The sequence below is a fragment of the Mycolicibacter heraklionensis genome, from assembly GCF_019645815.1.
Lineage (GTDB): Bacteria > Actinomycetota > Actinomycetes > Mycobacteriales > Mycobacteriaceae > Mycobacterium > Mycobacterium heraklionense.
The window spans coordinates 3,491,370-3,605,456 of sequence record NZ_CP080997.1 but is presented as its reverse complement, the minus strand read 5'-3'; the positions used below and the strand labels follow the sequence as shown (position 1 = coordinate 3,605,456).

The 114,087-nt window shown below is 68.6% G+C and carries 106 protein-coding genes and 1 pseudogene (2 of these 107 running past the window's edge); 58 read left to right on the top strand and 49 right to left on the bottom strand.

The genetic code is table 11. The annotated features are described in order from the left end of the window. Positions 1-470, top strand: the 3' portion of a protein-coding gene (manB, locus tag K3U94_RS17065; RefSeq protein WP_220694475.1) for a mannose-1-phosphate guanylyltransferase ManB. The gene continues 604 nt to the left of window position 1, outside the view; only the last 470 of its 1,074 coding nucleotides appear in the window; the start codon falls outside the window, past its left edge; it ends in the stop codon at positions 468-470. 104 nt (positions 471-574) lie between these two features. Here manB and K3U94_RS17060 read toward each other — a convergent pair whose 3' ends face one another. The 6 genes from K3U94_RS17060 to cofD form a co-directional block, all read right to left on the bottom strand. Further along, on the bottom strand, positions 575-964 hold the full coding sequence (locus tag K3U94_RS17060; protein WP_220694474.1) for a type II toxin-antitoxin system VapC family toxin: 390 nt from the start codon (positions 962-964) through the stop codon (positions 575-577). Continuing rightward, a complete protein-coding gene (locus K3U94_RS17055; RefSeq protein ID WP_047318798.1) occupies positions 949-1,188 on the bottom strand; it encodes a hypothetical protein in 240 nt (79 codons plus the stop codon). The genes K3U94_RS17060 and K3U94_RS17055 overlap by 16 nt, the downstream gene beginning before the upstream one ends. Positions 1,189-1,228: 40 nt before the next feature. Then, positions 1,229-4,537: a helix-turn-helix transcriptional regulator gene (locus K3U94_RS17050; protein ID WP_220694473.1), complete on the bottom strand. Its 3,309-nt coding sequence runs from the start codon at positions 4,535-4,537 to the stop codon at positions 1,229-1,231. Positions 4,538-4,715: 178 nt separating this feature from the next. Further along, entirely contained in the window at positions 4,716-5,255 is a 540-nt protein-coding gene (locus K3U94_RS17045) for an NUDIX hydrolase (protein WP_220694472.1), read from the bottom strand. Further along, the gene (locus K3U94_RS17040) at positions 5,252-6,592 is read right to left on the bottom strand and encodes a coenzyme F420-0:L-glutamate ligase (RefSeq protein ID WP_220694471.1); all 1,341 of its coding nucleotides are present in this window, start codon (positions 6,590-6,592) and stop codon (positions 5,252-5,254) included. Before K3U94_RS17040 ends, K3U94_RS17045 begins: the two co-directional genes overlap by 4 nt. Continuing rightward, positions 6,589-7,593, bottom strand: coding sequence for a 2-phospho-L-lactate transferase (gene cofD / locus K3U94_RS17035; RefSeq protein WP_047318802.1), 1,005 nt, complete (start codon positions 7,591-7,593; stop codon positions 6,589-6,591). Before cofD ends, K3U94_RS17040 begins: the two co-directional genes overlap by 4 nt. Before the next feature lie 347 nt (positions 7,594-7,940). Between cofD and K3U94_RS17030 the strand changes: the two genes are divergently transcribed. After that, positions 7,941-8,327, top strand: a complete 387-nt coding sequence (locus K3U94_RS17030) for a WhiB family transcriptional regulator (protein WP_047318887.1) — start codon at positions 7,941-7,943, stop codon at positions 8,325-8,327. A 33-nt stretch (positions 8,328-8,360) separates the two neighbouring features. Here K3U94_RS17030 and K3U94_RS17025 read toward each other — a convergent pair whose 3' ends face one another. Continuing rightward, positions 8,361-8,816, bottom strand: a complete 456-nt coding sequence (locus K3U94_RS17025) for a metallopeptidase family protein (RefSeq protein WP_047318803.1) — start codon at positions 8,814-8,816, stop codon at positions 8,361-8,363. Positions 8,817-8,907: 91 nt separating this feature from the next. Here K3U94_RS17025 and K3U94_RS17020 point away from each other — a divergent pair, with 91 nt between their 5' ends. The 6 genes from K3U94_RS17020 to K3U94_RS16995 are packed head-to-tail and all read left to right on the top strand — an operon-like array spanning position 8,908 to position 15,235. Further along, positions 8,908-9,348, top strand: a complete 441-nt coding sequence (locus K3U94_RS17020; protein ID WP_082134020.1) for a DUF3499 domain-containing protein — start codon at positions 8,908-8,910, stop codon at positions 9,346-9,348. Positions 9,349-9,406: 58 nt separating this feature from the next. Then, on the top strand, positions 9,407-10,822 hold the full coding sequence (locus tag K3U94_RS17015) for a phosphomannomutase/phosphoglucomutase (RefSeq protein ID WP_220694470.1): 1,416 nt from the start codon (positions 9,407-9,409) through the stop codon (positions 10,820-10,822). Next, complete coding sequence (locus tag K3U94_RS17010) at positions 10,819-11,952, top strand: TobH protein (RefSeq protein ID WP_220694469.1); 1,134 nt, start codon at positions 10,819-10,821, stop codon at positions 11,950-11,952. Before K3U94_RS17015 ends, K3U94_RS17010 begins: the two co-directional genes overlap by 4 nt. Positions 11,953-11,960: 8 nt before the next feature. Next, positions 11,961-13,214, top strand: coding sequence for a mannose-6-phosphate isomerase, class I (gene manA, locus K3U94_RS17005; protein WP_220696844.1), 1,254 nt, complete (start codon positions 11,961-11,963; stop codon positions 13,212-13,214). Then, positions 13,215-14,156 (top strand): cation diffusion facilitator family transporter, encoded by a 942-nt coding sequence (locus K3U94_RS17000; RefSeq protein ID WP_220694468.1) that lies wholly within the window; start codon positions 13,215-13,217, stop codon positions 14,154-14,156. Positions 14,157-14,161: 5 nt separating this feature from the next. Further along, positions 14,162-15,235, top strand: a complete 1,074-nt coding sequence (locus K3U94_RS16995; RefSeq protein WP_220694467.1) for a type I-U CRISPR-associated protein Cas7 — start codon at positions 14,162-14,164, stop codon at positions 15,233-15,235. Between the two features lie 56 nt (positions 15,236-15,291). Here K3U94_RS16995 and K3U94_RS16990 read toward each other — a convergent pair whose 3' ends face one another. Genes K3U94_RS16990 through K3U94_RS16980 form a run of 3 tightly spaced genes read right to left on the bottom strand, consistent with a single transcriptional unit; the run spans position 15,292 to position 18,162 of the window. Beyond that, the gene (locus tag K3U94_RS16990) at positions 15,292-15,687 is read right to left on the bottom strand and encodes a PaaI family thioesterase (protein WP_047318810.1); all 396 of its coding nucleotides are present in this window, start codon (positions 15,685-15,687) and stop codon (positions 15,292-15,294) included. Then, positions 15,684-16,604, bottom strand: coding sequence for an alpha/beta fold hydrolase (locus K3U94_RS16985; RefSeq protein WP_047318888.1), 921 nt, complete (start codon positions 16,602-16,604; stop codon positions 15,684-15,686). The genes K3U94_RS16990 and K3U94_RS16985 overlap by 4 nt, the downstream gene beginning before the upstream one ends. Then, complete coding sequence (locus K3U94_RS16980; RefSeq protein WP_220694466.1) at positions 16,594-18,162, bottom strand: adenylate/guanylate cyclase domain-containing protein; 1,569 nt, start codon at positions 18,160-18,162, stop codon at positions 16,594-16,596. The genes K3U94_RS16985 and K3U94_RS16980 overlap by 11 nt, the downstream gene beginning before the upstream one ends. Before the next feature lie 167 nt (positions 18,163-18,329). Between K3U94_RS16980 and K3U94_RS16975 the strand changes: the two genes are divergently transcribed. The 7 genes from K3U94_RS16975 (at position 18,330) to lpqB (ending at position 26,700) form a co-directional block, all read left to right on the top strand. Then, positions 18,330-19,544 carry an alkane 1-monooxygenase gene (locus K3U94_RS16975; RefSeq protein ID WP_220694465.1) on the top strand — a complete coding sequence of 405 codons (1,215 nt, stop codon included), beginning with the start codon at positions 18,330-18,332 and terminating at the stop codon, positions 19,542-19,544. 94 nt (positions 19,545-19,638) lie between these two features. After that, positions 19,639-20,244, top strand: coding sequence for a TetR family transcriptional regulator AlkX (gene alkX / locus K3U94_RS16970; RefSeq protein WP_047318890.1), 606 nt, complete (start codon positions 19,639-19,641; stop codon positions 20,242-20,244). A 73-nt stretch (positions 20,245-20,317) separates the two neighbouring features. Next, positions 20,318-21,778 (top strand): adenosylhomocysteinase, encoded by a 1,461-nt coding sequence (ahcY, locus tag K3U94_RS16965; RefSeq protein WP_109519533.1) that lies wholly within the window; start codon positions 20,318-20,320, stop codon positions 21,776-21,778. 106 nt (positions 21,779-21,884) lie between these two features. Further along, a complete protein-coding gene (locus tag K3U94_RS16960; protein ID WP_220694464.1) occupies positions 21,885-22,526 on the top strand; it encodes a dTMP kinase in 642 nt (213 codons plus the stop codon). A gap of 52 nt (positions 22,527-22,578) precedes the next feature. After that, positions 22,579-23,265 (top strand): two-component system response regulator MtrA, encoded by a 687-nt coding sequence (mtrA, locus tag K3U94_RS16955; RefSeq protein WP_019737852.1) that lies wholly within the window; start codon positions 22,579-22,581, stop codon positions 23,263-23,265. 22 nt (positions 23,266-23,287) lie between these two features. Further along, positions 23,288-24,937 carry an MtrAB system histidine kinase MtrB gene (gene mtrB / locus K3U94_RS16950; RefSeq protein ID WP_047318814.1) on the top strand — a complete coding sequence of 550 codons (1,650 nt, stop codon included), beginning with the start codon at positions 23,288-23,290 and terminating at the stop codon, positions 24,935-24,937. Between the two features lie 26 nt (positions 24,938-24,963). After that, positions 24,964-26,700, top strand: a complete 1,737-nt coding sequence (lpqB, locus tag K3U94_RS16945; RefSeq protein ID WP_220696843.1) for an MtrAB system accessory lipoprotein LpqB — start codon at positions 24,964-24,966, stop codon at positions 26,698-26,700. A gap of 17 nt (positions 26,701-26,717) precedes the next feature. On the opposite strand, the gene K3U94_RS16940 is transcribed toward lpqB, so the two are convergent. Further along, positions 26,718-28,145, bottom strand: a complete 1,428-nt coding sequence (locus K3U94_RS16940) for a WS/DGAT/MGAT family O-acyltransferase (RefSeq protein ID WP_220694463.1) — start codon at positions 28,143-28,145, stop codon at positions 26,718-26,720. 205 nt (positions 28,146-28,350) lie between these two features. On the opposite strand from K3U94_RS16940, the gene K3U94_RS16935 reads away from it, so the two are divergent. Further along, positions 28,351-29,427 carry an Acg family FMN-binding oxidoreductase gene (locus K3U94_RS16935; RefSeq protein WP_047318817.1) on the top strand — a complete coding sequence of 359 codons (1,077 nt, stop codon included), beginning with the start codon at positions 28,351-28,353 and terminating at the stop codon, positions 29,425-29,427. 15 nt (positions 29,428-29,442) lie between these two features. On the opposite strand, the gene K3U94_RS16930 is transcribed toward K3U94_RS16935, so the two are convergent. Both K3U94_RS16930 and dosR read right to left on the bottom strand, forming a co-directional pair. Next, positions 29,443-31,152 (bottom strand): GAF domain-containing sensor histidine kinase, encoded by a 1,710-nt coding sequence (locus K3U94_RS16930; RefSeq protein ID WP_220694462.1) that lies wholly within the window; start codon positions 31,150-31,152, stop codon positions 29,443-29,445. Further along, positions 31,145-31,786, bottom strand: a complete 642-nt coding sequence (gene dosR / locus K3U94_RS16925; RefSeq protein WP_047318819.1) for a hypoxia response regulator transcription factor DosR/DevR — start codon at positions 31,784-31,786, stop codon at positions 31,145-31,147. Before dosR ends, K3U94_RS16930 begins: the two co-directional genes overlap by 8 nt. Positions 31,787-31,930: 144 nt before the next feature. On the opposite strand from dosR, the gene K3U94_RS16920 reads away from it, so the two are divergent. Beyond that, entirely contained in the window at positions 31,931-32,701 is a 771-nt protein-coding gene (locus tag K3U94_RS16920; protein WP_047318820.1) for an SDR family NAD(P)-dependent oxidoreductase, read from the top strand. A 26-nt stretch (positions 32,702-32,727) separates the two neighbouring features. On the opposite strand, the gene K3U94_RS16915 is transcribed toward K3U94_RS16920, so the two are convergent. The 3 genes from K3U94_RS16915 to K3U94_RS16905 are packed head-to-tail and all read right to left on the bottom strand — an operon-like array spanning position 32,728 to position 36,496. Further along, on the bottom strand, positions 32,728-33,504 hold the full coding sequence (locus K3U94_RS16915; RefSeq protein ID WP_396872779.1) for a slipin family protein: 777 nt from the start codon (positions 33,502-33,504) through the stop codon (positions 32,728-32,730). An 8-nt stretch (positions 33,505-33,512) separates the two neighbouring features. Further along, the gene (locus K3U94_RS16910; RefSeq protein ID WP_220694461.1) at positions 33,513-34,160 is read right to left on the bottom strand and encodes a hypothetical protein; all 648 of its coding nucleotides are present in this window, start codon (positions 34,158-34,160) and stop codon (positions 33,513-33,515) included. 2 nt (positions 34,161-34,162) lie between these two features. Beyond that, positions 34,163-36,496, bottom strand: a complete 2,334-nt coding sequence (locus K3U94_RS16905; RefSeq protein ID WP_220694460.1) for a nitric-oxide reductase large subunit — start codon at positions 36,494-36,496, stop codon at positions 34,163-34,165. A 164-nt stretch (positions 36,497-36,660) separates the two neighbouring features. Between K3U94_RS16905 and K3U94_RS16900 the strand changes: the two genes are divergently transcribed. From K3U94_RS16900 to secA, 4 genes are all read left to right on the top strand, one after another. Further along, positions 36,661-37,314, top strand: coding sequence for a carboxymuconolactone decarboxylase family protein (locus K3U94_RS16900; RefSeq protein WP_220694459.1), 654 nt, complete (start codon positions 36,661-36,663; stop codon positions 37,312-37,314). Positions 37,315-37,360: 46 nt separating this feature from the next. Further along, positions 37,361-38,008 carry a ComF family protein gene (locus K3U94_RS16895; protein WP_220694458.1) on the top strand — a complete coding sequence of 216 codons (648 nt, stop codon included), beginning with the start codon at positions 37,361-37,363 and terminating at the stop codon, positions 38,006-38,008. Between the two features lie 130 nt (positions 38,009-38,138). Next, positions 38,139-38,840 carry a ribosome hibernation-promoting factor, HPF/YfiA family gene (hpf, locus tag K3U94_RS16890; protein ID WP_220694457.1) on the top strand — a complete coding sequence of 234 codons (702 nt, stop codon included), beginning with the start codon at positions 38,139-38,141 and terminating at the stop codon, positions 38,838-38,840. Between the two features lie 109 nt (positions 38,841-38,949). Continuing rightward, positions 38,950-41,742: a preprotein translocase subunit SecA gene (gene secA / locus K3U94_RS16885; RefSeq protein ID WP_220694456.1), complete on the top strand. Its 2,793-nt coding sequence runs from the start codon at positions 38,950-38,952 to the stop codon at positions 41,740-41,742. Between the two features lie 11 nt (positions 41,743-41,753). Here secA and K3U94_RS16880 read toward each other — a convergent pair whose 3' ends face one another. Continuing rightward, the gene (locus K3U94_RS16880) at positions 41,754-42,293 is read right to left on the bottom strand and encodes an Rv3235 family protein (RefSeq protein WP_230987179.1); all 540 of its coding nucleotides are present in this window, start codon (positions 42,291-42,293) and stop codon (positions 41,754-41,756) included. 205 nt (positions 42,294-42,498) lie between these two features. Here K3U94_RS16880 and K3U94_RS16875 point away from each other — a divergent pair, with 205 nt between their 5' ends. From K3U94_RS16875 to K3U94_RS16855, 5 genes are all read left to right on the top strand, one after another. Beyond that, positions 42,499-43,893, top strand: a complete 1,395-nt coding sequence (locus K3U94_RS16875) for a WS/DGAT/MGAT family O-acyltransferase (RefSeq protein WP_220694455.1) — start codon at positions 42,499-42,501, stop codon at positions 43,891-43,893. Further along, on the top strand, positions 43,890-44,720 hold the full coding sequence (gene ppk2, locus K3U94_RS16870; RefSeq protein WP_047318827.1) for a polyphosphate kinase 2: 831 nt from the start codon (positions 43,890-43,892) through the stop codon (positions 44,718-44,720). The genes K3U94_RS16875 and ppk2 overlap by 4 nt, the downstream gene beginning before the upstream one ends. 50 nt (positions 44,721-44,770) lie before the next feature. Continuing rightward, entirely contained in the window at positions 44,771-45,280 is a 510-nt protein-coding gene (locus K3U94_RS16865; RefSeq protein ID WP_047318828.1) for a DUF6912 family protein, read from the top strand. A gap of 66 nt (positions 45,281-45,346) precedes the next feature. Further along, positions 45,347-46,492 (top strand): ferredoxin reductase, encoded by a 1,146-nt coding sequence (locus K3U94_RS16860; protein ID WP_220694454.1) that lies wholly within the window; start codon positions 45,347-45,349, stop codon positions 46,490-46,492. An 82-nt stretch (positions 46,493-46,574) separates the two neighbouring features. Then, entirely contained in the window at positions 46,575-47,834 is a 1,260-nt protein-coding gene (locus K3U94_RS16855; protein WP_220694453.1) for a fatty acid desaturase family protein, read from the top strand. Positions 47,835-47,858: 24 nt separating this feature from the next. Here K3U94_RS16855 and rsgA read toward each other — a convergent pair whose 3' ends face one another. Together rsgA and aroA are read right to left on the bottom strand one after the other, a co-directional pair. Then, entirely contained in the window at positions 47,859-48,848 is a 990-nt protein-coding gene (rsgA, locus tag K3U94_RS16850) for a ribosome small subunit-dependent GTPase A (RefSeq protein WP_047318831.1), read from the bottom strand. Next, entirely contained in the window at positions 48,845-50,137 is a 1,293-nt protein-coding gene (gene aroA / locus K3U94_RS16845) for a 3-phosphoshikimate 1-carboxyvinyltransferase (protein WP_220694452.1), read from the bottom strand. Before aroA ends, rsgA begins: the two co-directional genes overlap by 4 nt. A 108-nt stretch (positions 50,138-50,245) precedes the next feature. Between aroA and K3U94_RS16840 the strand changes: the two genes are divergently transcribed. The 3 genes from K3U94_RS16840 to K3U94_RS16830 all read left to right on the top strand — a co-directional run bounded on the left by K3U94_RS16840 (position 50,246) and on the right by K3U94_RS16830 (position 54,933). Beyond that, positions 50,246-51,829: a serine/threonine-protein kinase gene (locus K3U94_RS16840; RefSeq protein WP_047318833.1), complete on the top strand. Its 1,584-nt coding sequence runs from the start codon at positions 50,246-50,248 to the stop codon at positions 51,827-51,829. A 190-nt stretch (positions 51,830-52,019) separates the two neighbouring features. Then, on the top strand, positions 52,020-53,444 hold the full coding sequence (locus tag K3U94_RS16835; RefSeq protein ID WP_220694451.1) for a PE-PPE domain-containing protein: 1,425 nt from the start codon (positions 52,020-52,022) through the stop codon (positions 53,442-53,444). 70 nt (positions 53,445-53,514) lie between these two features. Continuing rightward, the gene (locus K3U94_RS16830) at positions 53,515-54,933 is read left to right on the top strand and encodes a PE-PPE domain-containing protein (protein ID WP_131721481.1); all 1,419 of its coding nucleotides are present in this window, start codon (positions 53,515-53,517) and stop codon (positions 54,931-54,933) included. A gap of 12 nt (positions 54,934-54,945) precedes the next feature. Here K3U94_RS16830 and K3U94_RS16825 read toward each other — a convergent pair whose 3' ends face one another. The 4 genes from K3U94_RS16825 to K3U94_RS16810 all read right to left on the bottom strand — a co-directional run bounded on the left by K3U94_RS16825 (position 54,946) and on the right by K3U94_RS16810 (position 58,968). Then, on the bottom strand, positions 54,946-56,190 hold the full coding sequence (locus K3U94_RS16825; RefSeq protein WP_047318836.1) for a PPE family protein: 1,245 nt from the start codon (positions 56,188-56,190) through the stop codon (positions 54,946-54,948). Positions 56,191-56,203: 13 nt separating this feature from the next. Next, on the bottom strand, positions 56,204-57,391 hold the full coding sequence (locus tag K3U94_RS16820; RefSeq protein WP_220694450.1) for a PPE family protein: 1,188 nt from the start codon (positions 57,389-57,391) through the stop codon (positions 56,204-56,206). Between the two features lie 9 nt (positions 57,392-57,400). Then, positions 57,401-57,700: a PE family protein gene (locus tag K3U94_RS16815; RefSeq protein WP_220694449.1), complete on the bottom strand. Its 300-nt coding sequence runs from the start codon at positions 57,698-57,700 to the stop codon at positions 57,401-57,403. Positions 57,701-57,921: 221 nt separating this feature from the next. Next, positions 57,922-58,968, bottom strand: coding sequence for an LLM class flavin-dependent oxidoreductase (locus tag K3U94_RS16810; RefSeq protein ID WP_220694448.1), 1,047 nt, complete (start codon positions 58,966-58,968; stop codon positions 57,922-57,924). Between the two features lie 92 nt (positions 58,969-59,060). Here K3U94_RS16810 and K3U94_RS16805 point away from each other — a divergent pair, with 92 nt between their 5' ends. After that, entirely contained in the window at positions 59,061-59,798 is a 738-nt protein-coding gene (locus tag K3U94_RS16805; RefSeq protein WP_220694447.1) for a class I SAM-dependent methyltransferase, read from the top strand. 4 nt (positions 59,799-59,802) lie between these two features. Next, on the top strand, positions 59,803-60,549 hold the full coding sequence (locus K3U94_RS16800; protein ID WP_220694446.1) for an SOS response-associated peptidase: 747 nt from the start codon (positions 59,803-59,805) through the stop codon (positions 60,547-60,549). Here the strand turns inward: K3U94_RS16800 and K3U94_RS16795 are convergent. Next, positions 60,546-61,820, bottom strand: coding sequence for a PPE domain-containing protein (locus K3U94_RS16795; protein WP_220694445.1), 1,275 nt, complete (start codon positions 61,818-61,820; stop codon positions 60,546-60,548). The two genes, K3U94_RS16800 and K3U94_RS16795, sit on opposite strands and share 4 nt — an antisense overlap. Positions 61,821-61,825: 5 nt before the next feature. Further along, positions 61,826-63,121: a PPE family protein, SVP subgroup gene (locus K3U94_RS16790; protein WP_220694444.1), complete on the bottom strand. Its 1,296-nt coding sequence runs from the start codon at positions 63,119-63,121 to the stop codon at positions 61,826-61,828. A gap of 202 nt (positions 63,122-63,323) precedes the next feature. Here K3U94_RS16790 and K3U94_RS16785 point away from each other — a divergent pair, with 202 nt between their 5' ends. Both K3U94_RS16785 and K3U94_RS16780 read left to right on the top strand, forming a co-directional pair. Further along, a complete protein-coding gene (locus K3U94_RS16785) occupies positions 63,324-64,046 on the top strand; it encodes a response regulator transcription factor (protein ID WP_047318893.1) in 723 nt (240 codons plus the stop codon). Continuing rightward, positions 64,043-65,485 (top strand): sensor histidine kinase, encoded by a 1,443-nt coding sequence (locus K3U94_RS16780; protein WP_220694443.1) that lies wholly within the window; start codon positions 64,043-64,045, stop codon positions 65,483-65,485. The genes K3U94_RS16785 and K3U94_RS16780 overlap by 4 nt, the downstream gene beginning before the upstream one ends. Here the strand turns inward: K3U94_RS16780 and K3U94_RS16775 are convergent. The 5 genes from K3U94_RS16775 to K3U94_RS16755 form a co-directional block, all read right to left on the bottom strand. After that, on the bottom strand, positions 65,457-66,317 hold the full coding sequence (locus K3U94_RS16775; protein ID WP_082134013.1) for an SDR family oxidoreductase: 861 nt from the start codon (positions 66,315-66,317) through the stop codon (positions 65,457-65,459). The genes K3U94_RS16780 and K3U94_RS16775 overlap by 29 nt on opposite strands. 74 nt (positions 66,318-66,391) lie before the next feature. After that, positions 66,392-67,036: a TetR/AcrR family transcriptional regulator gene (locus K3U94_RS16770; RefSeq protein WP_047318846.1), complete on the bottom strand. Its 645-nt coding sequence runs from the start codon at positions 67,034-67,036 to the stop codon at positions 66,392-66,394. 21 nt (positions 67,037-67,057) lie between these two features. Continuing rightward, positions 67,058-68,203: an acyl-CoA dehydrogenase family protein gene (locus tag K3U94_RS16765; RefSeq protein ID WP_220694442.1), complete on the bottom strand. Its 1,146-nt coding sequence runs from the start codon at positions 68,201-68,203 to the stop codon at positions 67,058-67,060. A 3-nt stretch (positions 68,204-68,206) separates the two neighbouring features. Further along, a complete protein-coding gene (locus tag K3U94_RS16760) occupies positions 68,207-68,941 on the bottom strand; it encodes an SDR family NAD(P)-dependent oxidoreductase (RefSeq protein WP_220694441.1) in 735 nt (244 codons plus the stop codon). A 24-nt stretch (positions 68,942-68,965) separates the two neighbouring features. Further along, on the bottom strand, positions 68,966-69,760 hold the full coding sequence (locus tag K3U94_RS16755) for an enoyl-CoA hydratase-related protein (protein WP_220694440.1): 795 nt from the start codon (positions 69,758-69,760) through the stop codon (positions 68,966-68,968). A gap of 431 nt (positions 69,761-70,191) precedes the next feature. Between K3U94_RS16755 and K3U94_RS16750 the strand changes: the two genes are divergently transcribed. The 3 genes from K3U94_RS16750 (at position 70,192) to K3U94_RS16740 (ending at position 71,788) form a co-directional block, all read left to right on the top strand. Continuing rightward, positions 70,192-70,830, top strand: coding sequence for a TetR/AcrR family transcriptional regulator (locus K3U94_RS16750; RefSeq protein ID WP_082134023.1), 639 nt, complete (start codon positions 70,192-70,194; stop codon positions 70,828-70,830). 87 nt (positions 70,831-70,917) lie between these two features. Then, on the top strand, positions 70,918-71,091 hold the full coding sequence (locus tag K3U94_RS16745; protein ID WP_047318850.1) for a CsbD family protein: 174 nt from the start codon (positions 70,918-70,920) through the stop codon (positions 71,089-71,091). A 154-nt stretch (positions 71,092-71,245) separates the two neighbouring features. Continuing rightward, positions 71,246-71,788, top strand: coding sequence for an anti-sigma factor antagonist (locus K3U94_RS16740; RefSeq protein ID WP_220694439.1), 543 nt, complete (start codon positions 71,246-71,248; stop codon positions 71,786-71,788). 16 nt (positions 71,789-71,804) lie between these two features. Here K3U94_RS16740 and K3U94_RS16735 read toward each other — a convergent pair whose 3' ends face one another. Beyond that, on the bottom strand, positions 71,805-72,302 hold the full coding sequence (locus K3U94_RS16735; protein WP_220694438.1) for an aminoacyl-tRNA deacylase: 498 nt from the start codon (positions 72,300-72,302) through the stop codon (positions 71,805-71,807). A 203-nt stretch (positions 72,303-72,505) separates the two neighbouring features. On the opposite strand from K3U94_RS16735, the gene K3U94_RS16730 reads away from it, so the two are divergent. Both K3U94_RS16730 and rsrA read left to right on the top strand, forming a co-directional pair. Then, entirely contained in the window at positions 72,506-73,174 is a 669-nt protein-coding gene (locus K3U94_RS16730; protein WP_434084930.1) for a sigma-70 family RNA polymerase sigma factor, read from the top strand. Further along, entirely contained in the window at positions 73,171-73,479 is a 309-nt protein-coding gene (gene rsrA, locus K3U94_RS16725; protein ID WP_047318853.1) for a mycothiol system anti-sigma-R factor, read from the top strand. The genes K3U94_RS16730 and rsrA overlap by 4 nt, the downstream gene beginning before the upstream one ends. Before the next feature lie 125 nt (positions 73,480-73,604). On the opposite strand, the gene K3U94_RS24445 is transcribed toward rsrA, so the two are convergent. Together K3U94_RS24445 and K3U94_RS16720 are read right to left on the bottom strand one after the other, a co-directional pair. Continuing rightward, the gene (locus K3U94_RS24445) at positions 73,605-73,694 is read right to left on the bottom strand and encodes a 50S ribosomal protein bL37 (protein WP_109519535.1); all 90 of its coding nucleotides are present in this window, start codon (positions 73,692-73,694) and stop codon (positions 73,605-73,607) included. Between the two features lie 201 nt (positions 73,695-73,895). After that, positions 73,896-74,363: a hypothetical protein gene (locus tag K3U94_RS16720; RefSeq protein WP_220694437.1), complete on the bottom strand. Its 468-nt coding sequence runs from the start codon at positions 74,361-74,363 to the stop codon at positions 73,896-73,898. Positions 74,364-74,655: 292 nt separating this feature from the next. Between K3U94_RS16720 and K3U94_RS16715 the strand changes: the two genes are divergently transcribed. Both K3U94_RS16715 and pdtaS read left to right on the top strand, forming a co-directional pair. Next, positions 74,656-74,871 carry a biotin/lipoyl-binding carrier protein gene (locus tag K3U94_RS16715; RefSeq protein WP_220696840.1) on the top strand — a complete coding sequence of 72 codons (216 nt, stop codon included), beginning with the start codon at positions 74,656-74,658 and terminating at the stop codon, positions 74,869-74,871. 32 nt (positions 74,872-74,903) lie between these two features. Then, the gene (gene pdtaS, locus K3U94_RS16710; RefSeq protein ID WP_047318896.1) at positions 74,904-76,391 is read left to right on the top strand and encodes a two-component system sensor histidine kinase PdtaS; all 1,488 of its coding nucleotides are present in this window, start codon (positions 74,904-74,906) and stop codon (positions 76,389-76,391) included. Positions 76,392-76,461: 70 nt separating this feature from the next. Here pdtaS and K3U94_RS16705 read toward each other — a convergent pair whose 3' ends face one another. Continuing rightward, complete coding sequence (locus K3U94_RS16705) at positions 76,462-76,716, bottom strand: WhiB family transcriptional regulator (RefSeq protein WP_024443658.1); 255 nt, start codon at positions 76,714-76,716, stop codon at positions 76,462-76,464. Positions 76,717-76,970: 254 nt separating this feature from the next. Further along, positions 76,971-77,936 carry a diacylglycerol/lipid kinase family protein gene (locus tag K3U94_RS16700; protein ID WP_220694436.1) on the bottom strand — a complete coding sequence of 322 codons (966 nt, stop codon included), beginning with the start codon at positions 77,934-77,936 and terminating at the stop codon, positions 76,971-76,973. A gap of 28 nt (positions 77,937-77,964) precedes the next feature. On the opposite strand from K3U94_RS16700, the gene K3U94_RS16695 reads away from it, so the two are divergent. Next, positions 77,965-78,384, top strand: a complete 420-nt coding sequence (locus K3U94_RS16695) for a hypothetical protein (RefSeq protein ID WP_230987633.1) — start codon at positions 77,965-77,967, stop codon at positions 78,382-78,384. Here K3U94_RS16695 and K3U94_RS16690 read toward each other — a convergent pair. Both K3U94_RS16690 and K3U94_RS16685 read right to left on the bottom strand, forming a co-directional pair. Continuing rightward, the gene (locus K3U94_RS16690; protein WP_220694434.1) at positions 78,344-79,402 is read right to left on the bottom strand and encodes an isochorismate synthase; all 1,059 of its coding nucleotides are present in this window, start codon (positions 79,400-79,402) and stop codon (positions 78,344-78,346) included. The genes K3U94_RS16695 and K3U94_RS16690 overlap by 41 nt on opposite strands. Before the next feature lie 83 nt (positions 79,403-79,485). Further along, positions 79,486-80,091 (bottom strand): acid phosphatase, encoded by a 606-nt coding sequence (locus tag K3U94_RS16685; protein WP_220694433.1) that lies wholly within the window; start codon positions 80,089-80,091, stop codon positions 79,486-79,488. An 87-nt stretch (positions 80,092-80,178) separates the two neighbouring features. Here K3U94_RS16685 and K3U94_RS16680 point away from each other — a divergent pair, with 87 nt between their 5' ends. Then, the gene (locus K3U94_RS16680; RefSeq protein WP_047318900.1) at positions 80,179-80,970 is read left to right on the top strand and encodes a ParA family protein; all 792 of its coding nucleotides are present in this window, start codon (positions 80,179-80,181) and stop codon (positions 80,968-80,970) included. Between the two features lie 93 nt (positions 80,971-81,063). Here K3U94_RS16680 and K3U94_RS16675 read toward each other — a convergent pair whose 3' ends face one another. Continuing rightward, complete coding sequence (locus tag K3U94_RS16675; protein WP_220694432.1) at positions 81,064-82,299, bottom strand: Rv3212 family protein; 1,236 nt, start codon at positions 82,297-82,299, stop codon at positions 81,064-81,066. 14 nt (positions 82,300-82,313) lie between these two features. After that, positions 82,314-83,828 carry a DEAD/DEAH box helicase gene (locus tag K3U94_RS16670; protein WP_220694431.1) on the bottom strand — a complete coding sequence of 505 codons (1,515 nt, stop codon included), beginning with the start codon at positions 83,826-83,828 and terminating at the stop codon, positions 82,314-82,316. A gap of 254 nt (positions 83,829-84,082) precedes the next feature. On the opposite strand from K3U94_RS16670, the gene K3U94_RS16665 reads away from it, so the two are divergent. Next, a complete protein-coding gene (locus K3U94_RS16665; RefSeq protein ID WP_220694430.1) occupies positions 84,083-84,778 on the top strand; it encodes a ferritin-like fold-containing protein in 696 nt (231 codons plus the stop codon). 108 nt (positions 84,779-84,886) lie between these two features. Continuing rightward, positions 84,887-85,153 (top strand): DUF3107 domain-containing protein, encoded by a 267-nt coding sequence (locus tag K3U94_RS16660; RefSeq protein WP_047318904.1) that lies wholly within the window; start codon positions 84,887-84,889, stop codon positions 85,151-85,153. Here K3U94_RS16660 and fasR read toward each other — a convergent pair. Continuing rightward, positions 85,150-85,836, bottom strand: coding sequence for an HTH-type transcriptional activator FasR (gene fasR / locus K3U94_RS16655; RefSeq protein WP_047318905.1), 687 nt, complete (start codon positions 85,834-85,836; stop codon positions 85,150-85,152). The genes K3U94_RS16660 and fasR overlap by 4 nt on opposite strands. Before the next feature lie 202 nt (positions 85,837-86,038). On the opposite strand from fasR, the gene K3U94_RS16650 reads away from it, so the two are divergent. The 3 genes from K3U94_RS16650 (at position 86,039) to K3U94_RS16640 (ending at position 89,314) form a co-directional block, all read left to right on the top strand. Beyond that, the gene (locus tag K3U94_RS16650; protein ID WP_047318906.1) at positions 86,039-87,073 is read left to right on the top strand and encodes a DUF3152 domain-containing protein; all 1,035 of its coding nucleotides are present in this window, start codon (positions 86,039-86,041) and stop codon (positions 87,071-87,073) included. Between the two features lie 101 nt (positions 87,074-87,174). Then, positions 87,175-88,368 (top strand): adenylyltransferase/sulfurtransferase MoeZ, encoded by a 1,194-nt coding sequence (gene moeZ / locus K3U94_RS16645; protein ID WP_220694429.1) that lies wholly within the window; start codon positions 87,175-87,177, stop codon positions 88,366-88,368. Between the two features lie 91 nt (positions 88,369-88,459). After that, positions 88,460-89,314 (top strand): TIGR02569 family protein, encoded by an 855-nt coding sequence (locus tag K3U94_RS16640; RefSeq protein WP_047318908.1) that lies wholly within the window; start codon positions 88,460-88,462, stop codon positions 89,312-89,314. A 94-nt stretch (positions 89,315-89,408) separates the two neighbouring features. On the opposite strand, the gene K3U94_RS16635 is transcribed toward K3U94_RS16640, so the two are convergent. Both K3U94_RS16635 and K3U94_RS16630 read right to left on the bottom strand, forming a co-directional pair. Next, complete coding sequence (locus tag K3U94_RS16635) at positions 89,409-89,705, bottom strand: MGMT family protein (protein WP_220694428.1); 297 nt, start codon at positions 89,703-89,705, stop codon at positions 89,409-89,411. An 11-nt stretch (positions 89,706-89,716) separates the two neighbouring features. After that, positions 89,717-90,505, bottom strand: a complete 789-nt coding sequence (locus K3U94_RS16630) for an alpha/beta fold hydrolase (protein WP_047318910.1) — start codon at positions 90,503-90,505, stop codon at positions 89,717-89,719. A gap of 58 nt (positions 90,506-90,563) precedes the next feature. Here K3U94_RS16630 and K3U94_RS16625 point away from each other — a divergent pair, with 58 nt between their 5' ends. The 4 genes from K3U94_RS16625 to nudC are packed head-to-tail and all read left to right on the top strand — an operon-like array spanning position 90,564 to position 99,114. After that, on the top strand, positions 90,564-93,713 hold the full coding sequence (locus K3U94_RS16625; protein WP_220694427.1) for an ATP-dependent helicase: 3,150 nt from the start codon (positions 90,564-90,566) through the stop codon (positions 93,711-93,713). Then, on the top strand, positions 93,710-97,006 hold the full coding sequence (locus tag K3U94_RS16620) for an ATP-dependent helicase (RefSeq protein WP_220694426.1): 3,297 nt from the start codon (positions 93,710-93,712) through the stop codon (positions 97,004-97,006). The genes K3U94_RS16625 and K3U94_RS16620 overlap by 4 nt, the downstream gene beginning before the upstream one ends. Before the next feature lie 55 nt (positions 97,007-97,061). Beyond that, complete coding sequence (locus K3U94_RS16615; protein WP_047318912.1) at positions 97,062-98,138, top strand: potassium channel family protein; 1,077 nt, start codon at positions 97,062-97,064, stop codon at positions 98,136-98,138. A 52-nt stretch (positions 98,139-98,190) separates the two neighbouring features. Next, on the top strand, positions 98,191-99,114 hold the full coding sequence (nudC, locus tag K3U94_RS16610) for an NAD(+) diphosphatase (RefSeq protein ID WP_220694425.1): 924 nt from the start codon (positions 98,191-98,193) through the stop codon (positions 99,112-99,114). On the opposite strand, the gene K3U94_RS16605 is transcribed toward nudC, so the two are convergent. Continuing rightward, complete coding sequence (locus tag K3U94_RS16605; protein WP_230987177.1) at positions 99,086-100,027, bottom strand: cytochrome P450; 942 nt, start codon at positions 100,025-100,027, stop codon at positions 99,086-99,088. The genes nudC and K3U94_RS16605 overlap by 29 nt on opposite strands. A 186-nt stretch (positions 100,028-100,213) precedes the next feature. On the opposite strand from K3U94_RS16605, the pseudogene K3U94_RS24440 reads away from it, so the two are divergent. Both K3U94_RS24440 and K3U94_RS24435 read left to right on the top strand, forming a co-directional pair. Then, positions 100,214-100,579 (top strand): annotated as a pseudogene (locus K3U94_RS24440) (transposase); the annotation flags it as partial. A 73-nt stretch (positions 100,580-100,652) separates the two neighbouring features. Then, positions 100,653-101,450 (top strand): IS256 family transposase, encoded by a 798-nt coding sequence (locus K3U94_RS24435; RefSeq protein WP_434084929.1) that lies wholly within the window; start codon positions 100,653-100,655, stop codon positions 101,448-101,450. A gap of 20 nt (positions 101,451-101,470) precedes the next feature. Here K3U94_RS24435 and K3U94_RS16595 read toward each other — a convergent pair whose 3' ends face one another. Then, the gene (locus tag K3U94_RS16595) at positions 101,471-101,791 is read right to left on the bottom strand and encodes a hypothetical protein (RefSeq protein WP_220694423.1); all 321 of its coding nucleotides are present in this window, start codon (positions 101,789-101,791) and stop codon (positions 101,471-101,473) included. A gap of 151 nt (positions 101,792-101,942) precedes the next feature. Between K3U94_RS16595 and K3U94_RS16590 the strand changes: the two genes are divergently transcribed. After that, positions 101,943-105,221 carry a LuxR family transcriptional regulator gene (locus K3U94_RS16590; protein ID WP_230987176.1) on the top strand — a complete coding sequence of 1,093 codons (3,279 nt, stop codon included), beginning with the start codon at positions 101,943-101,945 and terminating at the stop codon, positions 105,219-105,221. A gap of 2 nt (positions 105,222-105,223) precedes the next feature. Here the strand turns inward: K3U94_RS16590 and K3U94_RS16585 are convergent, their stop codons facing one another. After that, positions 105,224-105,472 (bottom strand): mycoredoxin, encoded by a 249-nt coding sequence (locus tag K3U94_RS16585; RefSeq protein WP_047318916.1) that lies wholly within the window; start codon positions 105,470-105,472, stop codon positions 105,224-105,226. A gap of 73 nt (positions 105,473-105,545) precedes the next feature. On the opposite strand from K3U94_RS16585, the gene K3U94_RS16580 reads away from it, so the two are divergent. Together K3U94_RS16580 and K3U94_RS16575 are read left to right on the top strand one after the other, a co-directional pair. Beyond that, positions 105,546-107,642: an ATP-dependent DNA helicase UvrD2 gene (locus K3U94_RS16580; RefSeq protein WP_220694422.1), complete on the top strand. Its 2,097-nt coding sequence runs from the start codon at positions 105,546-105,548 to the stop codon at positions 107,640-107,642. 238 nt (positions 107,643-107,880) lie between these two features. Next, a complete protein-coding gene (locus K3U94_RS16575) occupies positions 107,881-108,126 on the top strand; it encodes a WhiB family transcriptional regulator (RefSeq protein ID WP_047318918.1) in 246 nt (81 codons plus the stop codon). Between the two features lie 13 nt (positions 108,127-108,139). Here K3U94_RS16575 and K3U94_RS16570 read toward each other — a convergent pair whose 3' ends face one another. From K3U94_RS16570 to K3U94_RS16560, 3 genes are read right to left on the bottom strand one after another with little or no spacing between them, the layout of a single operon-like run. Further along, complete coding sequence (locus K3U94_RS16570) at positions 108,140-109,495, bottom strand: macrolide-binding ATPase MABP-1 (RefSeq protein ID WP_220694421.1); 1,356 nt, start codon at positions 109,493-109,495, stop codon at positions 108,140-108,142. Between the two features lie 55 nt (positions 109,496-109,550). Continuing rightward, a complete protein-coding gene (locus K3U94_RS16565) occupies positions 109,551-110,420 on the bottom strand; it encodes a TOMM precursor leader peptide-binding protein (protein WP_220694420.1) in 870 nt (289 codons plus the stop codon). A gap of 40 nt (positions 110,421-110,460) precedes the next feature. Then, positions 110,461-111,036: a TetR/AcrR family transcriptional regulator gene (locus tag K3U94_RS16560; RefSeq protein ID WP_047318921.1), complete on the bottom strand. Its 576-nt coding sequence runs from the start codon at positions 111,034-111,036 to the stop codon at positions 110,461-110,463. Positions 111,037-111,083: 47 nt separating this feature from the next. On the opposite strand from K3U94_RS16560, the gene K3U94_RS16555 reads away from it, so the two are divergent. Then, complete coding sequence (locus K3U94_RS16555) at positions 111,084-111,959, top strand: lysophospholipid acyltransferase family protein (protein WP_220694419.1); 876 nt, start codon at positions 111,084-111,086, stop codon at positions 111,957-111,959. A gap of 10 nt (positions 111,960-111,969) precedes the next feature. On the opposite strand, the gene K3U94_RS16550 is transcribed toward K3U94_RS16555, so the two are convergent. Then, the gene (locus tag K3U94_RS16550) at positions 111,970-113,307 is read right to left on the bottom strand and encodes a zinc-dependent metalloprotease (protein ID WP_220694418.1); all 1,338 of its coding nucleotides are present in this window, start codon (positions 113,305-113,307) and stop codon (positions 111,970-111,972) included. Positions 113,308-113,406: 99 nt separating this feature from the next. On the opposite strand from K3U94_RS16550, the gene K3U94_RS16545 reads away from it, so the two are divergent. Then, positions 113,407-114,087, top strand: partial view of a YlbL family protein gene (locus K3U94_RS16545; protein ID WP_047318924.1) — the 5' portion only. Its footprint extends 339 nt past the window's final position; only the first 681 of its 1,020 coding nucleotides appear in the window; its start codon is at positions 113,407-113,409; the stop codon falls past the right edge of the window.

Genomic DNA, 114,087 nt, shown 5'->3' with positions numbered 1-114,087 from the left:
TGCTGGCCGACGGTGTGAAGGTCTGCGGCTACGTCGACACCAGTTATTGGCGCGACATGGGAACCCCGGAGGACTTCGTACGCGGTTCGGCGGACCTGGTGCGCGGCATCGCGCCGTCGCCGGCGCTGGGCGGCCGGCGCGGCGAGGCGCTGGTGCACGACGGCGCCTCGGTGGCGCCGGGTGCGGTGCTGATCGGCGGGACGGTCGTGGGGCGGGGCGCGGAGATCGGCCCCGGTGCCCGGCTGGATGGGGCGGTGATCTTCGACGGCGTCAAAGTCGAGGCCGGCTGCGTGATCGAACGCTCGATCATCGGGTTCGGCGCCCGGATCGGGCCGCGGGCGCTGATCCGCGACGGGGTGATCGGCGACGGCGCCGACATCGGGGCCCGCTGCGAGTTGCTGTGTGGGGCCCGGGTGTGGCCCGGCGTGTCGATCCCCGACTGCGGGATCCGCTACTCCAGCGACGTGTGAGCCGGTTCTCGGCTGACTCTGCGCTCAGGGCGCATCCCTCTCGAACTTTTCCGCCGTACACGCAGTGTCAACGGTGGTTAGTCACGCGATCGAGCGACGTCTGGCTAGCCGACCTCGTGTAGTCGCAACCCGTCCACCCGTTCGAAGTGCTTGCGGTTGCGGGTGGCCAACGGCAGGTCGAAGGTCAAGCAGATGCCTGCCTGGAGGCAGTCGGCCAGCCCGATGTCTTGGCCACCCCGTCGTAGCGCGGCGGCCACATCGCCGGCGCGCAGTGCACATCGGGAATCGAGCGGAAAGGTTCGCGAGCGCACTAGCCGGAGGATATCGTCGCGGCGCGCCAAGAAGTCCATACCGACCCGCAGTTCGAATGCGGTTACCGCGGTGACACGCAGGCGATGGCCGGCAATTAACTCGCGGACCAACGACACGCCGGGGCCCTTGCCGCGCAGAAAATCGATGATCAGATCGGTGTCGACGACTACGACGCCCGCCACGTGGCTCTCGCCTCGTCGATGCGGGTTCGGACCTCGTGCGCCTCGGAGTCGGTAAGGGTGCCTTCGAGGCCCAGCAGCAGGTCGACCTCATCGGTGTTCAAATTTGCGAGGTAGCCGTCCAGCGCTTCCTGGACCAGGGCAGAAAATCCGCGTACACCGCGACGCTGTGCAATCGCGCTCAGGGCGCGGTGCTGTTCGTCGGTAATCTCCACCGTCGTACGCATGCATGCATGCTAACACATGCCCTAGTGGCCACGGTCCGGATCAGCCGCGGCGAGCGGCTTCCTGGGCCAGGTGCATGCGTGATGTCAACCCCAGCTTGGCGTAGATGTGGGTGAGATGCACTTGAACCGTCCGCGACGAGATGAAGAGTCTGGCGCCGATGTCCTTGTTCGACAGCCCCTCTCGGACCAGTTTCACCACATCGCGTTCGCTCGGCGTCAGAGAGTCCCAGCCGGTTGGCGGCCGTTTCCGGCCGCCGCGCCCGCGTTGTACGTACGCAATGGCCTCCTCGGTTGACAACGCCGCGCCCTCGGCCCAGGCGGTGTCAAACTCCTTCTCACCCAAGGCTTTTCGCAAGTCGTTTACCGACGTCAGGTAGTCGTGGTCCCAAGTCTTGAACCGGGGCGCACCGATCCGCTCCCGGACGGACTCGGCCGCCCCGTAGATGCGGACCGCGTCGCGGTGGCTTCCGGCGTCGGCGGCCAGCGCCGCGAGGCACTCGAAGATGTCCGGAATCCCCAGGTAGGACTCCATGTCCGTACAGCACGTCAGTGCGTCGCGGGTATCACGTGCGGCTTGGCCTACGTCGCCCTGCCCGATCGCCACCCGGGCGCGCGTGGTCAGCGCCACCATCAGGTACCAGCCCGTCGTCGTCGCGACGGCCTCGTCGGCCCGGACCCTGGCCGCAGCCAGATCACCCGCTGCCAACGCCGCCTGCGCGTAGAAGGCGCTCTGCACCGCCGCCAACCCCGGCGCGGCACTCAGGCGTTGGTTAGCCGACTCGCTCGAGTCCCGCGCTGCTTCGACATCCCCCGCGGACAGCGCCGCGACCGTGGCAGCCATATGAGCGAAACCGGCGAATCCGTCGCCAAGCTCCGCGCCGACGATCAGAGCCGCATCGACGGCGGCCCGCGCGGCGTTCGTGTCGCCCCGGTATGCGAGCGCAAAGCCTTTCTGGCCAAGGCCCAGCGCCCGGCTCATCAGGTCGTGTACCTCCTCGGCCTCGGTGACCAGCGTGTCGAGCTGCGCCACGGCCCCATCCAAGTCACCTTGGAATTGCTGCGCCGTTCCGAAGCTGTAACGACACTGACGGGCGTCGAACCGATCGCCGATCGCCTCGGCGACCGCGAGTCCTTCTGCGGCGGCGGCACGCGCGGCCAGCGGGTCGCCGGCCACGATCGCGGCGGTGGCCTGCCAGCCCAGGATCTGGCTCAACCGCCACCGGTCGTCTGACGCGCGGGCCAGGCCGACTGCCTCGGCGAAGTATGGTTCGGCCATCTCGGCGTTGTACGCGGTGCTGTAGCCATAGGCGGTCAGCGCCCGCGCCAATAGGGCAGGGTCGCCTACCCCACGGGCAATGGTCAAGGCTTGCTCTGCGGAATCCATGCTGCAGGCGGTGCCCGCCGAGAGGCCCAGTACGGCGCTGTCGGCGAGGGCCTGTGCGCGTAACGCGGGATTCACCTCCACACCGTGGGCACGTTCTGCGGTGAGCACTGCCTCGAACCAGGCCAGCCCTTCCCGGACCCGACCGCGGGTCAGCCACATCGGCTGCAGCGACGACGCCAGCACCATCGCGGGCTCGATGGCGGCGTCCTCCAAGCTCCACCCGAACGCGGTTCGGAGATTGTCCATCTCGATCTCGGCCTGCTCGATGCGCTGTTCGTAGTCGGTGCGGGCCGGGGCATCTAGCAGCGCCGCCATCGCTGTGTAATGGTCGCGGTGTCGCGAACGCACCGCATCGGCTTCGCCGGACTCGCCGAGTTTCTCCAGCGCGTACTGACGTACCGTCTCCAGTAAGCGATATCGTGTTCTCCCGCCGTTGTTTTCAGCGACCACCAGTGATTTGTCGATCAGCAGGCTGAGTTGCTCCAACACCTGGTAGCGCTGAACCCCGTCGGCCCCGGCGACCGCTTGGGCTGCGTCGAGGTCGAAGCCACCCAAGAAGACCGCCAACCGGCGGAACAGGACGCGTTCGGTGTCGGTGAGCAGGGCGTGCGACCAATCCACCGACGCGCGCAACGTCTGCTGTCGACGCACCGCGGTCCGGGAACCACCGGCCAACAGCCGGAATCGGTCGTGCAGGCTGTCGACGATCTCTGCCAGTGACAGTGCTCGCACCCGCGCGGCCGCCAACTCGATCGCAAGGGGCATACCGTCGAGGCGTCGGCAGATCTCCGCCACCGCAGCGGTGTTGCCGGGCGTCACCGCGAAGTCGGCCCGGACCAGTCGGGCCCGATCGGCGAACAGCTCGACGGCCTCGTCGCCGAGCGACAGCGAGGGCACCTGCCAGGTGGCTTCCCCGGGAACCCCCAGCGGCTCACGGCTGGTGGCCAGCACCGTGATGTGCGGCGCGCAACCCAGCAGGGACACCACCAACGCGGCGCTCGCATCCAGCAGATGTTCGCAGTTGTCCAGCACGATCAGAATCTGGCGGTCCGCGAGGAACCGGACCAGCGCGTCCGTCGTGGAGCGGCCCGGCTGGTCGATCAAGCCCAACGCGCGTGCCGCCGTGACCGGCACCACTTCGGGGACGGTGATCGGCGCCAGGTCGACGTAGCAGACCCCGTCGCGGAATCCTGGTGCGATGCGAGCCGCGATCTCGATCGCGAGACGGGTCTTGCCGGTGCCGCCCGCGCCGGTCAACATGACCAGGCGATTCTCGGCAACCAACGCCTGTACATCAGCGATCTCCGCGCCGCGTCCCACAAAGCTGGTGAGCTGAACCGGCAGTCGCCCCGCCGCACGGCCCGTGGTCGTACGCAGTGGGGGAAACTCATTGTCCAGCTCGGGATGGCACAGTTGGGCCACCCGTTCCGGGCGGGGAACACCGCGCAACTCATGGCTGCCGAGATCGATCAACCACGCCTCGGCGGGAAGTGCTTCCACCACAAGGTCTTCGGTTGTGCCCGAGAGTAGCGTCTGTCCGCCGTGCGCGAGATCGCGTATCCGGCCAGCCCGGTTGATCGTCGGCCCGATGTAGTTGCACTCATCTCGTAGCTGTACCTCACCGGTGTGCACGCCGATCCGCAGCCGAATCGGCGCCAACGGCGCCCGTTGCAACGCCAACGCACATGCCACGGCGTCGCTGGCCCGGGCGAACGCGACGACGAAACTGTCGCCCTCGCCCTGCTCCACCGGGCGGACCCCAATGTGGGCCGGGACGATCTCGGCCAGCGCACGATCCAGGCGCCCGACCGCTGCGGTCATCTCGTCGGGCTGCGTCTCCCAGAGCCGCGTGGAACCCTCGACGTCTGCCAACAGCAGCGTCACCGTTCCCGTCGGCAATAACCCGGTCACACCCAATTCGGTCCCGTTCACCAGCGGTGAGTCCTCGCTCATGGTAGCCAGCATGTCTCGATGAGATGGTGCAAAACATCAGCGCTTGCGCTTATATCTCGCCCGGTGACGGGCGTACGAAGTCCTCGCCGAGGCCGGCCGGCACATGACCGACGCCGACATGGCGGCATACGCGCTCGATCAGATCTAGCGGGCTCGTGCTCAGCTCAGCGGCTCGGAATGACCGCCGAGCTCAAAACCGATCCGTCGCCACGCCCACCAGATGCGCCACCGCGTCGTCGGCGTCCGGCGGTAGCGCATCCACCGGCCACCAGCGCAGGTCGTCCGATTCCTCGCTGATGCCGATCTGCGCACCCGCCGGCGCGTGCGCTACGAACTGCAGGTCCAAATGCCGGGTCGGCACACCCAGCGAGCACGTCACCGGATGCACGTGCACGGCTGCCAGCTGCGGATCCAACCGCAGATCGACGATGCCGGATTCCTCGGTGGCCTCACGCAGCGCGGCGGCGACGATGTCGGCGTCGGTGTCCTCGCAGTGCCCGCCGAGCTGCAGCCAGCGGCCCACCCGGGGGTGCAGCGTCAGCAGCGCGTGCTCACCGGTGTGGTCGAGCACCAGTGTCGAGGCGGTGATGTGGCCGGGAACGCATTCGCGCCGGCACGCGTCGGGGCGGGCAGCCAGAAACGCCAGCACCGCCTGCCGTAGCGAGTCCTGCGCGGAATCCGGTGCAGCCCAAGCGCTCAGTGCTGCGACGGCGGAGTCGTGCAGACTCATCGCCGCACCAGAAGGTCGCCGACTTCGGCCGGTGGGCGGGGTTCGGGCGGGTCGGTCGGATAGCCGATCGCGATCGCGCCCAAGGGTTCCCAGTCGGCTGGCAGATCCAGTTCGGTGCGGACCAAATCAGGGGTGAAGATGGTGGAGCCGATCCAGCAGCTGCCCACCCCACGTACCGCCAGGGCCACCAACAGGCCCTGGACGGCGGCGCCGACGGCAACCGTGAACATGGTGTGCTCGGCGGCCGTGCGGGTGGCGTCGGGGTAGTGGTGGGCGCCGTCGGGCACCATTATCGGGATGACGACTTCGGGTGCGTCATAAAGGATCTGGCCACGCGAAACCCGGGCCTCAATGGCCTCGGGGGACTTGCCGTCGCCGGTCAGGTCGGACCGCCACCGCTGGGCCATGGCATCGAGCAGCCGAGTGCGCGTGCTTGACGTCTGCAGCCAGACGAACCGGACCGGGCGGGTGTGATGCGGCGCCGGGGCAGTGAGGGCCTCGGCCATGGCGTCGGTGATCAGTTGCCCCGGAACGGGTTCGCCGGCGAAGCTGCGCACCGAGCGGCGCAAAAGCTGCGCTTGGCCGCGTCCGACCTCGATGGCCTCGGCGGTGCCGAGCCAGAACAGGTCGTCAGGACCGGAACGCACCAATGCCGCTGCGGTGGAACCGTCGTCGGGGCTGGCAACACCACGCACGACGGCCACCGGAATATCGGTCAGCTTGCCCTTCACCAGGTCCGCGGCCGCGGCGAGTTCGTCGGCGACGGCGACTTCGGTGACCACCAACTCGTTGCCGTGCCGATCAACGGACCCGGCGTAGCCGTTGAGGACGGACAGCCCCGACGCCCCGATCGCGACGTCGATCTGGCCGTTGCGCCAGGCCCGGCCCATGGTGTCGGTGATCAGCACTGCCACGCTGACGCCGAGGTGCTCGGCCAGTCCGGCGCGCAACGCGGCGGCGCTGCCGTCGGGATCGACCGGCAGCAGCGCGAGTTCGCACGCGCCGACGTTGGAGCCGTCCACACCGGCGGCGGCCTGCACCAGACCGAGGCGGTTCTCGGTGATCCAGGTGCGGCCCTTGCGAGCCAGCACACGCACCGCTTCGGCCTCGACCAGCTGGCGGCGCAGCGCATCACGTGCCTCGGCGTCGTGTGGCGCCGGCACGATGCGGCCCTCGCACTTGGACACCACCTTGCTGGTCACCACCACGATGTCGCCGTCGGTCAGCCACGGGGCGGCTTGGGCCAGCGCGGCCGCGAGGTCGTCGCCCGGCCGGAATTCGCCCAAGCCGGTCACTGGCAAGATCTCGACCTTGGCGGCGCTGCCGTGCTCGCTCATCGCACGCCCGCGAGATCCAGCCCGGTGCGGACCATTTCGGCCGTGGTGGCCGGATCGGTCATCAGCAGCGGGGCAGCGCGTACGGTCACGCCGGCGATGTCGGAACCGTCGACGGACTCACCCTCATGCACCAGCCAGTAGTCCAGGATCCCGGTCCCGCTGCGTGCACCGTAGTGCTCGCCGACCGCGCGGGAGGTGGAATCCAGGCCGATCACGCTCAGGCAAACGTCTGCCATGCCGCGCAACGGTTTTCCGGCGACGATCGGGGAGTAGCCGACAATCGGTGCCGCAGTGGAGCGCAGCGCCGCGCGAACACCCGGGACGGCCAGGATGGCACCGATGCTCACCACCGGATTGGAGGGGGCCAGCAGCACGATGTCGGCGCCGGTGATGGCGTCGACGACTTCCGGTGTGGCCGCGGCCTTCTCTGCGCCCACGAAGCCGAAGCCGTGGGTGGGAACCTGGGCGCGGTAGCGCACCCACCATTCCTGGAAGTGGATTGCGCGCTGGGTGTCGTCGGCCGGATCGGTGATGACGACGTGGGTTTCGCAGCTGTCGTTGGTGACGGGCAGCAGCTTCGCTCCCGGCTGCCAGCGTTCGCACAGTGCCGAAGTCACCTCTGTCAGCGGATAGCCGGCCCGCAGCGACTGGGTGCGGACCAGGTGGGTGGCCAGGTCCCGGTCGCCGAGGCCGAACCAGTCGGGCTGCATGCCGTAGCGGGCCAACTCCTCCATGGCGTGCCAGGTTTCGTCGCGGTGCCCCCAGCCGCGCTCGGCATCGACGCCGCCGCCCAGGGTGTACATGCAGGTGTCCAGGTCGGGGCAGATGCGGACCCCGTGCATCCAGGCGTCGTCGCCGACGTTGACGACTGCGGTCAGTTCGTGCGCGGCGGTCCCGTTGTCCGCTGCGGATTCGGCGAATTGGCCCAGACCCAGCAGTTTCTGGACGCCGAGCAGGAACCGGGCGCCGCCGACCCCCCCGACGAGAACGGTGACCTTCACAGCGCACGACAGTACCGTTGGCGCCGTTATGCTCGGCGTGGCGGACCGCCGTCACCGGTCGCGGCAGGGGCGCGGTAAGACACGCCGATAGGCGAGTGTGGGGTAGATGACAGGGACTCGCCGGTCTCGGACACGTTGGAAATCGATCACGAGATGGTAAGGAATTTGGCCATTCGGCTTGACCGGGCTGGTCAACCCGTGTCTAATCACACTAGTGTCATTTCCCGGTTGGCCAGCCGATTTCGGTGTCGCAGACCGAGATTCGATCACATGTTCGAATTGGGATGGTCAATATCTCGATATTCGGCCGACATATCAGGATCGCGCTACAGGTGAGGAGGCGGAGCATGTCCTATGAGCACCTTTGGGGCGTGATGGGCGGTGCATCGCACGCCGGTGCCGAATTGGTTACGCCGACCGGGCTCGAGGCGACGCCCAGCCGGCCGCATCTGAGTCTGGTTCCCGAACCCGAGGACTATGACGAATTCGACCCGTTCGACCCGGCGACGGCCACCAACGAGCAATGGCAGGACCGTGCGCTGTGCTCGCAGACCGACCCGGAGGCGTTCTTCCCGGAGAAGGGCGGCTCGACCCGGGAGGCCAAGAAGATCTGCCAGCGGTGCTCGGTTCGCAGCGAGTGCCTGGAATACGCTCTGGCGCACGACGAGCGCTTCGGTATCTGGGGTGGGCTTTCCGAGCGTGAGCGCCGCCGCCTCAAGCGCGGCATCATCTGAGCGCGTCTTCCCCGACTGCGCTCTCTGCGGGGCCTAGTCGTCGATCGTCGGGTCGATGACGGCGGGCTCGACATCCAAGTAGGTGGCGACCTGGGCCACCAGAATCTCGTGCAATAAATCGCCGAGCTCTGTGCTGTCGTTCGCGCGTTGCTCGATCGGCTTGCGGAACAACAAGATTCGGGCGCGCGTCGGATTTCCGCGGACATCCACCCCGGCCGGAATCAAGCGGGCCAGCGGAATTGGCCCGTCCGCGACCACTTCCGGGGGCCACTGCACGCTGTCGGGATCCTTGGCCGCGATCCGCGGGATCTCGTCGACCGCGACGTCGAGCGCCGTCAGCCGTTGCTTCCACCGTTGTTCGATGGGCTCGTAGGCCTCCAGCACCGCCATGTCGAACCTTTCCGCACGGGTGCGCCAGCCCGGCACGGTCGGCGGCAACAGCGGCCCGCGGGTTTCACGGCCGCGCCTGCGGCGACGCGTGGCGGTCACAGAAGAAGATGGTAACGGTTGTGCATAGGGTGCCGGCCGATTGCGCGTGTCCGGCGCCGCCGGGGCGCGCGGCCACGATAGCCTCGACCGCGTGAACGTTCCCCGCCGTTGCTGCCGGCCAGGGTGTCCGCACTATGCGGTGGCGACGCTGACGTTCGTCTACTCGGACTCCACCGCCGTGGTCGGCCCGCTGGCGACCGCCGCCGAGCCGCATTCCTGGGATCTGTGCTTCAGCCACGCGGGCCGGATCACAGCCCCGCGCGGTTGGGAACTGGTCCGCCACCCCGGCCCCTGGGTGTCCCCCGAAGAGGATGACCTGATCGCGCTTGCCGAGGCGGTTCGCGAGCGCGAATCCGGGCGGGCGGCCCCGGCCAACGGGTGGTACCCACAGGCCAATCCGGTCGACTCCCCGACCCGGGGAGCGCCCAACGCTGGACCCGGTGGCGGTGTGCTGGCACCGCCCGGTCCGCCCGGCAAGACCAATGGTCGGCGCCGTGGCCACCTGCGTGTGTTGCCAGACCCGTCGGACTGATCGCGGGTTCCGGGCTAGGCTTGAGCGTCAAGAGTCCACTGCGTCAGGAGCCCTGTCCATGTCTCGGCCCGCTGCGGCTGTCCACCGTGTGATCAAGGCGTACGACGTACGCGGCCTGGTCGGTTCGGAGATCGATGAATCCCTCGTCACCGAGGTCGGATCCTCGTTTGCTCGGCTGATGGCCGAGGAAGGCGCCCGGCAGGTGGTGATCGGCCACGACATGCGGGACAGTTCGCCAGTGCTGTCGGCCGCGTTCGCCGAGGGCGTGGTTGCCCGCGGCCTGGATGTGGTCCGGATCGGGCTGGCGTCGACCGACCAGCTCTATTTCGCCTCCGGGGCGCTGGACTGCCCGGGTGCGATGTTCACCGCCAGCCACAACCCGGCCGCCTACAACGGCATCAAGCTCTGTCGGGCGGGTGCCAAGCCGGTGGGCGCCGACACCGGCCTGGGCCGGATCCGCGATGAGCTGATCGCCGGTGTCGACCCGGCGGGCGACGGCCAGGGGTCGCGCGGCAGCGTCACCGACCGCGACGTGCTGGCCGACTATGCGGCGTTCCTGCACTCTCTGGTCGACATCTCCGGTCTGCGTCCGCTGCGCGTGGCCGTCGACGCCGGCAACGGAATGGCCGGCCATACCGCGCCGGCGGTGTTCGGATCGGTCGGCGCGATCACGCTGCTGCCGCTGTATTTCGAGCTGGACGGCAACTTCCCCAACCACGAGGCCAACCCGCTGGATCCGGCCAACCTCACCGATCTGCAGGCGTTCGTGCGCGAGCAGGGCGCCGACATCGGCCTGGCCTTCGACGGCGACGCCGACCGCTGCTTCGTGGTCGACGAGCGCGGCGAGCCGGTGTCCCCGTCGGCGGTGACCGGCTTGGTGGCCGCCCGCGAATTGGCCCGCGAGCCCGGCGCGACGGTGATCCACAACCTGATCACCTCGCATGCCGTGCCGGAACTGGTCACCGAGCGCGGCGGCACACCGCTGCGGTCGCGGGTCGGGCACTCCTACATCAAGGCGCTGATGGCCGAGACCGGGGCCATCTTCGGCGGGGAGCACTCGGCGCACTACTATTTCCGGGATTTCTGGGGCGCCGATTCGGGCATGCTGGCCGCCCTGCACGTGCTGGCGGCGCTCGGCGAACAGCAGCGGCCGCTGTCGGAGCTGACCGCCGACTACCAGCGTTACGCAGCGTCCGGCGAGATCAATTTCACGGTCTCCGATGCGCAGGCCTGTGTGGATGCGGTGGTCAGCTCGTTCGGTGACCAGGTGACCGTCGACCACCTCGACGGCGTGACCGTCGACCTGGGTGCGGGCAGCTGGTTCAACCTGCGCAGCTCCAACACCGAGCCGCTGCTGCGGCTCAATGTCGAGGCGCCCGACGCCGCCGCGGTGGACGCGGTGGTGGCCCAAGTCTCCGAACAGATCGCCCGGCAGGGCCAAGCCGTCACCGCCGCGGAGAAGTCGCGTCCGTGACCGCGTTCTCCGGCTCTTTCTCCACCGTCGACCTCGATGACACCGAGGCCCTGTTGGCGGCTGACCACGACGGCGCGCTGTGGGCCGCGTCGATGGCCGGGGCGCAGGTGCGCGCGACCGCCGCAGCGGTCGACGAAGGCGCGTTGGATGCCGTGCGCAGCGAAAGCCGTGACTACCCGCCGCGGACCGTTATCTGGCTGTCCACCCGCGGTACCGCCGCCACGGCCGGGAGTCTGCTGGCCGCCACGCGCGGCGATTCGGCGCGCGCGCCGCTGGTGCTGGCCGCCGAGGCCCCGTCCTGGATCGGGTCGCTGGACGTACTGATCGTCGCCGGCGACGACCCGGGCGACCCGGCGCTGGTCGCTGCGGCTGCGGCCGGAGTACGTCGCGGAGCACGGGTGGTGGTGGTCGCGCCCTATGAGGGGCCGCTCCGGGACGCCACCGCCGGCCGCGTGGCAGTGCTGGAGCCGCGGATCGCCGTCGCGGCGGAGTTCGGCCTGCCGCGCTACCTGGCCGCCGGGCTGGCCGTCATGGACGCGCTGGAGGCCGACGGTGCGGCTGCACGGACCGACCTGGGCGCGCTGGCCGACGAACTCGACGCCGAGGCGCTGCGCAACAGTGCCGCGCGTGAGCTGTTCACCAACCCGGCGAAGATGTTGGCCGACCGGATTGTCGGCCGCGACGTCGCGTTGGCCGGCGATTGCGCGGCAACCCTGGCGCTGGCGCGGCACGGCTGCGCGGCGATGCTGCGGATCGGTCGGACCACGGTGGCGGCCACCGGGCTGGCCGACGCGGTGATCGCACTGCGGGCACGGTCCGCGGGTGGTCGCGACGTCCCCGACATCTTTCACGACGAACAGATCGACGGTCCGGCCGTCGACCGGTTGCGGGTGCTGGTCCTGACGCTGGCCGCCGAGCGTACCGTGGTGGCGGCCCGAATCAACGGCTTGCACGATGTCGACCTGGTAGCAGCCGGGGACGTACCGGTGGCAGCGGGCGCCTCGGAGGAAACCGCGGGCCCGACCCAGGGGCTGTCTCCGAGCGGCCCGGGCCGGGCCGAAGAGCAGCTTGCGGTGTTGGCCGTGCGGTTGGAGATGGCCGCCGCCTACGTGCGACTTTTGCGGGGTTGACGGGAACAGTGGAACAACTACGCGGTGCGATACGGACCTACGCCTGGGGCTCGAGGACAGCTATCGCCGAGTTCACCGGGCGCCCGGTGCCGGCGGCGCATCCGGAGGCCGAGCTGTGGTTGGGCGCACACCCGGGGGATCCGGCCTGCCTGGAGACCGATACCGGCGAAGTGTCGTTGCTCAGTGTTCTGACCCGAGACCCGGAGGGTCAGCTGGGCCCGGTGGCCCAGGCGCGGTTCGGTGACCGGCTGCCGTTTCTGGTCAAGGTGCTGGCCGCCGACGAGCCGCTGTCGCTGCAAGCCCACCCCAGTGCCATGCAGGCGATCGAGGGCTACGAGCGCGAAGAGCGGCTCGGGGTCCCGGTGTCCTCGCCGATCCGCAACTACCGCGACACCAGCCACAAGCCGGAACTGCTGGTGGCGCTGCAGCCGTTTGAGGCGCTGGCCGGATTCCGGCCGGTGGCGCGCACCATCGAGCTGCTGAGGGCGCTGGCGGTATCCGACCTGGACCCGTTCATCGACCTGCTCGGCGGCCAGTCCGGTGACGGCCAATCCGATGCGCAGTGCGACGCCGACGGGCTTCGGGCGCTGTTCACCACCTGGATCACCGCACCCCAACCCGATCTGGACGTGTTGGTGCCCGCAGTGCTCGAAGGGGCCATCCAGTACCTCAGCTCCGAGGCCGGCGAGTTCTCCGCGGAAGCCAAGACGGTGCTCGAACTGGGGGAGCGGTATCCCGGGGATGCCGGTGTGCTGGCCTCGCTGCTGCTCAACCGGGTCAGCCTGGCGCCAGGAGAGGCCATCTTCGTGTCGGCCGGCAACCTGCACACCTACCTGCATGGCGTGGGTCTTGAGGTGATGGCCAACTCCGACAACGTGTTGCGTGGCGGACTGACGCCCAAACACGTCGACGTTCCGGAGTTGCTGCGGGTGCTGGATTTCACCCCCACCACCGAGGAGGCGCTGCGGCCGGCCACCTATACCGACGGACTCGAGGTGGTCTACCAGACTCCCGCCGAGGAATTCGCGCTGTCGCGGCTGACGCTTGACGGCACCCACCTCGGCCACGAGGTGGATGCGCCGGCGCGCCACGAAGGTCCGCAGATTCTGCTGTGCACCGAGGGCTCGATCACGGTGCACGCCAAGTCCAAGACGTTGACGCTGCACCGGGGCGAGTCGGCCTGGGTGCCCTGCGACGACGGGCCGATCCGTCTGCTCGCCCAGCAGCCGGCCGCCCTGTTCCGGGCCACGATAGGCCTGTGAGTGTCGTCCTCGGGTAGTACCAGGGCCATCGTCGCGGCGCTGGCGGCCAACGCCGGTATCGCGGTGGCGAAGTTCATCGGCTACCTGATCACCGGTAGCGCCGCCATGCTCGCCGAAGCGGTGCACTCGGTGGTCGACACCTCTAATCAGGCGCTGCTGCTGTTCGGCCAGCGCGCCGCCACCAAAGCGCCCGACGCGCTGCACCCGTTCGGGCACGGCCGCAGCCGCTACTTCTGGTCGTTCGTCGTAGCGCTGGTGCTGTTCAGCCTGGGCTCGATGTTCGCGCTGTACGAGGGCTACGAGAAGGTTCGCCACCCGGTCGAGCTGAGTTCGCCGGTGGTGGCGATCGCGATCCTGCTGGTGGCTATCGGGTTGGAGACCTACAGTTTTCGCACCGCGCTGCGCGAGTCGCGCCCGCTCAAGGGCGAGGGCAGCTGGTGGCGGTTTCTGCGCACGTCCCGCAACCCCGAGCTTCCGGTGGTCCTGCTGGAGGACACCGCGGCGCTGATCGGTCTGGCACTGGCACTCATCGGGGTCGGGCTGAGCGTGGTCACCGGAAACCCGGTGTGGGACGGCGTGGGGACGCTGGGCATCAGTGCGCTGCTGGGGGCGGTCGCGGTCTTCCTGATGGTCGAGATGCACAGCCTGCTGATCGGCGAGGGCGCCACCGCCGCCGAAGATCAAGCCATTCGCGCGGCGCTGGAGGGAACCGAGAACGTCACGCGCCTGATCCATATCCGCACCCAGTACCTGGGCCCGGACGAGATGCTGGTGGGGGCCAAGATCGCGCTGGTTCCTCGTCTTGACCTGGCCGGCGTCGCGGCGACCATCGACGCCGCCGAAGCCAACATCCGCGCGGCTGTACCCGCGGCGCTGGTCATCTATCTCGAGCCGGACCTGGACCGGACGCCTGTGCCACACTCGGTGGAGCAGAAAGGTTGATCGCTTTGCCCAAACTTTCCTTCCCGCAGCTCACTGCGGCCTGCCAGGCCGGTGGCGGCAGCACTCTGACCGTGTCCACCGAGCTGGCACCCGCCGGTGGGCCGCACGCCGCGGTCAGCCCGGCTCCCCGCGCTGGGCGCTCCGCGTCGCCCGCCGAGACCCGCCTGATCGACGGCAAGCCGACCACGACGGTGCTCATCGACGACAACCAGAGCCAGGTCCAGCGCGTCGAAGCCGTGATCCTGCAGGGCATCCATGACCAGCACCCGATATTGAGCCGGGTGCCGCGCATGGAGGTCTCCTACGAGGGCGGCCGGTTGGTGTACACCGACCTTGAACTGCCGCAACGGATTTTCGACGGACACTTTCTCACCGGCTCCATCGACGGCAAGCCCGCTATCGCACACCCCGCCTACCGAATGGCCCGCGAGAGCACACCGGACAACGCCCGCGCACTCCTGGAATTGAGCCCCGGCAGTCTGGTCTTCGGTGCGATCGACGCCGCCCTCGGAACGGGCCAAAGCCGTTTCCGCGGTGTGCTGTCGGGCGAGATCATCGGTGTACTCGTCGATGGTGCACCAGCGGATTCCCGCGCGGTGTCGGACACCGGCGTGTGCTGCAGCCGGATCATCCGCACCCAGGTGCTCAGCTTCGCCGCGCTGCGGCAGCTGCGGTTCGACTGCGGTCCGGCCGGGGATGAGGCGGGCCGTGTCCTGCTGGCCGCCTATGCGCTGGCCGGGTTGGCGCGCTCCAACGCCGAATTGAGCATCCGGGCCAACTGCGACCTGGTGGAAACCGGTCCCACCACGCTCAAACTCGATGCCCGCGACGGAGAATTCGTCGAGTTGGCGGCGTTGTCGATCGCCGAGGCCGACGAGCTGCTGGAGCGGGCTCTGGTGGAGGCTTACCGGGAAGCCGACATCAGCTGGCGCGGCCAGGTGCTGCGCGTGGCCGGTAATTCCGCGGCCTACACCGCCGCCCAGAACGGCGGTGCACCCCAGGACACACCGGTGGTGCATGCGCCTCGGCGGTTCCGGCTGCCGCACTTCATCGAAAGCCGGCTGAGTACGCCGAACTGAGTCACCGCGATTCGGCGACGGATTCCAGAAGGATGTGAGAGCGGCCGCGCCGGCGATCAGCCAGGCAGCTCGATGGCGGCGAAGTTCACCGTCGCGGTGGCGGCGAGCTGATCGTCATTGCCGCGGTAGATGTCGACCTGGGCCACCACCGAGCGCCGGCCGGTGCGCAAGATGGACGCGACCGCCCGGGCAGGCCCGATCGTGATCGGCCGTAGGTAGCGGATGAACAGATCCGTTGTGGCGATGCCGTTGCCGAATTGTGTGCTGCGGGCGGCGAGCTGGCCGGCCGCCACGTCGGCCATGGTGGCGATCAATCCGCCCTGCAGCCCGCCGGAGGTGTTGACCACCCGCTCGTCGACCGGCATCTCCAATGTCAGGGTGCCCTCGGCCGACGGCACCTCCTGCAGACCGAGTTGGGCGAACAACTCCCGGATCGATTGCGGCGCGGTCATGGTGTCGGCTCGTCCGCCTCGTCCCAGGCCTGAAGCAAGGTGCACAGAATCTCTTCGGCGCGGCCCAGTCCGGCCAGATGGCTCTCCCCGGGAATCGGGTAGAGCCGGGCGTCGGGCAGCAGCGCCACCGCGTGTTTGCCATGGGAGAACGGGACAATGTGATCGGCGTCGCCGTGCCACCAGTGCACCGGCACCTTCACGTCAACGAGCCGGAAGCCCCAGGGGCGGGCGAACAGGACGGCATCGGCGATCGGCGCGGCGAGCTGCTTGCGGGACCCGTTGAGCAGGTCATCGAGGAACATCGCCTTGAACTCCGGACGAGACAGCATCTCGCGGTCGCCCTCGGGCGAGAGCCTCGCGTAAAGCTCCAGCGCAGGCGAGGCCACCGGCCGGACCATCCGGATCAGTCCGGCGGCCAGCACGCTGATGGGGCGTCCGGCGCGGTCGAGCACCGGCTCGGCGAGTCGGGCCAGCCGCATCAGGTTGCTGTCGATGGCTTCGGGGCCCACTGCCGGGGCGACACCGCCCAGAATGCCGGCCGCCACCACCCGCTCGGGCATGGCCGCCGCGCACGCCAGCGTGTAGGGGCCGCCACCGGACAGCCCGATGACCGCCATCTTGTCGATCCCGAGGGTGTCGGCGACGGTGCGCAGGTCATCGGCGAACTGGGACACCGTCTCGTACTGGAAAGGGGTCGAGGAACCGATCCCGGGCCGGTCCACTCCGATCAGGCGGATGTTGGCTTCGGTGGCATACAGCCGTGCTTCGACGGGAATCTGCCGGCGGGCGCCGGGCGTGCCGTGCAGCCAGAACACCGCCCGGCCCTGCGGAGCACCGAATTCGGCGAAGCCGAGCTGACGGTCCTCGCCGACGGCGATGTTCCCCTCCATCTGCGGGCGGGCGATGTCATAAGCCATCCTCGGAGTCTGGCACGTGCCCAGCAGCCAGGTCACCCCAGGTCGCGGGCTCGGTGATCGGCATTGACATTTCGGTGGGCTGCGCGCGGCCGCGCAATATCGCCGAGCCATGGTGCACCCAATGCGCCCGCTCGTCGTCGTCGGCGCGTTCCAGCGCGGTCGCCGAACACAACACCCGAGCCGTGACGGCCTTGGCGCGGTCGGCCAGCCGCGCGGCCTCGTTGACGGCATCGCCGACCACGGTGTACTCGTAGCGGTTTTCGCTGCCGATGTTGCCGGCGAACACCGGACCCGCCGAGACGCCGATCCCGAAGTCCACCAGCGGCAGCCGGCGAAGCCGGGCGATCAGGGTGCGGGCAGTGGCCAGTGCCGCCGTGGCCGCGTGAACGGACGGGACTGGAGCGCCGAACACCGCCAGCGCCGCATCGCCCTGAAACTTGTTGATCGAACCGCGCTGTGTGTCGACGGCATCCACCACGATGCGGAAGAAGTCGTTGAGCACCCCGGCGACCTCGTCGGGCGGGTGGGTGGCCGCCAACTCGGTTGACCCCACCAGGTCGATGAACAGGATCGCAACCTCTTGCACCGAGCCGGCAAGCGCGAGATCCTGCTCCACCGCCAGCCGGGCGACGTCGGAACCGACATGGCGGCCGAACAGGTCCTGGAGTCGGTCGCGTTCGGCCAGGCCGGCCACCATGCGATTGAATCCGGTTTGCAGCCGACCGATCTCGGACTGCTCGTAGACGCCGACCGACGCGGTCATCTCGCCGCGCTCGACCCGGGCCATGGCCTTGACCACCTCGCCGACCGGATCGGAGATCGAGCGCGACACCAGGATCATGGCACGGACGCCGAGCAGCACCGCCACCACGCACAGCACCAGCACCGGGATCTCCACCGACGAGTCCGGGTCGATGATCCAGCCCATCTGCCGGCAGACGATCAGCGCGATGATGGCCGCCGACGGCAGCGCACAGGTGACGAACCACATCGTCACCAGCCGGGCCAGCACGCCGGGGGCGGTCGCGCGGACGTCGGATCCCTGCCAGGCGGCGGCCACGATCGGGCGCAAGGTGCGCTGGGTGAACAGCATGCTGGTGCTCAGCGACGCGGTACCCCCGAACACGATGATCGAGCTGAGCAGCACGATCAGTCCCAAGTTGTGGGAGTGGATCGCGGCCATGCCGATCGCCCCGCCGATCAGCCAGGTCCCGAGCACGATCACCGACTGCCGGCGCAGGATGTTGATGGCTGCGCGGTGGTGTCCGCGGTCGGGCGGGGCTCCGGCGGTGTACCAGCGCACCGACGGCGCGATGCTGGCGCTGCCCGCGGCGACGACAGTCGCGGTGCCCAGCGTCACCAGTACCGCCACCAGCACCAGGTTCGGTACCGACAGCAAGGAGGAGTCGGTGAGTGGGGTCTCCCCGTTGAGCGACACCACCACCGCGATCGCCTCGGCGCTGGTCAGCAGGTGGGCGAAGGCCAGTCCGGCCGCGTAGTCGCGGATCCGGACGGCGGTACGCGGCCGCGCGCCTGCGCTCGAACCTGCAGTCGTCATCGCGGTCGTGCCCATCCCTGAGTGCGTTGTGCACCCAAAGTTATACGGATCTGCGGGACGCAGCGCACCATTTTCGTGTACAAATTGCCATCAAATGTCTAGACAACGTACGGACAACCACGTAATGTCCAACCGCGACGGTGGCTGAACTCACAAGGAGGGCGTGCATGAGCATCCAGACCGCGGAGGTGTGGCGGGACAAGAAGCGATACCTCTGGTTGATGGGCTTGATCGCTCCGACCGTGATGTTCACCATGCTGCCGTTCATCTGGGCGATGAACCGGTTCGGCTGGCATCTGGCCGCGCAGGTGCCGTTCTGGATCGGGCCGATCCTGGTCTACGTGCTGCTGCCGGCGCTGGATCTGCGGTTCGGGGTTGACGGGCAGAACCCGCCCGACGAGCTGATGGCGCAGTTGGAGAATGACCGGTACTACCGCTACTGCACCTACGCCTACATTCCGTGCCAGTACGCCAGCCTCGTCCTGGGCGCCTACCTGTTCACCGCCACCGATCTGGGCTGGCTGGGAGTCGAGGGGTCTCTCAGCTGGTTCGCCAAGATCGGGCTGGCGCTGTCGGTGGGCACCTTGGGCGGCGTCGGCATCAACACCGCGCATGAGCTGGGGCACAAGAGGGATCGGCTCGAGCGCTGGCTGTCCAAGATCACCTTGGCGCAGGTCTGCTACGGGCACTTCTACGTCGAGCACAACCGCGGCCACCACGTGCGGGTGGCCACCCCCGAAGACCCGGCGTCGGGCCGGTTCGGTGAGACCTTCTGGGAGTTCCTGCCGCGCAGCGTCTTCGGTGGTCTGCGCTCGGCCTGGCAGCTGGAGGCCGCACGGTTGCGCCGGTTGGACAAGGGACCCTGGCGACTGTCCAACGACGTGCTCAACGCCTGGCTGATGTCGGTGGTGCTGTGGGGAGTGCTGATCGCGGTGTTCGGCCCGGCGCTCATCCCGTTCGTCGTCATCCAGGCCGTCTACGGCTTCTCTCTGCTGGAGTCGGTCAACTACATCGAGCACTACGGCCTGCTGCGGCAGACCCGTGCGAATGGCCGTTATGAACGCTGCACGCCCGAACACAGTTGGAACTCCGACCATCTGGTGACCAACCTGTTCCTCTACCACCTGCAGCGACACAGCGACCACCACGCCAACCCCACCCGGCGATACCAGACGCTGCGCAGCTTCTCCGATTCGCCGAACCTGCCCAGCGGATACGCGTCGCTGATCGGGCTCACCTACCTCCCGCCGCTGTGGCGCAGGCTGATGGACCACCGGGTGCTGGCGCACTACGGCGGCGACATCACCCGGGTCAACATCGACCCACGCCGGCGCGCGAAGATCCTGGCCCGTTATCGCGGGGCCGACGCGGCAGCGGTGTGATGGCGGCCTACCGCGGTCCGGACCGCGGCGCGGCCAAGGCCGATTTCGAGATGGTGGAAGTCTTCCGGCGGTGACAACAGCTAATCTCGCGGTGGTGAAACGCATCCCCTACGCCGAGGCATCCCGGGCGCTGCTGCGCGACTCGGTGCTCGATGCGATGCGGGAGCTGCTGACCCGCCGGGACTGGTCGTCGATCACGCTGGCCGCGGTGGCCGAGGCGGCCGGGGTCAGTAGGCAGACCATCTACAACGAGTTCGGCTCACGCCAGGGGTTGGCGCAGGGCTATGCGATCCGGCTGGCCGACCGCCTGGTCGACGCTGTGGACCGCGCCATGTCCAACAACGTCGGCGACATCCACGCGGCGTTCCTGGAGGGGTTCCGGGCCTTCTTCTCCGATTCGGCCGCCGACCCGCTGGTGATCTCGCTGCTGACCGGGGCCGCCAAGCCCGACCTGCTGCAGATCATCACCACCGACAGCGGCCCGATCATCACCCGCAGCTCAGCGCGGCTGACGTCGTCGTTCATGCACAGCTGGGTCAAGGTCAGCGAAGACGACGCCGGAATCCTGGCCCGGGCCGTGGTGCGGCTGGCCATGAGCTATGTCTCCATGCCGCCGGAAGCCGATCACGACGTGGCTGCCGACCTGGCCCGACTGTTCACCCCGGCGGCACAGACCTACGGCGTCGTCGACGCCGAATGACCCGGCCGAGCAGACTTCGGCCTGCGCCGGTAGCTTGTAGCGGAGCCAATTCACCGAACCTAACGGGGGCGTACTGATGAGTTTGACCGCGGACAGCCGCAACGGCATCGACTACAAGGTCGCTGACCTGTCGCTGGCCGAGTTCGGCCGCAAGGAGATCCGGCTGGCCGAGCACGAGATGCCGGGCCTGATGGCGTTGCGTCACGAGTACCACGGGGTCAACCCGCTCAAGGGCGCCCGGATCACCGGTTCGCTGCACATGACCATCCAGACCGCGGTGCTGATCGAGACCCTGGTCGACCTCGGCGCCGAGGTCCGTTGGGCGTCCTGCAACATCTTCTCCACCCAGGACCACGCCGCCGCTGCGGTCGTCGTCGGGCCGCACGGCACCGTCGAGGAGCCCAAGGGCACCCCGGTCTTCGCCTGGAAGGGCGAGACCCTGGAGGAATACTGGTGGTGCGCCGAGGAAGCCCTGACGTGGGACGGCGAACCAGCCAACATGATCCTCGACGACGGCGGCGACGCCACCATGATGGTGCTGCGCGGCGCTCAGTACGAGAAGGCCGGTGTGGTTCCGCCCGCCGAGGACGGCGACTCTCACGAGTGGAAGGTCTTCCTGGCCCGGCTGCGCGAGCGCTACGAGACCGACAAGACCAAGTGGACCAAGATCGCCGAGTCGGTCCAGGGTGTCACCGAGGAGACCACCACCGGCGTGCTGCGCCTGTACCAGCTGGCCGCCGCCGGTGAGCTGGTGTTCCCGGCGATCAACGTCAACGACTCGGTCACCAAGAGCAAGTTCGACAACAAGTACGGCTGCCGGCACTCCCTGATCGACGGCATCAACCGCGGCACCGACGCCCTGATCGGCGGCAAGAAGGCGCTGGTCTGCGGTTTCGGTGACGTCGGCAAGGGCAGCGCGGAGTCGCTGAAGGGCCAGGGCGCCCGGGTCACGGTCACCGAGATCGACCCGATCAACGCGCTGCAGGCGCTGATGGAGGGCTACGACGTGCAGACCGTCGAGCAGGCCATCGGCGACGCCGACATCGTCATCACCACCACCGGTAACAAGGACATCATCACCCTCGAGCACATGAAGGCGATGAAGAACCAGGCCATCCTGGGCAACATCGGCCACTTCGACAACGAGATCGACATGGCCGCGCTGGAGAGCTCCGGGGCCGTCCGCGACAACGTCAAGCCGCAGGTCGACGTGTGGACCTTCCCCGACACCGGCCGCTCGATCATCGTGCTGAGCGAGGGCCGGCTGCTCAACCTGGGCAACGCCACCGGGCACCCGTCGTTCGTGATGAGCAACAGCTTCTCCAACCAGGTGATCGCGCAGATCGAGCTGTGGACCAAGGGCGACGAGTACGACAACGAGGTCTACCGGCTGCCCAAGCACCTGGACGAGAAGGTGGCCCGCATCCACGTCGAGGCCCTGGGCGGCACGCTGACCAAGCTCACCAAGGAGCAGGCCGAGTACATCGGCGTCGACGTCGAAGGCCCGTACAAGCCGGACCACTACCGGTACTGATTCTCTCCGCGAGTCTTTCCCGCGAGCAGACGCAAAAGCCCCCATTCCGGCCTGGAAATGGGGGCTTTTGTGTCTGCTCGGCCCCGGGGTCGTTAGGCTTCCGGCCGTGCTGATCGCGATCGAAGGCGTTGACGGCGCCGGCAAGAACACCCTGGCCCAGGGATTGCGCACGGCCTTCGAAGGTGCCGGTCACTCGGTGGCGGCCCTGGCGTTCCCGCGCTACGGCGTCTCGGTGACCGCGGATGTGGCCGCCGAGGCGCTGCGCGGCGCTCACGGTGACCTGGCGGATTCGGTGTACGGGATGGCGATGTTGTTCGCCCTGGATCGTGCCGGCGCCAAGGACCAGATCGGCGTTCTGCTCGGCGGCCACGACGTGGTGATCCTCGACCGGTACGTCGCCTCCAGCGCCGCCTACAGCGCGGCTCGGCTGCACCAGGACGCCGCCGGGGAGATGGTGGACTGGGTGCGGCAGCTGGAGTTCGGCCGGCTGGGGCTGCCCGCTCCGGACTGGCAGGTGCTGCTCGACGTGCCTTCCGAACTCGCCGCGCAGCGCGCCCGGCACCGCGAGGACCACGACTCCGCGCGCGCCCGGGACAGCTACGAACGCGACGACGCTCTGCAGCGCCGCACCGGCGAGGTATACCGCGGGCTGGCCCGGGCCGGATTCGGCGGACGCTGGCAGGTAGTCGGCCCGACGGTCGACGCCGCGGCACTGGCGGCCGACCTGACTGCCCAAATGCGCGGGTAACTCCGCGAAACGCGCGTGTGATAGCAGGCTTTTGTCTCGATCTGGTGACACCATGTACGCCATGAGGCAAAGGATCCTTGTCGTCGATGACGACGCTTCGCTGGCCGAGATGCTCACCATCGTGTTACGTGGGGAGGGTTTCGACACCGCGGTCGTCGGTGACGGCACCCAGGCGCTCACCGCCGTGCACGAGCTGCGGCCCGACCTGGTGCTGCTGGACCTGATGCTGCCCGGCATGAACGGCATCGACGTGTGCCGGGTGCTGCGCAAGGACTCCGGTGTGCCGATCGTGATGCTCACCGCCAAGACCGACACCGTCGATGTGGTGCTCGGCCTGGAGTCGGGCGCCGATGACTACATCATGAAGCCGTTCAAGCCCAAGGAGCTGGTGGCCCGGGTACGGGCCCGGCTGCGCCGTAACGACGACGAGCCGGCCGAGATGCTCTCGATCGCCGACATCGACATCGACGTGCCGGCGCACAAGGTGAGCCGGGCCGGTGAGCAGATCTCGCTGACGCCGCTGGAGTTCGACCTGCTGGTGGCGCTGGCACGTAAACCGCGGCAGGTGTTTACTCGTGAGGTGCTCCTCGAACAGGTCTGGGGATACCGTCATCCGGCCGACACCAGGCTGGTGAACGTGCACGTCCAGCGCCTACGGGCCAAAGTGGAGCAAGACCCGGAGAACCCGACTGTGGTGCTGACTGTTCGAGGAGTGGGTTACAAGGCCGGACCTCCGTGATCCCCGCCGGGGAGCAGCGCACGTGATCTTCAGCTCCAGACGGCGCCCCCGGCGGTCGGGTCCACTGCTGCTCGGTGTGAACACACTGCGCCGCGCGGTGCAGGTCGCCTGGCGCCGTTCCCTGCAACTGCGGGTCGTGGTGCTGACGCTCGGCATGTCGGCTGCGGTGATCCTCGGGCTCGGTTTCGTCTTGACCAGCCAGATCACCGACCGCGTGCTGGACGTCAAGGTCCGGGCGGCCACCGAACAGATCGTGCGGGCGCGGGTCACCGCCGGTGGCATCGTCGGTGGTGAGGAGGCTCGTTCGCTGACGTCGAGCCTGCAACTGGCTCGCAACACGCTGATGTCCAAGACCGACCCGGCTGCCGGCAGTGGAACGGCGGGCGCGTTCGACGCGGTGCTGGTGGTGCCCGGCGAGGGGCCGCGCGCGGCGGCCAGCGCCGGACCGGTGGATCAGGTTCCGGCCGGGCTGCGGGAATTCGTCAAGGCCGGTCAGGTCAGCTACCAGTACGCGACCGTGCACGTCGAGGGTTTCGCCGGGCCGGCGCTGGTGATCGGTACACCGACGACGTCGCGGATCACCAACCTGGAGCTGTACCTGATCTATCCGCTGGGCACCGAACGCAACACGATCAGCATGGTGCGGGGCACGATCGCCACCGGCGGCCTGGTGCTGCTGGTGCTGCTGGCCGGCATCGCCCTGCTGGTATCGCGGCAGGTGGTGCTGCCGGTGCGGTCGGCTTCGCGGATCGCCGAGCGGTTCGCCGAGGGGCACCTGTCCGAACGGATGCCGGTGCGCGGTGAAGACGACATGGCCCGGCTGGCGGTGTCGTTCAACGACATGGCCGAGAGTCTGTCGCGCGAGATCACCCAGCTCGAGGAGTTCGGCAACCTGCAGCGCCGGTTCACCTCCGACGTCAGCCACGAACTGCGAACCCCGTTGACCACCGTGCGGATGGCCGCCGACTTGATCCACGACCACAGCGACGACCTCGAGCCCTCGCTGCGGCGCTCCACCGAACTGCTGGTCAGTGAGCTGGACCGGTTCGAGTCCCTGCTCAACGACTTGTTGGAGATCTCTCGCCACGACGCCGGTGTGGCCGAATTGTCCGTGGAGTCGGTGGACCTGCGCTCGACGGTCAACAGCGCCCTGGAGAACGTGGGGCACCTGGCGGCCGACGCCGGCGTCCAACTCAAGGTGGACATGCCCGGTGATCCGGTGATCGCCGAGGTCGATCCGCGCCGGGTGGAACGCATTCTGCGTAACCTGATCGCCAATGCCCTCGACCACGCCGAGCACAAGCCGGTGGTGATTCGGATGGCAGCCGACGAAGACACGGTGGCTGTCACGGTGCGTGACCACGGAGTGGGGTTGCGACCGGGTGAGGAGAAGCTGGTGTTCAGCCGGTTCTGGCGCGCTGACCCGTCCCGGGTGCGGCGCTCCGGCGGTACCGGGCTGGGCCTGGCGATCAGTGTGGAGGACGCCCGCCTGCACCAGGGCCGGCTGGAGGCCTGGGGCGAGCCGGGTAAGGGCGCATGCTTCCGCCTGACCCTGCCGCTGGTGCGCGGACACAAGGTCACCACCAGCCCGCTGCCGATGAAGCCGGTGAGCGCCGCCGAGCGTCGGGAGCGCCGTCAGCGGGCCCGCGAGCACGCCGAGAGGATCGGATGATGCGCCGCCGGAGGTTCGCGACGCCGATGCTGGCCGTGGCGGTACTGGTCGGCGCGCTGTCGGGGTGCGCCGGGGTGCCCAGCACGTCGGCGCCGCAGGCGATCGGCACGGTGGAGGCGCCGCCGCCGTCGGTGCTGCCCAAGCCCACCCCGGGGATGGACCCCGATGTGCTGCTGCGGGAATTCCTCAAGGCGACCGCCGATCCGGCCAACCGGCACCGGGCGGCCCGGCAGTTCCTCACCCAGGAGGCCTCCGACTCCTGGGACGACGCCGGCAGCGCGCTGCTGATCGACAACGTGGTGTTCGTCGAGACGCGCAGCGCCGGCCGGGTTGCGGTCACGATGCGCGCCGACATGCTGGGGTCGCTGTCGGACATGGGGGTGTTCGAGACCGCCGAGGGCGCGCTACCGGCCCCGGAGCCGATCGAACTGCTCAAGACGTCCGACGGCTGGCGTATCGACCGGCTGCCCAACGGGGTGTTCCTGGACTGGCAGCAGTTCCAGGCCACCTACAAGCGCAACACGCTCTACTTCGTCGACCCGACCGGCAAGACGGTGGTTCCCGATCCTCGCTACGTGGCGGTGTCCGATCCCGACCAGTTGGCGACCGAACTGGTGTCCAAGCTGATCGCCGGGCCCCGCCCGGAGATGGCCGGCGTGCGCAACCTGTTGGCGCCGCCGCTGCGACTGCGCGGACCGGTGACCCGCGCAGACGGTGGCAAGAGCGGCGTGGGCCGGGGCTACGGCGGCGCGAAGATCGATCTGGACAGTGTGTCGGCCACCGACCCGAACACCAGGAAATTGCTTGCCGCGCAACTTATCTGGACGCTGTCCCGAGCAGACATCAAGGGACCCTATGTGATTGATGCCGACGGAGCGGCACTCGATGACAGGTTCCCCGACGGCTGGACCACCTCCGATGTGGCCACCACCGATCCGGGTGCCTCCGATGGGGCCGGGGCCGGGATACACGCGCTGGTGGGCGGATCGCTGCTGGTGCTGGACGGGCAGCAGGCCAACCGGGTGCCGGGTGCGTTCGGCAGGGAGCCCGACCAGGAGTCGTGCGCGCTGTCGCGCAATGGGCGTCAGGTCGCGTCGGTGGTGGTGCACCCCGGTGACCCGGAATCCACCCTGTGGATCGGCGACCTCGGCGGCGAGGCCGTGCAGGCGGCCGAGGGGCACACCCTGTCGCGGCCCAGCTGGTCGCTGGATGAGGCCGTGTGGGTGGTGGTCGACGGCAACAACGTGCTGCGGGCCATCCAGGAAGTCGCGACGGGCCGCCCGGCCCGGATCCCGGTGGACTCCGGGGCGGTCTCCGCGCGGTTCCCCGGACCGATCAGCGAGCTGCAACTGTCCCGCGACGGCACCCGGGCGGCCATGGTGATCGGCGGCCAGGTGATCCTGGCCGGCGTGGAGCAGATGCCGGGTGGCCAGTTCGTGCTGCACTATCCCCGCCGGCTGGGCTTCGGGCTCGGCTCCTCGGTGGTGTCGCTGAGCTGGCGCACCGGCGACGACATCGTGGTGAGCCGGTCCGACCCGAAACATCCGGTGTCCTACGTCAACATCGACGGGGTCAACTCCGATGCGCCCAACGGCAACCTGCAGCTGCCGGTGTCGACGATCGTCGCCGACCCGTCCACGGTGTATGTGGCCGACCCGCGCGGCGTGCTCGCGCTGTCGTCCGCGGCGGCCGAGGACGAGCAGAGCTGGTCGCCGCTGGGGCCGTTCATGGTCAGCGGCGCGCTGCCGGTGCTGCCGGGCTGAGCGCGGGGAACCTTCGCTCAGCCGGTGCCGACCAGCGGGCGCCTATTCTTGCTGTTCTTGCGCCGCTTGGCGCTGGACACCAGGCGGGCCACCGCGGCTTCAATACTGTGCGCGAATTCGTCGATGTCGGGCATGGTGTCGTAGTCGGCCAGGATGCCGAAGGACAGATTCTCGGCGTAGCTGAGCATCGCCACCCCGGTGCGCAGCTGCAGCGCTATTGGCGGCACCGGCAAGATCTGGGCAACCCGCCGGCCCAGGATGTGCAGGGGCTGCGACGGTCCGGGCACATTGGTGGCGACGGTGGCGACGCTGTGCTGCGGCAGGCGGGTCAACAGCCGAACCGCCCACGCGGTCAGCGGAAACGGCAGACGGTTGGTCGCTGCGACCAGGGCGCTGCCGGCCTGATGTTGCCCGGCGCCCTTGGTTCGGCGCAGCCGCGCGTGCACCAGGTGCAGCCGCCGCACCGGGTTCGCCTCTTCGACCGGCAAGAAGGGCAGCATCAGCGAGACCCGGTTGTCGGTCCGGCCGGAGGCATCTCCCGAGCGGGTGGACACCGGTACCAGGGTGCGCAGCGTCTCGGCGTCCGGGTGTTCGCCGCGGCGGTCCAGCATGCCGCGGTAGGCCTCGGTCAGGGCGGCCAGTGCGACATCGTTGACGGTCACGTCGAACGCCCGGCAGATCCGGTTGACGTCGTCGAGGGACACCGTGGCGGCGCTGTACCGCCGCAGCGCGCTCATCGGCCCGTTCAACGAGGTGGTGCTGCCCGGGCGCAGCAGCCCCGCCGACAGTTCGACGGTGCCGCGCGCGGCCCGCATCGCGGCGGCGCCGATAGAGGTCGAGACATGCCATAGTCCAGAAGCCCAGCTCACCGGGTTGAGGCTGACCCCGTGGAGTCCGGATTGGCCGGGGGCCGAGACAGTTTCGTCGGCGCCGGGAAGATGGTCGGCAAAACTGGCGACGCCTTCGCCGGCGTCGCCGCATTCGTCGCACAATCCGGTGAGCAGGTGCGATGTGGCGATCCCGTCGCCGACGCAGTGGTGGACCTGGATCAGCATCGCCCACCGGTCGTCGGTCAGTCCCTCAATGACCCAGATATGCCACAGCGGCCGATCCCGGTCCAGTCGGCGGGCCATCTGGTCGGCGACGAAGCAGAACAGTTCGGCGTCGCCACCCGGATGCGGCAGGGCGATGTGCCCGACGTGGTGCGCCATGTCGAAGTCGGGGTCGTCCACCCAGTGTGGCGGTGCCAGGTCGAGCGGGTGCGGCTGCAGCTTCTGGGCGAACCGCCGGCAGCCGCTGATTCGCGCGCCCAGGGTGGAGAACAGCGTGGCGTAGTCCGGTGCCGGGCCCTCCAGGACGGCCAGGGCGCCCAGGGCCAGGCTGGCGTGGCGGTCGGAGTCCTCGGCCTGAAGGAACCCCGCGTCCAGAGTGGTCAGTTGCTCCACGATCCGTCCTCCTGCCCGCGCCCCGCTCTCATGGTCCGCCCGCACGGGAAAGGTAGGCAGGGCCAGAAGTCCCGAGTCAGCCGCGAAGGTGCGGGTCTTCGTGCCCTGTTCGGACCGACGGGCCGCGGAGGATCGTGAAAGGGCAGGTCCTGAGGGCTCGGCGGGAATTCGGGTCGGGACCGCGAGGGAAGAAAGGGGCCGGACCGTGGATGAACAGCTCGCGGGTTACCCGGACGCCGCGGCGGTCCGGGAGACCATCCGAACCGCGTTACTGCTGGCGGCCCGTGCGCCTTCGGTGCACAACTCCCAACCGTGGCGGTGGCGGGTGGACCCGGCGCCGTCGGCGCCCCGGCTGGACCTGTATGTGGAACCCGATCTGCAGCTGCGCAGCGTCGACCCCGACGGCCGGGGCATGATCTTGAGTTGCGGCGCGGCATTGCACCACTGTGTGGTTGCGTTCGCCGCGTTGGGTCAGCAGGTCAAGGTCCATCGGCTGCCCGACCCGACCCACCCTGACCACCTGGCGTCAATCGAGCTCTGTCCGCCGGGCCCGGAACAGGACCTCTCGCAGGTCGACGTTGCGCTGGCGGCGGCGATCCCGCGGCGACGCACCGACCGTCGCTACTTCAGCGGCTGGCCGGTGGCCGCCGCCGACATCGCCTTGATGGGCGCGCGTGCCGCGCGGGCGGGAGTGATGCTGCGCCAAGTCGACGCCCTGGACCGGCTGAACGCGGTGGTGGCTCGCGCGGTGTTCGAGCACCGCACCGACTACGACTACCTTGCCGAGCTGACCACCTGGAGCGGGCGCTACGGGTCGGTGGCCGGCGTTCCGGCGGAGAGTGTTCCGGCGCCGGATGCCGGTGCTGCGATACCCGGCCGGTTCTTCGCAGGGCCGGCACTGGCCCAACCGCCGGGTGCCGTCCCGGCCGAGGACCGCGCGGTAATGCTGGCGCTGGGAACCGAGACCGACGACCGGCTGGCGCAGCTGCGCTCCGGCGAGGCCACCAGCGTGGTGCTGCTGACCGCGACGGCATTGGGGCTGGCCAGCTGCCCGGTCACCGAGCCACTGGAGATCGCCGAAACCCGTGCCGCGGTGCGCCGCGACGTCTTCGGCACCAGCGGCTATCCGCAGATGCTGCTGCGGGTGGGCTGGGCGCCGATCAATGCCGACCCGCTGCCGGCGACCCCGCGGCGCTTCCTCAACGACACCGTCCAATGGCTGATCGCCGACACCCGGGAGGCCGATCCGGGGGAAGCCCGGGGGCTGGCGGTCTACGCCTGACGCGCGCCGGGGCCGTTACGACACCAGGGGAGCCGACCAGCGCAGCACGGTCCCGCCATCGGGCGCCGATGCGACGCTGAAGGTTCCGCCGGCCTGCTCGGCGCGCCGACCCAGGTTGGCCAGGCCGCTGCGGTGGATCGCCTTGGGCATTCCGCGGCCGTTGTCGGTCACCTCGATGCTCAAGTCGTCTTCGACTTTGATCTGCACGGTCAGCGCGGTGGCGCCCGAATGCCGGACCGCATTGCTGACCGCCTCGGAGACCACCGCCTCGGCGTGATCGGCCAGACCCGGCTCCACCACCGACAGCGGGCCGACGAACTGGACGGTGGTGTGCAGCCCCGACCCGGAGAATTGGGCCACCGCGTTGTCCAGTCGCTGCCGTAAGGGTGTCGCCGCGGAAGCGACGCCGTGCAGGTCGAAGATCGTGGTGCGGATCTCGCCGATGATCGCCTGCAGGTCGTCGACCGCATCGGAGAGCCGGCGCTGCACCACGGCATCCCGGCTCCGTGGAATGGTGCCCTGCAACGACAACCCGACGGCGAAAAGCCGTTGAATCACATGGTCGTGCAGGTCGCGTGCGATTCGGTCCCGGTCGGTGACCACGTCGAGTTCGTGGATGCGGCGCTGCGTGGTGGCCAGCTGCCAGGCCAGCGCGGCCTGGTCGGCGAACGCCGCCATCATGTCGAGTTGCTCGATGCTGAACGGGGCCGTGGTGCTGTGCCGCATCACCACGACCACACCGGCCACCGCGTCGGCGGCGCGCAGCGGCAGTATCAGGGCCGGCCCGGCAGCGCCGACACCGGACAACCGCAGCCGGTCGACCCGGTGCGGTTCCCGCTTCGAGAAGGCCTCGCCGACGGGCGAGCCGGCCACGGGGATCGTCTCCCCGGACAGCGAAGCCATTGTCGGCCCGATGGTTTCGACCACCAAGAGTTCGCTGATCTCGGCTTCGGGAGCGTCCTCGTCGAGCGGGATGGCCACCAGTGCCGACTCGGCGCCGGTGAGCTTGCTGGCCTCGTCGGCGATCAACCTGAACACCGTGGTGGGGTCGGTTCCGGACAGCAGTTCGGTCGCGATGTCACGGGTGGATTCGATCCAGGACTGCCGCGCTTTGGCCTGGGCATACAACCGGGCGTTGGCGATCGCGATCCCGGCGGCAGCCGCCAGCGCCTGCACCAGCACTTCGTCGTCTTCGCTGAACGGCTGCCCGTTGGCCTTTTCGGTGAGGTACAGGTTGCCGACGACCTCGCCGCGCACGCCCACCGGTACGCCGAGGAACGTCCGCATCGGGGGATGGTTTGGTGGAAACCCCACCGAGGCAGGGTGTTCGGAGACATCGTCCAGTCGCAGGGGGTGCGGGTCGTCGATCAGCAGGCCGACGATGCCCAAGCCCTCGGGCAGCCGCCCAATCCGCGCGAACGTCTCGGCGTCGATGCCTTCGTAGACGAAGTGCAGCATCCGGCGGTCGCGGTCGTGCACTTCCAGCGCACCGTATTTGGCCTCGACCAGGTTGGTGGCGGTCTGCACGATGGTGCGCAGGGTCTCGTCGAGTTCCAAACCCGAGGTGACTGCCAGCATCGCCGCCAGCAGTCCGTCGAGACGGTCGCGTCCTTCCACGATCTGCTGGACCCGGTCTTGCACGCCTACCAGCAGTTCGCGCAGCTGCAAATGAGAAAGTTTGTCGCGCAGGGGGTTCGGGCCGTCCTCAAGTGCGTCGTCAGTCATTCCGCGCGCGCTCGAGTTTGGTGGCGAAGACCGCGGCCTGGGTGCGACGCTCCATGCCCAGTTTGGCCAGCAGCCGTGACACGTAGTTCTTGACGGTTTTCTCCGCCAGGAACATCCGGTCGGCGATCTGCTTGTTGGTCAGGCCCTCGGCGAGCAGGCTCAGCAGTGTCCGCTCCTGTTCGGACAGTCCGGACAGCGGGTCGGGTTTGGCGGCGGCGCCGCGCAGCTTGGCCATCAGGGCGGCTGCGGCGCGGTTGTCCAGCAGCGACCGTCCAGCACCGACTTCCTTGACCGCGCGGGCCAGCTCCATGCCCTTGATGTCCTTGACGATGTAGCCGCTGGCACCGGCCAGGATGGCATCGAGCATCGCCTCGTCGGAGGTGAAGGAGGTCAGGATCAGGCACCGCAGCTCGGGCATCCGGGAGAGCAGGTCACGGCAGAGTTCGATGCCGTTGCCGTCCGGCAGCCGGACGTCGAGCACCGCGACGTCCGGGCTCAGCGCGGGTATGCGGGCGAGGGCTTCGGCCACCGAGCCGGCTTCGCCGACCACGTCCAGTTCGGGATCGGCGCCAAGCAGGTCGATCAGGCCGCGCCGTACCACCTCGTGATCGTCTACCAGAAAGACTGTGATCACATCGCGTCCTCTCCGCTGAGCCACTGACCACGGTAGCGGCGTGACCCGCGGATTCACAGAGTACTAAGCCCCGAACCGCCGGAGGGGCGCTCGTCGGACGTGAATTACGCTTCATGCGCTTCGGCCAAGACAGAGGAGATTCCAATGGACAGGCCCGTCCTCAACGCGTTGTTCGACCTGACCGGACGCACCGCGATCGTGACAGGCGGCACTCGTGGTATCGGGTTGTCGCTCGCGCACGGACTGGCCGCTGCCGGCGCCAACGTGGCGGTGGCCAGCCGCAAGAGCGAGGCTTGTGAGCGTGCCGCGGAGCAACTGCGAGAGGCCGGCGCCGAAGCCATCGGTGTGCCCACCCACCTCGGTGATGTCGATGCGATCCAGCATCTGGTCGACGCCACGGTCGAGCGGTTCGGCGGGGTGGACATCGTCATCAACAACGCTGCCAATGCGCTCGCGCTGCCGTTGGCCGAGATCACCCCGGAGGCGTTGAGCAAGTCTTTCGCGGTCAATCTGCAGGGACCGGTTTTCCTGGTTCAGGCGGCGTTGCCGCATCTTCGCAAGAGCGAGCATGCCGCAATCGTGAACGTGGTGTCGGCCGGCGCCTTCATCTATTCACCGGCGACGGCGATGTACTCGGCTGCCAAGGCCGCACTGGTGTCCTTCACCCGCTCCATGGCGGCTGAGCTGGCGTCGTCGCGGATCCGGGTCAACGCGATCGCCCCCGGGCCGGTGAACACGGACATGGTGCGCAACAACCCGCCGGAGTTCATCGCGGCGTTGCGGGCTTCCACGCTGCAACAGCGCATTGCCGAGCCCGACGAAATGGTCGGTCCGGTACTGCTTCTCGTGTCCGATGCGGGCAGCTACATCACCGGCCAGACCATCCATGCCGACGGCGGGATGGTGGCGCGTTAGTTGATGTCGCGGCGTACGCCGGTCTGCTACGTGTTCCGCTTGGCGGCGCGCAGCGCCTCGGCCGCGCCGCCCAGGAACGGGGTGATGATGTCCACCGGCAGCGGGAAGACCACGGTGGAGTTCTGGTCGGCCCCGAGTTCCAACAGGGTTTGCAGGTAACGCAGTTGCAGCGAGGCCGGGTTCTGCGAGAGCCGCTCGGCAGCCTGGCTGAGTTCCTCGGAAGCCTGTAGCTCGCCGCGGGCGTTGATCACCTTCGCCCGGCGCTCGCGTTCGGCCTCGGCCTCGCGGGCCATCGCCCGTTGCATCGACTCGGGGATCTCCACGTCCTTGATCTCGACCACCCGCACCTGCACGCCCCACGGCTCGGTCTGCTTGTCGATGATCGTGCGCAGGTCGGCGTTGAGATCGTCGCGGTGCGCCAGCAACGTGTCCAGATCCGCGCGCCCCAACAGGGAACGCAGCGTGGTCTGGGCGATCTGCGAGGTGGCCACGGCGTAGTTCTCCACCTCCATGATCGCCTTGAGCGGGTCGGTGACCTGGAACATCACCACGGCGTTCACCCGGGCCGGAACATTGTCACGGGTGATCACCTCCTGCGGGGGAATGGTCAGGGTCACCACCCGCTGATCAACCCGAATCATCTTGTCCACCAAGGGGAACAAAAACTTCAGTCCGGGTTGATAGAGCGGGCGCGCATGACCCATCCGGAACACCACGCCGCGTTCGTACTCGCGTACCACGTTCAGCGCGAAATATGCCAGCACGGCCAGTGCGACGATGGCCAGCGCCAGTACGGTGATCAGACCTTCGCTCACTTGAGCTGCTGCCTCCTGGTCGATGCATCGTCGGAAAAGCCGCCCCACCGGGTGGAGTACCGGTCGATCGCGGCTTCGACCTTCAAAGCCTGCTCTTCGGCCACGGATCGGTGTGGCCGGTCGTCCGGGGCGTTGCTCGGGGTGTTCCACAGGTGCCGCAGCAGGGGAATGCTACCGGCGCCCACCACCAGGATCGTCGCCGCCAACACCAACACGTCGGCGGAAGAGTGGTTCACGAACAACGTGGCCGCCGGCAGCACGATCCCGAAACCTGCTACCGCACAAGCGATGCCACGGTGGAAGCGGCCCGTCTCGGAGTGCGGCCAGGGGTCGACCGCCCGGGTGATCTCCCGGCCGTGGCTGGACGTGGTGCAGGTGTCCTTGACCGGGCACGAGTTGCAGATCGATGGCGTCGCCCGGTACCGCATCACCCGATTCTCCGGGTCGAAGGACTTCGGCCAGAGCCACTGATCCTCCGGGCATTTCCACGCGTCATGGTCTTCGTGGTAGACGAACTTGCCGGTGCGCCACTGGGCGGCGCGCTCGGAGGTCCGCTTGGCCATGTGGTCGAAACCCCAGGCGAACGAGAGCAGCAGCAGCGCGTAGCCGGCAACCAGCCATACCCATGTCGCCGGCCCGCTCATGCTCAGTCCTTGCTCGCGGCCGCGGAATCCGCGGCGACCTCGGTGTAGAGCGGGTGCTCCGGCAACTCGTCGACCGTCTCGCCGGAGCGGAAGTTGCGCAGCGCGATCCACGCGATCCAGACGAAGGGCAGCACGCCGCCGACGATCAGGATCGCGTCGCCGGGCAGTCGCATCCATTCCAGCAGCGCGTTGCCGGGCTTGGTGATGTACCCCAGTGAGCGTGCCTCGAAGTAGCCGGCGTTGACCGAGTGGAACAACTGCAGCACACCCAGCGGCAGCAGCGTGACGAAGACCATCCACGCCAGGCCGATGTTCATGCTCCAGAAGGAGATTCGGGCCAGCTTGTTCGGCCACTTATCCGCCGGGATCACGTACCGGAAGGCGAACATCGCCAGTGCCACCGCGAGCATGCCGTAGACCCCGAACATCGCCGCGTGGGCGTGGTTGGCGGTCAGCGCCGTGCCGATCTCGTAGTAGGACACCACCGGCAGGTTGATCAGGAACCCGAAGATGCCTGCGCCCAGGAAGTTCCAGAACCCGACGGCGACCAGGAACATCACCGCCCAGCGAGCCGGGAAGTTGTTCTCGCCGCCGGCCTCCTGGCGAGCGCCCAGCTGCAGGAAGGCCCAGGCTTCCACGGTCAGGAAGGTCAGCGGGATGACCTCGGCGGCCGAGAAGAAGGCGCCCATCGCCATGTGCTCCACCGGGGTGCCGGAGAAGTACAGGTGGTGCATGGTGCCGATCACGCCGCCGGCGGAGTACAGGATGATGTCGAGGAAGATGACCAGCAGCGCGACGCGTTCGCGCACCACCCCGAGCTGGACGAACATGTAGGCCACCATCGCGGTGGTGAACAGCTCCAGGAAGTCCTCCACCCACAGGTGCACCATCCAGAACCGCCAGAAATCGGCGACCGAGAAGTGTGCCTCACTGCCGGCCAGCAGGCTGGCCGCGTAGAACGTCGGAATGGCCAGCCCGGTGAAGAAGAACATCCAGGGCAGGTTCATCTTCGAGGTGGTCGCCAGCTTCGCGCGCATGCCGCGCCAGATGATGACGATCCACAAGAACAGGCCGACGATCAGCAGCACCTGGAACAACCGCGGCAGGTCCAGGAACTCCCACTGCTGAGAGAACACGGTGCCCGGCTTGATCACCCCGAAGATCGAGAGTGCCTCGAACGTCAGGGAACCGAAGACCACCACCGCCAGCGCGCCGAGCAGTCCGTAGACCAGTACCGACTGCTTACTGGGTTCGCGGCGGGTGATGAACGGCACCAAGAAGATCCCGCCGGCCAGGAACGCCGCCGCGGTCCAGAACAGCGACAGCTGCAGGTGCCAGGTCCGGGCCAGGTTGTAGGGGAGGATCTTCGCCAGGTCGATCCCGTAGAACTCCGACAGATCGGCGCGATAGTGCTCGACGGCCCCGCCGAGCAGGACCTGGGCCAGGAACAGCACTGCGACGACGGCGAAGATCCAGATCGCGGCACGCTGCGAGCGGGTCAGCGGCACCTCGCCGGGCTGGCGGAACTCCAGCTTGGTCATCTCGGTGCCGTGCCAGCCGATGTTCTGGCTCCAGCGGCCGTAGACGGTGAACATGACTCCGATGCCGCCGAGCAGCATGATCAGCGACAGCACCGACCACACCACGACCGACCCGGTCGGGCCGTTGTCGACGCGCGGCTCCGAGGGCCAGTTGTTGGTGTAGCTGTAGTTGTGGCCGGGCCGATCCGCGGCCGCGGCCCACGCGGTCCAGGCGAAGAACGAGGTCAGGTCCCGGATCTCGCCGGGGTCGGTGATCATGTGCGGCAGCAGGCCGTACTTGGTGGAGGCTTCGCCGAAGTAGTCGGCGTAGTGCTTCTCGATGTCGTTGAACGCCCGGACCTGCTTGTCGGTGAACACCAAGGTCTTGGTGTCGGCGTTGTAGCGGTTGGTCCGGAACTCGGCGACCACGTCGTCATGCGGGTTCGCCACGCCCTGTGCCTTGAACTGATCGGCGACGTCTTCGGTGGCCAGCCGCAGATATTCGGCGGTGTAGTCGGGCCCCAGATAGGCGCCGTGGCCCAGCACCGAGCCGTACTGCATGAGGCCGCGGGCCTGATACAGCTGCTGGCCGCGGGTGATGTCGGCACCGGAGAACAGCTCCTGGCCGGATTCGGTGACAACCCTGTCGGGCATCGGCATCGACGCCGTGTAGGTGCGGTAGGCCAGGATGCCCATCACCAGGAAACCGAAGATCATGACCAGGGCCACGCCCTGTGCCCAACCCTTGCCGATCAGTGCCTCGGCACGGCCGGATTTGCCGGCGGGCGTGCCCACTTGTGTCACATCGGTGCTCATGGACGGGGACGCTAACAGTATCGAGGATGAAAATTCGCGAAACTGTTAGTGCCCTCACGAATTTGGGGTCTGGCGTTAGTTTCTCTGTGGACTAAATGCCCCTTGACACCAAAGTACGACATGCCGTAGTAGCGGCCCGTTTGCGGGCCGGAAAGGACACCGCCATGCCCCGACTCCGCGAGATCCCGCGCGCCGAAGTGACCGACGAGCAGATCTTGTTCTTCTACGACCGGCTGTTCGGGGCCGACGTAGACCCCGCCGCTCCGGCCGGCCCCGGCGGCCACCGCACCATCCACGGCACGCCGGGGGACTGGTGGACGGTGTTCGCCCAGGCACCACAGGTGTTCTCCCACGCCGTGCGCGGATTCGCCCTGTATCGCAACGCCTCGCTGGACCCGCTGCTGCGCGAGCTCGGCCAGGCCCGTGCCGGCTATGCGCGCGGCAGCCAGTTCGTCTTCTCCCAGCACTGCAAACAGATGCGTTCGCTGGGCATGTCGGAGGAGAAGATCGCCGCGTTGCCGTCCTGGCAGGTCAGCGACGTCTTCTCGGGGATCGAGCGGGCGGTGCTGGCCTACACCGATGCCCTGGTCTACGACGGCGGGCGGGTGCCCGACGCGATCTTCGCGGTGCTGCAGGCGCACCTGTCCGACCGCGAAATCATGGAGCTGACCTACATCACCTGCATGTATGACATGCACGCCACCATCTGCCGTGCGCTGCGCCTGGAGTTCGACGATCGCCCCGAGCCGATCGTGGAGGTCCAGGCGCCCGAGGGCCTGGCGGTGGCCGACCTGTCGGCCGACCTGGCCGGGGATTAGGCCCGGCTTGGCCCCACTTGTCACACCCCGGGGCCAGCATCGATGTGTGCTTGACGCGGTGCTTCCCCTGCAGTGCGGGGGCTGCGGTGCACCCGGGAGCCGGTGGTGCGCCGTCTGCGCCGCGCAGCTGGCCGTCGGGCCGGACGAACCACGGGTGATCACCCCGCGGCTGGATCCGCAGGTACCGGTGTTCGCACTGGGCCGTTACGCCGGTGCCCGCCGGCAGGCGATCGTCGCGGTCAAGGAACGGGGACGCAGCGACCTCATCGCTCCGCTGGCATCGGCGTTGGGGGTAGCGCTGCAGCGGCTGCTGTGCTGGCAGATGGTGGACCTGCCGCTGACGATCATCCCGGCGCCCACCCGCCGCAGCGCCGCCCGACGGCGCGGAGGCGATCCGATCGCGCGGATCGCGGCGTCGGTGGCAGGTCACCAGTGCGGCGTGACGGTCGTGCCGGCCTTGCGGATGCGGGAGCTGACCCGTGACTCGGTCGGCCTGGGCAGCGGCGCTCGGGAACGCAACATCGCCGGTCGAGTACTGCTGCGTCGGCGTGGGCTGTCGGATCTCTCCGGAGCGGGCGATGTCCTGGTCGTCGACGACGTCGTGACCACCGGGGCCACCCTGGCCGAGTCCGTGCGGGTGCTACGTCGCGCCCGAATGCCGGTATCTGCCGCGCTTGTGATCGCTTCGGTATGAGACGGGTGTCAAATGGCTGCCCCAAACCGGTGGCACGTATCCGGCCGCATGGCTACGGTCGTCAGCATGGGGTCCACCGAACCGTAGAACCTCAGCAGTACGTGGTCGAGACGACAGGAGAGTGTCGAGCATGGCAAATCAATTTGTGGAAACCAGCGCGCCGTCGGTCGATGTGGACGAGCGGCCCGATCAGTCGGGTGCGGAGATCGTGGTCAAGGGTCGTAATGTCGAGATTCCAGACCATTTCCGGGTTTACGTCGCGCAGAAGCTGGCCCGCGTAGAGCGGTTGGACCGCTCGATCCGCCTGTTCGACGTCGAGCTCAAGCACGCCAACAACCGACGCCAGCGAAAATCCTGCCAGCAGATCGACATCACCGCGCACGGCCGCGGCCCGGTGGTCCGCGGTGAAGCGCGCGCCGACAGTTTCTATGCCGCGTTCGAGGCCGCGATCGACCGACTGGAGAGCCGGTTGCGCCGCGACAAGGGCCGCCGCAACGTCTCCTACGGTGACAAGACTCCCGTGTCGGTGGCTGAGGCCACCGGTGCCACCCATTTGGACCCGGAGTTCCTGGCCGCCGCCTTTGACCGGGACGGCACCGCCGAACCCGACCACCGCGAGGCGGCCGGGCACGGTGGGGGCCACGAGCACGAGCCCGGCCAGATCGTGCGCACCAAGGAACACGCCGCCACGCCCATGTCGGTCGACGACGCGCTCTATGAGATGGAGCTCGTCGGCCATGATTTCTTCCTGTTCCAGGACAAGGAGACCGACCAACCGTCGGTGGTCTACCGTCGGCACGCCTACGACTACGGCTTGATCCGGTTGGTCTGAGGCCACGGCCTTCAGAAGCTGCGTTGGCGGCGCATTGCCGCCCCTGGCAACGGTGTCACCTACCATGGGTGACGCTCGTAATGCCGAAGACTGAGTAGGGGACATAGCCGTGCTGTCCAAGTTGCTGCGTTTTGGTGAAGGCCGCATGGTCAAACGGCTCCGGAAGGTCGCGGACTACATCGACACCCTGTCCGGGGACGTCGAAGCGCTCACCGACGCGGAGCTGCGGGCCAAGACCGATGAGTTCCGCCAGCGGCACGCCGACGGTGAATCCCTTGACGACCTGCTGCCCGAGGCATTCGCGGTGGCCCGTGAGGCGGCCTGGCGGGTGCTGAGCCAGCGGCCGTTCCACGTGCAGCTGATGGGTGGCGCCGCCCTGCACTACGGCAACGTCGCCGAGATGAAGACCGGTGAGGGCAAGACCCTGACCTGTGTGCTGCCGGCCTACCTCAACGCGATCGCCGGCAAAGGCGTGCACGTCGTCACCGTCAACGACTACCTGGCCAAGCGCGACAGCGAGTGGATGGGCCGCGTGCACCGGTTCCTCGGCCTGGAGGTCGGGGTGATCTTGTCGCAGATGAGCCCGGACGAGCGGCGCGTCGCCTACAACGCCGACGTCACCTACGGGACCAACAACGAGTTCGGCTTCGACTACCTGCGCGACAACATGGCGCATGCGCTGGAACAGCTGGTGCAGCGCCCGCACAACTTCGCCATCGTCGACGAGGTCGACTCCATCCTGATCGACGAGGCCCGCACCCCGCTGATCATCTCCGGGCCGGCCGACGGCAGCTCCAACTGGTACTCCGAGTTCGCCCGGATCGTGCCGTTGATGGAGAAGGACGTCCACTACGAGGTGGACCTGCGCAAGCGCACCATCGGCGTGCACGAGCTCGGGGTGGAGTTCGTCGAGGACCAGCTCGGCATCGAGAACCTCTACGAGGCCGCCAACTCGCCGCTGGTCAGCTACCTCAACAACGCCCTGAAGGCCAAGGAGCTGTTCAACCGGGACAAGGACTACATCGTCCGCAACGGCGAGGTCTTCATCGTCGACGAGTTCACCGGCCGCGTGCTGGTGGGCCGGCGTTACAACGAGGGCATGCACCAGGCCATCGAGGCCAAGGAGCGGGTGGAGATCAAGGCCGAGAACCAGACCCTGGCCACCATCACCCTGCAGAACTACTTCCGGCTCTACGACAAGCTCGCCGGCATGACCGGCACCGCCGAGACCGAAGCCGCCGAGCTGCACGAGATTTACAAGCTGGGCGTGGTGCCGATCCCGACCAACAAGCCGATGGCGCGCCTCGACCAGATCGACCTCATCTACAAGACCGAGGAGGCCAAGTTCCTCGCGGTCGTCGACGATGTCGCCGAGCGCTACGAGAAGGGCCAGCCGGTGCTGATCGGCACCACCAGCGTGGAGCGCTCGGAGTACCTGTCCAAGCAGCTGACCAAGCGGCGGGTCCCGCACAACGTGCTCAACGCCAAGCAGCATGAGCGCGAGGCGCACATCATCGCCGAGGCGGGCCGGCGCGGTGCGATCACCGTGGCGACCAACATGGCCGGCCGCGGCACCGACATCGTGCTGGGCGGCAACGTCGACTTCCTGGCCGACCAGCGGCTGCGCAGCCAGGGTCTGGACCCGGTGGAGACTCCGGACGAGTACGAGGCCGCCTGGGATGCCACGCTGCGTGAGATCAAGGCGGTCGCGGCCGCCGAGGCCGAGGAAGTGATCGCGGCCGGCGGTCTGTACGTGCTGGGCACCGAGCGGCACGAGTCGCGGCGTATCGACAACCAGCTGCGCGGCCGGTCCGGCCGCCAAGGTGACCCGGGCGAGTCGCGGTTCTACCTGTCGTTGGGTGACGAGCTGATGCGACGGTTCAACGGTGCGGCGCTGGAGTCGTTGCTGACCCGGCTGAACCTGCCCGACGACGTGCCGATCGAGGCCAAGATGGTCACTCGGGCGATCAAGAGCGCCCAGACCCAGGTCGAGCAGCAGAACTTCGAGATCCGCAAGAACGTCCTCAAGTACGACGAGGTGATGAACCAGCAGCGCAAGGTGATCTACGCCGAGCGTCGCCGCATCCTCGACGGCGAGAACCTGGCCGAGCAGGCCCACGACATGCTCGTCGACGTGATCACCGCCTACGTCGACGGTGCGACCGCCGAGGGGTATGCGGAGGACTGGGACCTCGAGCAGCTGTGGACGGCGCTGAAGACCCTGTACCCGGTCGGGATCGACTATCACGAACTGCTGCACGCCGACGACATCGGCGAGGCCGATGACCTGACTCGCGAAGAACTGCTCGAGGCGCTGCTGGCCGACGCCGAGAACGCCTACGCGGCGCGTGAGGCCCAGGTCGACGGAACCGCCGGGCCCGGCGCCATGCGAGAGCTGGAACGCGGTGTGCTGCTGAGCGTTCTCGACCGCAAATGGCGCGAGCACCTCTATGAGATGGACTACCTCAAGGAGGGCATCGGTCTGCGGGCAATGGCGCAGCGTGACCCACTGGTCGAATACCAGCGGGAAGGCTTCGACATGTTCCGCGGCATGCTCGACGGTCTCAAGGAGGAGTCGGTCGGCTTCCTGTTCAACGTCGCCGTCGAGGCTGTCCCGAAGCAGACGGTGGCGCCGGTGGACGCCCCCGAGGGGTTGGCGGAGTTCGGGTTGCGCGCCAAGGGAATCGACGGCGCCAACGGGGCCGACGGCGCCAACGGGGCCGACGGCGCGGCGGGGCTGACCTATTCGGGTCCCGACGAGGACGGCTCCGCGCAGGTGCGGCGCGCCCGTGACCTGCAACCCGCGGGAGCCAGCAATCCCCAGTCTCGCCGCGAGCGTCGCGAAGCGGCCCGCCGCGAAGGCCGGGGGGCCCGGTTGCCGAAGGCGCCGCGCAAGAGCTGAGGCGCTTGGCCTCAGCCGATGTGCAGGGCGACGATCTGCCAGGCGGTGCTGTTTGCGCCGGCGCCGCGCCGGGGGATCGACTCGACGCGACCGGCCAGTGCATGCGTGCGCCGTCCGCGCCGGTAGGTGCCGAAAACCTCCACCGCGCTGGCAGGTTCGCCCGAACCGGCCGACTGCACGCGGACCCGCTGCAGGGTGGCCGGCTCGACCCGGCCCGCCGTCGCCAGGCGAGCCGACACCACCGAGTCGGCCAGCCCGGCGGCGAGTAGCGGATGCAGGTGCGTCGACGGCCGGCGCCCGTCCACCACTTCCAGGACGCGGCGCAGCGCCGCGTCGGCGAACACCGCGGCCGACTGCAGCGCCGCCGGTAACACGTTGCGGGCGGGCCGATCGGCCCGTGTTCTCGGGGAATGCCCGCGGCGGGTCCGGGCCGACGGCGAGGAGGTGGGCGAGTGCGTGGGCCGGCACGGCATGGTCGGGCGAGCAGGCGGTTCGTAGTCGAGCATCGGTGCGACGGCCGAGTGCGGTGGTGGGGTGGGATCGATGGGCACGGCAACTCTCCAGGGTCGGTCCGGGCGGCGGGCCTGCTGGAGAGTGGCAGGGCGTTTGCGGCGATCATCGCACAATCGCGGCTGCGGCGTATCCGCGTGCGGCGCTGCCCGGCGGCGGGCTACCGTGAGCGGCAGTGTTTTTCTCCGATCCGGGGCTGGTGCAGTGCCCGGCCGGATCGAGCCAGCAGGGAGGACGGGTGCCACGATGGTGAACCGGCTATCGGCGTCGGAAGCCTCTTTCTACCGGCTGGAGAACACCACGACGCCGATGTATGTGCAGTCGCTGTTCATTCTGCGTAACCCGCGGGGTGGGCTGGGCTACGACAAACTGCTGGAGACCATCGAGCAGCGGTTGCCGCAGATCCCGCGCTACCGGCAGAAGATCCGCGAAGTCGCCATGAGCCTGGCCCGCCCGGTGTGGGTGGACGACCACGAGTTCGACATCACTTATCACGTACGGCATCTCGCGGTGCCGTCCCCCGGCAGCGATCGCCAGCTGCACGAGCTGATCGCGCGGTTGGGCCAACAACCGCTGGATCGGTCCCGGCCGCTGTGGGCGGTCTATCTGATCGAGGGGCTGGCCGACAATCGGATCGCCATCTACATCAAGTCGCACCAGGCGCTGGTCCACGGCATGGCGGCGCCGGCGATGGGGCACGTCCTGGTCGACCGGACCCAGCGTCCGCCGCCGTTCGACGAAGACATCTGGGTGCCGCGCGACGAGCCCGGCGCCGTGGAGTTGGTGCTCGGTGCGGTCGGGGACTGGGTGGCGGCTCCGCGGACCCAACTGCAGGTGGTGGGGTCGACGGTCGGCAGCCCGCTGACCTGGGCGGGCCGCAAAGCGTTCGATGCGGTCCGCGCCATCGCGCGTGGCGCCGCCCCGCAGAGCCCGCTCAACACCCAGGTGTCGCAGAACCGCTTGTTCACGGTGGCTCGCGGTTCGCTGGAGGATTACCGAACGGTGCGGGCCCGCTATGACTGCGCCATCAACGACGTGGTGCTCGCGGTGATCACCGGAGCGCTGCGGAACTGGCTGCTGTCCCGTGGCGAACCGGTCGGATCGACGCGGACCGTGCGGGCCATGGCGCCGTTGTCGGTGTACCCGGACCACGAATTCGACTCCCCAGGCCAGCCCATCGGCGCTGTCACGCCGTTTCTGGTGGATCTTCCTGTCGGAGAACCGAATCCGGTGGTGCGGCTCTCTCAGATCGCCTATGCGACGGAATCGCATCCCACCTCGACCGGGCTGGTGGATGCCCGCACCATCTTGACCGTGGCGGGCTTCGCCCCGCCGACCCTGCACGCGATGGGTGTTCGGGTTGCGACCGCGTTCGCCGGGTTCTCCGGGCGGGTGTTCAACCTGCTGATCACCAATGCGCCGGGCGCTCAGCGGCAGCTCTACGTCTGCGGCGCGAAGCTGCTCGAGACCTACAGCGTGCCTCCGCTGCTGCCGAACAAGGCGTTGACGATCGGGGTGACGTCCTACAACGGCACGCTGTATTTCGGGGTCAATGCCGACCGCAAGGCGATGAGTGACGTAGGAATGGTCTCGGCACTGCTGGATGAGGCGTTGGCCGAACTACTGGAGGCAGCACAGTGAGCGACGATGAGTTCGAGGCCGCCCGGCGGCGGCTCGCCGACGATGTGTATGAGAAGGAATTGCTGCGTCTGCAAAGCGAATTCGTCAAACTCCAGGAATGGGTCCGCGATACCGGCACCCGGGTGGTGGTGATCTTCGAGGGTCGCGACGCTGCCGGCAAGGGCGGCGTTATCAAGCGGATCACCGAATACCTGAGCCCGCGCACGGTGCGGATCGCGGCGCTTCCCGCCCCCACCGAGCGTGAGCGAGGGGAGTGGTACTTCCAGCGCTACGTCGCGCACTTGCCGGCGCGTGGGGAGATCACGCTCTTCGACCGGTCCTGGTACAACCGGGCCGGGGTGGAGAAGGTGATGGGATTCTGTACGCCCGAGGAGCATGCGCAATTCCTCAGGCAGGCACCGGTTTTCGAGCAGCTGTTGATCGACGACGGAATCCTGTTGCGCAAGTACTGGTTCTCGGTCTCCCAGGCCGAGCAGCTGCGCCGGTTCCGTAAGCGGCGCAACGACCCGCTGCGGCAGTGGAAACTGTCGCCGATGGATCTTGAGGCGCTGCGTCGCTGGGAGGACTATTCCCGCGCCCGCGACGAGATGATGTCCCACACCGATACGGCGTCCAGCCCCTGGTATGTGGTCGAGTCGGAGGTGAAGACCCACGCGCGGCTGAACATGATGGCGCACCTGCTGGGGTCGATTCCGTACCGGGAGGTGGAGCGCCAACGCGTGAACCTGCCGAAAAAGCCCGTCGTCACCGGCTTTTACCAGCGTCCCGACCGCAGCCTCTACCGCTATGTGGACGACTACGCCGCCACGCTGCTGGACGATGCGTAACGGCTGCGCCCCGCTTCGCTGCGCTAGCGATCGCGGCTAAGGTCTGGCACATGCGGGTCTACATCCCGGCGACGCTGGCCATGCTGGCCCAACTGGTCGCCGACGGTTCATTGCTTCCGGTCAGCGGGACGGCGTTCGCGGTGACTCCGGCGTTGCGCGAGTCCTACGCCCACGGCGACGACGACGAGCTGGCCGAGGTCGCACTCGGTGAGGCGGCACTGGCCTCGCTGCGGTTGCTCGGTGGTGCCGACGCCGCTCCGGCCGGCGAGAAGTTGCCCACCCGCCGGGCGGTACTGGTCGCCGAGGTCGAGGGGGCTACCGTCCGCCCCGATCTGGATGCCGCCGTGGTGCGGCTGGCGGGGCCAGTCTCGATCACCGACGTGGTCGCGGCGTATGTGGACACCGCGGCGGCCGAGCCGGCCGTGCTCGCGGCGCTGGCGGTGATCGATGACGCCGACCTCGGTGACGAGGACGCCGAGCTGACTGTCGGTGACGCCCAGGATCACGACCTGGCCTGGTACGCCACCCAGGAGCTGCCGTTCCTGCTCGACCTGCTCTGATGCCGTTCGGGGAAGGTTACGGTACCGTAGGTTCATCACCCCCCGGTAGCGAGCAGGAAAGTTTTCGTGAGCAAGAAGCACTCGGCGATCGTCGCCCATATCGGTGACGCCAAGCGGCCGACTGCCGCCGGCGCCGACCGTCATCCGGTCTGGAATGCTGTGCGCCGCATCGCAACACAGATCACCACACCACTTCTGCCCGACGACTATCTGCGGTTGGCCAACCCGTTGTGGTCGGCCCGCGAACTGCGCGGCCGGGTGGTGGAGGTTCGGCGTGAGACCGCGGATTCGGCAACGCTGATCATCAGGCCCGGCTGGGGTTTTCAGTTCGATTATCGGGCCGGTCAGTACATCGGCATCGGCCTGCTGGTCGACGGTCGATGGCGCTGGCGTTCCTACTCGCTGACATCTCCGCCGGTGACCGGGGCCCGCACCATCTCCATCACCGTCAAGGCGATGCCCGAAGGTTTCCTGTCCAGCCACCTGGTGGACGGCGTCGCTGCGGGAACCGTCGTGCGGCTGGCCGCGCCGCAGGGGGAGTTCGTGTTGCCCGACCCGGCGCCGGCCGCGGTGCTGTTCGTCACCGCCGGATCCGGGATCACGCCGATTATGGCGATGTTGCGCTCGCTGGCCCGCCGGGGCGCCATCGCCGACGTCGTCCACCTGCATTCGGCGCCCACGGCTGCCGACACGTTGTTCGCCGATGAGCTGGCCGCCTTGGCGCGTGACCATCCCGGTTACCGGCTGCTGTTGCGCACCACTAGAGACCAGGGCCGCCTGGAGCTGCGTGGACCCGAAGCCCTCGACGCTGAGGTGCCCGACTGGCGTGAGCGCCAGACCTGGGCGTGCGGACCGGCGGCGATGCTGGGCGACGCCGAGCGGGTCTGGGCCGCCGCCGGGATCGCCGACCAGCTGCACGTCGAGCGATTCACGGTGGCGCGCACCGCGGCGGCCGAGGGGGGCGGCACCGTCACCTTCGCGGCCAGCGGCAAGAGTGTGCTGGCGGATGCGGCAACCACCCTGCTCGAGGCCGGGGAGAGCGTCGGGGTTTCGATGCCGTTCGGATGCCGTATGGGCATCTGTCAGTCGTGCGTGGTGACGCTGCTGGACGGACACGTTCGCGATCTGCGGACCGGCGCCGACCACGAGCCGGGCACTCGGGTGCAGACGTGCATCAGCACGGCAGCCGGCGATTGCGAACTCGACGTCTGATGATTACCCGCTGGTAACCTACGGGATCGTAGGTTACGATAGCGTAGGTGCAAACGGTCATGCGTTTCCGAAAGGCGGTCTGATGGCGGTAACCGACGTCGAGGTGTTTGCGCACCTCAGCGACGCCGACGTGGCGAACCTCGCCGCAGAACTGGATGCCATCCGCCGGGACGTCGAGGCCACTCGCGGGGAGCGCGACGCCCGGTACATTCACCGCACCATCGCCGCCCAACGGGCGCTCGAGGTGACCGGCCGGGTGCTGCTGGCGGCGGGTAACCGGCGCTGGGCGCGCTGGGCCGGCACGGCGACCCTGGGCGTGGCCAAGATCGTCGAGAACATGGAGATCGGCCACAACGTCATGCACGGTCAGTGGGACTGGATGAACGACCCGGAGATCCACTCGACCGGCTGGGAGTGGGACATGGCCGGCGTCTCCAAGCACTGGCGCTTCACCCACAACTTCGCTCACCACAAGTACACCAACATCCTCGGGATGGACGACGATGTGGGTTACGGGGTAATCCGGGTCACTCGCGACACGCCCTGGCAGCGCTTCAACGTGCTCAACCTGTTCTACAACGCCATGTTGTCGATCGGGTTCGAGTGGGGAGTCGCGTTGCAGCACTTGGAGATCGGCAAGATCTTCAAAGGCCGCAGCAACCGTGAGGCGACCTTTGCACGGCTGCGGGAGTTCGGCGGCAAGGCCGGCCGGCAGGTGTTCAAGGACTACGTGGCGTTTCCGGCCCTGACCTCATTGTCGCCCGGCGCGACATTCGCCTCGACGGTGAAGGCCAACGCGATCGCCAACGTGATCCGCAACGTGTGGTCCAACGCGATCATCTTCTGCGGCCACTTTCCCGACGGCGCAGAGAAGTTCACCAAGACCGACATGGTCGGCGAGTCGCAGGGTCAGTGGTACCTGCGGCAACTGCTGGGCAGCGCCAACATCGATGCCGGGCCGGCGATGCGGTTCTTCAGCGGCAGCTTGTCGCACCAGATCGAACACCACCTGTTCCCCGATCTGCCGAGCAACCGCTACCCCGAGATCGCGGTGCGGGTGCGTGCCGTGTGCGAGAAGTACGACCTGCCCTACACTTCCGGGCCGTTCCTGGTGCAGTACGCCAAGACCTGGCGCACAATCGCCAAACTGTCACTGCCGGACCGCTTCCTGCGTGACACCGCCGATGACGCGCCGGAGACTCGCAGCGAGAAGATGTTCGCCGAGCTGGGACCGGGGTTCCCTCGCATCGACCCGGTGACCGGTCGTCGTCGTGGTCTCAGGTCCGCCATCGCGGCGGTGCGGGGCTGGCGTCGCGACAAGAAGCTCGACCTGGCCGCCTGATCGGCGGCCCTGCGGAGGGCCGGGTCAGCCCTCGCGCAGCACCGTGAGCAGCCGGCGCGCCGCTTCCACACGTCGCTGCGCTGCGCCGGTCAGGTTGTCCAGCGCACATTCCGGGTCGGCCGGCGGACCCAGATGGCCGCAGCCGCGGGGACAGTCGGCGATCGCCTCGGCAAGGTCGGAGAACGCCAGCAGCACGTCGTCGGGCGCGATGTGGGCCAGACCGAACGAGCGGATCCCCGGGGTGTCGATCACCCAGCCCGATCCCGCCAGCCGCAGTGCCACCGACTGGGTGGACGTGTGCCGGCCCCGGCCGATGTCGGTGACCCGCCCGACGGCCCGGTCAGCTTCCGGGACAAGGCGATTCACCAAGGTTGATTTGCCGACCCCGGAGTGTCCCAGCAGCACCGTCACCCGGGATTCCAGCAGCGGAGCGACGGCGTCGAGCGGGTCGTCGCGGCCCGCGGTGACCACCGTGAGATCCAGATCGGCGAACTGGCCGGCGAACGGCTCCGGATCCGCCAGGTCCGTCTTGGTCAGGCACAGAATCGGCGCCAGCCCGCCGGCGTAGGCGGCGATCAGCGCCCGATCGACCAGACCGGTCCGCGGCGGGGGATCGGCCAGCGCGACCACGATGAGCAGCTGGTCGGCGTTGGCGACCACCACCCGCTCGGTGGGGTCGGTGTCATCGGCGGTGCGCCGCAACACGGTTCGCCGCGGTCTGCGCCGGACGATCCGGGCCAGGGTGTCGGGCCGGCCGGACAGGTCGCCGACCACGTCGACATGGTCGCCGACCACGATCGGTGTGCGCCCCAGCTCGCGGGCGCGCATCGCGGTGACCTGGACGTCAGCCGGGCCGTCTGGGCCGTCTAAGACGCAACCCCAGCGTCCGCGGTCGACGCTGACCACCATGGCCGATTGGGCGTCGGCGTGCCCGGGGCGGATTTTGGTGCGCGGCCGCGAGCCGCGGCCGGAGCGGACTTTGACGTCGGATTCGTCGTAGTCCTGCGGTTTCAAGCGCCGGCCCCCGCGTCGGCCAGCATGTCGGCCCACATCCGGGGGAATGCCGGCAGGGTCTTGGCAGTGGTCTCGATGTCCTCGACCTCGACGCCGGGAACCCGCAGCCCGATGATCGCACCGGCGGTGGCCATCCGATGGTCGGCGTAGGAGTGCCAGGTTCCGCCGTGCAGCGGGGTCGCGGTGATCACCAGGCCGTCGGCGGTCTCGACGCTGTCACCGCCCAGCCGGTTGATCTCGGTCGTCAGCGCCGCCAGCCGGTCGGTCTCGTGCCCGCGCAGATGCGCGATGCCGCTCAGCCGCGACACCGACCCCGGGGCCCCCAGTGCCGCCAGTGCGGCCACCGTCGGGGTGAGCTCGCCCACCGCGCGCAGATCCACGTCGAAGCCGCCGTAGCTGCCCGGGCCCTGTACCTGCAGGTGTGCCGCGGTGTGGCTCACCCGGGCACCGGTAGCGCCGAAGATCTCGGTGATGGCTTCGCTGGGCTGTACGCCGACGGCCGGCCAGCCGGCGATGCGCACCCGGCCTCCGGTGACCACCGCGGCCGCCAGAAATGGCGTGGCGTTGGACAGGTCCGGTTCGATTTCCCAGTTCCGGGCCGTCGTCGTCGCGGGTTTGACCCGCCAGCGGTTCGGGGTGGCGTCGTCGACGTCGATTCCGGCCTGGCGCAGCATCGCCACCGTCATCGCGATGTGCGGGGCCGACGGCAGTGTCGCCCCGGTGTGCACCACGGTCAGTCCGTCGTCGAACGCCGCGGCGGCCAGCAACAAGCCGGAGACGAACTGCGACGACGCGGAGGCGTCGATCGCCACGGTGCCGCCGGCGACGGATCCGGTGCCGTGGATCGCGAACGGCAGCCCGTCGCCCTCGACCACGATGCCCAGGCTGCGCATCGCATCCAGCAGTGGTGCGATCGGCCGGACCCGCGCTTGCTCGTCGCCGTCGAACGTGACGGTGACGGTGCCCAGCGCGGCCAGCGGCGGCACGAACCGCAGCACGGTGCCGGCGAGGCCGCAGTTCAGCCGGATGTTCGGCTCCGGGTCGATCTTGCCGCTGACCGTCACGTGGTGGGCCACTGCCTCGACCCGCAGGCCCAGGGCCCGCAGCGCGTCGAGCATCAGGTCGGTGTCGCGGCTGCGCAGGGCGCCGGAGAGGGTGGAGACGCCACCGCCGCGTGCTGCGGCCAGCGCAGCCAGCACCAGCGCCCGATTGGTCTGCGACTTCGAGCCGGGCACGGTCACCGTCGCGTCGATGGGAGCGGTGGGCGTCGGCGCCGGCCAAGTCGTCACGGTTTCATCCTGCCAGCGCGTGGCTCCGGCGCTGGTATCGGCGGTTCTTTGCCGGCTGGCTGCTTCGTATCACCCAACTGTTTACCCACGGTCATTAGTGTCTGCGGCATGGCTCTGGCGGCGGGCTCAATTTTTGCTGAGTACACCATCTTGAAACTGTTGGGTGCTGGCGGGATGGGCAAGGTGTACCTTGCGCAACATCCCCGGCTGCCCCGACGTGAAGCGCTGAAGATTCTGCGTCGCTCGTTGAGCGCCGACGACGAGTACGAGGAGCGGTTTCGGCGGGAGGCTGAAGCCGCCGCGGTGCTGGTGCACCCGAACATCGTGCGCGTGCATGACCGCGGCGAATACCGCGGCCGGCTGTGGCTGTCGATGGACTACATCGAGGGCGAGACGCTCGGCGAACTCATCACCCGCAAGTTCCCGGCCGGGATGCCGGCTCAGATCGTCATTCCGATCGTCGCGAGCATCGCCGACGCCCTGGATTACGCCCACGGGCAAGGGGTGGTGCACCGCGATGTCAAACCCAGCAACATTCTGGTGACCGAGGACGGCGACGACGTGCTGACCGCCGTGCTGGCCGATTTCGGCATCGCCCGGCAACTGAGCGGCCCCACCGGGCTGACCGCCAGCAATCTGGCCATCGGCACCATCGCCTACGCCGCACCCGAACAACTCATGGGTTCCGAAGGCCTGGAACGCGCTGACCAGTACGCCCTGGCCGCCACCACCTTCCAGATGCTGACCGGAGCACCGCCGTATCAGCACGAGAACCCGGTGACGGTGATCAGTCACCACCTGAACACCCCGCCCCCGCTGCTCAGCGACCGGCGTCCCGAGCTGGAACAGTTCGACGACGTGCTCGCCGCGGCGCTGGCGAAAGACCCCGCCGAGCGATTCCGGGACTGCTCGGACTTCGTCGCAGCCCTGGCCGAGCAGCTTGCGGATCCGGCCGCCGACGACGAGTCCGACTCGGCCAAGACCGTCGTGCGGGGCGTTCCGCGAGCACTGCCGGCGCCGCCGCCGAGCCGGCTGTCGAAGCTGGCCAGACCCGCTGTCCTGGTGCCCTTGGGGCTTGCCGTGGTGGGATCGGTGGCGGCCATCGTCCCGCGCCTGCTGGCCGAGGAGCCGGCCGACACGGCGGCGGTCGCCGCCGGTGGTGCACCCGCGGCGGCCGTGGCGCCGCCGCCCAAGGCGCCCGCCTTCGAGGGGACCTACCGCGTCGACGCCAACCGGGCCGGGGAGAAGTACAACGGGGTCCCCAACCCCGAGCCGCCCAATGTGAGCACCTGGTGGGCCGTCCAGTCGTCGTGCGACAGCTCCGCGTGCACGGCGTCGGCGATGATGCTGGACGCGAAGGATCACCGGAAGACGGTGAAGACGCCGTCCGGCGGCAATGAATTGGTCCTCGAATTCACCGGCGACACGTGGCGGTCTCGACCGCAGACAGTGCAGACGCCGTGCATTGGTGTGGACGGCCGGCAGGACAGTCAGACCACCACGCAGGTGCTCTCACTGGAGCCGACCATTCCGGGTGTGCTGCACGGCGCGATGGTCGCCACCGTCGAAAGCAATGAGTGCGGCCAGCGCGGAGCCCAGATCTGGGTTCCGGTGGTAGCCAGCCGGTTCGGTGACGTTCCCGCGGGGGTCAACCCGTCTGCCGATACGGCCAAGCCGGCCAAGCCCGCCTGATCATCGCCCGGTTTCCGGGCGGCTCGGCGCGGGCCGACTTTAGCCACTAAAAAATTAGAGTGCGCACTATTGCGCGCGCTATGTCTATGTTATTTTCGGGCAATTCAAAGGTTGCTCGACAGCTTTCGCATGGTCGTGCAGCGGTTGCGAAGTCCGCGTCGCCGGGCTGGACGAAGGAGCGCAAAGGCCAATGCCGCGGACCCGCCCCGTATCCTGCGCCGTCGGTGTCGTCATTGTCGGCGCCGGCCTGACAGCCGCTCCACTGGCGGCACCGTCGGCGGCCGACGCGCACGGGGGTGTGGTGCAGCGCGCCGTTATCCACGCCTCGGATTTCTCCCTCGGCGACGGCACGGCGCTGATCGTCGGGCCCAGCGTGTTATCCACTCCCGGTCCCGGATATCAGGCGCGCTACGCCGAGCTTTTCCTTGCACCGCATGGCTTTACCGGCACCACACAGGCCGTGACCACGCCCGAACAGCTCTACCCGTTCACCGGCCCCTTCAGCGGAAAGCTCGACGACTCGTTGGCGCAGGGGCAACAGGATCTGTACGCAGCGGTCATGCAACAACTGGCCGGCGGAGATGTCGACGCCGCGCATCCGATCGTCATCGGCGGATATTCGCAGAGCACCGTCATCGAATCGATGCTGCAGCACCAGCTCGCGAGTGCGGGTGTCCCCAGTGACTATGTGCATTTCGTGATGGTCGGCGATGTCAGCTCGCCGAACGGCGGCCTGCTGGAGCGCTTCAACCTGCCCGATGATGCGCAGCCGAACCTGCCGAGCCTGGGTATCACGTTCAGTGGGGCCGGGCCGTCCGACCTTTACCCGACCGAGGTCTACAACCACGAATACGACGGCTTCGCCGACTTCCCGCAGTATCCGATCAACATCTTGGCCGACATCAACGCCTTGTTGGGCATCGTATTTGAGCACACCACCTACCTGGGCCTGTCGGCCGAGCAGATCAGTGACGCGATCCTGCTGCCGAATGCGTCGCCGGACTCGCTGACCAACTACTACATGATTCCGGCCGACGGGCTGCCGCTACTGGACCCGCTGTTGTTCTTCGGAAACGGCGGTAAGGCGCTCTACGATCTGCTCGAACCGGTGATGACCATCCTGGTGAACCTGGGCTACGGCAACATCGAGCACGGCTGGAGCCAAGGCCCCGCCGACGTGGCGACGCCATTGGGGTTCCTGCCGGATTCGGCCACGCTGGCAGCTCTCATGCAGGAGTTGCCGCAGGCGCTGAGCAACGGCTGGCAGCAGGGCTTCTCCGCCTTCTTCGACGACATCTTCCACCCCACCGACACCACACCGGCGTTCATCACCGAATTCGCCAACGAACTCAGCGGTGACATCGCCACCGGCAGCGAGCTGGCAGCGTTCTTCTCGAATTTCCCCACGTTGCAAGACCTTTTCGGCACCTTCCCACCCCATACCGGCATTCCGTTCCTGGACGTGGGCACCGCGTTGTTGTTCAACCTCCCGCAGATCGACTACGAGATCTTCACCTCGGAGCTGGCCGACGGGAATCTGCTCGACGCCATCGGAACCACGCTGGCGTACGACTTGGGGATATTGCCGCTTGCCCTGGTGGGCGCAGTGATCTGACCCCTATACCCGCGTTGTTTATCGTCGACCACCGCAACAGCCTGATCGGGCTGCCCGAAGGAGAACCCCAGTGAATCACGTACGCGGCCCCGTGGGCGCTGTTGCCATCGCCGTCATGGGTGCCGGCTTGATCGCACCTACCGCGGCGGCTGCGCCGTCCACTGCCCTGCACATTCCCGGAGTGCGCCTGGCCGCCAATGACGTTGCGGTTCAGCCGCTGGGCGGCGGCACGGCGTTCATCATCGGCGGCAGTGGCCTGGCCACGCCCGGCCCGTCTTACGTGGACGCCGCCATGTCGCTGTATCTGGAGCCGCTCGGCTTCACCGGCACGACCCAGGTTGTCACCACACCGGAACAGCTCTACCCGTTCTTGGGTCCCTTCGGCGGGACGCTGGATGAATCACTGGCACAGGGTCAGCAGAACCTCTACGACGCGATCATGGCTGCGTACCAGAACGGAGACCTGAGCGCCGAAAATCCCGCGGTGGTGTTCGGCTGGTCGCAGGGCGCGGTCATCGAGTCGCTGTTGCAGTACCAGCTCGCGAGTGCCGGCGTGCCCAGTGACTACGTGCATTTCGTGATGATCGGTGATGTCAGCGCCCCGAACGGCGGCATGCTGGAGCGCTTCAATCTGCCGGACAATGCGCAGCCCACTCTTCCGAGCATCGGTCTCACATTCAGTGGCGCCGGACCGTCGGATCTCTACCTGACCGAGGTCTACAACCGTGAATACGATGGGTTCGCCGACTTCCCGCAATACCCGATCAACTTCTTGTCGGTCCTCAACGCGATCTTCGGAATTGCCTTCCAGCACACCACTTATCTGGGGCTGACGGCCGATCAGATCAATGACGCGATCCTGCTGCCGAATGCATCGCCGGATTCGTTGACCAACTACTACATGATTCCGACCGAGGGGCTGCCGCTGCTGTATCCGCTGCTGTTCTTCGGAAGCGGGGGACAGGCGCTCTACGATCTGTTCGAGCCGGTCACCCGCATCCTGGTGAACCTGGGCTACGGCAATATCGAGCACGGCTGGAGTCAAGGCCCCGCCGACGTGGCGACTCCGTTGGGTTTTCTGCCGGATTCGGCGACGCTGGCGGCACTCATGCAGGAGTTGCCGCAGGCGCTGAGCAACGGCTGGCAGCAGGGTGTCTCCGCGTTTGTCGACGACATCGTGAACCCGACCAACACTCCGCCGGCCTTCATGGCCGAGATGGAGGGCTTCATCAACGCGATCTCCGACACGCAGATGGCGGATTTCGTGTCGACCTTCCCCACGCTGGATGACCTGTTCGGTACCTTCCCGCCGCACACCGGTATTCCGTTCCTGGACGTGGGCACCGCGCTGTTGTTCAACTTGCCGCCGATCAACTTCGACATCTTCGCCTCGGAGCTGGCCGACGGCAATCTCCTGAACGCCATCGGCCTCCCACTCGCGGTTGACCTGGGAATACTGCCGCTCGCCTTACTGGGCGCGCTGATCTGACCGGCCCAGCACCTACCCGGCGCTGGGCGGCCGGTTCATCACCCGGTGGCGGTAGCCGTACCGGGGAACGAACCGGAAGCCGGTAGGCCCGCCGTTGGCCGCGGCACTGGCCCCGGGCAGACCCGCCATGCCGGCCAACCCTGCCATGCCGCCGCGCGGCATCGCGCCGGCCTCCGCAGCGGCCACCCGGCTCGAAGCCAGTGTCGCCGCAGCCTGATTGGCCGAAGTCGGAGCCATCGGCCAACTCTGCGGCACCGACAACGCCCCGACCTGGATGCCCCGGCCCAGGGCGACTGACGGTGATGCGGCGCCGAACCCCGGGGTGTAGGAGGCTGCGGTTCCCGCCTTCGCGACCTCGGCCACCTTGGTCAGTTCGGTGAAGAACGCCCTGGCATCGGCCACCGCCTGACCGGAGACCTCCTCACCGTTGAGGAACTGACCGGCCATGTCAAAGAGCCGGAACGGGCCCATGGCGGAGTTGGTGTAGCCGGTGAGCGTGTTCAACGGAGTGACGATCTGTTGCAGAAACGCGGTCCACGCCGCCGAACCGGTGGTTGGTGCGGTACCGGTAGCCGGGACCACGGGCGTCCCAGTGGCCGCGCCCGCCTGAGTGAGCGACTGCAAGGACGAGTTCAACGCCTGCGAGGTCGCCTGGGAGGCGGCCTGCGACGCCGCCGAGTTGCCGACGGCCTGGGTGGTCGCGGTGGCCTGCCCCGCCTGCGCAGCAGGGTTAGTGGTCTGCGGCGGCGAGGTGAACTCCGACAACTGCGACGCCGCCGCGGAACCACCGGCATAGGCATACATCGCCGCGGCGTCCTGCGCCCACATCGCCGCGTAATGCGCTTCGGTCGCCGCGATGGCCGGGGTGTTCTGGCCGAAGAAGTTGGTGGCGACCAACATCATCAGCTGGGCCCGGTTGGCGAACACCATCTGGGGCGGCACCGTCATCGCGAACGCGGCTTCGAAGGCGGCCGCCGCGGCCTTGGCCTGCATGGCCGCCTGTTCGGCTTGCGCGGCCGTCGTCTTGAACCAGGTGGTGAACGGCAGTGCCGCCGCGGCCATCGCGGTCGCCGACGGTCCGCGCCACGGACCGCTGGTCAGGTCCGCGATGGTCATGTCCACCGCGGCCGCGGTCACGCTCAACTCTTGGGCCAAGACATCCCAGGCCCCCGCTGCTGCCAACATCGAACCGGAGCCGGCACCCGCGTACATCCGCGTGGAATTGACCTCCGGAGGCAGCGCCCCGTAGTCGATCATTTCGGCCTCGGTGCTATCCGCCGAAGGGGCGACGCGGCATGACGGTCAACGCGGTTCCGTAACGCGGCCCACCAAACCCGCGGAAGCCGGCTCCTGCCGCGCCCGCAGCCGGGATACCCGGCATTCCGGGCATTCCCGCCGGAGGGGCGATCGGGGCACCGCCGAGAATTCCGCCCGCGGACGGCAGCGCCGCCGCGGCAGCGGGACCCACCGGCACCCAGGAGCCGCCGGAAACCGGGCCCAGCGTGGACGCCGCCGCCATCGGCGGAACCCAGGCCGCCGGGACCGAGAGGCCGCCCACTGCGCCGGCGGCACCCGAGGCCGCGCTCGCGGCGCCGGAAGCGGCGCCACTGGCTGCCGAGGCGGCGGCCGGTGCCGCCGCTTTGGCGCCGTCGGCGAACAACTTCTGCAGGCCGAGCACACCGCTGACGCCACGCCAGACCGCACAGACGTTGTTGGACTGCAGGTTCGAGTTGCTCACCAGCTGGGTCATGAGCTGGTTGGACAGGTTGTAGTTCGGGTCGGCGAGGATGTCATCGGCGCCATAAGTCGAGCCGTCGGCCGCCTTGGGGGTCAGCGAGTTCAGCAGGTTCTGCAACGTGCTGGACGCCTTGGTGGCCGTGGCAGTGCCGCTCGCCGAGGCGACCGCGTTGGCGTTCGCGGCGTCACCACCCGGGTTGGTCGGGTTGGGCGGCGCGGTGAACTCGTTGAGCTGGGTCGCGGCGCTGGACTGGGCGTGGTAGCCGTACATCGCCAGCGTGTCCTGGGCCCACATCTCACCGTGCTCGGCCTCGGTGGCCGCGATCGACGGGGTGTTCTGCCCGAGGATGTTGGTGGCGACCAACTGCTGCAGCAGCTGGCGGTTCGCGGTGACGGCCACCGGCGGCACCGTCTGGGCGTGTGCGCTCTCGTAAGCGGCTGCGGCGGCCCGGCCCTGTGTGGCGGCCTGCTCGGCCTGCGCGGCGGTGAGCTCCATCCAGTTCACGTAGGGCGCTGCTGCGGTTGCCATCGACGCGGACGCGGCCCCGAGCCATTCCTCTGAGGTCAGCTGGTTGATGACGGCCCGGTACTCGGCCGCAACGGTTTTCAGTTCAGCCGCCAGCGCACTCCACGCCGACGCGGCCACGGCCATGGGCTCCGAGCCGGGCCCGGAGTAGATCATGGTGGAGGTCACCTCAGGAGGCAACGACAAGTAGTCCATCGCGGTGACCTAACCGGCCGCTGCTGCGTTAGCAGCCTCGGTTGCGGCGTATGCGTTGGCTCCGCTGCTCAGGGCGTTCACGAACATCTCGTGGACGGCCACCGCCTGCGCGCTCGCGGTTTGGTAGGCCTGGGCGTGGGCGGCGAACTGGGCGGCGGTCAGCGCGGATACCTCGTCGGCGGCGGCCGGCACCACGCCCGTGGTGGGCGCCGCGGCCGCGGCACTGTGCGCGGCCAGCGACGAACCGATGGTTCGCAGGTTGGCGACGGCGGCCAGCAACGCTTCGGGTTGCGTTGTGACGAACGACATGAAGGCTCCTCGTCGAAAGTCTTTTCAAGTTCCGCGATCGCTGCATTGCGGATCGCGTACGCCCTTGGGCGCAGACCCGACGCTATGCGATCTGAAGCCCGAAACGCAGCCGCGAAGGGGACTTTTCGGAGACTGTCAGCAGTTGTTCATTGACAGTTGGAAAAGGCACCCGAAACATTCACCGAGCAGCCCTCTGGTGTTGGTTTGCCTTCACCTGTTGTTCACTTTGTCGATGCCGCTTCAGCTAATAGTCGCAGAGTGGATTCGCGCCCCGGTGCGCGGGCTGGGTCGGTGCCGCGCCGGGCGGATGCGACCGGGTTGAGCATCAACTCGTCCACGCCGAACCGGTCGGCCAGTTGCTGCAGTTGCGTGAGCGCTTCGGCCGGTGTTCCGACCACGGCCCGTTCGAGTTCGCCCTGCGCGACGCGGTGCTGCTGCGGAGTGAGAGCTGCGTGCTCGGCGTCTTCGACCAGTTCCAGGGGGCCGGGTGGTTGTCCGGTCGCGGTTCGGGCCTGCAGCCGCAGATACGGAAGAATCAAAGCCGTTGCCTCGTCGTGCGTTTCGGCAACCACGGTGTTCACGGTCAAAAACGCGACCGGCTCGGCGGCAAGCTCGCTCGGGACGAACCGCGACCGGTAGCACGCCAGCGCCTCGTCGGTGTGTTCGCCGAACAGGTGATGGCCGAATACGTAGGGCAGCCCCTTGGTCGCGGCGACTAGGGCTGACTGCACCGAGGAGCCCAGCACGAACACGCGCGGCCTGGTCAGCGCGTGCGGCGTCGACCGCAGAATGTAGCTGCGGTCCGCCAGTTGCACTGACACTCCCGCGGTGCCCAGCAGGGCGATCACGTCGGTGAGATTGTCGGGAAAATCATTGAGGCCCTGGTTGTCATGGTCGCCGCGTCCGCCGCGCAACACCATCGACGCCACCGGATCCGCTCCGGAGGCACGTCCGATGCCCAGGTCGATACGTCCGGGATGGGCGGCCTCCAGCAGCGCGAACTGCTCGGCCACGGCCAGGGGCGCATGATTGGGCAACATCACTCCACCCGAGCCCACCCGAATACGCGAGGTGGCAGCGGCGATCATCGCGGTCAGCAGCGCCGGGCTGGTCGCCGCCACCGATGGGATGTTGTGGTGCTCGGCGACCCAGTAGCGGGTGTAGTCCAGATCGTCGGCGATCGTCGCGAGTCGCATCGTTGCCGCCAGTGCATCCGGAGTGGACTGGTCGGTGCGGACCGGCGTGAGGTCGAGGACGGAGAGGCGCACAGCGGCGATCTTGCCATCACCGGGGCGACTGTCGCCGTTCGTACACCGCGCGTTCTGATTTCGTTAACCGGGCTCGCGCACAGTTGGGGGCGATGAACAGCGATACCGAGCTCGGCGCCGCGGCGCCGGCAAGCCCTCCCGAGCCGTGGGACATCGGCCGTCCGCAGCCGGTGGTGCAGCAACTGGTGGCGTGCGGCGCGCTGCGCGGGGAAGTCCTCGACCCCGGAACCGGCTCCGGTCACCACGCGATTCACTATGCGGCCCATGGCTATTCGACAACAGGACTGGATCTTTCCCCGGCCGCCATCGCGGTCGCGCGACGTAACGCCGCCCAAGCCGGTGTGACAGTCGACTTCCAGGTGGCCGACGCGGTGGACCTCGTCGGGTTCGACGGCCGGTTCGACACCGTGGTCGACAGCGCGTTCTACCACCTGTTCCAGGACGACGAAGAAACCCAGTTGCGCTACGCGCGCAGCCTGCACCGGGCGACCAGGCCCCAAGGCCGGCTGTTCATGTTCGAAGCCGGGCGCCACAACGTCAACGGCTGGCAATTGGACGGGTTGTCGCCGGAGCGCTTCGGTCCGCTGCTCGAATCCGCCGGGTGGCGGATCGACCACATCGGCACCACGACCTATCAGGGGACTTTTGAACCGACTGCGTTCACCGACATGGTCGCGGTGATGGAGGCGATGGGCCGCGAGGACCTGCTGGACGGTGTGCGCGCGCTGGCCGAGCGGTTCGCGTACCTGCAACCGCTGCTCGAAGACAACCTGGTGCACATGCCGTTCTGGGCGGTCACCGCTACCCGGATCGACGAGCTGTCACCATGAAGGTATGTGCGGGCGTTTCGCGGTGACCACCGATCCGGCGTTGCTGGCCACGCGCATCGATGCGGTCAACGAGATGCCGGCCGACGCCGACACGGGCCCGAACTACAACGTAGCGCCCACCGACCCGATCGCGGCCCTGGTCAGCCGGCACTCTATACCCGGCGACGCACCGACGCGGCGGCTGCGGCTGATGCGCTGGGGACTGGTGCCGCCGTGGACGAAAGCCGGTCCCGACGGCGCGCCGGTGTCCGGCGGCCCGTTGCTGATCAACGCCCGTGCCGAGAAGGTCACCACCTCACCGGTGTACTCCGCGTCCGCGCAGCGGCGGCGCTGCCTGGTGCCGATGGACGGCTACTACGAATGGCGCAGCGAGCCGGGCGGGCCCAAGGCCCGCAAGACGCCGTTCTACATCCACGGTGACGGCGCGATGCTGTTTGCGGCCGGCCTGTGGTCGGTCTGGCGCCCCAACCGGTCCGCCGACGCGGTGCTCAGCGTCGCGATCATCACCACTGCGGCCGTCGGCGAACTCGCCGGGATTCACGACCGGATGCCCTTGCTGTTACCCGAAAACCATTGGGACACCTGGTTGGATCCGGACGCGGCGATCGACACCACCCTGCTGGCCCGCCCGCCGGACGCGGCAGGGATCGCGGTACGTGAAGTCTCGACGCTGGTCAACAGCGTGCGAAACAACTCAGCTGAGCTGATCGCACCGGCCGAGCCGCAACCCGAGCAGGCCTACCTGCTCTAACGTCCGACCAGGCTGCGCTTTTCCAGCGCGTACTCCTCGTCGGTGATAATCCCGGCGTTGCGCAGCTCGGCCAGCTCACGCAGTTCGATGTCCGCCCCCATCAACAGGCCGAGCGCTGAGTGTGCCGGCAACTCCGGCAGCTCGTCGGCCGGCCGTGCCGGCGCCGGGGCGGTGGTACCGGCAGTCGGGATACGGCGGCCGCTGGCGGCGCCCGCTCCGGCCCTTCCGGCCACGCCGGCCGCAGTCATGCCCACCGCGGGGATCATCATCTCGCCGGCGGCGACGGCCGGGACGGCGGACGTCCCGGCTGCCGTGCCGACGGAGACCAGCGACATGCCGATCTGCGGAGCCACCACCGCCGGTGCGGCCGACGCCCAGGCCAGCGGCACCGACAGGCCGCTGATCGACGTCGCCGAGGCCAGGTTGGCCGAGATCGGCAGCGCGCCGGTCATCGCGGCGCGCAGCAACTCCTGGCCGATCTCGGCGGCACCCATCGCGTCGAACAAGAACGTGCCGAGCGCGTCGATGCCGAACGTGCCCATCGAGTCGACAACCAGCTCGACCCCGGCGATGCCGACCTCCATCGCGGGTTCGCTGATCAAGAGCGCGTCCGCGCCAACGGCTTCGGCCAGGGCCGACGAGGATTCCAGCGCATGGGTGACAGTGGTGATGACGCCCTCGCCGTGGCCCTCCGAGGTGGTGGCGGCCGCCTGCATGACGGCCGCTGACTGGGCCGACGCAGCAGCGGAGTTGGTGGTGCGCGGTGGTTGACGGAACGGGGTCAGCCTGCTGGCGGCGGCGGCGCCGGCGGCGTAGCCATACATGGCGGTGGCGTCCTGGGCCCACATCTCGTAGTAGTGGGCCTCGGTGGCCGCGATCGCCGGCGTGTTCTGGCCCAGGAAGTTGGTCGCGACCAGCGTCATCAGCAGGCTGCGGTTGGCGGCGATGACCGGCGGCGGCACGGTCATGGCGAAAGCGGACTCGTAGGCGGCGGTCGCGGCGCGGGCCGCGATGGCAGTCTCCTCGGCCTGGATCGCGGCGGTGTACAGCCACTGGGCGTACGGGGCCGCGGCGGCGGCCATTGCCCGCGCGCTGGGGCCTGCCCAGCCGGAGCTCAGTTCGGTGAGCACCGAGGTGTAGGCGAGTCCCGCGGCGTGCAGTTCGGCGCCCAGCGCATCCCAGGACGACGCCGCGGCCAGCAAGGGGCCGGCGCCCGCGCCGGAATACATTCGGCCGGAGTTGACCTCCGGCGGCAACAGTGCGAAATCCATAGCTGCTACCGGCCGAGGAGGCGCTGCTTTTCCTGGGTGAACTCTTCTTCGGTGAGGATTCCGGCATCGCGCAGGTCGGCCAGCTCTCGCAGCTCGCCGGAGATCCGGGTGATCGGGCCGCCCAACGGCCGAACCGGGGGTTTCTCCGGCTGCTCGGGTTGGTCACGCTGTTTGACGATGCCGCGCGGCGCCCGTTTGGGGGTTGGTTTCGGACTGGTGTTGCCGCGGCGGCCCCGGCCGAAGCCGGCGGTGGCCCGGCCGGCCAGTCCGGCGGCGCCGATGGCGGCCAGTGGCAGAGCGGTGGCGCCGGCTGCGGCGGTGGGGACCGCACCTGGCGCGGCGGTCGGCAACGCGCCGCCGACCTGCTGGATCACGGTCGTCGTCGGCGCCGCGGTGGCCCAGGACTGCGGGACCGACAGTCCGCTGAGCGTGGCGGCTTCGCCCAGTTCGGCGCTCACCGGTTCCAGCGCTTCGAACATCTCCATCTCCGGCAGCAGTTCGCTCTCGATCTCGCCGACGCCGATCAGGTCGATCCCGAAGGTGCCGGCCGCGTCCACGCCGAAGGTTCCGGCCGAGTCGATGACGAAGGTGCCGAACAAGCTGGAGGCCAACGCCAGGTAGGACGCCGCCAGCCCGGGCTCCATCGCCGCCGCCGATCCCGGCGCGCTGAGGCCCTGCAGGGCCTGGGTGATCGCGGCGACGGCGGTATCGGCGTGGCTGCCGGTTGCGGTGGCGGCGGCCTGGCCGACCGCACCGGCCTGATTTGCCGCCCCGGCGGGATTGGTGGTGCGCGGCGGCTGGGTGAACGGGGCCAGTCTGGTGGCAGCGGCGGAGTTGGTGGCGTAGCCGTACATGGCGGTGGCGTCCTGGGCCCACATTTCGTAGTACTGGGCGTCGGTGGCGGCGATGGCAGCGGTGTTTTGACCCAAGTAGTTGGTGGTCAGCAGGGACACCATCTGGGTGCGGTTGGCGGTGACCGCCGGGGGAGGCACGGTCATCGCGAACGCCGCGTCGTAGGCGGCGGCAGCCGTCCTGGCCGCCGAAGCGGTGTGTTCGGCCTGGGCCGCGGTGGCATGCATCCACTGGGCGTACGGTGCCGCCGCGGCGGCCATCGCGGCGGCGCTGGGCCCGGCCCAGCCGGCGGACAGCTCGTCGATCATCGAGTCATACGCCAGACCCATGCCGTTCAGTTCGGCGGCCAGGGCGCTCCAGGCGGTGGCTGCGGCCAGCAACGGCTGCGCTCCCGCCCCCGAATACATCCGGCTCGAGTTGACCTCTGGCGGCAGCATTGCGAAATCCATTGTCAGACAGTCCTGTTGGTAGTAGCCGTCATCGTGTCTCCTGAATTTCCCCGGTGTTCGCGCCGGTGCGACGGGTCGCCGGGCGTACTCGGTCACCGTGACCGTAGACAGCCAACTTGAAGTGAACCTGAAGACCGCGACGGTGGGCGAAAGCTGCACCAGTTGGATGCCCAACGGGGCGTCACGGTGTTATCAATGGACCATGGCCGATTCCCGGTCCGCCGACCGTCGCGGCGGTACGCCCTTCAGCGTGGGGACGCCGCGGGTGCTGGTTGTAGAGGACTCCGAGACCATCCGCGAGATGGTCAGCGAGGCGCTGGCCGATGCCGGCTACCTCACCGACACCCAGCCCGACGGGCACGGGCTGGAGGAGGTGCTGGACGGCTTCCGGCCGGATCTGGTGGTGCTCGACGTCATGCTGCCGGGGCGCGACGGCTTCGCGCTGATGGACGTGATCCTGCGTTGGGGCGAGGTGGGGGTGGTGCTGCTCACCGCGCGCGACGGCTTACCCGACCGGCTGCGCGGTCTTGACGGCGGCGCCGACGATTACGTGGTCAAGCCGTTCGAGCTGGCCGAACTGGTGTCGCGGGTCGGTGCGGTGCTACGCCGACGGGGCCGGTTGCCGGCTGCCGTGCAGTTCGGCGATCTGATGGTCGACGTCGACGCCGGAGTGGCCTCCCGGTCGGGCACCCCGCTGGGCTTGACCGCCACTGAGCTGCGAGTCCTGATCTACCTTGTCGAACAACGAGGCCGCATCGTCAGCAGCGCACAGATCCTCAACGCGGTATGGGGTTATGAGGCCTACGACCCCAACCTGGTGCAGGTCCACATCAGCGGGCTGCGGCAAAAGCTCGAGGCGCACGGACCGCGGATCCTGCATACGGTGCGCGGGATCGGTTACCGGCTGGAACTTTCGGGTTCATGACCGCCACCCCCTCGCTACGGCGCCGGCTGACGGTGATGGTGCTGGCGCTGCTCGCAGTGCTGATGCTGGCGATGGGGCTGGTGATCAACGCCACCTTGACCGCGCTGGCAACGCGCAGCGTGCACGAACGGCTGGCAGCGGCCACGGCGCGAGCGGATTCCTTGGTGGCACTGGGAATCTCGGCTGAACAGATGTCGGAACAACTCAACGGCGGCATCATCGCCGCTCTGGTCGTCACCGCCGACGGCACCAGCTACGGCGATCCCGCGATCGAGCCCGACGCCACCACCGGATCGAAGATTCCGGCTCCGCCACTGGAGCCCGACGACACCGCGACGGTCCTGGTACATCCGTTGGCCAACGGCGACCGGGTGATCCTGGTCGCCGACACCACCGAGTCCGATGAGACGCTGCGCAGATTGCGGCGCCTGATGATCGAGGCCGGCGTGGGGACCCTGCTGCTCGCATCGACGCTGCTGGCCGCCGCGAGCCGAGCGCTGCTCGCGCCGCTGGACCGTCTCACCGATCTCGCCCGCGACATCACCACCGGAGACCGGGGCCGTCGACTGCGCCCCGACCGCCCCAAGACCGAACTGGGCAGGGCTGCAGAAGCTTTCGATGACATGCTCGACGAGCTGGAGGACTCCGAGAAGCGGGCGCAGCGCGCCGCGCAGGGGGCGCAGCGAGCGGAAGCGGCGGTACGGCGTTTTCTCGCCGATGCTGCCCACGAGCTGCGCACTCCGATAGCGGGAATGCAGGCCGCCGCGGAGCAGATTGCCGGCAACGTCAGCGTGCATGTCGGCCCGTCCATCAGCGACGACGCAATCGAACCCGAAGTGCTTCGCCAGCATCGTCGCGCCAGCCTGCTGTTGACCGAGGCACGGCGGGCAACCCGGCTGGTCACCGACATGCTGGACCTGAGCTACATCGACGCGGGGCTGCCGCTGGAGCTCAAAGACACCGATCTGGTCGGCATCGTCGACACCCAACTGGATCGAGCCGCGCTGCTTGCCCCGCAACTGCGAATCGGGCGCACCGGCGTGGACTCCGTCACCGTCCGGGTCGATCCCACGCGGGTGGCGCAGATTCTGTCCAACCTGCTCGACAACGCGCGCCGCTACACCGCACCCGGCGGGCGGATCAATGTCGATGTCGGTCGAGACGGCGGTGGTGTCGCGGTGGTGGTCACCGACACCGGCATCGGTGTTCGCACCGAGGACGCCGAGCGGATCTTCGATCGGCTGGTGCGCCTGGACAGCGCCCGCGGCCGTGACCACGGCGGTGCGGGACTGGGGCTGCCGATCGCGCGGGCGCTGGCTGTCGCACACGGCGGGACGCTGACCTGTGTTCCGCACGACGGGGGCGCCTGCTTCAGGCTGGTCATCCCGACCGGTGGCGGCGGGGCCGGGGTCAGCTCTGCACGTACCCCGGCGGGTTGACGGTGTCGACCCACAGGTCCACGCCCAAGTCGCTGCCGGGCACGCAGTCATAGACCGACAGATCGGTGACACCGGAGTCCACCAGCACGTCCTCGCACAGCAGGGAGTTGCCGGTGTAGTCGCGGGCCGGCTTGGTCACGATGGCGTATGCGGCGTCGGCGTAGATCTCGGGGGTGCGGGACCGGGCCATCGCCTCGTCGCCGCCGAGCAGGTTCTGCACCGCGGCGGTCGCGATCATGGTGCGCGGCCACAGCGTGTTGGAGGCGATCCCGTGCCCGCGCAGTTCCTCGGCCATGCCCAGGGCGCACAACGTCATCCCGAATTTGGCCATCATGTACGCGGTGGGCTTGAGCCATTGGGGCTCCAGCCGGATCGGCGGGGACAGGGTCAGGATGTGCGGATTCTCGCGGCCGATCATGTGCGGAATGCAGGCCTGCGACACTGCGTAGGTGCCGCGCACCTCGATGCCGTTCATCAGGTCGAAGCGCTTCAGCGGTACCTCGAGGATCGAACCCAGGTTGATCGCCGAGGCGTTGTTCACACAGATGTCGATGGCGCCGAACCGCTCGACGGCGGTGGCCACGGCACCGGCCACGGAGTCTCCGTCACGGATGTCGCCGACGATCGGCAGCGCCTGCCCGCCGGCCTCTTCGATCTCGGCGGCCGCGGTGTAGATCGTGCCGTCGAGCTTGGGGTGGGGCTCGGCGGTCTTGGCGATCAGCGCGATGTTGGCGCCGTCGCGGGCGGCCCGCTTGGCGATCGCCAGTCCGATGCCACGGCTGGCGCCCGAAATGAACATGGTTTTACCGGAGAGAGGGCCTGAGTTGGGCATGCCTGTCAGCCTATGCCGCGGCGGCCACCGTGGTGGTGCTCCGGGGATGTTTTCGTCCCCGTATGGAGCCCGGGCTACCGGCCGGTGCCGCCGTCGCGGAGCAGCGAGTCGAGCGTGAAGCGCGTCTGTAGGCCGATGTACTCATCGAGGGTGTACAGCTCGCCGAAGTGCCAGCGTTTGAGGGCCCAGCCGTGTGCGAGCAGCATGATGTCGAAAACGATGAGGTCGACGTCGACGTCGTGGAACGCCCCGGCGGCGATCCCAGCCTCGATGACGGCGCGAAGCGGTGCGGCGCTCGCGATCTCGAGTTCCTTGATCTTGGTCCGCCCCGCCGAGTCCAGGGTGCGGCTCTCCCGGTAGGTCAGCACCACCGCGTCCAGGTTCTCATCGACGATCTCGATGTAGCGCCGGATACCGGCTGTCAACTGCTGGACGGGATCGTCGCCCGCGTCGGCGATGACGGGGGAGAGTTGATCGCTGAACGCGTCCTGGATCCGCACGATGGTCGCCAGCAGCAGATCTTCCTTGCCGGAAAAGTACTTGTAGATCAGGCCCACGCTCACGTCGGCCTCGGTGGCCAGGTCTTGCATCGACATCTGGTGGAAGCCGGTCTTCTGCATGACTTTGACTGCCGCATCAAGGATCTGGCGACGCCGCGAATCGGTCCGGGCCGCGCGTACCGCCTCTTCGACGGGCAGTTGGCCGTAGTCGATGGTCAAGGCGTGCTCCTATCGGCCAAATCAGATCCCCAGGTCCTTGGCGATGATCGTCTTCATGATCTCGTTGGTGCCGCCGTAGATGGTCTGGATGCGGGCGTCGACGAAGGCCCGCGATACCGGGTATTCGCGCATGTAACCGTAACCGCCGAACAGCTGCAGGCAACGATCCGCGGTGCGCACCTGCAGGTCGGTGGTCCACCACTTCAGCTTGGCGGCGCGGGCCGCGGTCAGGTCGCCCCGTAGGTGTTCGGCGATGCAGTCGTCGAGGAAGGTCCGCGCGACGTCGAGTTCGGTGGCGACCTCGGCGAGCACGAACTGAGTGTTCTGGAACCCCGCGATGGGCGAGCCGAACGCCTGGCGTTGCTTCACGTAGTCCAGCGTGTCGCGCAGCACGCCCTCGGCGGCCGCGACCGCGCCGACTCCCAACGACAGCCGCTCCTGCGGCAGGTTGCGGACCAGCTGATAGAAGCCCTGTCCCTCCTCGCCGAGCAGGTTTGCCGCTGGCACCCGCATGTCGGTGAAGGTCAGTTCGCTGGTGTCCTGGGCGTGCAGGCCGATCTTCTCCAGATTGCGCCCGCGGTCGAGGCCCGGTGTGTCGGCCTCGACCACCAGCAGCGACAGTCCGCGGTGCCGGTCTTCCCCGGTGCGCACCGCGACGACGAACAGATCACCGGTTTGGCCGTTGGAGATGAAGGTCTTCGCGCCGTTGACGACGTAGGACTCGCCGTCACGGCGGGCCGTGGTGCGGATGCCCGCGAGGTCGCTGCCGGCGCCGGGCTCGGTCATCGCGATGCCGAGCACCGTCTCGCCGGTCACCACCCCAGGTAGCCAGCGCTTTTGCTGCTCGGGGGTGGTGAGGTCGGTCAGGTACGGCAGCACCACGTCGTTCTGCAGGGAGAACGCGATGGCTTCGGCGGCCGCTCCGGCTCGCTGCAGTTCTTCGATCACGATGGCGTGGTAGCGGAAGTCGTGGATGCCCGGGCCGCCGAATTCCTCGGCCACCGGGAAGCCCAGCAGGCCCAGGCGGCCGGCCTCGGTGAACAGGGCGCGGTCCCAGCAGCCGGATCGCTCCCGGTCCTCGTGGGCGCCGACGACGCTTCGCCGCACGAATTCAGCGACCATCTCCCGGAACTGCCGGTGCTCGGCGTTGTACTCCAACGTGGTCATCGTTCAGCCCGCCATGGTCAGACCACCGCTGACGCTGATCACCTGACCGGTGATGAACGATGCGGCAGCGGAGGCGAAGAACAGCACCGGGGCGGCGACCTCTTCGGGCCGCGCCAGTCGTCGGAACGGAATCGCCTTGATCAAAGCCTCTTTCAGCTTCTCCGGCTGGGCCGCGAACAGCGGGGTGTCGGTCGGCCCCGGACACACGCAGTTGACGGTGATCGCGTGGCGGGCCATCTCCCGGGCCAGTGATTTGGTCAGTGCGATCACTCCGCCCTTGGCGCCGGCGTAGATGCTTTCGCCCGCGCTGCCGACCCGTCCGGCGTCGCTGGCCAGATTGACGACGCGTCCGCCCCCGCCTGCCGCGATCATCCCCGGCAGGAAGGCGCTGCAGACGTGAACTGGCCCGAGGTAGTTGATTGCCACCACCTTCTCGGCGAATTCCGTTGTGGCGTTGAGAAATTGGTCGGTCCGATCCCACCCGGCGGCGTTGACCACCACCGTTGGCACACCGATCTCGGCGTGCGCCCGGTCGCGTAACGCGTCGACCTGCGCGCGATCGGCGACGTCGACCGGCAACGCGGTGATGAGCTCGGGCTGCTGGGCGGCGGTGGCCTCGGCCGCAGCGAGGTCGAGATCGGCGGCGATCACCCGGTCACCTTGTGCGGCGAACGCCAGGGTGATCGCCTTGCCGATACCCGATCCGGCTCCGGTGACCAGCGCGAGAGAATTGCTCATGAATCAGTCCTGTCCTGGTCGGCGTCAGGCCGTGATGAACTGGCCGAAGTCGGCGGGACGCTTCTCGGCGAACGCCGCGGCGCCCTCCCTGCCCTCGTCGGTGTGCACGAAGATCTCCAGCGCCGACATCGCCATGTTGCTCAGGCCGGCCTGGTGGTCGGTGTCGGCATTGAAGGACTGTTTGAGGAAACGCAGTGCGGTCGGGCTCTTTTCGGCGATCTCGGCGGCGACGGCCTTGGCCTCGTCGAGCAGTCGCTCGGCCGGAACCACCCAGTTCACCAGTCCCCAGCGTTCGGCGGTGGCGGCGTCGTACTGCCGGCACAGGTACCAGAGTTCCCGCGCGCGCTTCTCGCCGACGACGCGAGCCAGGTACGCCGAGCCGAATCCGGCGTCGAAGGATCCGACCCGGGGGCCGGCCTGACCGAACTTGGCGGTCTCCGAAGCTATCGAGAGGTCGCAGAGCACGTGCAGCACATGACCGCCGCCGATGGCGACGCCGTTGACCGCGGCGATCACCGGCTTGGGCACATCGCGAATCAGCTTGTGCAGGTAGCCGATCTCGAACATGCCGCTCTCGGTGGGTCCGTAATCCCCGGTCTCGGCGCGCTGTTTGACGTCGCCTCCGGTGCAGAATGCCTTCTCGCCGGCCCCAGTCAGGATGATCACCGCGACCCGGGTGTCAGCCCAGGCTGCCCGGAACGCCTTGACCATTTCCTCCACGGTTTGGCCGCGGAAAGCGTTATAGCGGTGCGGGCGGTTGATCGTGATGACGGCGGCGGGGCCGTCGACCTCATAGGTGATGTCTTCGTAGTCGGTCACGGGGCCTCCTGGGTGAGTTTGTATTCAGAAAGAATGAATGACAATTCAATTTTGGCGAATGTAGGTTCAGGTCCGGCGGTGCGTCAAGTGCTCCTCGCCGGGGTATTGGGCCAAGGCAGGGTGCGGTTGCATCGGTCCGATCAGAAGAGGGAGCGTTTTCGGCCGGCGGGGACGGGCTTACGACGTAAACTCGCCATCGGTGTACGCCGAGGCTTGTGGTCCGCTGCGAGGCGGCAGGGATGACGACCACGCCTGGGAATTGCTGAGTCGGCTGGTCGTCCCGTCGGTGCGGTGAAAAAGGGGTGGTCCACGTGGATGCCGATGATCTCGGTGCTCAGCGTCGGGCGGCCCAGGCCGAACTGTCCGAGGACACCGGTGGTCTCGACGGCCCGCGATCGTTTGCGCAGTTGAGCCGTGACGGGATCCTGGAAATGGCCATCGACTTCATCGATCGCCAGGGTCTGTCGAAATTGACGATGCGTGCCCTGGGCGCGGCGTGCGGGGTTGAGGCGATGGCGCTCTACCGCTACGTGCACGGCCGCGGCGACCTGCTCACCGGCGTCGTCGACCACATCATCGACCGGCTCTACGCCGATCAACTCGCGGCGCGGCGCCAGGAAGACGGCTGGCAGGACTACCTCATGCGGCTGGCACACGGAGTGCGTCAGATCGCACTCGATCACCCCGAGATGTTTCCGCTGGTCGCCACCCAGGCGCCGGAGGCGCCGTGGGTTCGGCCGCCGCTGCGCAGCCTGCGCTGGATGGAAAGCTTCCTCGATACGCTGATCTCCTACGGATTCGACGACGGCGCCGCGGTGGCGGCCTACCGCTCTTACACCACATTCCTGATCGGTCACCTGCTGTTGGAGGTGTCCGCGCGCGGCGCCGAACTGCACCCCGACGAGGCACTCCTTGATGACAGCGGCGAGCGGCCCGGGCGCGACCTGACCGACTACCCGCAGCTGAGGCGTTTGCAACCGATGTTGTCGCAGGACCGCAGCTCCGCCGAGTTCGAAGAGGCGCTGGAAGCCATGCTCGACCGACTCGAACTGCTGCTCGCCCGTCGCTGAGGCAATCGGCGCCACCTTCGACGTTTACGTTGTAAACAGCGTGGGTATGTGCCGTGTTGCAACGTCAGATGAGGGAGGAGCTGCACGATGGGACTGGCAGACAAGGCCAAGAACGCCGCACAGGACGTCGCGGGCAAGGCCAAAGAAGCCGCCGGCAAGGTCACCGGCGACGACGACCTCCGCAACGAGGGCAAGGCTGACCAGGGGAAATCCAGCCTGAAGAAGGCCGGCGAGAACATCAAGGACGCCTTCAAGGACTAACAAGCGAGAACGCCGCCCCGTGCGCCGACTGCCGCGTGCGGGGCGGCGGCGCGCTCGGGGTGGGGCGGGGCGGGCCGTGGTGGTGGGGCCATTCGGTCCGGTAGCCGCTGCAGCGAGGTTTACAACGTAAACCAACCGGCGTACCTTCGACCGCATGCTGTTCGGTTTACGGCGTAAACTCACCCGTTTCGCGGTTCGGCGCCGCGCCGGGACCGATTCGGAGTGGGCGGAAGCGGCTCGGATCACCGCGATGACGGCCGGTCGCTTTACTGCCGAGCATTGCGCGGACGAGGCGTTCGCCCCGGAGGGCCCTGCGGAAGACGAGTTGCACGTCCTTGTGGAGCGTCGCGGCTCCGCACTGCTGGTCCACGCGGGTGGCAGCGTCGATGCGTCCAACGTCGCCGTCTGGCGCCGCCTGATCGGCGAGGCCGCCGAGGTGGCGACAGCTCCCGGACCGCTGATCATCGATACCAGCGGACTCGAGTTCATGGCAATCTGCGCATTTGCGGTGCTGGTCGAGGAATCGGCCGGCTGCCGACGACGCGGCATCAGACTCTGCCTGGTCAGCGACCAGCGCATCGCCGCCCGAGTGGTGGATGCGGTGGGTATCGATGCCGCATTGTCGTTCGCTGCGACGGTCGACGACATCCTCGGCGCCGCACCGCGTGACGATCCCGGCTCGGTCCGGGACGGCTGAACGGTGACGGCCCCGGTCAGTGGGCCTGAAGGTCGGCGGTGATCGCGCCGGTCAATCGGATCAGATCCGCGGGTGCCACCGCCACGTCCCAGCCGCGTTGCCCAGCGCTGCACAACACCCGGTCGAGGCCCAGCGCCGAGGCGTCCACCACCGTCGGCAATGCTTTGCGCTGCCCGAACGGCGAGATCCCGCCCAGCACGTAACCGGTCGCCCGCTGCGCCGCCGCCGGGTCGGCCATGGCGGCCTTGGGCACTTCCAGCGCAGCGGCGACCGCCTTCAGCGACAGCTTCGCCGGCACCGGCAGCACCGCGACCGCCAGCCCGTGCGGGACAGCGACCACCAGCGTCTTGAAGATCTGCTCGGGCCGCACACCGTCCGGACCCGCGGCGGCAAGCTGCGCAACGGCTTCGGCTCCGAAGCCGCGCTGGTCCGGCTCGTGCCGGTAACGCAGCACCTCATGGGGCACCTGCGCCGCGATCAGGGCCGCGATAGCTCGGGTTGCCGCGCGACTCACCGCGCCAGGATACGGACCGGAAATAGCGCCATGGCCGACGCTGTTGAGTAAGGCAGTTCGTGTGGCCGCTGCGCCACGCCCTCGATCACGGCCCTAGGATCGGAAAGGAGTCGCCGATGTCAACGGCGATCGGTCTGCTGGAACGCGAGCTATCGGCTGGGCTGGTTGTGGGCACCGCGACAGAAGGGACAGCGGCGATCGAGATGGCTGACGGCGTGAGTGCGTCCGGTACCGAAACCGAAGCATCGACGGAGACAACGGCCCCGGTGCGTTCCGATGAGACCGACGAGCAGCTGACCGCACGGTTCGAACGCGACGCGATCCCCATGCTCGATCAGCTCTACGGCGGCGCGCTGCGCATGACGCGCAATCCCGCCGACGCCGAGGACCTGCTGCAGGAGACCATGGTCAAGGCCTACGCGGGGTTCCGCTCGTTTCGGGAGGGCACCAACCTCAAGGCGTGGCTATACCGCATCCTGACCAACACCTACATCAACAGCTACCGCAAGAAGCAGCGCACGCCCGCCGAATACCCGACCGACGAGATCACCGACTGGCAGCTGGCGGCCACCGCCGAACACTCCTCGACGGGTCTGCGCTCGGCGGAGGTGGAGGCATTGGAGACGCTGCCCGACACTGAGATCAAAGAGGCACTGCAGCAGCTTCCCGAAGAGTTCCGGATGGCGGTCTACTACGCCGACGTCGAAGGATTCCCGTACAAGGAGATCGCCGAGATCATGGATACGCCGATCGGCACGGTGATGTCGCGTCTGCACCGCGGCAGACGACAGTTGCGCAGTCTGCTGGCCGATGTGGCCCGCGACCGTGGATTCATCCGCGACGGCCAGGCTCCCGAGGGGGTGTCGTCGTGACCGAGCACCCGCGGGACTGCAATACGCCGCCGGCAGCCGGCGAAACCCACACCGATTGTTCCGAGGTGATCGCCGAAGTATGGACGTTGCTGGACGGCGAATGCACGGCCGAGACCAAGGCCAAACTGCGCCGGCACCTCGAGGAATGCCCGGGATGTCTGCGGCACTACGGTGTCGAGGAACGGATCAAGACGCTGATCGCCCGCAAATGCAGTGGCGACAAGGCTCCGTCACGTCTCTATGAACGGGTGCGGCTGGAGATCAGCCGGACCACGATCGTCCGGACGTTCCCCGCGGGGGACTAGGCCACGTTGCGTGAGAAAACCGCCCGGGCTCGATGAGCCTGGGCGGTTTTGTCGGTAAGCCTCATGCCTCGCGGACGCAGCCTGCCGTCGTCGAGCCGAGGTCGGGTCAGGTTGGCCGGCGAGGTTTATACGGACTTCGAGCCGCAGTTGGGTCGCTTGCCGTGGTTGGCTTTGCTGTGCTTACGATCGCGCTTCTTGCGGCCTCGCTTGGCCATGGTGGCTCCTCCTAGCAGACATTCCGGCTGATCAGTCTCTCACACGACGGGGTGTGGCAATAATCGCGCGGATGACCGGTCTGGGCGAGCCGCAAATCACGGTCGATTATCCTTATTTTCGGACTTTTTATTCCTTCTTCGGACTTTAATCGGGCCGCGGCCGGCCGTCGGGGCGAATCCGACGGCCGGCTCGCCGCCGCCTCAGTGCACGGAGAAGGTCCGTGCGCCCGCGAGAGTCTGCGGTACCAGCGCCGGCGGAGTCGGCGGGGCCGGCGGGGTCTCGAGCGCGGGCGTCCCCGCCATGGGGGTACCGGGCGGAGTCAGCGAACTGACGTCGGTCGGCATGATCGAACCCACCCCGGGCACCACGCGGTTGAGCATGCCGTTGAGCACCTGCAGGAAGGAGTTCGCGGCGTTCACGCCCGCCGCTGAGCTTCCTGCGGCCGGTCCGGGCATGCCCAGCGGGCTGGGGGTGCCCAGCGGGCTGGGCACGCCGAGTGGGCTGGGGGTACCAAGCGGGGCCGGGGTGCCGAGGGGGGCCGGGGTGCCGAGCGGGGCCGGAATCGGCATGGGGTCATCGACCAGCGCCGGGGCCGCTTTGGCGGACGCGACACCGAATCCGAGCGTGGCCAGCGTCATCGCGCCGGCGCAGATCAAGGTCAGACGCACTCGTGGCTGGGCAAAACGGTTTACAAACAACGCGCTACTCCTCAAGTTCGATCTCGACTTGTGCCGCGTCACGGCGATTTCGTCACGCGTTCAAAACACTCGAGTAACGGTGCTATGCAATTGTCACAGCAGAAACACGACACGATCACGGATCGAACTCTCTACATCCTCTTATTTATCTTGGAGTTCGCTTACCCGAGCGCCCCGCCGGGGGCCTGACGGGGTTGTGGTTCGATAGGGCCTAGCTTTTTGGATGTACGCAATCGTCGACTGGGTGATGAACGAGGTGAAGATGGCCGAGGACGTTCGCGCGGAGATCGTGGCCAGCGTGCTCGAAGTCGTGGTCCACGAGGGCGACCAGATCAACGAGGGCGACACCGTGGTGCTGCTGGAGTCGATGAAGATGGAGATCCCGGTGCTGGCCGAGACTGCGGGCACCGTCAGCAAGGTAGCCGTGCAGGTCGGTGACGTGATCCAGGCCGGCGATCTGATCGCCGTGATCAGCTGATCGCAGCCGGCGTGAACGGCGCAATCTAGCCGATGTCCACACTCGGTGACCTGCTTGCCGAACACACCGTTTTGCCGGGCAGCGCGGTGGACCACCTGCATGCCGTGGTCGGGGAGTGGCAACTGCTGGCGGACTTGTCGTTTGCCGACTACCTGATGTGGGTGCGCCGCGATCTGGACGCCGGCGGTGCACTGGTTTGCGTGGCGCAGTGCCGGCCCAATACCGCGCCCACGGTGCTGCTCAGCGACGCCGTCGGCACCGTCGTCGCCCCGGAGTGGATACCGCTGGCGGTCGCGGCTTTCGAGTCCGGGGTGATTGGGCGGGAAGGCATTGCCGGACAACGCAATATGGAGGCGGTACCGGTACGCCACGGCGACCAGATCGTGGCCGTGCTGACCCACCAGACCGCGTTGACGGGCGGCCGCGAGTCCAGCCGGTTGGAAGCCGCCTATTTGGATTGCGCGGCCGACCTGGTGCACATGCTCTCCGAGGGCACCTTCCCCGACGTCGGTGACATCGCGGTGTCGCGCTCGAGTCCGCGGGTCGGAGACGGCTTCATCCGGCTGGCCGTCGACGGCACGGTCCGTTACGCCAGCCCGAACGCGGTGTCGGCCTACCACCGCATGGGCCTGGCCGCCGAGCTGGCCGGCCACGACCTGGTCGCGGTCACCCGGCCGCTGATCTCCGACCCGTTCGAGGCGCACGAGCTGGCCGAACATGTCCGTGAGTCGCTGTCCGGCGGGTCGAGCATGCGGTTCGAAGTCGACGCGGCCGGAGCGGTGGTGCTGCTGCGCACCCTGCCGCTGATCGTGCATGGCCAGCCGGCCGGGGCGGCGGTCCTGGTTCGCGACGTCACCGAGGTGAAGCGCCGCGACCGCGCGCTGCTTTCGAAGGACGCGACCATTCGAGAGATCCATCATCGGGTGAAGAACAACCTGCAGACCGTGGCGGCGTTGCTACGGCTACAGGCCCGCCGCACGGCCAGCACCGAAGGACGCGAGGCGCTACTGGAGTCGGTGCGGCGGGTGTCGTCGATCGCACTGGTCCACGAAGCGCTGTCGATGTCGGTCGACGAGGTGGTGAACCTTGACAAAGTGATCGACCGGATCCTGCCGATGATGAATGACGTTGCCAGCGTGGATATGCCGATCCATGTCGCCCGGATCGGGTCGATCGGCTCGCTGGACGCCGACCGGGCGACCGCGTTGATCATGGTGATCACCGAACTGGTGCAGAACGCGATCGAGCACGCCTTTTCCGCGGACGCAGACCGCCGTGCCGTGACGATCCGTGCCGAACGCTCGGCGCGTTGGCTCGACGTCGTGGTCCACGACGACGGTCACGGGTTGCCCGAAGGGTTCCGGCTGGAAACCTCTGACCGGCTCGGCCTGCAGATCGTCAACACGCTGGTGTCAGCGGAGCTCAACGGCTCGCTGACCGCCCAAGACGCGCCGGGCGGCGGGACCGAGATGGTGCTGCGTATCCCGGTCGGCGGTCGCCGCCTCCGTCAGGCGTGGTAAGACGACCCAGCCCGACACAAAACGACGCGGCCCCGACCAGGTCGGGGCCGCGTCGTCGTCGATCTGAGGGTCAGACCCCGCTGCGCGCCCGGGTGCGAGCGTTGCGACGCTTGAGCGCACGCCGCTCGTCTTCGCTCATGCCGCCCCACACGCCGGCGTCCTGGCCGGTCTCCAGCGCCCAGGTCAGGCACTCGGTGACCACCGAGCAACGGGTGCAGACCTGCTTAGCGGAAGCAATCTGGGCGAGAGCCGGCCCGCTGTTTCCCACCGGGAAGAACAGCTCCGGGTCCTCGTCGCGACAGACCGCCTTGTGGCGCCAATCCATAGGTCTCCAACTCCTTACTTTGCGCGCAGCGAGGTGCGCTATTGCTTTTCGGCTCTTATAAGCGGCGCAAGAAATCAGTACGGCTTGCATCCGATCGCTCGATCGTTTCACAGCCTGGACAGATGTCAAGGGTGCGCTTTATCACGTGGCCAACGTCACGTTTGCGCGGGGCTGCTCCCAGCGCGCCGGCGCGGATGTACTACAGTGGACCTAACTGTGCGCTCATCGAGCAATTTGAGCGCTATCTCCGCAGGTCAGCGGGATTTCTTTGCCGGAGGGGCGACGACGCTCAGCGCGTCGGGAACCGCACGGAACGTCATCGTGGTACGCAGCCCGAGATATTCGCCATCGATTTGAGTCGCGATCGGTGTGTCGCCCGCGTCCACCCGCAGCGCGGCCACGTCGTCGTCGCGGATGAGCTGTTTGGCGCGCAGCTTCGGTCGTTTCGACAGCATCTGCCGGACCAGCCTCAGCGTGGGTACAACCTTCATGCTGGTGGTCGCGAACACGCCCATTCCCGACTCAAAGGTGGTGTCGGGGTTGGTCCATACGCACCGCTCGTCGGCATAGGTCCACGGGGCGCAGTTCGAGACGAACACGAAATGCACCCCTTCGACCGGCTGGTCGTCGCCCAGTTGCAGCGTCAGCGTCGGCGCGCGGCGGGTGGTCGCCAGCACCGCGGGGACCGCCGCGCGGATATAGCGCAGCGCGGTGACGGCGTGGCCCTTCTCGCGTTCGGCTTCCACCGCGGCCACCACCTCGCCGTCGACGCCCATCCCGGCGTTGAGGACCGACCACCGCTCGCCGCAGTCGATGAGGCCGATCCGGCGCCACACCGGGTCGCCCCCGGGGGGGTTGATCAGCTCGATGAGCTGGTTGGTGGCGGCGATCGGGTCGGCCGCGATGCCCAGCGAACGGGCGAACACGTTCGCCGATCCGCCGGGCACCACCGCTACCGCGGGCAGGTGTGCCGGCGGCGGCGAACCAGGTGTCCCGAGCAGGCCGTTCACCACGCCGTGCACGGTTCCGTCGCCACCGTGCGCGATGACCAGCTCGATGCCGTCCCGGCACGCGGCCTGACTGATCTCGATGGCGTGACCGCGATAGTCGGTGTGCACCACGGTCAGGTCGAGTCGGCTCTTGAGCGCGTGGGCGAGTAGGTCTCGACCGGCCGGCGTAGTGGATGTGGCATTGGGGTTGACGATCAGCACGGCACGCACGGGGTATCAGTCTATGGGCAACCGGGAGATGGGATCGGGTGGCTACGCTGGCGGCGTGAAAGCCGTCGCTGACTCACCGCGTGCTGTATTCGGCGCGGGCCTGATCGTCGCAGTGCAGGGCGCGGCCGCGCTGGCAGTCGCGGTGGTGCTGGTGCTGCGGGCACTGGCCGGTGCGGATCAGCATGACGCCAACGGCTACGGCACCGCGGCGTGGTTCGCGCTGGTTGGCGCCGCCGTCTCGGCAGCCGGTTGGGCGCTGCTACGCGGCCGGCGGGTCGGGCGCGGCATGGCGGTGTTCGCCAATCTGCTCCTGCTGCCGGTCGCCTGGTATCTGGGGGTGGGTTCACACCGCTGGGGCTACGGTGTCGTGGTCGGCGTGGCGGCCGTGGCGGTGCTCGCGGCGTTGTTCAGTCCGGCGGCGCTGCGCTGGGCGGAACGACGCCCATAGCCGACAGGATCGTGCCGAACTTCGTCACGGTTTCGGCCAGTTCCTCGTCCGGGTCGGATTCGGCGACGATCCCGCCGCCGGCATGGGCCAGCGCGGATCGGCGGTCGGCGGACAGTTGTGCGCAGCGGATCGAAACCACCCATCGGCCGTCGCCGTCGGCGTCGCACCAGCCGACCGCGCCGGCGTAAAAGCCCCGGTCGCCCTCCAGCTCGGTGATGAGGTCGACCGCGGCGCCGGTCGGTACCCCGCCGACGGCGGCCGTCGGGTGCAGTGCCAGCGCCAAATCCAGCGCGGTGGTGGCGGTGTCGCGCAACCGGCCGCTGATGGGCGTGTTCAGGTGCCACACCGCGGCGGTGCTGCTGAGCTGCGGCGCCGGCGCGACGTCGAGGTCGGTGCACAGTGGCTCGAGGGCCGCACGCAGCTGGTCGACGACCAGCTGATGCTCGTGGCGGTTCTTGCCGGACTCGGCCAGCGCGGCCCCGTTGGCGGCGTCGATTTTCCCGTCGGGGGAGCGCGGCGCCGAACCGGCGAAGGGCCGGCAGGTCACGCGGTCTCCGTCGCGGGCGACCAACAACTCCGGGCTGGCGCCGACCAGCACCGCGCCGGCGTAGCCTTCCCCGGCCGCACTCAGGTCGACCAGATAGCCGTAGCCGCTCGGGTCAGCGGCGACCAACCGGCGCAGCACGGTGCCGGCATCCAGCGGGGCGTCGGCGGCCAGGCGCAGCCCGCGGGCCAGCACCACCTTGTGTAGGGCGCTGCGCGGGGCGGTCAGCTCCGCCAGGGCCCGGCAGATCCGGGCGCGGTGCTCGTCGGGAGGCGGAATCTGCGCGACGACACGGACCGCCGGCAGCGCCGCGCCGGGCGCCAGCGGCAGCGCGTCGTCGCGCCGCACCCCCTGGGGGACGAACAGGGCCGCCGCGGCATCCGGGCGGAAAGGTAACGCGCCCACCACTATCGATGCGTCGCCAGCAGACAGTGCGGCTTGGGCGGCGGCGACATCGGCGAACCCGGTTGTCATCGCGTCGGCTGACAGTGTCCCGGCGGGTCCGGAAAGCACAAATGCCGGCGTTGTCGACGACAGCGGTTCGGGCGGCGGCGTCCTCAAAGTCCGGAGGCTTTCGGCCCGGTCAGCCCGAGTGCGACGAGCTGGCGCACCCCATGCTCGAACCCACAGACGGCCAGTGACGCCACGGCCATCCCGAACCGCGCTCCGTCGGCCAACGGCAGCTCGAGCCAACGGGCGATCACCGCCCGGGAGAAGTGGCCGTGTCCGACGAAAACCACGTCACGCGAGGCGAGTTGCCGCAGTGCGACCGCAACCATCCGGTCGGCGCGATCGCTGACCTGCGCCACCGTCTCACCGCCGGCACTGCCGTGCGTCCAGATCAGCCAGTCGGATTCGGTCTGGCGGATCTGCGCGGTGGTCAGCCCTTCGTAGCGGCCGTAGTCCCACTCGGCGAGGTCGTCGGAGATCTCATCGACGTGCAGTCCGGCCAGCTCGGCGGAGATCTGGGTGCGGCGGCGCGGGCTGCAGATCACCAGCGGGTTGTCCAGCGCAAGCTCGGCCAGTGTCGCGCGGGCGGCGACGGCTTGGCGCCGGCCCACCTCGGTCAACTCCAGATCGGTGCGCCCGGTGTGCCGACCGCATTGGGACCACTCGGTTTCGCCGTGACGCAGCAGCAGAAGTCGGTGCTCCTCGATCCCCACGCCCGTCGATTCTGCCCGACGGCGGACATCGGCGGGCGTTTGGTGCTTCGGGGAGCCAAGCCGTGCCAGTATGTCGGTGTGACGGGGATGCGGATCTTGGCGGTTGCCAACCAGAAAGGCGGCGTGGCCAAGACCACGACGGTGGCGTCGCTGGGTGCGGCGATGGCCGAACTGGGCCGGCGGGTGTTGCTGGTCGACCTCGACCCGCAGGGCTGCCTGACCTTCTCCCTGGGACATGACCCCGACAAGCTGCCGGTGTCGGTGCACGAAGTGCTGCTCGGTGACGTGGAACCCAACACGGCATTGGTGCCGACCGCCGAGGGGATGACGTTGCTGCCGGCCAACATCGACCTGGCCGGCGCCGAGGCGATGCTGCTGATGCGGGCCGGCCGGGAGTACGCCCTGCAGCGGGCACTGGCCAAACTGGAAGACGAGTTCGATGTGGTGGTCATCGACTGCCCGCCGTCACTGGGTGTGCTGACCCTCAACGGTCTCACGGCGGCCGGTGAGGTGATCGTGCCGCTGCAGTGCGAGACCTTGGCCCATCGCGGTGTCGGCCAATTCCTGCGCACCGTCGCCGATGTCCAGCAGATCACCAACCCGAAGCTGCGCCTGCTGGGAGCCTTGCCGACGCTCTACGACTCGCGCACCACCCACAGCCGCGACGTGCTGCTCGACATCGCCGACCGCTACGACCTGCCGGTGCTGGCCCCGCCGATCCCGCGGACGGTGCGTTTCGCCGAGGCCAGCGCATCGGGTGCGTCGGTGATCGCCGCGCGCAAAAACAAGGGCGCGCAGGCCTATCGGCAGCTGGCCGAGGCGTTGCTCAAGTACTGGAAGAACGGCAAGACGCTGCCCACCTTCACCCCCGAGGTCTAGCCCCTTCTTGCGCGACGGTGCGCGTCTGCACGCCGACACGCCGGTCCGCGAGGTACAACTGTGCACCCTCGCGCGGGCGGATTTGGGCCGCCATCAACCCAGCGCGACCACGGTGTCGCCGCGCTGCTCCAGCACCGTCGGCCCCGACACCGCCGGAAACACCGCTGAGACCCCGGGCGGGCGGCTGACCGGGATGATCCGTTCGGCAGCGCCGGTGTTCTGGTCGAAGACGCCGACCCCGTCGGTCACCGGGATCAGCAGACGCCCGGCCATCGCCGCAGCCGGTCCCAGCGGAACCGCGGCGCCGGAGCGCGGAACGGTATAGCGGTAGGCCAGGGTTCCGGAGTCGAACACCATCACGGCATCGCCGGTCCACCAGCAGATCAACCCGGTGGGCCGCGATACCGGCAGGGCGGCGCTGTCGGGAGTGGGCTTGGCCGGCAGCAGAGTCTTGGCGATCGTGCTGCCGGTCTGGTCGACCACCTCGATCCGCGGCTGCGGGGTGGGCAGATAGACCGCGGTGTTGGCGCCGGCGTCCGAGTCGGTCACCGCAAGCACCCGGGCGCCGGAGTCGGCGGTCACGCCGTGCTCTGGGACGTGCTGGGTCTCCGGCTCGTCTTCTTCCTTCCCCGCGCGCAGCAGGGTCAGTTGCAGGTCGGTTTGGCCCGCACAAGCCTCCAAAACCGAGACCGCCGACGAGGCCGCCGCTGCCGAGACCAGGGTGCAGCCCTGTCCCCGGCCGCGCGCCGACGGTTTCACCCGGGCATCGATTTCCCCGTAGGACAGCACCCGGACCAGGTCCGAACGCCACAGTTCCAGGCGGGTGGAACCGGCAGAGAGCACCGCGCTGCCTTCGGAGGTGATCCGCACGGCCCGGTCGGCGTAGCCGGTTCGGGCCGGTCCGCGCAGGCCGTCGGCGGCCACGATCGAGCTGACCTGGCCGCAGCCGCGGGAGTCCGGATACACCGCGACGGCGTAACGGTAGATCCAGGACACCCCGCACAGGTCGACGTCGCGGGAGTAGCTCCAGCGCTCCTCCCCGGTGACCGGGTCACGCCCGCTCATCCGAGGGCCGTCGCCGGTGATCACCGTGCCGGAGACCAGCACCGGGGCCCACGTTGCCGGGCTGGCCGCTGTCCACAGCTGGGACAGCGCCGCGGGCACCATCGCGGCCGACGGGGGATTGGTCGCCGAGTCCGATGCCGGCCGGCTGACCGTGGCGCGGGCATCGCTGGTCCACCAGATGACCACTCCGACGACGACGATCACGACCGCGATCAGCGCCGCCGCGACCAGATCACCGGAGGTGCGGCGCTCGGGTCGCACCATCTCAGCGGCCCAGCTCAGCTGCCGTTCGCGGCAGTGGCCGCGGTCTTGTTCGGGCGACGGCGGCGACGACGACGCGGCGTACTGGGCCCGGTGGGCTCGGAGGTGGCGGCGGTGCCGGTCTCACCCGCCTCGAGGCTCTGCGACGCGCCGTCGGCCGTGCTCGCCTGACCGCCGCCTCGGGTGCGCCGCCGTGACCTGGTGGCGTTGCGGGGCGCCCGCTGGCGGTCCGCCGCGGTCTCGCGGGTCTCGTCCTCGGATCGCTTGGCCGGTGCCCGGCGTGCCTTGCCGATGGAGCCGCTGGCGTCGGTGGGAATGTTCAGCTCGGTGAACAGGTGCGGGGAGCTGGAATAGGTCTCCGACGGGTCCGGGCAGCACAGGTTGAGGGCCTTGTCGATCAGCGTCCAGCGGGGCAGCTCGTCCCAGTCGACCAGGGTGACGGCGACGCCGGTCTTGCCGGCGCGTCCGGTGCGGCCGATACGGTGCACGTAGGTCTTCTCGTCGTCGGGGCACTGGTAGTTGATGACGTGCGTGACGTCGTCGATGTCGATGCCGCGAGCGGCCACATCGGTGGCCACCAGCACGTCGATGTCGCCGGTGCGGAACGCCTTGAGTGCCTTCTCACGGGCTACCTGGTTGAGGTCGCCGTGCACTGCGCCCACTTTGAACCCGCGCTCATTGAGGTCGTCGGCGACCTTCTGGGCGGTCCGCTTGGTGCGGGTGAAGATCATCGTGGCGCCGCGGCCGCGGGCCTGCAGCACCCGCGCCACCAGTTCCGCCTTGTCCAGCGCGTGGGCCCGGTAGACGAACTGCTCGGTGGCGTCGTGCACGGCCGAGGAGTGCGGCGCCTCGGCGCGGATGTGGGTGGGCTGGTTCATGAAGCTGCGGGCCAGCGTGATGATCGGCCCCGGCATGGTGGCCGAGAACAGCATCGACTGCCGGTCGTCGGGGATGCGGGAGAGGATGCGCTCGATGTCGGGCAAGAAGCCCAGGTCCAGCATTTCGTCGGCTTCGTCGAGCACCAGCACCGACAGGCCGCCCAGCTGCAGGTGTCCCTGCTGGGCCAGGTCGAGCAGCCGGCCCGGGGTGCCCACCACCACGTCGGCGCCGGCCTGCAGTGCTTCGATCTGCGGTTCGTAGGGCCGGCCGCCGTAGATGGCCTGCACCGACAGGGGACGGTCTCCGGCGGTCAGGTATTTGGCCGCGTCGGCCAGGTCACCGGAGACCTGGATGCACAGCTCACGGGTGGGTACCACGACCAAGGCCCGGGGCGCCCCGGTCAGCGGCCGGTCCGGGCTGGTGGTGACCCGCTGCAGCAGCGGGATGCCGAAGCCGTAGGTCTTGCCCATGCCGGTGCGGGCCTGGCCGATCAAGTCATCGCCGGCCAGGGCCAGCGGCAGCGTCAGCTCCTGGATCGCGAAAGCGTGCTCGATACCGTCCTCGGCGAGTGCGCGGACGATCTCGTCGCGAACGCCCAGTTCGGCGAAGCTCGGAGGGGTGGTGGGGACGGTGGTGGAGATCAGTGGGGTCATGCGCGGGCAGATGCCTTTCGAAGTCGGCGCGGTATGTCAGTCGATCGCGGTGCGGGTCGGGGCGCACACACCGGAGACGGTCGATACTTGGCCCAAAATCGAAGGCACCGTCGGGGGCCCTGCACTCGGCGAGGAGGCGGGCCAACCGCGTGTACGCACATTGCGCGGCAGCGCCGAATAGGCACTGCCTGGCCTCATACTACCTGGTCGGGCCGGGCAGCGGGCCATCGGCGCGGAACGCCTACAGTGTGGTGATGAATTCGGTTCCCTCGGCCGACCCGGTGGCGCAGACTTCCCAGCCGCGGCTTTCGGCTGATCATCCCGGCGTCAACGAGCTTTTCGCGGCGCTGGCCTACGGCGAGGTGGCCGCGTTCTACCGGCTCACCGACGAGGCCCGCATGGCGCCCGACCTGCGCGGCCGGATCTCGATGGCGGCGATGGCTGCCGCGGAGATGGGCCACTTCGAACTGCTGCGTGAAGCCCTCGAAGGTCGCGGTGTCGACGTGGTCGCGGCGATGTCGAAATACGCTACCGCCCTTGACAATTACCATCGGCTGACGATGCCCAGCACCTGGCTGGAGGCATTGGTCAAGACCTACATCGGCGACGCGATGGCCGCGGACTTCTACCTGCAGATCGCCGACGGGCTCCCCGACGAGGTGGCCGACGTGGTGCGCGCGGTGCTCGCCGAGACCAAGCACTCGCAGTTCGTCGTCGACGAGGTGCGCGGCGCGGTCACGGCCAGCGCCAAACAACGCAGCCGGCTGGCGTTGTGGTCGCGCCGTCTGCTCGGTGAGGCGATCACCCAGGCCCAGTACGTGTTGGCCGACCGGGACGAACTCGTCGATCTGGTGGTGTCGGGGGCAGCCGGGCTGGCCCAGCTGGCCGGGTTCTTCGATCGCCTCCAACACACCCACGACGAGCGCATGCGCGAGCTGGGACTCGCCTAGCGGGCGACCGGCGCCGGTATCGCCGAGGGCGAACGGCCGGTGCGCACCAACCCGGTGCCCGTCCACTAGCCTGCTTAGCAACGCCCAACGCAAACGAAAGGGGCCGGCGTGGAGGTCAAGATCGGGGTCACCGACAGCGCGCGCGAACTGGTCATCACCAGTGCGCAGACGCCCGATGAAGTCGAAAAGCTGGTCGCCGCCGCGTTGGGTAAGGGCGCAGAGAGCGCGGGACTGCTGTCCCTCACGGACGAGAAGGGCCGCCGATTCCTGGTGCAGGCCGCCAAGATCGCCTATGTGGAGATCGGTGTTGCCGACAGTCGGCGGGTCGGTTTCGGGATCGGTGCCGACGCCGCTACCGGTGCCAATTCCTCTTAACGGTTAAGCGGCACGTGTGACAGGCCGCCCCAGGCGAACGCCACCGTCCCGTCGACGGCGTCTTCCTTGGAGATCGGGCGGTCACTGTCCAGCCAGTACCGGGCGCAGTCCACGCTGATCGCGACCAAACCCACCGCGACCATCCGGGCGCGGTGCGGGTCCAGGCCGGAGTCGTGGCTGACCAGGTCGAAAATCGCGTCGATGCACGACTCGGTGGCTACCCGCACCTGGACCGCGACCTGCGGTTCGGCCACGTTGTCGTTCTCGAAGATCAGCCGGTAGCCCTGGCTGTCATGCTCGATGAAGTCGAAGAAGGCCTGCACCGCCGACCGCAGCCGCTGGCGGTTGTCGGTGGTGGTGCGCAGTGCCTGGCGGACACCGGAGACCAGGTTCTCCACGTGCCGGGCCAGCACCGCCAGGTACAGCTCCAGCTTCGACGCGAAGTGCTGGTAGAGGATCGGTTTGCTGACACCGGCCCGCTCGGCGATCTCATCCATGCCGGCGGCGTGGTAGCCGCGGTCGACGAATACATCACTGGCGGCGATCAGCAGCTGACCGCGGCGCTCGTCGCGGGGCAGTCGGCTGCCCCGGCGACCGCCGGCAGCCGACGCCTTGGCGCCGCCCGAGCTGCGGCCCGTCGACTTGGCGGCGTCCCGCTCGGCCGTGTCGATCGGTTTGCTCATCGACTCCTCAATCCGGTTCGGCCGGCCGCCGGGATCAGGTACTCGACGGTCGGTGCGTGAGAGCGAGACTACGCGCTGCGCCCGTCACATCCACCAGCGACATCCGTCAATCGGCTGCCGATCGCCATTTCGAACCCCTCGCGGCACCCCTCCTGGCGTGCCGCAGAGTCCCAGCTCGCGGACCTTGTGCCATTCTGGGACGGTGACCTACGACCCGGGGCGGAGCGGCGGCGGTCGAGCCCCGGTGCTACGGGATCGCTTCCGCGAGCCCCTGCGCGCCCAGCGTGACCCGCTCGCGGCCGGCGCCGGGCGGCTGCGGTCCGACCGTGATGTGCACCGCCAGTGGCGCAAGCAGACCTGGCTGGGCAGGTTCGTGTCCACCTACGGCTGGCGCGCCTATGCGCTACCGGTGCTCATGGCGCTCACCGTCGTGGTGGTCTATCAGACCGTGACCGGCACGGGAGTGCGTACTCACGCCGCCGACGAGTCGGTTCAGGGCCCGCCGACGATCGGATCGTCGGGCACATCGATCATCGGTGCGCCGCCGCGCGGCCTCACCGAGTTCGACGTCAACCTGCCGACCGGAGTGCTGCCCAACGGCGGTCCGTTCACCGAAGCGGGTGACATGACCTGGCACGTCATACCGGGCACGGAGCCGGCATTCGGACAGGGCACCGAGAAGGTGTTCGCCTACACCATCGAGGTGGAGAACGGCATCGACACCACCGCGTTCGGCGGCGACGAGGCATTCGCCCGGATGGTCGACCAGACCCTGCGCAACCCCAAGGGATGGACGCACACCCCGCAGATCGGGTTCGTGCGGGTCGACGCTGCGGGTCCGATTGCCCCGGATTTCCGGATTTCGCTGACCTCGCCGATCACGGTCCGGGAGGGCTGCGGCTACGAGATTCCGCTGGAAGCGTCCTGCTACAACCCGTCCTACGGGGCAAGGTCGGAGCCGCGGGTCTTCATCAACGAAGCCCGCTGGGTTCGCGGTGCCGTGCCCTTTCAGGGCGACATCGGGTCCTACCGGCAATACCTGATCAACCACGAGGTCGGTCACGCCCTCGGCTACCAGCACCATGAACCGTGTGAGAGGCAGGACGGGCTGGCGCCGGTGATGATGCAGCAGACGTTCGGCACCTCCAATGACGACGCGGCGAAGTTCGACCCGGACTGGGTCAAGCCCGACGGAAAGACCTGCCGTTTCAACCCCTGGCCGTCCCCGATCGCCTGAGCCGGCCAAGCTGCCCCACGGGAAGCTTCACGCGCGGTTTGTCGTTGCCCCCACCAGCTGCTGTGATGGGTTGGCGGACGCGACGTTGAGGAGATTGCCCGGTGCCGATATCACTGCCGCCGCTGGTGGAACCGGCCGGCGAGCTGACCAGGGATGAAGTAGCGCGCTACAGCCGCCACCTGATCATTCCCGACGTCGGCGTGCAGGGGCAGAAACGACTCAAGAACGCCCGCGTGCTGGTGATCGGCGCCGGGGGACTGGGCGCGCCGACGCTGCTGTACCTGGCGGCCGCCGGCGTCGGCACCCTCGGGATCGTCGACTTCGATGTGGTCGAAGAGTCGAACCTGCAGCGCCAGGTCATCCACGGGGTCTCCGACATCGGCCGTGCCAAAGCCGAGAGCGCCCGTGACTCGATCGCCGAGGTCAACCCGCTGGTACGGGTGCAGCTGCACCAGGTGCGGCTGGATCGGTCCAACGCCGTCGACCTGTTCGCGCAGTACGACCTGATCCTGGACGGCACCGACAACTTCGCCACCCGCTACCTGGTCAACGACGCGGCGGTGTTGGCGCACAAGCCCTACATCTGGGGGTCGATCTACCGCTTCGAGGGCCAGGTGTCGGTGTTCTGGGAGGACGCCCCGGCCGATGAGGCCGGCAATGAGCGCGGCCTGAACTACCGCGATCTGTACCCCGAGCCCCCGCCGCCGGGAATGGTGCCGTCGTGCGCCGAGGGCGGTGTGCTCGGGGTGCTGTGCGCCTCGATCGGGTCGGTGATGGGCACCGAAGCGATCAAGCTGATCACCGGCATCGGAGAACCGCTGCTGGGGCGGCTGATGATCTACGACGCCCTGGAGATGAGCTACCGCACCATTGCGATCCGCAAGGATCCCGCCACGCCCAAGATCACCGAGTTGATCGACTACGACGCGTTCTGCGGTGCGGTCTCCGAGGAGGCGGCCGCAGCGGCCGCCGGGTCCACGATCACCCCGGCCGAGCTGCGCGAGCTGCTCGACTCCGGGCAACCGCTGGCACTGATCGACGTGCGCGAGCCGGGCGAGTGGGCGATCAACCGTATCGAGGGTGCACAGCTGGTCCCGCAGTCGACGATCAACACCGGTGAGGGCCTGGCGAAGCTGCCGCAGGACCGAATGTCGGTGCTGTACTGCAAGACCGGTGTCCGCTCGGCCCAGGCCCTAGCCGCCCTGAAGAAGGCCGGGTTTGGCAACGCGGTCCATCTGCAGGGGGGAATTGTGGCCTGGGCCAAGCAGATGCAGCCCGACATGGTCATGTACTGAGCGCTATAGCTCGGACGAGCCCCCGCCAATAGCGGTGACCCGCCGCGCCCGGCTCCGCCGTGCTTGCGATCACCGCGGTTAGTCTTATCGCGTGACCATCGAGCCGCCGCCCGAACATGTGCTGGCGACGTTCGGTATTCGTAACGTTTCGCCCACACCGCTCGGTGCCGGCTGGGAAGACGGCTGGAAATGCGGGGAAGTGGTCCTGTCGATGGTCGCCGACCATGCCCGGGCCGCGTGGTCGGCGAAAGTCCGCGAGACCCTGTTCGCGGACGGCATCCGATTGGCCCGCCCGGTGCGCTCCACCGACGGACGTTACGTGGTGTCGGGCTGGCGAGCCGACACCTTCGTCGGCGGCAGCCCCGAGCCGCGCCATGACGAGGTGGTGTCGGCGGCGGTCCGGCTGCACGAAGCCACCTCCAAGTTGGAGCGGCCCCGTTTCTTGACCCAGGCGCCGGTGGCGCCGTGGGCTGACGTCGACGTGTTCATCGCCGCGGACCGGGCGGCCTGGGAGGAGCGTCCGTTCGCCTCGCTGCAGGCCGGTGCCCGGCTGGCCCCGGGCTCGGTGGACGGCCAGCGGTCGATCGACCTGATCAACCAGCTGGCGACCTTGCGCAAACCCACCAAGAGCCCCAGTCAGTTGGTGCACGGCGACTTGTACGGCACGGTGCTGTTCTCCGGCGCCGCGGCGCCCGGCGTCACCGACATCACACCCTACTGGCGACCGGCCTCGTGGGCCGCCGGGGTGGTGGTGGTGGATGCCCTGTCGTGGGGTGATGCCGACGACGGGCTGATCGAACGCTGGGAAACACTGCCCGAGTGGCCGCAGATGTTGCTGCGCGCGTTGATGTTCCGGCTTGCCGTACACGCGCTGCATCCGCGTTCGACCGAGGAGGCGTTTCCCGGGCTGGCCCGCACTGCGGCGCTGGTGCGGCTGGCGCTCTAGCTTTCTCGTTGCTCGCCGCTCGCCGAACGTGCACTCAGTACGGGATTTCGGCGAATTATTCGGACTGAGTACACGCTCGCCGAATGTGCCGCCGTCAGAACCGGTGTCGCAGCGTGCGCAGATCCACCTTTCCATCGACGGCCGGGACGCCTTCGGCGCGAAGGCGTTCCAGTTGCTCGGTGCGCAAGTGGGCCGCGGGCCGTCCCGACGCCGGGACCACCCGGTGCCAGGGCAGGTCGGAGCCGTCGATTCGCAGAATCCAGCCGACAATGCGGGGACTGGAAAGCCCTGCCGCGGAAGCGACGTCGCCGTAGGTGGTGACCCGGCCGGCGGGCACGCTGATGATCAGCGCACGCACCAGCTCGACCTGCTCGTCGGTGACGGCCGCCACGGACCGCGCTCCTAGCGCCGGGCCAGCTGCGCGCGGATCACGGCGGCAGCCTCGGCGGGACGGGCCTGGTCCACCATGTGATTGCAGTCGAAGTCGACCAGGTGGAAGTTCGCGCCCAGGCGGGCCCGCAAGGCATCGATGAGGGCCTCTTCCACGTACGGCGGCGAGGTGCGGGTGGCCCGCACCAGGGTGGTCGGCGTGGATTGCGGGAGCACGCTGGGACGGGCCAGCTCGCTCCAGTACGACATCACGGCGGGCACGCTGATGCGCCAACCGAAGCGGCCGGTGGGCAGCCTGACCAGATGCTCGTCGAGTTCGATGTCGAGCAGGCCCGGCGCCACGTCGGACCACGCGCCGTTCTCCTTCTCGGCACGGGCCTCCGCAGCATCGGGGTAGTCGGGGGAGGCCAGCATCGCGGCCGCGATCGTGGCCATCCACTCGCCGTCCAGGCCGATCGCCGGGTCGAGCAGGATCAGCGCGTCGACGAGGTCGGGCCGTGCCGCGGCCAGATGCAGCGCTATCGCACCGCCGAAGGAGTGCGCGACCACCGGAACCGGGCCGTCAGCAGCGCCCTCCAGCAGCGCCGCGAGCGCGGCGACGTTGGCGTCGATGCTCCACGGGGCCGCCCATGAGGAGTGCCCGTGGCCGATCAGGTCCGGTGCGGCGACGGAGATGTCCGGCAGCTGCTCGGCCACGTAGCGCCAGCGCGCCCCGTGTCCGGTCAGTCCGTGGACCGCCAGCAGCCCCACCGGGCCGTCCGGGCCGTAGCGGTGCACATGCAGTCGATGGTCGGATTTCACCCGTCGATGGTGCCAGCCGCGCCCGCACTTGTCGGTAGGCAGTGCTGTCATAGGCGGTATGCCACAGGATTGGGGAGCACAGGCGGCGCAGGTCGCCGCGGCACTCGATCCGCGTGCGCGTGGCGTCTTGCAGGTGCGCGGGGGGCCGGGCACCGGCAAGACCAGCCTGCTGGTGGAGGTGGCCACCGCCCACGTCGCCGCGGGTGTGGACGCGAATTCGGTGCTGCTGCTGACGGGGTCGGGTCGGCTTCCCGCGGCGGAACGCGGGACGCTGACCGCGACCTTGCTGGCCGCCGGCGGACCCGCGACGGGCCAGGCGATCCGGGAACCGGCGGTGCGCACCGTGCACGGCTACGCGTTCGCGGTGCTCCAACGCGCCGCCCGGCGGGCCGAGGCCACCCCTCCGCGGCTGGTCACCGGCGCCGAACAGGACAGCGTGATCCGTGAGCTGCTCGCCGGGGACGGTGCCGGGGCCTGGCCGCCGGCGTTGCACGCGGCCCTGGCCACCGACGGCTTCGCCACCGAACTGCGGGACTTGATGGCGCGCTGCGCAGAACGTGGCGTGGACCCGGCTGAGTTGATCAGGCTGGGCAAGCGGTTCCGCCGCCCGGAGTGGACGGCCGCGGGCCGGTTCGCCCAGCAGTACGAGCAGGTGATGCTGCTGCGTGCCGCGGTCGGCACCGCGGCGCCCCAGGCGACCACGCCGGCGCTGGGCGCCGCGGAATTGGTCGGGGCGGCCCTGGAGGCGTTCGCGATCGACCCGGATCTGCTCACCGAGGAACGCAGCCGGATTCGGCTGCTGCTGGTCGATGACGCGCAGCAACTCGACCCGCAGGCGGCCCGGTTGGTGCGGGTGCTCGCCGCCGGCGTGCACCGGACGGTGATCGCGGGTGATCCCGATCAGGCGGTGTTCGGATTCCGCGGAGCCGAACCCACCGTCCTGCTGGCTGACGACGCGCGACCCGACGGGGCCGCGGTGCCCGTGGTGACGCTGACGACGTCGCACCGGTGCGCCCCGGCGGTGGCCAGGGCCATCAGCACTGTCGCCGGGCGGCTGCCCGGCACCAGCGCCACCCGCCGGCTTGAGGGCGCCGGGCCCGACGCGGGGACGGTCAGCGTGCGCACCGCGGCCACCAGTCACGCCGAGGCGGCCCTGATCGCCGACACCCTGCGGCGTGCCCACCTGATCGACGGGGTGCCATGGTCACAGATGGCGGTGATCGTCCGATCGGTGCCGCGGGCGGCGGCGCGCCTGCCCCGCACCTTGGCCGCCGCCGGGATCCCGGTCACGCTGCCGGCCAGCAGTGGGTTGCTGGCCGAACAGCCCGCGGTGGCCGCCCTGCTCACGGTGCTGGAATGCACCGCTGAGGCCGTGGATGGGCCTCGCGCGCTGGCATTGCTCAGTGGGCCGATCGGGCGGGTGGACCCGGTCTCGCTGCGGCAACTGCAACGCACGCTGCGCCGCTGCACGGCCCGCCCGCAAGCCCCGTCCGAGCCGGGTTCATGCGGCGAGCGCCTCGCGGCGGTGCTCACCGGTGCGCCCGGTGAGCTGCCACCGGCGCATACCCGCGCGCTGCGCCGGGTGCGCGCGGTGCTGCAGGCCGCGGCCCGCAGCCACGCCGACGGCCGCGACCCGCACCACACGCTGTGGCAGGCCTGGAATCGGTCGGGGCTGCAACAACGCTGGCTGTCGGCCGCCGAGCGCGGCGGTCCGGCCGGCGCCCAGGCCGGCCGGGATCTGGATGCGGTGACCGCACTGTTCGACCTCGCCGAGCAGTACGTGGCACGCACCGCCGGTGCCACCCTGACCGGGCTGGTCGAATACGTCACGGCGATGCAACTGGCGGCGCCCCGCCCCGATGCCGCGACGGGCACGGAGGCGGTGGGTGTGCTCAGTGCCCACGCCGCGCTCGGGCGCGAATGGGATCTGGTGGTCATTGCCGGCGTCCAGGAAGGGCTGTGGCCCAACACCGTTCCGCGCGGCGGCGTGTTGGGAACCCAGCGGCTTCTGGACACCCTGCACGGCTTCGGTGAAGAGGTCTCGGCTCGGGCCCCGCTCCTTGCCGAGGAACGGCGACTGCTGGTGGCGGCGCTGGGCCGGGCACGTCGCCGGCTGGTGATCACCGCTGTCGACGGCGACGGGGACGGCAGCGCCGAGGAGCAGATCCCGTCGGAGTTCTTCGTCGAACTCGCGGCCTGCGCCACCGGCGAAGAGCATCGGGCGCCGGCGTCACCGGTGGTGGCTCCGCCGGTGCTGTGCGCGGCCGGGTTGGTGGGCCGGCTGCGCGCCGTCGTCTGCGCGCCGGAGACCGCTGTGAGCGATTCCCAACGCGCCGACGCCGCAACGCAATTGGCGCGACTTGCCCGGGCCGGTGTGCCCGGTGCGGACCCGCAGAGCTGGTACGGGGCGGCGCCGTTGAGCACCGAGGAACCGCTGAGGCGCCCCGGCGGCGGACCGGTCACCCTGTCGCCGTCGGCGCTGCAGAGTCTGCTGGACTGCCCGCTGCGCTGGTTGGCCGAACGCCATGGCGGAACCGACGGACGTGACCTGCGCTCCACGATCGGATCGGTGATTCACGCTCTGGTCGCCGAATCGGCGGGCAGCCCGCAGGAACTGCTCGCCGAGTTGGACCGGGCGTGGCAGCAGCTGCCGTTTGCGTCGCAGTGGTACTCGGCCAACGAACACGACCGGCATCGCGCCATGATCGAGACGTTCCTGACCTGGCGGGCGCAATCCCGCGGCGAGCTCACCGAAGTCGGCACCGAGGTCGCCTTCGACGGAGTAATCGACACCGGTGAGGACGGGGTGCGGCTGCGCGGCCGGATCGACCGGGTCGAACGCGACGCCGCCGGCCGGCTGGTGGTCGTCGACGTCAAGACCGCGAAGACTCCGGCCAGCAAGGACGAGGCTCAACAGCACGCTCAGCTCGCCGTCTACCAGCTGGCGGTCGAAGCCGGGCTCATCGGGCCCGACGAGCAGCCCGGCGGCGCCCGGCTGGTCTATCCCGCCAAACCCGGAACGGTCGGCGCCACCGAGCGCCAGCAGGACCCCCTCACTCCCGACACCGGCGGGCAATGGCGGGAGCGGATCGCGCAGGCGGCCGCTGCTACCGCCGGCCCGCAGTTCACCGCCCGAGTCAACGACGGGTGCCGGCACTGCCCGGTCCGGCCGATCTGTCCGGCCCACAACGGCGGGTGCGGCACATGACAAACCGCTACGACCCCGCCGAACTGGCGGCCGCGCTCGGGTTGCATCAGCCCACCGAGGAGCAGGCCGCGGTCATCGCCGCACCGCCGGGACCGCTGGTGGTGATCGCCGGCGCGGGTGCCGGCAAGACCGAGACGATGGCGGCCCGGGTGGTGTGGCTGGTTGCCAACGGCTACGCCGAACCCGGCCAGGTATTGGGCCTGACCTTCACCCGCAAGGCGGCCGGCCAACTGCTGCGCCGGGTTCGATCCCGGTTGGCGCGGTTGGCCGGTGCCGGACTGATGCCGGCCGAACCCGCGGCCGACGCCGCCCCGACGGCGCCCACCGTCAGCACCTATCACGCCTTCGCCGGCGCGCTGCTGCGCGAGCACGGGCTGCTGCTCGGCATCGAGCCGGACACCCGGCTGCTCACCGAGACCGGGCTGTGGCAGCTGGCGTTCGACGTGGTCAGCAGTTATCCGGGGGAACTGCACACCGACCGGGATCCCGCCGCGGTCACCGCGATGGTGTTGCGGCTGGCCGGGCAGCTGGCCGAACACCTGGTGGACACCGACGCACTGCGCCACACCCACCTGGAGTTGGAGCGGCTGGTGCACACCCTGCCGCCGGGCCCGCGCCAGCGCGCCGAACCCAACCAGTCGCTGCTCAAGATGCTGGACACCCAGACCGAACGCGCCGAACTGGTGCCGCTGATTGAGGCCCTGCACCAGCGGATGCGGGCGGAACGGGCAATGGATTTCGGCGCACAGATGGCGACTGCCGCTCGGCTGGCTCAGGCAGGCGAGGCCGTCGGCGCCCGGTTGCGCGCCACCTACCGGGTGGTGCTGCTCGATGAATATCAGGACACCGGGCATGCCCAGCGCATCGCCCTGTCGTCGCTGTTCGGGGGCGGCGCCGACGACGGCCTGGCGCTGACGGCGGTGGGTGACCCGATCCAGTCGATCTACGGCTGGCGCGGCGCCTCGGCGACCAACCTGCCCCGCTTCGCCACCGACTTTCCGCTCTCCGACGGCACACCAGCGCCCACCCTGGAGCTGCGGACCAGCTGGCGCAACCCGCCCGAAGTGCTGCACCTGGCCAATGAGATCTCCGCGGAGGCGCGCCGGCGCTCCGTCACGGTGCGATCGCTGCGGCCGCGCCCGGCCGCGCCCCCCGGCGACGTGCGGGTCGCGCTGCTGCCCGACGTCGTCGCCGAAGACGAGTGGGTGGCCGAGGCATTGCAGCGGTGCTACCGGCAAGCCGACGCCGACGGGGTGGCCCCGCCCACTGCCGCGGTGCTGGTGCGGCGCAACGCCGACGCCGCGCCCCTGGCCGAGGCGATCCGCGCCCGCGGTGTGCCGGTGGAAGTAGTGGGGCTGGCCGGGCTGCTGTCCGTGCCGGAGGTGGCCGACCTGGTGGCGATGCTGCGGCTGATCCAAGAGCCGACCGCCGGCGCCGCGGCGATGCGCGTGCTGACCGGACCGCGATGGCGGCTCGGCGCCGCAGACCTGGCCGCGCTGTGGCGGCGCGCCGCCGAGCTGTCCCGGCCCGAACAGTCGACCGCGCCGGTCTCTGCCGCGGAGATCGCCGCCGCGGCCGGGCCCGATTCCGACACCGCATGTCTGGCCGACGCGCTCGCCGATCCCGGACCGGCAGAGCGCTATTCGGCCATCGGGTACCGGCGCATCGTCGCCCTCGCCGAGGAACTGACCCTGCTGCGCGGCCACCTGTGGCATCCACTGCCTGACCTGGTTGCCGAGGTACGCCGCGTGCTCGGCCTGGACTGCGAGGTGCTTGCCGCCCAGCCGGTGGCGGCCAGTGCGGCCGGCACCGAACAACTCGACGCCTTCGCCGATGTGGTGGCCGGATACGCCGAGGGAGCCGGGGCCCAGTCCGCACTGCCGGGCCTGTTGGCCTACCTGGATGCCGCCACGGTGGTGGAGAACGGGCTGGCGCCGGCCGCGCCGACGGTCGCTGCCGACCGCGTCCAGATTCTCACCGTGCACGCCGCCAAGGGACTGGAATGGCAGGTGGTCGCGATACCGCACCTGGTGGCGCGGGTTTTCCCGTCGACCGCATCGCGACGCAGCTGGCTGTCCGACGCCGCTGAACTGCCGCCGCTGCTGCGCGGCGACCGGGCCCAACTCGACGGAGGAGAGGCGACGCTGGGACCGCCGCATGGGCCGGGCGATCACGGCGTCCCACTGCTCGACACCGACGCGGTCACCAACCGAAAGCAGCTGTCCGACGCCATCTCCGAACATCAGCGCCGCCTAGAGCAGCGGCGGGTCGACGAAGAGCGCCGGCTGCTCTATGTCGCTGTCACCCGCGCCGAGGACACCCTGCTGGTCTCTGGCCACCACTGGGGGCTGGGGGGCGAGGCCAAGCCTCGCGGTCCGTCGGATTTCCTCACCGAAATCAAGGCGGTGATCGACACCGCGGCCGACGCGGGGACGCCCTGCGGGGTGGTCGAGCACTGGGCGCCGGAGCCGGCCGACGGAGATAGAAACCCGTTGTGCGACAAGGTAAACGAAGCAACATGGCCGGTTGACCCGCTGGCCGGCCGGCGCGGCGATGTCGAACGGGGCGCGGCGCTGGTTGCCGCGGAGCTACAGGCGGGCGAGCCGCAGGACGGATCGTCCTCGGCCAGCCCGTGGGCGGCTGATGTCGATGCGCTACTCGCAGAGCGCGCCACAGCCGCGACGCAGCGGGCCCGCATTCTGCCCAACCAGCTCTCGGTGAGCGGCCTGGTCGAGCTGAGCCGTGACCCCGACGGTGCTGGGCAGCGTCTGAGTTGCCGACTCCCGGCCCGGCCCGACCCGCATGCGCTGTTGGGCACCGCATTTCACGACTGGGTTCAGCGGCTCTATGGGGCCGAGCGGCTTTTCGAGCTCGAAGACCTGCCCGGTGCGGCCGATGCCGACACAGCCCGCGCCGACGCCCAGGAGCTGGCCCGTCTGCAGGCGGCGTTCCTGGATTCACCGTGGGCCGCCCGCACCCCCATCGCCGTCGAGGTGCCGTTCGAGATGGCCATCGGCACCCGGGTGGTGCGTGGCCGGATCGACGCGGTGTTCGCCGAGCCGGACGGTGGCGTCACCGTGGTGGACTGGAAGACCGGTGCGGCGCCCGACGGACCCGAGGCGCGCCGGCACGCCGCCGTCCAGCTCGGCGTTTACCGGTTGGCCTGGGCCGCGTTGACCGGCTGCCTGGAATCGCAGGTGCGAGCCGCCTTCCACTACGTGCGTTCCGGGACCACCGTCGTCGCCGATCAACTGCCCGAACTGGCTGAGCTGGCCGCGCTGCTCAACAGCTGACGACACCTGTGGTTACAGTGGGTCCGTGCGTCAGGCTGACCGATGACCGCCCGTCGTGGCGGGAGCTAGCTGGCGGCGGTTGCGGCGTCTTGACGAGACGCTGACCGCCCAGCCCAGTTATGCGCTCGTCGGCGTGCTACGCATGCCACACGGGCAGTCCAGTCCCGGCCGCACCGTCTATCGGCGAAGCCTCATCGCGCTGGCGGCACTGCTGGTGTCCGCGTTGTTCGTCTACGTCGACCGCGACGGCTACCAGGACGTGCAAGGCGACCGCCTGACCTTCCTGGACTGCCTCTACTACTCCGCGGTGACCCTGTCGACCACCGGATACGGCGACATCACGCCGGTCACCGAGTTCGCCCGCATGATCAATGTCCTGGTCATCACCCCGCTGCGGATCGCCTTCCTGATCCTGCTGGTCGGAACGACCGTCGAGGCGTTCACCGAGACCTCCCAGCAGGCATTCCGCATTCAGCGTTGGAGGAAGAGAGTGAAAGACCACACCATCGTCATCGGGTACGGCACCAAGGGCAAGACCGCGATCGCCGCAATGCTCGGCGACGACGAGACCACCCCGAGCGACATCGTCGTGGTGGACAACGACCGGTCGGTGCTCGACCGCGCCAAGAGTGCCGGGCTGGTCACCGTGGACGGCGACGCGACCAGATCGGATGTCCTGCGGCTGGCCAGCGCCCAGCGCGCCTCGGCGATCGTGGTGGCCACCGGCTCGGATGCCACCGCGGCACTGGTCACCCTGACCGCCCGCGAGATCGCCCCACAGGCCACCATCGTGGCGTCCATTCGGGAAGCCGAGAACCAGCACCTGCTGGAGCAGTCGGGCGCCGACTCGGTGGTGGTGTCCTCCGAGACCGCCGGCCGGCTGCTCGGCATTGCCACCACCACGCCGAGCGTGGTCGAGATCATCGAGGATCTGCTCACCCCGGACGCCGGGTACGCCATCGCCGAGCGGGAGGTGGAGCAGAAGGAGATCGGTGCCTCGGCGAAGCATCTCAACGAGATCGTGCTCGCCGTGGTGCGCGGCGGCCGACTACTGCGGTTGGACACACCGGACGTTGATGCGATCGAGGCCGGCGACCGGCTGCTCTACGTGCGTACGGTGACCAGCCAGTGACGATCGCAAGCGCGGCGACGCCGGGCGCAGCGGGGCGGCACGGGGAGGAATGATGGGTGGCTTCCAGCTGCGCCAGGTGCCCCTGTTGTCGCGGGTTGGGGCTGATCGAGCCGATCAGTTGCGCACCGACACCGATGCGGCCGTCGCCGGCTGGTCGGCGGCCGCGCTGCTGCGGGTCGATCCCCGCAACCAGGTACTGGTCGCCGGCGGCCGCGTGGTGCTGCAGGAGGCCAAGGAACTGGGCGACACCCCACCATCGGACGCGGTCTTTTTAGGCCGCATCGAGGACGGTCGGCACGTCTGGGCAGTCCGCGACGCGCTGCGGGCCCCTGCCGACGTCGACGTCTCGGTGCTGGACATCCGTGCCACCGGCGACATCTTCGACGACGTCAGCGCCCAATTGGTGTCTTCGGCCATTGCGCTGCTGAATTGGCATGACAATGCCCGGTTTTCGGCCGTCGACGGCACGCCGACCAAGCCGGTACGTGGCGGCTGGGCACGGGCCAATCCGGTCACCGGTGTCGAGGAGTTCCCGCGCATCGACCCGGCGGTGATCTGTCTGGTGCACGACGGTGCCGACCGCGTGGTGTTGGCCCGCCAGCACAACTGGCCGGTCCGGATGTTCTCACTGCTGGCCGGGTTCGTCGAGGCGGGCGAGTCGTTCGAGGCCTGCGTGGTCCGCGAGGTTCACGAAGAGGTTGGGCTGGCGGTGCGTGATGTGACCTATCTGGGCAGCCAGCCGTGGCCGTTCCCACGGTCGCTGATGGTCGGCTTCCACGCCGTCGCCGACCCTGCTCAGACCTTCGTCTTCAGCGACGGCGAGATCACCGAGGCGGCGTGGTTCACCCGCGACGACGTGCGGGCCGCGCTGTCCGCCGGGGCCTGGAACAGCGGCAATCCGGATGCGAAACTGCTGCTGCCCGGGTCGATCTCGATTGCCCGGACGATCATCGAGTCGTGGGCTGAGTCGGGCTGAGCGAGTCGCGACCGACGAACTCCAGGGGCAGCACCTGCGGTCCGGTCAATTCGGTGACTGGTTTCCACGGCGCCGGGCCGATTTGGCGTGGATTCGACATCCTGGCCGTCAGGACACGCAGCGCCTCAACTAGTTCGATGCGGGCAAGGTGCACGCCCAGGCAGTAGTGGACACCGCCGCCGAAGGTCAGCATCGCCGGTGTTCCCGTGCGAGCGATGTCAAAACGATCCGGGTCTTCGAAGGCCGCCGGGTCCCGATTGGCCGCAGCTGTATTGGCTACGACGAACGAACCCGAGGGAAACGTCACGCCGCCAAGGTCGACGTCGACGACGGCCTTGCGCAGGACGCGGAAGTTCACCGGCGCGTACCGCAGCACCTCCTCGACCGCCTGCGGTACCAGCTCGGGACACCGGCTCAGCGTCTTCCACTGGTCGGGATGATCGACGAGCACCTGCATCGCCGCGGCCAACTGGTGCCGCGTGGTGTCGATACCGGCATTGAACAGGATCACCACCAGGGCGATGAGTTCGTCGTGGCTTAACCGGTCGCCGTCCTCTTCGGCTCGAAGCAGCTCGGAGATCAGGTCGTCGGCCGGCTTCGAGCGCCGCACAGCAATGAGCTGCTCGATGTAGCCCTCCAGGCCATTCCAGGCGCGCAGGATCTCTGCCTCGTACTGGGCGACCTCGATGCTCATGGCCTTGGACAGGCCGGTCACCCACTCGGACAACTGTTCCCAGTCGTTGCGCGGTGCGCCGAGCAGCGAGCCGATGATCGCGATCGGATACCACCTGGCGATCTCGGCCACGAATTCGCACCGGCCGATGGCAGCGCACTGGTCGACCAGCTCGGTGATGACGTCGATGCACGCGCCGCGCATCCGTTCGGCGGCACGTGGGCTGAACGCCTTTGCCACCAAAGCACGTAGCCTGCGGTGCTCGGCGCCGTCCAGGGGTAAGTCCCCTGGGGTGGTGGGGTTTCGGGAGGCGGTCCGGCCAGGGTTGAAGGTCCCGGGTGTGTCGGTGCCGGTGTTGGGGTGGGCCATCGCGTAGTGATCGGTGAGTTACCTACCAAGTGACTCAACAGGAAGACACACGACGCGATGACCCAGAACCATTCTGCCCTGCTGGCCCAGCTCGATGCACTCAAGTCCGCCGACTCCGGTGCGGTGTTCGCTGAGCTGATCCGCGCCGGGCTGCAGGCGCTGATCGAGGCCGAGGCCACCGAGGCGATCGGGGCCGGCCGCTACGAGCGCACCGGCGGGCGTAGCACGCAGCGCAACGGGCACCGCCCCAAGACGGTGGCCACAACCGCCGCGGCGATATCGAGGTGGGCATCCCCAAGCTGCGGGCTCTCGTTTTTCCCGTCGCTGCTGGAACGCCGCCGCCGCATCGACAAGGCCCTGCACGCGGTGATCATGGAGGCCTACGTGCACGGGGTGTCCACGCGCAGCGTCGATGACCTGGTAGCCGCGATGGGCGTCGAATCCGGGGTGTCCAAGTCGGAGGTCTCCCGGATCTGCGCCAAGCCTCGATACCGAGATCGAGGCGTTTCGCACCCGCAGCCTGGCTCACACGCAGTTTCCGTACGTGTTCTGCGACGCCACGTTCTGCAAGGTGCGGGTCGGGGCGCATGTGGTCTCCCAGGCCCTGGTGGTGGCCACCGGGGTCTCGATCGACGGCACCCGCGAGGTGCTGGGCACCGCTGTCGGCGATAGCGAGTCCTTCGAGTTCTGGCGGGAGTTCCTCGCCTCGCTCAAATCGCGTGGTCTGTCCGGGGTGCACCTGGTGATTTCCGATGCCCATGCGGGCTTGAAAGCTGCGGTGGCCCAACAGTTCAGTGGGTCGTCGTGGCAGCGGTGCCGGGTGCATTTCATGCGTAACCTGCACACCGCCGTGGCCGCGAAGCATGCCCCCGCGGTGACCGCGGCGGTCAAGACGATCTTCGCCCACACCGACCCCGAGGGAGTCGGCGACCAGTGGGACCGCGTCGCCGACACCCTCGCCGAATCGTTTCCGAAGGTCGCGGCCATGATGGGCGAGGCCAAGACCGATGTGCTGGCGTTCACCGCGTTCCCGAAGGCCCACTGGCAGAAGATCTGGTCGAACAACCCCATAGAACGGTTGAACAAGGAGATCAAGCGCCGGGCCGATGTCGTGGAGATCTTCCCCAACCCCGCGGCGTTCCTGCGCCTGGCGACGGCGGTAGTCATCGAAGCCCACGACGAATGGCAGGTCACCCGCCGCTATCTCTCCGATGTCTCCATGGACGAACTACGCACCGTCATCGCCAAGAAACACACCGCCGAAGCGCTTGCCAAACAACACCAAATCGCTTAGCGTTCACCATGACTCGTCGATCACGACGCATGAACCACGTCCGATCCGAAGTCCACCACTCCACGGGACGCTATCCCGTCCAGATGGAGCAACAGCCGGGTGACCCGATCCCAGACCGGGCCGGAGGTGATGCCTTGCATCAGCAGGGCGATGCCCTGCGGTGTCACAAATCGTGGATCGCGCAGGACGGCGCGCACCAGGTCGTACCCGAGCACTTCCGGACAGAAGGGGCCGAGGGCGACCGGACCCGCGCGACGAGCGTCGGCGACAGCGCGGTGGAATTGCTCCGGGGTCGGGTTGTCTCCGTATTGGATGGTCGGCAGGTTCGCGTAGAGGTTCATGTCCAGAACTCTGCGATGTCTGCCGATGCTCGGCCATCGGCCGAAGGGCGTAATTCTGCGTCGATCGAACGCCTACATACGCGCCCTGCTGAGGCAATGATTGGCATTTTCGCTGATGTTGTACGCCGTCGATCACCGCAGGCTGGCTAGCATGAGCGAAACGAGCTGGAACGGCACGGACATGAGCGACATCGGGGAACTTCCGACGGGCACCGTCACTCTGCTGTTGGCCGACGTCGAAGGTTCGACGCGGTTGTGGGAGACCCAGCCCGAGGCGATGAGAGCCGCCGTCGCACGGCTCGATCAGGTTCTGGCGCACGTCGTCTCCCAGCACCACGGTGTCCGGCCGGTCGAACAGGGGGAGGGTGACAGCTGCGTTGTCGCTTTTGCCCGTGCTGCGGATGCGTTGGCCTGTGCGCTGGACCTCCAGCGCTCGGCCTTGGCGCCGATCAAGTTGCGGATCGGGCTGCATACCGGCGATGTGCAGCTTCGTGATGAAGGAAACTACATCGGTCCGACCATCAATCGCACGGCGCGGCTTAGAGATCTAGCCCATGGCGGTCAGACCGTTTTGTCAGGTACCACCGAACTCCTTGTCGTCGACCAACTCCCGACCGGCGTCGTGCTCACCGATCTGGGCACCCATCCGTTACGGGACTTGCCGCGCCCGGAACGCGTGGTGCAACTCTGCCACCCGGACTTGTGCAACGACTTCCCGCCACTTCGGGTCGCCAGTCCCGTTGACCTCAACCACCTTCCGGTGCACCTGACGAGCTTCATCGGCCGTCGGCAGGAAATAGTCGACGTTGGGAAGGCGCTCAGTGAGAATCGCCTTGTCACCCTGACCGGTGCGGGCGGCGCCGGAAAGACTCGACTGGCAGTGCAGGTCGCCGGCATTGTTGCCGCGAATTTCGCGGGCGGTGTCTGCTACGTGGACTTGGCCCCGATCATTGACCCGAAGATGGTCGCTGTGACGACGGCGCGAGCGCTGGGTTTGCCGGACCAACCGGGTCAACCGTTGAGCGACATGCTGCGGCGGTTCCTGCGCGATCGCGAAGTCCTGATCGTGCTCGACAACTGCGAGCATCTCCTCGACGCCTGCGCGGAGCTGATCACCGGGCTGCTGGCCGCATGTCCCGCGGTGACGTGGCTGACGACCAGCCGCGAGCCGATCGGTGTGACCGGCGAGGTGAGCTGGCGGGTGCCGTCGCTCGGCTTGGCCGACGAGGCGATCGAGTTGTTCGGCGATCGTGCCCGTCGCACCAAGCCGGGATTCTCGGTGACCTCCGAGAATCTCGACACGGTGACCGAGATCTGCCGTCGCCTCGACGGGCTGCCACTGGCGATCGAGCTTGCGGCGGCGCGGGTGCGGGCGTTGTCGCCCAACGAGATCCGCGACAGCCTGCACGACACTTTCCGGCTGTTGACCGGTGGTGCGCGTACTGCGGTACGACGCCAGCAGACCTTGCGGGCCTCGGTGGATTGGTCCCACGCTTTGCTGTCGGAGCCCGAACAGGTGCTGTTCCGCAGGTTGGCGGTTTTCCTCGGCGGCGGTGACCTCGACGCCGCCCAGGCGATCATGGGCGGTGAGATCGAGCGTTACCAGGTGCTCGACCAGCTGGTCCTATTGGTCGACAAGTCACTGGTGGTCGCCGACGACAGTTCACACGGCACCCGCTATCGGTTGCTGGAGACGGTGCGTCAATACGCCATGGAAAAGCTCAGTGAGTCCCGCGAAGCGGGCGAGATACGGAACCGCCATCGCGACCACTATGCGGCGATGGCCACTGCGCTGGGCGCTCCCGGCGAGGTCGGCCAGGAACGCATCATCGATCGGTTGGACGCCGAAATCGATAACCTGCGAGCGGCTTTCGCATGGAGCAAGGAATGCTCCGACACCGATAGGGCGCTGATACTGGCGGCGGCGCTGCAACCGTTGTGGCTGACTCGTGGGCGTATCCAGGAAGGGCTGAGTTGGCTCACGGCGTCCCCCGATCCGGACCCGGCCGGTTCCGAGATGTCGGAGGCGCGGGTATGGGCGTCGGTATGCCGGGCGCAGCTGCTGTCTTTTCTGGGACGAACTGATGTCCTCGACGACGCCGAACAATGCCTGGCCGTCGTACGCGAGTGCGGCGACACCGCGATGCTGGCTCGGACGCTGGCGGCGTGCGGGATGATCTGTGCTCCCGGAAATCCCGAGTTGGCCCGCGGGTATTTCACCGAGGCGGCCGACTTCGCTCGCGCTGTCAACGACTTGGGGACGTTGGGCCAGGTGCTGGCCTCGAACGCGATCGCGGGTCTGATGCTGGACCAACCGCTCGCGGAGATTCAGACCGCCGCCGAGGAGGGGCTTCGGATCGCCGAGGGCATCGGCGCGGCATTCATCGCGCGCCAGTGCCGGTTCGCGCTGGGCTGGGCGCAGATGTATGGCGGTGACTTGTCCGGCGCCGTCACTCGTTTGGGGGAGGTGATCGAGGACGCCGCACGCGCTAACGATGCGATGTACTCAATCTACGGCCACACCATGCGCACCTTTGTGTTGGCTTACGCGGGTGACGCGGCGGGGTCGCGGGCCGAGGCTGCGGCGGCCTCGGGCAGTGTCTCACTTTTCGAGTACTACAACGGCCCCGTTCATTGCGCACAGGGGATGGCGCATCTGGCTTCCGGGGATGCGTCGGCGGCGCGGCAGGCATTCGAAACCGCCCGGGAGTGCTCCGGGCTGGACCCGCAGACCGCCTCGTCCTTTGTGTGGGCGGCGTTGGCGCCGCTGGCATGCGGTGACATCGCCGACGCGGGCCGCTGGGCCGACGATATCGCGGCGTCGACCCGCGGTTACGGTCGTGCGCTGACGCTGGTGGCGCGTGCCCGGGTGGGTATCGCTCGGTGTGACGTCGCGGCGGCCGAACGTGACGCCTACGAAGCGCTGGCGATTGCCGTGGAACTCGGCGCGCCGTTTGTCGTCCCGTTCGCCCTCGCCTGCCTCGGCCATACGATGAGCGCTACTGAAAACAACGTGGTTGCCGCCCGCTTGTTCGGTGCCGCCGAGGCGGCCCGCCAGCTCATCGGGCTCGAGCCGCTGGCGGTGCTGGCCGAGCAAGACCAGTCCGCGTTGTCCGGGCTGCGGGCCACATTGGGCGAGAAGGACTTCGGCGCGGCGTGGGCAGAAGGGGCCGCGCTGTCGATCGACGAGGCGATTGGCTACGCGCAGCGCGGTAAAGGTGAGCGCAGGCGCGCTGAGAGCGGGTGGTCGTCGCTGACCCGAGCCGAGCGCGAAGTCGTGCGGCTCGTCAGCGAGGGGCTGGGCAACAAAGAGGTGGCGGCACGGCTATTCGTCTCACCGCGCACGGTGCAGGCTCACCTCACCCACGTCTACACCAAGCTTGGGTTGACATCGAGGGTCCAGCTGGCCCAGGAAGCGGCCCGGCACTGAGCTCAGGCGCCGAGCCGCTCCAGCTTCGCCTTGACCTCACGCCCGGTCGGGTTGGTCAGCGTCGAGCCGTCGGCGAAGCGCAGCGTGGGCACCGTGCGGTTGCCGCCGTTGGCCGAGCTGACGAATTCCGCCGCTGTGGGGTCCAGCTCGATGTCGATCTCCTCGTACGGGATCTCAAGCTTCTTCAAGGACGCTTTGAGCTGTCGGCAGTAGCCGCACCACTGGGTGGTGTACATGACGAGCTGGTTCATAACTCCCCAAACGTAGTCGGTGATCCGAATATGCCCGAATCGGCGTCTCGGGCCGTCGGGGGCGCCTGCCAAGATGGACGCCATGGATGCGCTCATCGCCGGGCTGGACGAGGAGCAGCGCGCTGCGGTGCTGGCGCCGCGCGGCCCGGTGTGCGTTCTCGCCGGTGCTGGGACCGGCAAAACCCGCACCATCACCCATCGGATCGCCCAGCTGGTCGCCGGCGGTCACGTCGCGCCCGGACAGGTGCTGGCGGTGACGTTCACCCAGCGCGCCGCCGGGGAGATGCGGTCCCGGTTGCGTGCGCTGGGTTCGGCGGCCGGCGCGGGCGCGGCTGCCGGGGTCGGCGGAGTCCAGGCGCTGACCTTTCACGCCGCCGCCCGGCGGCAGTTGCGGTACTTCTGGCCGCGGGTGGTCGGCGACACCGGGTGGGAGCTGTTGGACCGCAAGTTCGGGGTGGTCGCCCGCGCCGCCGGCCACGCCGGCCTGCGGTTGAGCAATGACGACGTGCGTGACGTGGCCGGCGAGATCGAGTGGGCCAAGGCATCCCTGATCGGGCCCGAGCAGTATCCCGAGGCGGTGGCCGCGGCCGGCCGCGATACCCCGCTGGACGCCGCCAAGCTGGCCGATGTCTACGCCGGTTATGAGGCGCTGAAGGCTCGCGGCGAAGTGGCGATGCTCGACTTCGACGACCTGCTGCTGCACACCGCGGCCGCGATCGAGAACGACGCTGCGGTGGCCGCCGAATTCCGGGACCGCTACCGGTGTTTCGTCGTCGACGAATACCAGGACGTCACGCCGTTGCAGGAGCGGGTGTTGTCGGCCTGGCTGGGGGAGCGCGACGACTTGACCGTCGTCGGGGACGCCAACCAGACCATCTATTCGTTCACCGGAGCCTCGCCGCGCTATCTGCTGGACTTCACTCGCCGGTTTCCGGACGCCGCACTGGTGCGCCTGGAGCGCGACTACCGGTCCACGCCCGAGGTGGTGTCGCTGGCCAACCGGGTGATCGGCGCCGCACGGGGGCGGGTGGCCGGCAGCAAGCTGAACCTGATCGGGCAGCGCGAATCCGGCCCGGCTCCGGTCTTTCGGGAGCATTCCGACGAGGTCGCCGAGGCCGCGGCGGTGGCCAAGTCCATCGCCCGGTTGATTCACGACGGCACTTCGCCGGCCGAGATCGCCGTGCTGTACCGGATCAATGCGCAGTCGGAGGTCTACGAGGAGGCGCTCACCGAGGCCGGCATCGCCTACCAGGTGCGCGGCGGCGAGGGGTTCTTCACCCGCCAGGAGATCCGCCAGGCGCTGGTCGCGTTGCAGCGGGCCGCGGAGCGTGGTGCCGATGGGCCGCTACCCGAAACGGTGCGCGGTGTGCTCGAACCGCTCGGGCTGACCACCGAACCGCCCAGCGGGGCCAAGGCGCGCGAGCGCTGGGAGGCCCTCGGTGCGCTGGCCGAACTCGTCGACGACGAGGTGGCCCAACGCCCCGACCTCGACCTGCCCGCGCTGTTGACCGAACTGCGGATGCGCGCCGACTCCCGGCACCCGCCGACGGTGCAGGGCGTCACCCTGGCATCGCTGCACGCTGCCAAGGGCCTGGAGTGGGACGCGGTGTTCCTGGTCGGCCTCGCCGACGGCACGCTGCCCATCTCGCACGCTTTGGCGCACGGCGCGGACAGCGAGGCGGTCGAGGAGGAACGCCGGCTGCTCTATGTCGGTGTCACGCGGGCCCGCATCCACCTGAGCTTGAGCTGGGCGCTGGCCCGCGCCCCGGGCGGGCGGGCCGGCCGCAAGCCGTCGCGCTTCCTCAGCGGGATCGCCCCGCAGGCCGACGCCGCCGCCCCCGCCAAGCGCCGGGCCCGCGGGGCCCCGAAGCACTGCCGCGTCTGCAACAAGGCGCTGGCCACCCCGGCCGCCATCATGCTCAGCCGGTGCGAGACCTGTGCGGCCGACGTGGACACCGAGCTGCTGGTGGCGCTCAAGGACTGGCGACTGCGCACCGCCACCGAGCTGAAAGTGCCTGCTTACATCGTCTTTTCCGACAACACCCTGACTGCGATCGCCGAGATGCTGCCCGGCGACGAGGCCGCTCTGGTGGCCATCCCGGGCATCGGCGCGCGCAAGCTGGAGCAGTTCGGCTCCGACGTGCTGGAGATGATCCGCAACCGGGGCTGAACGTGCAGGTCAGAAATTCGGTTGTGCGCGGGGGCCGGCAACGACTAACCTGCCAAACCATGACCACCCCGACCACGATCGCCGTACGCGCGGCTGCCGCCGCGCATGCCGCTGCCGGCGTGTCCGTGCATCGGGGTTTTGCCTAACGCATCAGCTCAACCAGCCCGATGGCCACGGACCTGAAACCAGGACCGTGGCCATTTTTTTGCATTCTTCCCAGAACAGGTGACCGACGACGATGAAGAACCAGCTCGAACTGCCGTGTAACAGCGATCCCGACCTGTGGTTCGCCGACGCCCCCGCCGATCTGGAGCGGGCCAAGGCGCGGTGCGCCGCGTGCCCGATCCGCCAGCAGTGCCTGTCGGCGGCGTTGCAGCGCGCCGAGCCGTGGGGGGTGTGGGGCGGCGAGATCCTCGACCGGGGCAGTGTCATCGGCCGCAAACGGCCGCGTGGCCGCCCACGCAAGGAGCCGGTCGCCGCGTAAAGCGACCGCGGTACTAGGCGGACGGACCGACCGCGACGTCTTCGGGATCGGTGAAGCCCGGCACCAATTCTTCGGACAGCCGCTTGATCGGCACGTGGGCGTCGAGCTGACACATGATCGCCGTGGTGGATCCGAGCACCCGCATCGGCATCGCGAGTTTGGGCGGCAGGTCCAGCTGCCGGGCCGTCTTGATCTGCTCGACCGGGCGCTCCAGTTGCTTGCCGGCGATCCGCATCAGCCACTTGCGGCTGTAGTGGAAGACCTCGACCTCGACCGGTTCGACGTACTGACGGAACATCTCGTCGATCTCGCGTACCGAGACGTCCTGGCCCTTCTGGATGAAGCCGCCCCGGCGCATGGTTTCGATGACCTTGTCGTATTCCTTGTCGCGGGCGTAACGCACCGAGGCGCCCAGCTCCGGGGGGAAACCGCCGGGCATCGGCGCCACCGCACCGAAATCGATGATGCCCATCCGGCCGTCCGGCAGCAGCATGAAGTTGCCCGGGTGGGCGTCGCCGTGGATGAGCTCCAGCCGGCGGGCGGCGTCCCAGGTGAACTCGGCCAGCCGGGTGCCCATCAGGTCGCGTTGCTCGACGGTGCCGTTACGGATGATCTCGGCCATGCCGATGCCGTCGATCCACTCCTGGATCACCGTCTTGGGGGCGCTGGCCACGACGTGCGGGATGTGGAAGTGGGGGTGGCCGGCGTAGGCCTTGGCGAAGATGCGCTGGTTGTCGGCCTCCAGCCGGTAGTCCAGCTCCATCTCGGTGCGCTCGATCAACTCATCGATGACGCCCTTGACGTCCACGCCGGGTGCCAGCTGCTTGAAGATGCCGGTCAGCCGCCGAATCGTCTTGAGGTCGGCACGCAGCGCCTCGTCGGCGCCGGGGTACTGGATCTTGACCGCCACGGGACGGCCGTCGGCCCACACCGCTTTGTGCACCTGTCCGATGCTGGCCGAGGCGATGGGGGTGTCGTCGAACTCGGTGAAGCGCTCCCGCCACTTGGTGCCCAGCTGCGCGTCGAGCACCCGGTGCACTTTGTCCGCGGGCAGCGGCGGCGCATCCTTCTGCAGTTTGGTCAGCGCCTCCCGGTAGGGCTCGCCGAACTCCTCGGGGATGGCCGCTTCCATCACCGACAGGGCCTGGCCCACCTTCATGGCGCCACCCTTGAGCTCACCCAGGACGGTGAACAGCTGGTTGGCCGCCTTCTCCATGAGCTCGGCGGTGACCTCGTCCTTGGACTTGCCGGTCAGCCGTTTCCCGAGCCCGAGTGCTGCCCGGCCGGCGAAGCCGACGGGCAGGCTGGCCAGCTTCGCATTGCGCGCCGCGCTACCGCGTTTGATGTCTGACACGTGTCCATCATCCATGACGTTGCTGTGGTGCCGGTCACCGCGTTGGTAATTCCCGGTGGCGCATACGACGTCAGCAATCGCACAGCGGGTGCCGGACCCAGCGTCGCATCACGATCGATCCGGCGGCCAGGTCCAGCTCCAGGGTGGCGTCCAGCGTCGGGGGAGCAGCCAGGTCCCGGTCGGCTGCGGTCCCGCGCACCGCTGCGATCACACGGTCGACTTGGCTCAGCGCCAGCGCCGCCGTCGCCAGCACTGTGGCCCGGTCGGCGTGGGCGACGGTGTGGCGTAGCTGCGCGGCCACCGCGGGCCACGCGGAGTCCCGGTCCCGCCGGTGTAGATCGGCGCACCCCAAACAGCTGGTGACTCCTGGCAGGACCAACGGGCCGACCAGTCCGGTGCCGTCGCGCACTCGCACCGGCAGGTGCGGCACCCGCTCGGCATGCAGTTCCCGTACCAGCCGCGGGTCAGGGACCAAATAGTCCGCCAGTACCACCAGGTCGGTCCCCGCGGTGCTCACCGTGGCGTGCGGGTGACTGCTGCGCCGGACCACGGCGCTCGAGCAACGCAGCGATTCGACCAGCAGATCCGACAGCGGGCCGCGGCCGTGCACCCGCAGCGAGACCGTGCGGCACCCACGGCGCGTCCCTTCCTCGCGGACGGCGACCCGTGACGCCACCAGAGCGGCCAGCAGCTCATCGAGCTCCGCGGCGTCCACCGGGCCGTGTTGGGCGGCTTCGCGGTGCAGCGCGGCGACGGTGGTCGGGATCTGCATCGCGCGCAGGACGGTGGCCAGCGCTGCCGGGGTCAGGCCACGGGGTGGCTGCACCAGCACGGCGCGCCTCGGATCCCAGCCGATCTGCACGGCACCGTCGGGACGCAGCAACACCGGCAGCGCCGGATCGAGGGTGTAGGTGGAGGTCTCGGAACCAACCCTTGTCACGCACGCGACCCTGTCATGCCGGGCGGCAACACGCCTCCCGTCATCCACAGGGGCGAGCAACGATCCGCCGCGCGGCCTCGACGGCGGCGCCGCGTTGGCGTGCGATCACAGCGCGGTCGGTGAGGGCCTCGTACGGATCGGGGGAGTGGGCCCAGGCCAGGCCGATACCGAACAGCAGGGCCAGCAGGTCCAGGGGTTCCCAGGAGGTGTCGACGTGCCCGTCGCTCTGGGCGGCTTCGATGGCCGCGACGGCGTGCTCGAAGATCGCCCTCCCGTCTGCGTGGGGCTCGTCGAGGGCCAATCCTTCCAGGCGGGCCCAGGTGATCATGCGAAGGTGTTCGGGTCGGTTGCGGCCCAAATCGTAGATATCGCCGGCGAATTCGGGCACCGCGTCGGGACGTAGGGTGACCGACCGATAGAAGGCGGTCACGTCGGTAGCCATCACTTCCCGAAACAGGGTTTCCTTGTCGCCGAAGTGGGCATAGAGGCGTTCCTTGCTGGCGTGTGCCGCGCCGGCGATCCGGTCGATGCGCGATCCGGCAAGACCATGGCGAGCGAACTCGGCGCGGGCAGCATCGAGTATCTGGCCGCGCAGCTCACCGGCGTTCCGTCTCACAGCAAGATCATAACCATACGAACCAGTTCGTTCTGTACTGTGAGGGCATGCACGTCCTGACCGACACCGACGCGATCCTGAACCAGCCGCCGCGGGTCGACGCCCTGCGGCGGGCCGTCGAGACCGTCGCCGACGCGGTCACGCCCGCGATCGAGGCGTACCGGCCCTACGTCGAGGGGCTCGAAAACCTGCCCCGTGATGGCCGATTTCTCTTGGTGGGCAACCACACCCAGGTCAGTGTGGAAGCCCTGCTGATTCCCTTTCACGTTCGGCGCGTGATCGGCAAACGGGTACGGTCACTGACGGATCGACAGTTCGGGCGCATGCGGGGCCCGGCGCGAGATCTGCTCGCCGCCGCGGGGGCGCTGGTGGGCGCGCCCGAGCCGGTCCGCGAACTGATGTGCCGCAACGAGCCCATCCTGGTGTTCCCCGGCGGCGGTCGGGAGATTCCGAAGTTCAAGGGGGAGGAGTACACCCTGCGCTGGCAGGGCCGCGCCGGATTCGCCCGCCTCGCAGTCGAACACCAGTATCCGATCGTGCCCGTCGGGTTGGTCGGTGGCGATGACGTCTACCGGAGTCTGAGTCGTCGCGGTGGCAGCTGGGAACGCTTCAGTGCGGCTCTGACACGACGGCTTGCCGGGCCGCCGGACATGGTCATGCCCCTGCAGCACGGCATCGGCCCGACCCTCATCCCTCGACCGCAGCGGATGTACCTGCGCTTCGGCGCCCCGATCGACACCACCAAGCCCGCCCGCGTCTCGAGCGAGAAATGGGTTGCCACCGTGCGGGAGAAGACTCAACAGTCGCTCGAGCGGATCTTGGCCGAACTGCTCGACGTCCGCGCCGAGGATCCCTACCGCCACCTCAATCCGCTTGCGTGGCGCCGCGCCGCCGCACCACCCGAGACGGTGGCACGCAGCTGAACGCGGCGCCTCAGTCGTCGGCGTCGTCGGCGTTACCGGCCTCGCGCTGGAACTCCGCGATCGCCTGGTCGATGGCCGAGTCAATGTCGCTGGAGCCGCCGAGAATCCGGTCGATGAACGCGGCCGGCTCGTCGAGATCGGAGGCCTCGGGAAGCAGATCGGGGTGCTGCCAGACCTTGTCGCGGGCGTCGGCCCCGACCGCCGTGGTCAACCGCTCCCAGAGCACCGCGGCCTCGCGCAGCTTGCGCGGGCGCAGTTCTAAACCGACCAGCGTAGCGAAGGTCTGCTCGGCCGGGCCACCGGTGGCGCGCCGGCGGCGCAGCATCTCCGAGAGCGCGGCGGTACCCGGGATCCGGTCGCCTAGCGCCGCATTGACCACGGTCTGCACCCAGCCCTCGATCAGGGCCAGCAGGGTCTCCAGCCGCTCCAGTGCGGCGAGCTGCTCCGGGGTCGACTTGGGCTCGAACACGCCTTGGTTGAGCAGTTCGTTCATGGCCGAGGGATCGGTCATCGCCGCCGGGTCGAAGCCCTGCGCCAGTTCTTCGATGCCCCGGATGTCGATCTTCATGCCCCGGGCGTAGGCCTCCACAGCGCTGAGCAACTGGTTGGACAGCCACGGCACGTGGGTGAACAGCCGGTGGTGGGCGGCCTCGCGGGCGGCCAGGAAGGTGACGATCTCACTGCGCGGCTGCTCCAGGCCGCCGGCCAATTCCTCGATCGCACCGGGCAGCAGCGCGGCCACGCCGCTGGGCCCCAGTGGCAGGCCGATGTCGGTCGAGGTCAGCACCTCTCCGGACAACCGGCCCAGCGCCTGGCCCAACTGGGAACCGAACGCCAACCCGCCCATCTGCGACATCACCGACAGCAGCGGGCCGGCCATGCTCTTGGCCTCTTCCGGCAGTGCTGAGGCCCACACCGACGAAACCTGTTCGGCCATCGGGTCGCACAGCCGCTGCCAGGTGGTCATGGTGTGCTCGACCCAGTCCACCGGCGTCCAGGCAACCCCACTGGTGGTGCCGGCCGGTAACGAAGTCGCTCCGTCGAGCCAGGTTTCGGCCAGGTGCACCGCGTCGCCGATGGCGGTCGCGGTCGACGCGGTCACCGGCGAGACCGGGCCGATCGACTTGGTCGCGACCTGTCGTGCCAGGTCGTAGTTGACCGGACCGGCCGGTCGGCCGTCGGCGCTCACCCGGCCGGCACCGCTGAACATCTGCCCGAGCTGGGTGAAGACCTGGCCCAGATCGGCCATGTTGAACCCAGCACCCATGCCGAACGGGTCGGTGGGCCCCGAGCCTCGCTCGCGGTCGGGGTCGTCCCCGGAAGAGAAACCGAAGGGCAGATCAGCCATAGACACAACCGTACCCATCGGCAACGTCTGGCGGAACGACACGCGGCCACGGCGGTCGGGCCGTCTGCGCCGGGGCGGTGGCCGTTTACCATACCCGGGGTGAACAGGCGGATTCTGACGCTGTTGGCGGCTGTGCTGCCGGTGGTCGCGTTCGGCGTACTGCTGACGGCGGTGACCGTGCCCTTCGTGTCATTGGGGCCGGGCCCCACTTTCGACACCCTCGGCATGATCGACGGCAAGCAGGTGGTCGACATCGAGGGGACCACCACGCACCCGACGACCGGCCACCTCAACATGACCACGGTCTCCCAGCGCGACGGTCTGACGCTGGGGGAGGCGTTGGCGCTGTGGCTGTCGGGGCGTGAGCAGCTCATGCCGCGTGACCTGGTCTATCCGCCGGGCAAGTCCCGTCAAGAAGTCGACGAGAGCAACGACGCCGATTTCCGCGCGTCCGAGCAGAGCGCCGAGTACGCCGCGCTGGGCTACCTGCGCTACCCGTCAGCGGTCACCCTCGCCGATGTCCACGACCCGGGTCCGTCTGCCGGCGCGCTGCAGCGCGGCGATGCCGTGGACGCCGTCAACGGCGAACCGGTCTACACGGTTCGGCAGTTCACCGCGCGGCTGGCCGACACCAAGCCGGGCGAGACGGTCGTCATCGACTACCGGCGCAAGAACGCCGCGCCCGGTACGGCGCGGATTACGCTCGGAGAGAACAAGGACCGCGCCAACGGATTCCTGGGCGTGTCCGTCCTCGATGCGCCGTGGGCGCCGTTCACCATC

Excerpts from the sequence above, each read along its gene's own strand:
- K3U94_RS17055 (WP_047318798.1), bottom strand. The coding sequence starts at position 1,188 with ATGCGTACGACGGTGGAGATTACCGACGAACAGCACCGCGCCCTGAGC.
- K3U94_RS17050 (WP_220694473.1), bottom strand. The coding sequence starts at position 4,537 with ATGCTGGCTACCATGAGCGAGGACTCACCGCTGGTGAACGGGACCGAA.
- K3U94_RS17045 (WP_220694472.1), bottom strand. The coding sequence starts at position 5,255 with ATGAGTCTGCACGACTCCGCCGTCGCAGCACTGAGCGCTTGGGCTGCA.
- K3U94_RS17040 (WP_220694471.1), bottom strand. The coding sequence starts at position 6,592 with ATGAGCGAGCACGGCAGCGCCGCCAAGGTCGAGATCTTGCCAGTGACC.
- K3U94_RS17030 (WP_047318887.1), top strand. The coding sequence starts at position 7,941 with ATGTCCTATGAGCACCTTTGGGGCGTGATGGGCGGTGCATCGCACGCC.
- K3U94_RS17015 (WP_220694470.1), top strand. The coding sequence starts at position 9,407 with ATGTCTCGGCCCGCTGCGGCTGTCCACCGTGTGATCAAGGCGTACGAC.
- K3U94_RS16990 (WP_047318810.1), bottom strand. The coding sequence starts at position 15,687 with ATGACCGCGCCGCAATCGATCCGGGAGTTGTTCGCCCAACTCGGTCTG.
- K3U94_RS16985 (WP_047318888.1), bottom strand. The coding sequence starts at position 16,604 with ATGGCTTATGACATCGCCCGCCCGCAGATGGAGGGGAACATCGCCGTC.
- K3U94_RS16980 (WP_220694466.1), bottom strand. The coding sequence starts at position 18,162 with ATGACGACTGCAGGTTCGAGCGCAGGCGCGCGGCCGCGTACCGCCGTC.
- K3U94_RS16975 (WP_220694465.1), top strand. The coding sequence starts at position 18,330 with ATGAGCATCCAGACCGCGGAGGTGTGGCGGGACAAGAAGCGATACCTC.
- mtrA (WP_019737852.1), top strand. The coding sequence starts at position 22,579 with ATGTACGCCATGAGGCAAAGGATCCTTGTCGTCGATGACGACGCTTCG.
- lpqB (WP_220696843.1), top strand. The coding sequence starts at position 24,964 with ATGCTGGCCGTGGCGGTACTGGTCGGCGCGCTGTCGGGGTGCGCCGGG.
- K3U94_RS16930 (WP_220694462.1), bottom strand. The coding sequence starts at position 31,152 with ATGACTGACGACGCACTTGAGGACGGCCCGAACCCCCTGCGCGACAAA.
- K3U94_RS16920 (WP_047318820.1), top strand. The coding sequence starts at position 31,931 with ATGGACAGGCCCGTCCTCAACGCGTTGTTCGACCTGACCGGACGCACC.
- K3U94_RS16910 (WP_220694461.1), bottom strand. The coding sequence starts at position 34,160 with ATGAGCGGGCCGGCGACATGGGTATGGCTGGTTGCCGGCTACGCGCTG.
- K3U94_RS16905 (WP_220694460.1), bottom strand. The coding sequence starts at position 36,496 with ATGAGCACCGATGTGACACAAGTGGGCACGCCCGCCGGCAAATCCGGC.
- K3U94_RS16900 (WP_220694459.1), top strand. The coding sequence starts at position 36,661 with ATGCCCCGACTCCGCGAGATCCCGCGCGCCGAAGTGACCGACGAGCAG.
- hpf (WP_220694457.1), top strand. The coding sequence starts at position 38,139 with ATGGCAAATCAATTTGTGGAAACCAGCGCGCCGTCGGTCGATGTGGAC.
- K3U94_RS16875 (WP_220694455.1), top strand. The coding sequence starts at position 42,499 with ATGGTGAACCGGCTATCGGCGTCGGAAGCCTCTTTCTACCGGCTGGAG.
- K3U94_RS16865 (WP_047318828.1), top strand. The coding sequence starts at position 44,771 with ATGCGGGTCTACATCCCGGCGACGCTGGCCATGCTGGCCCAACTGGTC.
- K3U94_RS16855 (WP_220694453.1), top strand. The coding sequence starts at position 46,575 with ATGGCGGTAACCGACGTCGAGGTGTTTGCGCACCTCAGCGACGCCGAC.
- K3U94_RS16840 (WP_047318833.1), top strand. The coding sequence starts at position 50,246 with ATGGCTCTGGCGGCGGGCTCAATTTTTGCTGAGTACACCATCTTGAAA.
- K3U94_RS16835 (WP_220694451.1), top strand. The coding sequence starts at position 52,020 with ATGCCGCGGACCCGCCCCGTATCCTGCGCCGTCGGTGTCGTCATTGTC.
- K3U94_RS16825 (WP_047318836.1), bottom strand. The coding sequence starts at position 56,190 with ATGATCGACTACGGGGCGCTGCCTCCGGAGGTCAATTCCACGCGGATG.
- K3U94_RS16820 (WP_220694450.1), bottom strand. The coding sequence starts at position 57,391 with ATGGACTACTTGTCGTTGCCTCCTGAGGTGACCTCCACCATGATCTAC.
- K3U94_RS16815 (WP_220694449.1), bottom strand. The coding sequence starts at position 57,700 with ATGTCGTTCGTCACAACGCAACCCGAAGCGTTGCTGGCCGCCGTCGCC.
- K3U94_RS16805 (WP_220694447.1), top strand. The coding sequence starts at position 59,061 with ATGAACAGCGATACCGAGCTCGGCGCCGCGGCGCCGGCAAGCCCTCCC.
- K3U94_RS16800 (WP_220694446.1), top strand. The coding sequence starts at position 59,803 with ATGTGCGGGCGTTTCGCGGTGACCACCGATCCGGCGTTGCTGGCCACG.
- K3U94_RS16795 (WP_220694445.1), bottom strand. The coding sequence starts at position 61,820 with ATGGATTTCGCACTGTTGCCGCCGGAGGTCAACTCCGGCCGAATGTAT.
- K3U94_RS16790 (WP_220694444.1), bottom strand. The coding sequence starts at position 63,121 with ATGGATTTCGCAATGCTGCCGCCAGAGGTCAACTCGAGCCGGATGTAT.
- K3U94_RS16785 (WP_047318893.1), top strand. The coding sequence starts at position 63,324 with ATGGCCGATTCCCGGTCCGCCGACCGTCGCGGCGGTACGCCCTTCAGC.
- K3U94_RS16780 (WP_220694443.1), top strand. The coding sequence starts at position 64,043 with ATGACCGCCACCCCCTCGCTACGGCGCCGGCTGACGGTGATGGTGCTG.
- K3U94_RS16775 (WP_082134013.1), bottom strand. The coding sequence starts at position 66,317 with ATGCCCAACTCAGGCCCTCTCTCCGGTAAAACCATGTTCATTTCGGGC.
- K3U94_RS16765 (WP_220694442.1), bottom strand. The coding sequence starts at position 68,203 with ATGACCACGTTGGAGTACAACGCCGAGCACCGGCAGTTCCGGGAGATG.
- K3U94_RS16760 (WP_220694441.1), bottom strand. The coding sequence starts at position 68,941 with ATGAGCAATTCTCTCGCGCTGGTCACCGGAGCCGGATCGGGTATCGGC.
- K3U94_RS16750 (WP_082134023.1), top strand. The coding sequence starts at position 70,192 with ATGGCCATCGACTTCATCGATCGCCAGGGTCTGTCGAAATTGACGATG.
- K3U94_RS16745 (WP_047318850.1), top strand. The coding sequence starts at position 70,918 with ATGGGACTGGCAGACAAGGCCAAGAACGCCGCACAGGACGTCGCGGGC.
- K3U94_RS16740 (WP_220694439.1), top strand. The coding sequence starts at position 71,246 with ATGCTGTTCGGTTTACGGCGTAAACTCACCCGTTTCGCGGTTCGGCGC.
- K3U94_RS16730 (WP_434084930.1), top strand. The coding sequence starts at position 72,506 with ATGGCTGACGGCGTGAGTGCGTCCGGTACCGAAACCGAAGCATCGACG.
- K3U94_RS24445 (WP_109519535.1), bottom strand. The coding sequence starts at position 73,694 with ATGGCCAAGCGAGGCCGCAAGAAGCGCGATCGTAAGCACAGCAAAGCC.
- K3U94_RS16715 (WP_220696840.1), top strand. The coding sequence starts at position 74,656 with ATGGCCGAGGACGTTCGCGCGGAGATCGTGGCCAGCGTGCTCGAAGTC.
- pdtaS (WP_047318896.1), top strand. The coding sequence starts at position 74,904 with ATGTCCACACTCGGTGACCTGCTTGCCGAACACACCGTTTTGCCGGGC.
- K3U94_RS16705 (WP_024443658.1), bottom strand. The coding sequence starts at position 76,716 with ATGGATTGGCGCCACAAGGCGGTCTGTCGCGACGAGGACCCGGAGCTG.
- K3U94_RS16695 (WP_230987633.1), top strand. The coding sequence starts at position 77,965 with ATGGGATCGGGTGGCTACGCTGGCGGCGTGAAAGCCGTCGCTGACTCA.
- K3U94_RS16690 (WP_220694434.1), bottom strand. The coding sequence starts at position 79,402 with ATGACAACCGGGTTCGCCGATGTCGCCGCCGCCCAAGCCGCACTGTCT.
- K3U94_RS16680 (WP_047318900.1), top strand. The coding sequence starts at position 80,179 with ATGCGGATCTTGGCGGTTGCCAACCAGAAAGGCGGCGTGGCCAAGACC.
- K3U94_RS16675 (WP_220694432.1), bottom strand. The coding sequence starts at position 82,299 with ATGGTGCGACCCGAGCGCCGCACCTCCGGTGATCTGGTCGCGGCGGCG.
- K3U94_RS16670 (WP_220694431.1), bottom strand. The coding sequence starts at position 83,828 with ATGACCCCACTGATCTCCACCACCGTCCCCACCACCCCTCCGAGCTTC.
- K3U94_RS16665 (WP_220694430.1), top strand. The coding sequence starts at position 84,083 with ATGAATTCGGTTCCCTCGGCCGACCCGGTGGCGCAGACTTCCCAGCCG.
- fasR (WP_047318905.1), bottom strand. The coding sequence starts at position 85,836 with ATGAGCAAACCGATCGACACGGCCGAGCGGGACGCCGCCAAGTCGACG.
- K3U94_RS16625 (WP_220694427.1), top strand. The coding sequence starts at position 90,564 with ATGCCACAGGATTGGGGAGCACAGGCGGCGCAGGTCGCCGCGGCACTC.
- K3U94_RS16620 (WP_220694426.1), top strand. The coding sequence starts at position 93,710 with ATGACAAACCGCTACGACCCCGCCGAACTGGCGGCCGCGCTCGGGTTG.
- nudC (WP_220694425.1), top strand. The coding sequence starts at position 98,191 with ATGGGTGGCTTCCAGCTGCGCCAGGTGCCCCTGTTGTCGCGGGTTGGG.
- K3U94_RS16595 (WP_220694423.1), bottom strand. The coding sequence starts at position 101,791 with ATGAACCTCTACGCGAACCTGCCGACCATCCAATACGGAGACAACCCG.
- K3U94_RS16590 (WP_230987176.1), top strand. The coding sequence starts at position 101,943 with ATGAGCGAAACGAGCTGGAACGGCACGGACATGAGCGACATCGGGGAA.
- K3U94_RS16585 (WP_047318916.1), bottom strand. The coding sequence starts at position 105,472 with ATGAACCAGCTCGTCATGTACACCACCCAGTGGTGCGGCTACTGCCGA.
- K3U94_RS16580 (WP_220694422.1), top strand. The coding sequence starts at position 105,546 with ATGGACGCCATGGATGCGCTCATCGCCGGGCTGGACGAGGAGCAGCGC.
- K3U94_RS16575 (WP_047318918.1), top strand. The coding sequence starts at position 107,881 with ATGAAGAACCAGCTCGAACTGCCGTGTAACAGCGATCCCGACCTGTGG.
- K3U94_RS16570 (WP_220694421.1), bottom strand. The coding sequence starts at position 109,495 with ATGGATGATGGACACGTGTCAGACATCAAACGCGGTAGCGCGGCGCGC.
- K3U94_RS16555 (WP_220694419.1), top strand. The coding sequence starts at position 111,084 with ATGCACGTCCTGACCGACACCGACGCGATCCTGAACCAGCCGCCGCGG.
- K3U94_RS16550 (WP_220694418.1), bottom strand. The coding sequence starts at position 113,307 with ATGGCTGATCTGCCCTTCGGTTTCTCTTCCGGGGACGACCCCGACCGC.